Source organism: Blautia sp. DFI.1.216 (assembly GCF_020594215.1).
GTDB classification, from domain to species: domain Bacteria; phylum Bacillota; class Clostridia; order Lachnospirales; family Lachnospiraceae; genus Blautia_A; species Blautia_A wexlerae.
Map to the genome: position 1 here is coordinate 57,672 of NZ_JAJDML010000003.1, position 92,130 is coordinate 149,801.

Below are 92,130 nucleotides of genomic sequence, written 5' to 3' on the forward strand. Positions count from 1 at the left end.
CAGCCACAATCCTGTTCTCTCTTACAATAACAGCTCCGTCATGAAGTGGTGTGTTATGTTCAAATATATTGATCAGAAGCTGACTGGTAAGGATTGCATCCAGATTAATACCTGTTCTTATATAATCGGTCAGCAGCTCATTCTGCTCAATTACGATCAGTGCTCCGGTCTTAACTTCTCCCATATCAAAACATGCTTTGACCAGCTCACTGATGGTTTTATCCGTAAATCTTTCCTTCACCTCTTTACCTGCATCAAAAGGTATCAGTGAAGCCATGATCCGCTTTTGTCCAAGCTGTTCCAGAACTTTTCTGAGCTCCGGCTGAAAAATAACGATCACACCTACGATCAGTGTACTTGCCAGATTTGAAAAAATCCACAGAATCGTATTCATCCTGAAAATATACGCGATCAGAATGAAGAGGAGAACGACCAGTATTCCTTTCAGAAGTGTATATGCATGAGTATATTTGATCCATACCATGAACTGATATACAAAAAAAGCGATCAGTGCAATCTGTATGATATCTATAATCCCAATCTTAGGAAATGCCAGTCTTGATAATGTTTCTATCAAATTTCCTGAAAAATCCTGCATATGGCTCTCCTTTCCTTATCATTTTTATATATCTTATCGTTGAAAATGTTTTCAGTGGATTTTGTGTTACTGTTCACTCCGTTCACAGTAACGTAGCCAAAATTCATTCCAGATTGCCTGCGGCAATGGAATTTTGGCTCGTATGTCTCATCGTTACCGGAAACTGCTTTTTACAGATTTTTTAATGATTCTTCCAGTTTCTTCTCAAAATCCACGCTGTCAATATCTTTCTTTCTCTCTACAGGTGCTGCAGCCTCATCTGTCGTCACTGCTTTCTCATCACCATGAAAAATAGGATTCGCATAAGAAACAACGTTATCCTGTGCCGGTCTTTCATCCTTTGCAGAACTTCCGTTAATCTTCTTTATACTTCTTTCAGATGTTGTGACACAGGCTTTCGGCACTGCTTTTACATAATAATAATATTCATCATCCTCATATTCCAGTCTCTCGGTACGGGTATAGTCACCACCAAATACAAAGAATTCAAGAAGTAATCCTATCACCACAGAGATCACTGTATAAATGATCAGCGTAACAACATCAATATCCAGTCTAAAATAAAATCCACCTGCAATAATCATCAGAACATACACAACTCCACCTGCAATAATGGCAATTCTCCATGCATAGTCAAAAGAGCGGGTACGTATCAGATTCACCAGCAGAATCACTGCGATAAAGGCAATCACTGTGATCCACATTCCCCAGTTCTGCACGATTCCATCTGTCAGAAGTTTTAATTTGTCAGCTATGGCAACATCCGGGTTTTCCAGCAGTTTATGCTGTACACGTATAAAACGGATAAAATAGTAAATAATCACTCCGCAGCCTGCAGGAAGTGCAGAAAACGCATTGCACAAAAGTCCGCTTCCGATAGGAAGAAGCGTCGGAACACTGAACCCAAAGGAAAGCGGTGTAAATACAAGTACTAAATTATTGTCTGAACTGAATCTCAGGAAGAGAATTGCCATAAACAGGATCAGCACAAGCATAAAACCTGCAACTTCTATCCCCAGTGCATAACCATGTGCGACCATCAGGGCAAATCCTACAAAAATCATTACACCTGAAGGAAGAATGGAACAGATCAGTGCAAGGATCAGAACAATAAATATATTATCGATCTGCTTCATATATCCCATATTGGTATTGATCCATATGAAATAAACCATTGCCAGAACGAAACGTAAGACAGGCAGGATATAAATCTCATACTGGCTGTATAAATTCTTTATTCGCTGTTTTAATTCGAGTAATGCTGTCATTTTTTATATCCTCCTGTAACTCCTCTGGCTGAAGATTTTTTATCTTCGCGACCGTAGATTTTACTTAATTGTGTAAGTTCTTCATAATAATTTTTCACACTTTTCTTTGCTTTATGGTATTTCACCGTATATTGGATATATGTCAGGACAGAAAACAGTACCAGCACTGCCACATACCCCAGAATAACTTCCACGCCCAGTGAAACAAGGTTCATCTTATGAACATTATCTATCAGATATTCAGCAAAATATGCTGCGATACCGGCCAGAATCAGGCAATACCCAATCGTAACAAGGAAAAAATTCTTAATCATGGCAAGTCCGATATAATCACTACGGTAGTACCTGCTGACCGGAAGATATTTCTTTCCTTCACCCTGTTCATACATGGCAAGTTTATTCATGATTTTTATCTTCTCTTCATTTAACATAAATTACTCCTTACTGTATGCTTTTCCTTTTGCTATAATCCGCTATTACTGTTCACTCTGTTCTCAGCAACAACCTGATATCATTCATATAATCATACAGATTAATTGTAACATATATCATTATGTATGAAAAGTGTTTTTCTTATCTCCTGCCTATGCAAACCGTAAGAAAATAAACATTTCCGGCACCTTTTCTCTTCAGGCATCCGGCCATTGCATCGATCGTACTTCCTGTTGTATACACATCATCTATCACCAAGATATTCTTTCCCCTGACATCTCCGGTCACGCAGAACGCTTTTTCCAGGTTTTTTCTTCTCTGCAAAGCATTCAGTTTTTTCTGCGACTTTGTCTTTAAAACTTTCTGCACAATATTGACATCTGTGGAAATCCCGGTATAATGACCGAGTTTCTCCGCCAGATATGCAGCCTGATTAAAACCTCTCTGCCGCTCCTTCGACCTGTGTACCGGAACCGGCACGATCAGATCCGGCTTCCATTCCCGCAATTCTTTCTGTGCATATCGATACATTGCTCTGGCATAAAAATCACCGTATTCTCTGCATCCATAGTACTTATATCTGGTAACAGATCTTCTCATTATGCCATCATAGACAAAAATACCTCTTCCCTGTTCATACATATGCCTGTGTTTCTGACAGTCTCTGCAGTATTCCCCTGTTTCTATGGGTTTTCCACATTTATAACATCTGGGATGACCAATCGGACGAAGTTCTTTCTCGCATTCCGGACAGATCATCCTTCGCTGATCTGCCAGTATTTTCTGACAGACCGGACAGCATCTCGGGTAAAAAATATCAGCTACCATGTTCAGAAACCGTTTCATTTCCATTTCCTTCCACTATTTTACTCTTTGTTTTGCTATCCTCTGTATTTCTGTTTTTCTCATATTATCGGAATAAATTTTTTCTCTGTTATTATTCAGTCATCAGATCACAGTCTGCAATATCATTCTTCACCATCTGTATTATTATCCCCTGTAGTCTCACTCAGTTCTCTGATCCGTTCATCCAGTGCACTGTATCTCTTCTGCTGTTTTTCATTGCGTATCATCTCTACAAAGGTCTCCTCGTTTCCCACAACCGTCACACATTTTCTTGCTCTGGTAACTGCGGTATAAAGAAGGTTCCTGTTTAAAAGCATCTGTGGTCCGGAAAGCAATGGAAGTATGACTGCCGGATACTCAGATCCCTGAGACTTGTGGATTGTAATAGCATATGCAAGTTCCAGTTCCTCCAGCTGTTTGAACGAGTACATTGCAAAACGTCCATCCTCAAATTCCACTTCTGCTGTCTCAGCAAATTCATTGATTTCCCTGAGGATTCCGGTGTCTCCGTTAAATACTCCCACGCCTTTCTCAATGACAACCCCATATCGTCCCCGGATTTCCCATTCCATCTGATAATTATTTCTGATCTGCATGACCTTGTCCCCTGTGCGGAACAGCCGGTCTCCAACCGCCCTCTCGGATTTCCCGTCTTCCGGCGGATTCAGGTATCTCTGCAGGATCTGATTCAGCCGCTCTACTCCCAGAAGTCCCTTTCTCATAGGTGTCAGTACCTGTATCTCAAAGGGTTTGGCATCTACATAGCGCGGCAGTTTCTCCTGGATCAGCGCGATCACTACTCTTATAATGATATCTGCATCATATCTCTTCAGAAAAAAGAAATCCCTGCTCTTATTATTGATCTGAACCTGTTCTCCCTTATTTATCTTATGAGCATTTACAACAATATCACTCTCTGATGCCTGTCTGAATATCTTAGTCAGTTCCACTACAGGGAAACATCTGCTTCGGATAATATCTCTCAGCACATTGCCCGGGCCTACACTCGGAAGCTGATTCTCATCCCCCACAAGGATCAGTCTGGTTCCTGCTACTACTGCAAGAAGAAGAGAATGCATCAGATGAATATCCACCATAGACATTTCATCAATAATGATCACATCTGCCTCCAGCGGATTCTGTGCATTCCTCTCGAATTTAGCTGAATGCCCGTCCCTCTCTTCTTCCGGCATTCCATTCAGTTCCAGCAGACGGTGAATTGTCTGCGCCTCATATCCGGTAGTCTCTGTCATTCTCTTTGCAGCACGTCCGGTAGGTGCAGCCAGCCGAATCTCTGCACCTTCTCCCTCAAAAAAGCGGATGATCGCATTGATCGTTGTCGTTTTACCTGTACCGGGGCCTCCTGTAAGAATAAAGAGTCCATGATCCGCTGCTTCAGTGATTGCTTTCTTCTGCATTTCATCCAGAACAGTTCCTGTCTCTTTCTCGATCAGCTCAATTCTGTGCCTGACAAGCTCTTTATCCTCAGGACACACAATATTCAGTTCATTAAGCATCCTGGCAGTGTTCAGTTCCAGATAATAATACTGTGCCGGATAAACGATAGTTTCTCCGCTTTTTTCTTTCAGCACCAGCTTCCTGTCAATAACCATATCCATAAGATGTTTCTCCATATAGGATTCATCTACTCCCAGAAGTCTGGCACATCTTGTAAATAACTGTTCCCTCGGAAGATAAGTATGTCCTTCTCCCGAAGCCTGCAGAAGAGTATACAGCATTCCGCTGCGGATTCTGTAATCTGAGTCTGCGTGAATACCGACTCTGGCAGCAATCTCATCAGCAATCTTAAATCCCACACCGGAAATATCTTCCGCAAGTCTGTAAGGATTCTCCTGAAGGATCGTATAGACAGATTCCTTATATTTCTGATAAATCTTTGCGCCCAGGTTCAGGGAAATCCCATATTTCTGCAGAAAGATCATTACTTTTCGCATCTCTGCCTTCTCACTTACCTGCGCAGCGATCTCCCGGGCTTTTTTCTCACTGATCCCCTTTACCTCTGCAAGCCGCTCCGGCTCTTCTTCTACGATACGGAGTGTGTCATCTCCAAACTTCTGCACAATCCTGGCAGCCAGTGCAGCACCGATTCCCCTGATGGCGCCCGAACCCAGATAACGTTCTATTCCATATGTATCCTCCGGCATCTTCTCTGTAAAAGAACTGATCTGAAACTGTTTGCCATATACCGGATGATGGATATATACTCCGGTTGCTTCAATAGATGCCCCCTGTGTGATCGCAGGGAAACTTCCCACGCAGGTCAGCTCTTCCTCTTTTTTTGTACCTTTCAGTACCATAACTGTATATCCGTTATCTTCATTTCTGAAAATAACATGATCTATGTATCCTGTGACAGTTTCACTCATGTGCTTTTCTCCACACCTCCTGCTTCTTTGAGCCTCTGACAACGCAAAAAGGCACTGCACTGTGCAGTACCTCCTGCTTTATCCGTCAAAACGTGCCATTACCTCTGCATACTTACCGGTTCCCACTGCGACCACGCTCATTGCATCCTGCACAGTCAGTGTACTTACTCCGGTTCTCTGCTCGATCAGTGTATCCATCCCATGAAGAAGGGCACCGCCGCCTGTAAGTACGATTCCTCTGTCTACAATATCCGCAGCCAGTTCCGGCGGTGTCTTTTCCAGAATTCCATGAACAGTCTCCACAATCTGGCTTGTAGCATCCTTTAACGCCACACGTATTTCTTCTGAGGTAAGTGTCACTGTCTTCGGCAGACCGGTGATCACATTTCTCCCCTTTACTTCCATTGTTCTCGGATTTGATTCCTCTATAGCCGTACCAATCTGAATTTTGATCTTCTCTGCCATATCTTCTCCGATAAAAAGTCCATGATTCTTTCTCACATAGTTCAGTATAGCCTGATTAAAAGTGTCCCCTGCAACTTTCACAGAAGCGGAAACCACAACCCCCGCAAGAGAGATAACCGCAACATCCGAAGTTCCGGCTCCAATGTCTACGACCAGATTTCCAAAGGGCTTGGTCACATCCACCCCGGCTCCGATTGCCGCAGCTATAGGTTCCTCCACCATATAGACATCTCTGGCGCCAGCCTGATAGGTTGCTTCCTCCACTGCCTTTTTCTCAATCTCTGTAATTCCACTGGGAACACAGATACTGATCCTGGGCTTGCGGAAAGCTCTTCTTCCTATTGCTCTGGATATAAAGTATTTCAACATCTTCTCTGTAACTGTATAATCAACGATCACGCCCTGTCTGATGGGACGGATGATCTCCATATCTGAAGTAATGCGCCCTTCCATCAGACGGGCTTCTTCACCGATCGCACGTATCTTCTCTGTATTTTTATCATAAACTACGATCGAAGGCTCATTTAGCACAAGCCCCTTTCCTGTAGAATAAGCCAGACTGTTCCTGGTTCCCAGGTCAATTCCAATATCACTTGTCGGCATGGAAATCCCCTTTCTGTTCTTACGTTCTCCTCATCCCCTTCAACTGATCATTACTTTTTACAGTCTCTACCGGGGACTTATCCGGTTTAGTTATAACAACTCCATAAAATAATGCGATCAAAACAGTCCAACAGGGCTTCACATCCTGATAAGCCGGATCAAAATATATTATTTACAAGAATTGCTATAAATAATCTCTTCTATTATATACAACTTCCATTTAAAAAGAAAGTCCTGCAATATGATTTCAAGATTATTTCAGATATTTCTTTACATATTTTCCGGTATAGGAAACCGGTGACTGTGCCACCTCCTCAGGAGTTCCCTGAGCAACTACGGTACCTCCTTTGTCTCCACCCTCCGGTCCGATATCAATGATATAATCTGCGGTCTTAATCACATCCAGATTATGCTCGATCACAACTACTGTATTACCGCCCTCCGATAATCGTTTCAGAATCTCCACCAGCTTATGCACATCCGCAAAATGCAGACCTGTGGTAGGCTCATCCAGAATGTAGATAGTCTTACCTGTGCTGCGCTTGCTCAGCTCTGTGGCAAGCTTGATCCTCTGTGCCTCTCCTCCGGAAAGCTCTGTGGACGGCTGTCCCAGCCGGATATAGGAAAGTCCTACATCATAAAGCGTCTGTATCTTTCTTTTAATAGAAGGAACATTCTCAAAAAAAGTCAGTGCTTCCTCCACCGTCATATTCAGCACATCGTAAATATTCTTATCCTTATACTTTACTTCCAGGGTTTCTCTGTTATATCTCTTACCTTTGCAGACCTCGCATGGTACATATACGTCCGGAAGGAAATGCATCTCAATTTTGATAATACCGTCACCGCTGCATGCCTCACATCTTCCGCCCTTTACATTAAAACTGAATCGTCCTTTCTTATATCCTTTTGCCTTGGCATCTGCTGTTGCTGCAAAAAGATCTCTGATCTGGTCAAATACCCCGGTATAAGTCGCAGGATTGGAACGTGGAGTACGGCCAATAGGTGACTGGTCAATATTGATAACCTTATCCAGTTGGTCTGTTCCCAGAATGTCCTTATGTTTTCCCGGAATCACTCTTGCCCGGTTCAGATCTCTTGCCAGGCGTTTATAAAGAATCTCATTGATCAGAGAGCTCTTACCTGAGCCCGAAACTCCTGTGATACAGGTCATGATCCCAAGAGGTATCTTCACATCGATATTCTTGAGATTATTCTCTGCCGCCCCCTTGACAGTAAGAAAACCGGTTGGCTTCCGTCTCTCCAAAGGTACCGGAATTTTTAATTTTCCGCTCAGATAAGCTCCTGTGATGGAATCCTCGTTCTTCATCAAATCCTCTGCAGTTCCCATGGCAACCAGTTGTCCGCCATGCTCCCCTGCACCGGGACCTATATCTACAATACAGTCTGCGGCACGCATGGTATCTTCATCATGCTCCACAACGATCAGGCTGTTTCCAAGATCACGCAGTTTCATCAGAGAACCAAGAAGTCTGTCATTATCCCTCTGGTGAAGTCCGATACTCGGTTCATCCAGAATATAGGCAACTCCTACCAGCCCGGAACCAATCTGGGTAGCCAGACGGATTCTCTGCGCCTCGCCGCCGGAAAGAGTTCCTGTCGCACGTCCCAATGAAAGATAATCCAGTCCTACATCTGACAGGAAACTTACCCTTGCCCTGATTTCCTTCAGAATCTGTCTGCCGATAAGCTGCTGCTGCTCGGAGAGCTGCATATCCGCCAGAAAGGCTTTCAGCTTCTCTATGGAAAGATTGGTGACCTCATAAATATTCTTATCCGCCACAGTCACAGCCAGTGATTCCTTCTTCAGTCTCTGACCTTTACAGGTTTTACATGGAGTAATGCGCATGAAAGATTCATACTCCTGCTTCATGGCATCAGAGCCTGTCTCTCTGTAACGCTGCTCCACATTTCGGATCAGCCCCGGAAACGCCACATCGTAAACGCCCTCTCCGCGCTGCCCTTTATAGTAAACCTTTACAGAATGTCCATTAGTTCCGTTGATCAGAATGTCCTGTATCTTCTCCGGATACTCCTCAAAAGGTGTTGCCAGGCTGAAATCATATTCTCTGGCAAGAGCATCCAGGATTGCCCTGGAAAAGCTTCCCTCATTTGTGCAGGACTGCCATCCTGTAACCACAATGGCACCATCCAGGATACTCAGAGATCTATCCGGGATCATCAGGTCAATATCAAATTCCATTTTATACCCAAGTCCCAGACAATCCGGGCAGGCACCAAAAGGATTATTGAAAGAAAAGCTTCTCGGTTCGATCTCATCCACACTGATACCGCAGTCAGGGCAGGAAAAGCTCTGGCTGAAATTGTGGATATTTCCATCCATAGTATCTACCATCAGAAGGCCCTCTGCCAGATCCAGCACTGTCTCAATGGAATCTGAGAGTCTTTTCTCAATCCCGGGCTTCACGATCAGACGGTCTACCACAATCTCTATATTATGCTTGATATTCTTGTCCAGACTGATCTCCTCAGAAAGCTCATACAGGTTTCCGTCAATCTGCACACGTACATATCCGCTTCTCTTTGCCTGCTCCAGAAGCTTTGCATGAGTTCCCTTGCGCCCCCGCACAACAGGCGCCAGAAGCTGGATCTTCGTTCTCTCCGGAAAAGACATGATACTGTCTACCATCTGGTCAACTGTCTGCTTCTTAATCTCTCTTCCGCACTTCGGACAATGAGGGATTCCCACTCTGGCATACAGAAGTCGGAAATAATCATAGATTTCTGTCACTGTTCCTACTGTGGAACGGGGATTGCGGTTGGTAGATTTCTGATCAATGGAAATGGCCGGCGGCAGACCTTCGATGCTCTCCACATCCGGCTTCTCCATCTGTCCCAGGAACTGTCTTGCATAGGAAGAGAGAGATTCCATATAACGGCGCTGTCCCTCTGCATAGATGGTATCAAAAGCCAGTGAAGATTTACCGGAGCCACTCAGTCCTGTAAATACCACAAACTTGTCTCTGGGAATATCCACACTTAAATTCTTAAGATTATTAACATTGGCACCTCTGATCCTGATAAAGTGCTTCTTCGTTGTATCTGCTGCCATTGTGGGCCTCCTGTTTCTCATTTATAAATAATAACTGTTTCTTACCTTGACAGTTACACCTTTTTCGTATGTTATGATATTCATGGATTGTGCGCAGTTTCGCTGCCCCGCAATCCTCATGGCATCAGTATAATACAGGAACATTTGTTCGTCAAGGCGTTTACGGCAAAAAATCCGCCATAACGGAATTGCTTACATGAATTCCCTCTCTGCTCAGAAAAATCCTTCCGTTTTCTTCCAAAAGCAGTCCCATTGACTTATATTTTCTCAGAACATCCCCGTATATTGCATCTATTTCACTGCCAAACTGCCGCTCAAACTCAGCTTTTGAGATTCCTCTGGTCATACGAAGTCCCAGAAACATGAACTCCGCCATCTCATCCTCCCTGGTGAGGGGCGGCTCTTTTTCTCTTATTTTTTCCGGAGTTCTGCTGTTTTCCAGATATTTTTTCATATCCTGTGTATTGGCAAAACGTTCCTTTCCATAAAGAGAGGAAGCTCCCAGGCCAAACCCCAGATAATCCTGTCGGATCCAATAGCCCACGTTATGCCTGCATTCTCTGCCTTTCTTTGCGTAATTGGAAATCTCATACTGCTCAAAGCCATATTCTCTCAGAATCTGTGCTGTTGCCTCATACATATTGTACTCCGCATCTTCATCCGGCAAATTCAGCGTCCGCGATGCAAAAGGTGTGCCCTCCTCAATGATCAGGCTGTATGCGGAAATATGTTCCGGATCCAGTCCTGCAACAGTGCGAAGATTGTGGATCCATCCTTCATAAGTCTGATCCGGGATCGCACTCATCAGATCAATATTGATATTGTCGAACCCTGCCTCTCTTGCACTTCTGTAAGTCTCCAGAAACTGCTCATAATTGTGGATTCTTCCAAGGATCTTCAGTTCTCTGTCATCCGGCGACTGTAAACCTATGCTCAGGCGGTTGATTCCATATGTTCTGTATGCCTGCAGTTTGTTTCTGTCTGCAGTCCCCGGGTTTACTTCTATTGTGATCTCAGCATGATCCGCAATCTGAAATTTTCGTCTTATATGATTTAAAATTTCTCCTATGAATCTCTCATCCAAAACAGAAGGAGTGCCCCCTCCAATAAATACAGAGGATACACTCCTTCCTTTTCCTTCTTCTGCTGCATTGATTTCTTCAAGCAGAGCATCTACATAATCAGCCTGCTCCTTTGGACCTGACGGACCGGAAAGGAAATCACAGTAATCACATTTTTTTATGCAAAATGGAATGTGGACATAGATTTCCATGGGAGAATCTGTGATATTCCTTCTCTCCATTGTAATCTGCTCCTGTTATGACCTGTTTTCTATTCCTCAGTATCTGATGTACTGCTGTCTTGCTCATTGTTATCTGCTGAGTCGACACTGTTATCTGTACTGCCGGCATCACTTTGGCTGTCTGAACTTTCCGCAGATGAGATACCTGCTGCATTCTGCTCTGTCAGATACGTATTTACCATTGTCAGATTACCATTGGTGGTAACTGCTGCGGAATCTACCTGATCCGGTGCCGGAGTGGGACTTGTCTCTTCCGGTGCAACACTGATCTGGATCACTTTGGAGGACGTTTCATCTACCTCCTTGGTTTTCCCACATCCGGAGACAGAAATTCCAAGCAATAACATACATAGTATAACTGTTTTTCGCTTAATCATTTTCTTCAATATTTTAACCTTCTGTTGAGATGAGCACTATTCACAGATAACTGTTCAGTACCTTCACAGTTATGTGGACAGCAGGCTGCCGAATAGTTACCATTCATACTTTATTTATCATCCAGTTTCAATACACTCATAAATGCTTTCTGCGGAATCTCCACATTGCCTACCTGACGCATACGTTTCTTACCTTCCTTCTGTTTCTCCAGAAGTTTCTTCTTACGGGAAATATCACCGCCGTAACATTTGGCAAGTACATCCTTACGCATGGCTCTGACTGTCTCTCTGGCAATAATCTTGCTTCCGACAGCTGCCTGGATCGGAATCTCAAAAAGCTGGCGGGGAATCTCGTCTTTTAATTTCTCGCACATCTTACGGCCTCTCTCATATGCTGTATCTGCATGCACGATAAAGGAAAGAGCATCCACTTCTTCTTTGTTTACCAGAATATCCAGTTTCACAAGCTCGCTGCGCTCATATCCGCAGAGTTCGTAATCCAGAGAAGCATAGCCTCTGGAGCGGGATTTGAGGGCATCAAAGAAATCATAGATAATCTCATTTAACGGCAGCTTATATTTCAGAAGCGCACGTGTTTCTTCCATATAATCCATTCCCAGATACTGCCCTCTTCGTTCCTGGCAAAGATCCATAATTGCACCGATAAATTCAGTTGTTACCATGATCTCGGCATTTACCATTGGTTCTTCCATGTATTCAATCTCTGATGGATCCGGCAGATTGCTTGGGTTTGTCAGATTGATAACTTCGCCGTTAGTTTTGTATACTTTATAAATAACACCGGGAGCTGTGGTCACAAGATCAAGGTTGTATTCTCTTTCCAGACGTTCCTGAATAATCTCAAGATGGAGCAATCCCAGAAAACCACATCGGAAACCAAAGCCAAGGGCTACAGATGTCTCCGGTTCATAGAACAGAGAGGCGTCATTGAGCTGAAGCTTCTCAAGAGCATCTCTCAGATCACCGTATTTGGCACCATCTGCCGGGTATAATCCGCAGTATACCATAGGATTTACTTTCTTATAGCCCGGAAGTGCTTCTGCACATGGTCTTTCCTTATCTGTAACTGTATCACCTACACGAGTGTCACCAAGGTTTTTAATACTCGCAGTGATGTATCCTACCATGCCTGCTGTCAGTTCCTCGCATGGAATGAACTGTCCTGCACCAAAGTATCCGACTTCCACAACTTCTGTGGTGAAGCCTGTTGCCATCATATGGATCTGGGTGCCTCTTTTCACACGGCCATCCATGACACGGCAGAATACGATAACGCCTTTGTATGCATCATAAATGGAGTCAAAGATCAGGGCTTTTAATGGTGCATCTACATCGCCATGAGGTGCCGGGATCTTTGTTACGATCTGTTCCAGGACTTCTTCTACATTGAGTCCTGTTTTGGCAGAAATCCTTGGTGCGTCATGGGCTTCAAGGCCGATGACATCTTCGATTTCATTTACCACACGATCCGGTTCTGCACTTGGCAGGTCGATTTTGTTGATGACCGGAAGGACATCCAGGTCATGGTCAAGGGCAAGATATACATTTGCCAGTGTCTGGGCTTCGATTCCCTGAGCTGCATCTACTACCAGGATTGCACCGTCGCAGGCTGCAAGGCTTCGGGATACTTCGTAATTGAAGTCTACATGGCCGGGGGTGTCGATCAGGTTGAAGATGTATTCTTCGCCGTCTTTGGCTTTGTATACGATTCGCACTGCCTGAGATTTAATGGTGATTCCACGTTCTCTTTCGAGTTCCATGTTGTCCAGTACCTGTGACTGCATTTCACGTTCTGTCAGAGTGCCGGTCATTTCGATGATTCGGTCGGCAAGAGTGGATTTGCCGTGGTCTATGTGTGCAATAATACAGAAATTTCTGATTTTGCTCTGGTCTATCATTAAGGAATTCCCTCCTGAGTTCTTTCTTATATACTGTAATTGATGGGTTTGCTAATTCTGTATTATAGCATATGGAGCAAGGGTTTGTCATCTGTTTATCTACAGGGACGCACAGAAACATTCTGGTAATTATTATCTTTTCCGTGCGTCAGCACGCCTGCAGGTATCTTCCTTGTCCTTCGCACTCTGCTGAACTGTCTTGATTGCATTATTTTATGGAATTGCTATAGAATTTATCCTTGCAGTACCTTGTCTAAAATGTCGGCAAATGGTTCCATGGCATTTTTTACTTCCTGGACAGTGTTGGTCTGGGCTCCGGCTTCCAGAAGAAGGGAGCGGGGACGGAGGTGGAGATTGTAGCGGTAACCTGCAAGGTAAATTCCCCGGTAAAATTGAGGATAGTATTGGGCTGCCTGGTATTCCAGCTGAAAGGAGAATGCCAGATTTTGCTGTATGTATGGATTTGGCAGATAGTCCAGGGAACCTTTGGATGTCGTATAACTCAGTCCATTGTAAAAAAGGATCTGAGCTGTGGGTTTTCCATTGATCTCTGTTACAAGATGCCGGTCTTCAGGGACGCCGTCCCGGTGCAGGTCTATGATCACCTGGATATCCGGGTTTTCCTGAAGATAAGGTTCCAGATAATCGCGGGCATAATCATAAGCAGCGCTGCGGTCCAGTTCACCGCCTGCCATGTCAAACTGCTCTTTGAGATGGACTACCTGATAACCGTAGTTTTCTGTGAGAAGCTGTGTCAGATAATCTCCTACTCCTACAATCGTGTCGGATTCTTCCCCTTCTCTGGAATCTGCGAAGGTTTCCTGCGAATGGCTGTGATAGATCAGAATCTGAGGGGTATCGGTTTCTTTGGTGATTTTTAAGTCCTGTTTCAGAAAATCCCCGGCATTGATCTGTACGGCATCTGCTTCTGTGTTGGAATCTACGATATAGAATTGTCCCAGAAGATAATTATAATCTGCCAGTTTTTCGGGGGACAGGTCGATTATTGGATGAGGAACTGCAGCAGCAATGGTTTCTGTGCTGTTCTGAATATTTTGGTCATTCTGCGCTGCTGACTCTTGCGGCTTCTGTGATTTGTCCGTTTCATGATTTTCCGGTGACGCAGTTATCTTTTTCGGTTTAGGTGTCTTGTCTGATTTTTTTGAAGTTTGTTCTGATTCTGATATTTTCGCTGACTCTGATATTTTCGCTGATTTTACTGTTTTCGAAGGAATTGCTGTTTCTTTCGGTACCGGTGTAGATTCTGGTATCTGTAATTCTTCAGATTCACCTTTTTCTGCCAGCAATTGTTCGGACTGTGCACGCTCTCCCAGATATTTTCCGTTTTCTCCTGCTATTTTTTTATAAGTTTCAATATCTTCATAGGAACTCATATGAGCTCTTTTTTCCAGAAAGCGGTACAGGGGCAGATGCCTGTACACATTTTCTCCTGTAAAAAATGTCCCTGGCAATACTGCCAGAGTGGCAAAAAAGCACATGCTAAGCAGAATGCAGAACGCTTTCTGAACGTTTGTCACATGGATCACCTCTTGACTTATCCTATGTCCATGTTTTCCCATTTATACCCTGTTCACACTGACGGAACAATTTTCCGGTCAGCCGCCTATTTCCTCAAACGCCATGTTCAGTCCTTCTGAGATTGTGAAACTCAGGTATTTTACTGTCTCATCCACATCTTTGGGAGTTACAAACATGGTGTGAAGATGAGGAGATATCATTTCTTCCAGAAATTCTTTCTGTTCTGCCTCTTCCAGAGCTTCCAGAAGGTGTGCCATGGAATCATGGACGATAGTTGCCGCATCTACTACGGTGGGTACTCCGATCCCGATCACTTTTACCTGCAGATTTTCTTCTGTAAGCCCCACTCTGTGATTGCCTACACCGGAACCCGGGTTGATTCCTGTATCTGTGATCTGAATTGTACGGTTCAGGCGTCTGGTGCTTCTTGCTGCCAGCGCATCAATGGCAATCACTATGTCCGGCTTTGTCTCTGCCACGATTCCCTGTATGATTTCAGATGTCTCCATCCCTGTCTGCGCCATTACTCCCGGGATAATTCCGCTGATACGGTGCATTTTTTCTTTTCCAAGACTCTGCAGGCCATACTCTCTTATCATATGTCTCGTTATATGAAGATTTTCTACCACATGAGGCCCCAGGGAATCGGCTGTGATCGCTGAATTTCCCAAACCTACTACCAGAATGGACAGCTCACGCTCCAGATTGATCACATTCTGTAAATGACGGGCGATTTCCAGGGAAATTTCTCTGTGATAATCCTCATCATGTACAGAAAGCCCCGGAGCTTCTATCGTAATATAGCTTCCCTGGGGCCGTCCCATTGTCCGGGCACCGTTTTCTGTGGTGATCTTTACCACAGTGGTACGGATATCTTTCTCTTCATTATAATCTTCGTGGATCTCCACTCCCCGGACTTCTACGTTTTCCTCTGTAAACCGTTCGGTTGCCTCCAGCGCCAGGTCTGTTCTTATTCCGTAATTATCCAGCATCTCTTTTCCCTCCGTACTTCATTCAATATTTGTTACTGTTTACTCCGTTCTTATAACAATCTTTTATATCTATTTTTAGCTTTTTTTATGGAAATATGTATTGACAAGGAAGATTATTTGAGATAATATATATAAGCATGTTCATAGGAGCGCCCGTGTCTGTTTCTATGACAGGAGTATAATAATATTTTATCGAATTAAATTGGAGGTGTACGAATTGGCTAACATTAAATCTGCTAAGAAAAGAATTTTAGTAAACAGAACTAAAGCAGCAAGAAACAAAGCAATCAAATCTGCAGTTAAAACTTCTATGAAGAAAGTTGAAGCAGCAGTAGCAAATAAAGATAAGGCAGCTGCAGAAGTAGCATTAAAGGATGCTGTTTCCACAATCAGCAAAGCTACATCCAAAGGTGTTTATCATAAAAACAACTGCGCAAGAAAAGTTGCCCGTTTAGCTAAAGCTGTTAACAGCATTGACTAATTATAGATTGAATTTTTAATTATAAGCTTATGATTAAAAAGGACAGCCATCACCGTCATGTGGCTGTCTTTTTTGTTATTATCTTTTGTAACTGCCAGAATATCCGGCAGTTACCGTTTTTCTTATTTTACTTTACTGCTGTACTTAATGATCAGTAATTCTACACTCAGCTTATCTTCCAGGCGTCCTGTTTTCACCGATTCTTCTGCATCCACAAAATCTTTTACTGCCTGTTCCAGTTCTGATATAGTATAGGCTCTGGCACATGTTGTGATATTCTTCACAACAAACCCGGGTACTCCCAGTTTTGAGGCTATCTCCGTCTGCGCAAGTCCTGCTGCCGCAAACTGTTTTGCCAACAGCAACTGGCGATACTGCTTCGCAAGAAGAAACAGGATTCTCATCGGCGGTTCTTTCAATGTCAGCAGATCATAATAAAGTTCCAGTGCACGCTTCTGGTTTTTCTCCGTTACCGCACGCACCATATCAAAAATTCTATTGGTTGTCTGGGTAGTGCAGATTTCTTCAATATCCTCTGCAGTCACCACGTCCCTGCCTTCTGTATAACTGATAAGCTTCTCCAGTTCCATCCTGAGATTTCCCATGTCAGTTCCTGTTTTGGTCAGCAGAAGTTCCATGTCTCTCTGGGTGATCTTTTTTCCGGCTTTCCCCAGAAGCCCTGCTGCCCAGCGCATCAGAGTCTTCTCATCCTGTCTGATAAATTCCGCAATACTGCCGCAAGATTTTACTGCTTTGTACATGCGGTTTCTCTTATCTACTTCCGTTTCTGCAAAAACCAGATACAGATAGTCCGGCAGCTCTTTCATATAATCTGCCAGTTCTTCACACTTATTTTTGAAAAAACCTGTATCTTCCAGCAAAACCACTCTGCGCTCCGAAAAAAATGGCATGGTTTCACAGAGGTCGATCAACTGTTTTACATCAATCCCCTTGCCTTCATAATGATTGAAGTTCATAGTATCACCATCCGGATTCAGTGCCTTTACCAGATTCTGTTTATACTGTTGTTTCAGATATGCTTCCTCTCCATAGAGAAGATACACCTGTTTAAAATTTCCTGATTTAATGTCTGCCTGTATGTTTTTCAATTTTCTACTCCTGAGGCTGTTTTGTCTGTAACTGTTCAGCAATCTGTTGTTCTATTCACAGATACCAGGATATCAGACTGCAGAGCAGTTACTTTGTTACTGTTCTCAGTAACGTTACTTTTATTGTATCAATTCCATGACATAATAGCCAGCAGAAAATTTCAGATTATTATTCAGCCGCCCAGCTCCACCATTCTGTGAATGCATCTTCCGGCGCCTTCCATGATATTTTCCGGAAGGAGGATTTCTTCCCCGCCCTGTCCTTTCAGGCAGTTGTAGATGTCCATTAAGGTGGTAACCTTCATATTCATGCATGTAAGCTGTACTGCAACCGGGTAAAATTTCTTATCAGGACATTCAAACTGAAGATGCTCTACAATGCTGTTTTCTGTTCCGATGATAAATTCTTTATGTTCAGATTTCTTTGCAAATTCCATGATTCCTGTGGTGGAGCCTACATAATCAGCCTGCTCTACTACTTCCTGACGGCATTCCGGGTGTACCAGGAAAAGTGCATCCGGATGCGTTGCGCGGGCTTTTTCTACATCTTTTGCGCTGACCACGATATGTCTCGGACATCCGCCTTTATAAAATGCAAATGTTTTCTCCGGAAGCTTTTCCGCCACATAATGTCCCAGGTTCGGATCCGGAATAAATAAAATCTTATCCTGCTCCAGCCTTTTGCAGATTTCAACTGCTGATGAGGACGTAACGCATACGTCACATTCTGTTTTCAGTTCTGAAGTTGTATTAATATAGGCGACAACTGCATAATCCGGATACTGTGCTTTTAATTCACGCAGACCTTCCAGATCCAACTGCTCTGCCATGGGACATCCGGCTACAGGATTAGCAAGCCATACTCTCTTCTTCGGGCTTAAAATCTTGCAGGTTTCTGCCATAAAACGCACGCCGCACATAATCACACCGCTGCAGTCTCTTTTGGACGCCTGTACACTCAGGCCATAGGAATCTCCTGTATAGTCTGCTACTTCCAGAATCTCCTGACCCTGATATGCGTGTGCAAGAATACAGATATCCTGTTCTTTTTTCATTCGCAGGATTTCCTGCTGAATTTCTGCTATTGTCATCTTCTGAATCCCTTCTTACTTATATATTATGATGTTTTTCCTTTTCCCATGGCTGAAGTGGTGCAAGGAAACCTGCTTTCTTTAACTGTTCTCCAATCAGATCCAGCCTTGCCTGGCTGGATGCTTCTATCAAATGATAGTGATACCCGGAAGTAGCACTGCTTAATACACTGGAATGGCTGCTGTTGATCGCCTGGACAAATTCATTCACATCCTGTCTGGAACGAATATCCATCTCTGCAGTGACACGGCCATAAACCCTGTGGCTGATGCTGATATTTTTCACTCGCCCGCCACAGTCCACGATCAGATTCAGTTCCTCCGCTGCCTGCTCCTGCCCATGGCGTACTTTAAATTCCCTGGTGCATGCAATATCTTTATCCTGCTGCAACACATATCCTCTGGTCGTTGACAGGATTCCCGGTGTAGATGCACGTATCACAGCCATATCCTGCACGATCACCTGTCTGCTTACTCCGAACTGTGATGCCATCGCCCTGGCAGCCACAGGTTTTTCTTCCTGCTGAAGGAGCTTTAAAATTTCAGTTCTTCTCTGAGCAGTATTCATACTTTCCCATCCTTTCTCCACGATATAATCCTATAGCAAATTATCCGCTGCAAAACAGCTTCGCTGCCATGTTATTATATTGCATGAAGATTCTTCATGGAAATATCAAGGATTGGAGCAGAATGTGTCAGTGCACCGCTGGAAACAAAATCCACACCTGTTTCCAGGATTTTGGCGATATTTTCCTTTGTGATATTTCCGGAGCATTCTGTCTGTGCCCGGCCTGCGATAAGCTCTACTGCTTCTTTCATCATTTCCGGTGTCATATTGTCAAGCATAATGATATCTGCTCCTGCTTCTACTGCTTCTTTTACCTGTTCCATAGTCTCTACTTCAATCTCGATCTTACGGACAAATGGTGCATATTCTTTTGCCATGGCCACTGCTTTCGCTACGCTTCCGGCTGCTCCGATATGATTATCCTTAAGCAGTACTCCGTCAGAAAGATTATATCTGTGGTTGCATCCGCCGCCTATGCGTACAGCATATTTTTCAAAAACACGACAGTTCGGAGTTGTCTTTCTGGTGTCCAGAAGTGTTACCTTACTTCCTTCCAGAAGCTTTGAAACCTGTTTTGTATAAGTAGCGATACCACTCATTCTCTGGAGATAATTCAGGGCAACTCTCTCTCCGGAAAGAAGCACCCGGATATCTCCTGTTACTGTTCCAAGAAGATCGCCCTTCTTTACTGCCTCACCGTCTTTAAAGTTGAAACTGATCTCTGTTTTCTCATCCAGAATCTGGAATACTCTCGCATATACATCCAGTCCGGCAATGATTCCGTCTTCCTTTGCGATCAGATCTACGGTTCCTTTTACTGCGCTTCGCATCACTGCATTCGTGGAAACATCCTCACTGGTAATGTCCTCCTGAAGCGCCATACGGATCAGCTTGTCTGCCTGCATTTTCATTGTAATACTATTCATGACTTTTTTTCATCCTTTCAATCTCTTTTAATACGGTTTCGTGGCAGGCATTAAGCAGTTCTTCTCTGCTTTCATACATATTCATATCAATTTCATCTGCCCGCACATATTCCGGTATCTGTCCAAATATCATATCATCTGCAGCCTTTCTTGCAAAGACCAGAGATTCCAGAAGAGAATTACTTGCCAGACGGTTTCTTCCATGGACGCCATTACAGCTTGTCTCTCCACAGGCATAAAGTCCCTTCATGGAAGTTTTGCTTCCCAGATTTACCTTGATTCCACCCATAAAATAATGCTGTGCCGGAACAACCGGGATTGGCTCTTTTCTCGGATCAAAACCTTCTTCCACGCATTGTTCATAAATATGAGGAAAATGTTCCAGAATTGTTTTCTCTCCCAGAGGGCGCATATCTTCCCATACAAACTCTGTTCCATCCTTTTCCATCTGGGCAAAAATCTTCTGGCTCAGCAGATCTCTCGGCTGTAATTCGTTTGTAAAACGCTGTCCGTTCTTATCATACAGAAGAGCACCTTCTCCTCTGACTGATTCTGAAACCAGGAAACGCCGTCCGGGTTTCTTTGAATAGAGAGTTGTCGGATGAATCTGGATATAGTCCAGATTTTCCATTTCCACACGGTGCTTCATTGCAATTCCCACACCATCTCCCGCAATATGCGAAAAGTTGGTAGAGTTTTTAAAAAGCCCGCCGATTCCGCCGCAGGCAAGAACCACATACTGAGAATAAACAGGAAATGCCTGGTCATTCCGGTCCATTGCAATGATTCCGCAAACTGTATTGTCTTTGGAGATCAGGTCTACCATAGTCATATATTCACAAATTTCAATATTTTCTTTTATTTTTGCAGCAGTTAAGAGAGTCTGTGTGATTTCTTTTCCTGTAATATCCTCATGAAAAAGAATTCTTGGCTGGGAATGTGCTCCCTCTCTGGTAAACGCCAGATTTCCCAAACCATCCCTTGTAAAATCCACATGATAACGCAGAAGATCCCTGATAATATCATTGGAGCTGCGGATCATCAGATCTACTGCCCGTTTATTATTCTCATAATGTCCTGCCCGCATGGTATCTTCAAAATAATTTTCATAGTCATCTTCGCCGCGCAGCATACAGATTCCACCCTGTGCCAGGAATGAATCTGACTGGTCTGCCTCCTGCTTGGTGATAAGCAGGATTTTCATTTTCTCCGGAAGGTTCAGCGCACAGTACAGTCCGGCTGCCCCTGTTCCCACAATAATGACATCATAATGTTCTTTCATCTTTCTTTCCTCACATCATGCTTGATTTTCGTTTGTCTGTGCAATTATACTCCCCGGATATACAGGTGTCAAGACACCTGTATATAATTATGACAACATTGTTTGCTTTGAGTTACTGTGAACGTAACCACTTTGAAAATCCTACTGCTTATTGCTTTTCACATCTCCACAGGGGTCTTACTTGATTCGGTTAAAGGCAGAAACAGATTTTCCATTGACTATTGTAACCGCCCCACAGTCTCTGGTGATCAGCACTCTGCTTCCACTCTTCTTCAGCCGTTCCAGCGTATCCGGCGACGGATGCCCGTATGTGTTTGTTGCAGAACAGGAAACAACAGCCAGTTCCGGTCTGACGATTTCCAGAAACTCTGCTCCTGTAGAATATCTGGAACCGTGATGAGCAGTTTTCAGGAAGTCCACATCTTCAAGACACCCATTCTGTATCAGTTTTTCTTCTGTCACCATCCCGATATCTCCGGTAAAAAGCCCTTTGAAATCTTTGCTTATCATTTCCAGAACCATCGCATCTTCATTTACTTCCTTCCCTGATGCTGTGGACTCCGGCCACAGAACCTTCAGTCTGACAGTTCCATATCTGATCTCATCTCCTGCTTTCACAGTAAGCACCCGGACTCCCGCTGACTCTGCCAGCTCTATCAGCTCCTGATAATTTTTATTCTCCTGAATATCGCTCCATTTGGGCAGGATCAGATTCTCTATGCGCAGAGAAGTCAGATCTTTCTCAACAAATTCCAGAAGTTCCCGCACCCCGCTGATATGATCTTCATCTGTGTGAGAAACATAAATTCCGTCCAGTCTGGAAATTCCTCTGCTCTTCAGATATGGGAGCAGTTGATATTTTCCCAGTTCATTCTTATTCGTACTGCCCCCGTCGATCAGGATATTCCATCTGTTTTCTATTTCCACCACAATTCCGTCTCCCTGTCCCACATCCAGACAGGCGATACGGAAATCTTCATGCGGTCTGTAACTGATCAGCAGAATTGCAAAGCATACCATACCTGCATATACAGCCCGGATTTTCCACGCAAAGATCTTACCATTTTCACTTTTCTTCACACCCGCTCTGTATATCCACACCGCTGCTGCCAGAACCAGATAATATCCAACGATCTGCCACACTTCCGGCTTTCCGCCAATCCATGTGCAAAACGAAAGTCGCCCCAACAGCACTGTCAGAAACTCATATCCTCTCAGAATAATCCTGCCCGGAACAACAGCCAGAAATGCGCCTCTGACAGTGACTAATCCAAGTAATGCACCGGCAGTTCCGCTTCCCAGTACAATCCCCACAGTAGGAAGCACCAGCAGATTCAGAAAAATCCCCATCACCGACACTTCTCCGTAAAACCACAGCACTATGGGAAGTATGGTAAGCTGCACAACTCCGGATGCCAGAAATGACATCAGAAGTTTATCTCTGATTTTTCCCTTCTCATTAACCTCACTTCGTTTTTTCCGGTTTAATACATCCATCCCCTCCTGTACTAACGGCCAGACACAGCCAATCCCAATCACCGATCCAAAAGACAGCAGAAAACCTCCATCAAGCAGATACGCCGGATTTTCCATAAGGATCAGGATCGCCGCAGCCGCCATTCCTGTAGGCATATCATAAATCCGTCCTGCGATCTTTGCACCTACAGAAAGTAAAAACATACATACTGCCCGCATAGTTGAAACAGACCCTCCGGTCATCATCCCATACTGAAGCATGATCACCAGCGCCAGCAGGCCTGCCGGCCAGATACCCAGACCGATTTTTTTCAGCAGATTATACAGTCCCATTCCAAGAAGACTGATATGAAGCCCCGAAATCGCCAGGATATGTATAATCCCTGCCATCTGATAACGCATTTTCAACTCCGAATCCAGATTTGTTTTATCTCCCAGCACGATTGCTTCAAATGCTCCAGCTTCCATTCCACAGGTCTTCTCCAGAATACCTGCAAATTTCTGCTGCACATCGATCAAGAACTGCCCATATGCAGAATGACTCTGCGACTGTTTCTTTATCTTTCCTTTCTTCATCACATAGTAGATCCTCTGGCAGCCATAGTATGCTTTACTGTCAAACTCTCCCGGATTCGTGGGGCTTTGCACCTCTTCCAGTTTTCCGGACACCAGAACAAGACTTCCTGCCAGAAGTTTATCAACATCACTGTTACCGCTATGATTCTTTTTTTGTTTTTATTTAAACTTGATATAGAAAATCCGATTATCCGCATAAATACAGCATTTAAGGGCTGTTCATCACTTGAAAAAATAAGTGTTTTACCACGAATTTACCATAATTGAATATGAGTCTTGATATGACGAAATATAAAGGGAGATTGCACGTATAATAAAACCGCGTATCTCCCTTTAACAAACTATCTAAAGTTTTCTACATTTATAACTCTGGAAAAACAATCGCACAAATTCATGTTGTGAGTGACCATGATTATAGTAATGCCCTTTTCATTTAATTCTTTCAAAAGTTTCATCACTATCAATTCGTTCTCTTTATCAAGTCCAGAAGTTGGTTCATCAGCTAATATAATCTGACTTCCTTGCAAAATCAATTTAATAATTGCAATTCGCTGTTGCTCTCCACCGCTTAACTGATATACTTTTTTGTTAAGCATGTCACTTAGCTCAAATTGCTTTAAATACTTATTGATTAGTTTCAGTTTTTCTTCTTTTTTTACTTTTTTATATTCAAGAGCTAATTTTAAATTCCACAACACGCTTTCATCTTCTATTAGTCCATAATTTTGAAATAGATAGCCTATTGTATATCTTCTCAAAATCATAGCATTTTTACCGTTCATGGACAAATTTTTATGACTATCAATAGTGATTGTTCCCTCGGATATATCAGTAATCAATCCTATTATATTTAAAAGTGTCGTTTTACCTGCCCCGCTTTTCCCTACAAGCCCCACAAATTCGCCTTTTTCTATTTCTAAAGATAAATTTTCAAATAGAACCTGATTTTTCCCATATTCTTTTTTGACGTTCTTTAATGTAATCAATGACATACTTATGCCCCCTTTTCAATCTCATATAAAGCGTTTGAGATATAAATTCTATAAAGCAATTCGCAGAATATGTAGTCAATAAGTATAATCGCAAAAAGGCAAGCAAAATAATAATTTATAGCAGTTAATACGCCTGATATAATTATTTCGATTCCCCAAAAAATATACCGATTTTTCAGTGTCCTAAAATGAGAGAATCCTAAAATCTCTTTTGCCGCATATCTCTTTCGATTTACAAAAATGTCCACATAATTTGAAATATACAAAATAAACAGTAAAGACACTATAAAGACAATCGTAAACATAGTGAGTGTTTTAAGAACGAATGTCACATTTTCAAGTTGCATTAAATAAGGTGTAAGTAATGTTCCAGCTGTAACTAATTGCTCTAAATCATATTCTGATAACAAAGAAGAAAAATCTTCTCTTGACTCCATTTGAAAAAATAAACACCTTGTATTTAAAGAATCCAAATAGTAAAGTCCTGCAAAATTGCCCGTATCAACAATGATAACAGGATTAGCCATATCCGAAAAACCATTTTCTGTATTGACTTTTATCGTAGAATCATCGTCTATATAAACAACATTAAATTTATCAATAGTTTTTTCTTCTCCCGGTATTCCATAAAATTGATTGTAATTCATCAATCGGAAATATTCTTGCTTAATATATTCGCTAATAGAATTTTCATCATTCTTATATTTATGTGGAACTAATACTGTTGGTTCACTAAATATATCTTCTCCCAATGGTTTTCCACTGAGCTGGATATTTGAAAATTCATTCAGATAATTTCTATTTGCAATAACAAGCTGTTGTTCATAATAGGGGCGTGATGTCTGCAAACCACCGTCTGTCCTAAAATCACATAGTAGTGAATGGTTATGATTATACATCTCTAATGTTTGTTCAGAATATTTTTCTAATATGTCTGTGTTTGCTAACGCATAATCATACTCCGATGAATTAAAACCATTAGCGGTATAATATCCGTCCAGATACTTATAATCTAAAACAGCTTGTTGGCTTTGTCTAAATGAGTTCCCCTGATTCAGCAATGAAATAATAGTGATAGCGATTATTACCGAAAAAATTATTTTTATAGCCTGAACTACAATATTTGTGCCGCTATTTAAAGTCTTATTTTTTATCATTGCCTCTAAAGAAACAAACTTAATTAAAATACTTGTAATTAAAACACAAAGTATATTTATAGCTAAAACACCAATAAAGAACAGTACACTTGTTGCTAAATAAGAAAAATCATATCTGTTTGTTAATGCGTAATATAAATTTAGCAAGAACAGTAATACTAAACATATTACAGCAAAATATTTTATTACACTGGTAATTTGCTCCTTTAAAATATGTATAGTAGAAAAGCCCATGCTTTTTTTAATACCTATTTTTTTCAAACTATAAGACGTATAAATACAGTATATGATTTGAAGTACAATAAATAAGATTACAAAATTCAGAAGATTCAATTCTAATACCATACTATACGGAATAGCGTCATTTTCAAAGTTATTTATTGCGACGGACAGTTGAGAAGCTATCTCTTTAATTGCGTTAGCTGGTAAATCTGTATAGAATACACCAACACTATCTAAAAAATCTTCCTTTTGCAATTCATGATATTGAAACAAAATAGAGGAAGATATAGGCTGTTTTTGTGTAAACTCATTTAATGGATAGCAATATAAATCATAAACAGATTTATCTGTGGAAGTGAGCGTATTGTTAATGAGTTCTAATTTATTTTGAGAATATTCTTCTGTAAATATTGTATAAAATTTGTCGAGAATTTCTGGCGATGTTTCTTCTAAAACATACCCTTTTAAATTCTCAGTAGCAATGTTATTCTTTTCATAAATGTTGTAAATAGAAGTATTAAAAATATATGCAAAGAGTATGACTTCAAGGAAAATAAAAATCTTTAAAAATTTTTTCATAACATACGCCCCTTTCTTTGAAGAAATGTATAAAATAGGGCGGGATAAATAGCCCCGCCCTAGGTGTTTGAACTATTTTACTTAATATGGATAATAATCATAATAAGATGTTTCGTTCGCCCACCAAACTCTCTTTGCATCTTTGTAAGCGTAGTTTGACTTGAATCCACTGGTATATGTATCTCCGCCGACCTTTACAGTTGCCTTTACCATGTAGTTGCGACTAATACCTGCTTTACGCCCAATTTCGGAATATACAATGGTGTCTGTTTGCCCTCCATTGTAGTACAAATCTCCACCCGCTACATCAATAGCCCACGCTGTAAGTGGAGCGCCGACAACCATAACTGCTGCTACAAGACCAACTACTTTCGTTCTCAACTTCTTTGCTCTCATTCGATAAACCTCCTTTCTCTTTTTTACTTTTTGATAGTTTTATGTCACGTACTGTTTTTACTAACCTCAACATGACATATATTTCATTAAATGTCAAGTTATTTTTGTTTCTATTTTATATATGACCTCTTTGTTGCTATCATATTTTGTGCATAATGCACAAAATCAAAGTGCCAATATTAGTGCTTTCCACGATTGTACTTTTACAATGAAAAGACGAAGTACCTGTGATAAATTCATTGCTCTAAAATTATTAGAGAAACTATACAATATAGCTATCCTTTTTTCTCTTGTCTGCCATAAACAGAAAAGAAAAAGCCCTGTCAAGAGCCTGCCACTTCTTTAGAAGTGGTGCTTGCACTCTTGATCTGGGCTTTTTGTTTGCTGTATCTTTTTGCAAGAGGAAAAAGGCTACTCGTCCCCGTTGTCAAAATGGCTGTCCTTTAAGACTTCCCGCAACAGCTCCATATCTTCTTTTGAGTTGGGATTTATCCTCTTTACAACCTGATAAGGTGTACCGTACTTGTGTCCGTCTGTGCTTTCCCCGAACATATCCATGCTGTATAAATCATCATAACGGTCTAATACTTTCTGAAATTTCAAGTGCTGGATAAATGTTTTGATAGGGTAAAGGTCGGACGCTTGTATGTCCTCTCCCTTGATATAGTCTGTGATGTATTTCCGCAACTGCTCCAACTCATACTCTAGCCATTCTTCTTCACTGTCAAAGAAGTTATCATAGTGTCCGTGTTTCAGTTCTGCATTTAGGCGTTCTTCCGTCCGTAAAAACTTGCATACCTCTTTTTCCGCCTGTTGGACAAACTTCCATTCTCCCGACAACAATTCATTCGGTGTTACTTCCAGTACGTCCATTATCTTTTCCAGCGTGTCAAAGGTGGGATAGTTTACCCCTCGTTCAATCTTAGAAAGGCTCTGCATATTGATACCGATGGCGTCCGCAAGCTCCTGCTGTTTCATTTTCCTGTGTTTTCTTATGGTCTGTATGTTCTCCCCTAAAAAATTTATTTTCTTTGTGTCATGCTCCATAACTTCTTATATCTTTTCCTTTCCCGGCTTTTTCGTTCCTTTATAAGCCTATCATACTTATTATAGCCGAAAAAGTCAAGAAAAAGTTCTTGACAAGTAATTCTAACGGCGTTATTATCATGGAGGATATAGTGATTAAGCACAATGAGGTCAATCACACGCTTGAGTAGGCATAGAAAAGAGTTATTTTCGCTTTGATAGCATGAATAGGCATGGACTATCCGACCGAAAACGGTGTTTCTTCCTGTGCCTGCCCCGTTTAGCCACGAGCCTCCCAAAGGCTCGTGAGCGTTAAGAACGGGGCTGGTGCAGGAAGAAAAGGAACGCCGTAGGCGTTCCGTACAGGGCGTATATGTAACACCGCCCTGCGCATACATGTCATAGTACCTAGAAACTGTGATAAATAAAGGACAAAACACGATTTTTACCCCGCAAAAAAACGGGGAGTACGAAAGGAGTAATGCACTATCGCAACACATGAAAATTTATCCGTCAAGATTGATTACATCAGCATTGTCTTTGATACGGCAACGGCAGAAGATGTGATACGGCACATTTTATGCTTGCCGACCGATATTTTTAATGTCTATCCTGCAACGGTCAAATTTAAGACGTATCAGGCGCGTTGGGAAATCGGAGATATTTATGTATCGGGCGACGCAAAAAAGACAGAGGACAACCCACAAGGGCTGGGCTGTTATCTCGTGATGACAGGCAGGGGGTGTGATGATATTTTCCGTATCCTCGATAACAACGGCTTGACCTTTGGGGATATGTTCGGACGCTGTGAAAGGAGATATGGGGCTGGAAACTACCATTTCACAAGGCTGGACGTTGCCATTGACGACAGGAACGAAACGCCGTTCTTTACCATAGAGCAGATAAAGAAGAAATGTGAAAAAGAGGAATTTATCGCCAACAGTGAGGGCTACCATTTTGACGAGAGCAAGTTTGATGATTTTGACACCGCAAAGACCGTCTATATCGGGGCTGGAAAATCGGGGCTTTCCTACCGCTTTTATGACAAGGACAAGGAAGTGTGCGGCAAATACAACAGGACGCTTGATGAAGTCGGGAGTTGGAAACGGACGGAAATGCAACTGCGTGATGAAAAGGCTCATGCCTTTGCTATGGCATTTCAGGCAAGACCGCTGGAGATTGGGGAACTGGCTTTCGGACTGCTGGCGGACAACCTGCGTTTTGTCGTAGCAAACAGGAATGAGAGCAACAAGAGCAGGTGGAAAACGTGCCGTTTCTGGCAACGCTTTTTAGGGGCTGTGGAACTTTTAAAACTCCATGTACCCACACCGCATAATTCCCTTGAAGAAACGCAACAGTGGCTTACAGAGGGTGGTGTCATATCCGCTGTCAAAGGCTTTTACTTCCTCGAATCCCATGACGCTTTAGGTGGGCTGGAACGTGTCGGGGATATGGTAGATAAGGCAAGGTACAGCACTTCCCTTTCCAGCAAGCTGACCGCCCATTTACAGCGGATAGACAGGACAGAATTGATACCCTACGTCCAGTATGACACAAAGAACAGGTAGGGGGGTGGCATGATGAACGAAAAGATTGATATTCCTGTATGGGAAAAATACACCCTTACCATTGAGGAAGCGTCAAGATACTTCACAATCGGACAGAACAAGCTACGCCGATTGGTAGAAGAAAACCGACACGGCGACTGGTATGTGATGAACGGCAACCGTATCTTGATTAAGAAAAAACAGTTTGAGAAATTTATGGATAAAACAGACGCAATCTAATGCAAAAGAGCCTTGTATGTGATATTATTTCAGTAAGTCATATCAAGGCTCTTTCTTACGAAAGGAGCAGATAAGAAATGTCGGAAAAAAGACGGGACAGTAAAGGTCGCCTCTTAAAGACAGGAGAGAGCCAGCGAGCAGACGGAAGATACTTATACAAATATGTGGACAAGGCAGGAAAGACAAGGTATGCCTATTCATGGAAACTTGTGCCGACAGACCTCGTACCTAAAGGCAAGAGGGACGGGAAATCCCTAAGGGAATTAGAAACGGAGATACAAAGGGATTTACAGGACGGTATCGACACAACAGGCGGAAAAATGACGCTGTGCCAGCTATACGCCAAACAGAACGCCCAGAGAGCCAACGTAAAGGAAAGCACAAGACAGGGCAGGAAAAAGCTCATGCGGACATTAGAGGGCGATATACTGGGGGCTAGGAGCATTGACAGCATACGCCTTTCAGACGCTAAGGAATGGGCGTTACGCATGAAAGACAAGGGCTATGCTTATCAGACCATAAGCAATTATAAACGCTCGTTAAATGCGTCATTCCGCATTGCCATAGCGGACGACCTCGTGAGGAAGAACCCCTTTGATTTCAAGCTGAATGAGGTCATAGAGGACGACAGGACACCACGGCAGGCATTGACCGAGGAACAGGAAGAAAGGCTCTTGTCCTTTGCCAGCAGGGACAGGGTATATAAAAAGTATTATGACGCAATCGTAATACTGTTAAAGACAGGGCTTCGTATCTCGGAACTGTGCGGACTGACAAGGCAGGATATAGACTTTGAAAACGGCGTTATCCATGTAGACCACCAGCTATTATCCAGCAAGGAAACGGGCTATTATATCGAAACACCAAAGACAAAAAGCGGTGTGCGTGATGTTCCCATGAGTGAGGAAGTGAAACAGGCATTTGAGCGTGTCATGGCAAACAAGGCAAAGGCAGAGCCGACAGAGATAGACGGGTACAGTGGTTTCCTCTTTCTGAACGGGAAAGGCTTTCCTATGACGAATGCCTATTATACTTCTACTTTCGCTAATCTGAGAAAGAAATATAACAAGAGCCATGAGGACAGCTTACCAAAGATAACGCCCCATATCCTGCGTCATACGTTCTGTACCAGACTTGCGAACAGGAACATGAACCCTAAGAGTTTACAGTATATCATGGGACACGCAAACATCAGTATCACGCTGAACCTGTACGCCCATGCGTCCATAGAGAACGTCAAGGCAGAATTAAGAAGCATGATAGCTTAAAGTTTTACCACGATATTTACCACGATTGACCGTGAGAAAACGTGATGAAACGTAGCTGTTTGGAAGTATCAGCCGAAAAGAGAAATGCCCGTAAAGCTGATAAAATAAGGCTTTGCGGACATTTAAGAAGATATGAAAAGATAATCAAAAATTTATATTAAGTTTAAATAAACCTTTATATTATCAATGGAAACTTTTTCAGAATTGTAAATAAGATAAGTATTTCTAAGATATACAGATTGAAAATCTTCATTCTCCCGGCACCTGACCACCTCCCCGCAGATGGTGGATTCCGGATGCTTTCTGATCCATGTCTGCACAGACTGTGGCAGTGGATTCCCCCTTATCAGGGAAAATCCCAGCCAGTCTGTCACACACAGAAAAACAACCAGAAGCATGCACAGGATACACACAGGGCGTCTCCTCACTTTTGTGCCTCCTCTTCGTTTATGAATATCACTCTTTTTCCTTGACTACCAGCTTATCATTTCTTTCATAAAAATGATACAGCTCCATCTTCTTACCAAAGGTATCCAGCCTGTCCTTCCCGCCGACCGTAATCTGCACTTTGTCTGCATCCAGCGCATCCAGCAGCGAATTTACCACAGAATATACCGGTATTTTCTCCGATACATCCAGCGCATAGGAAGAAAATACTCCGTCAAATGCCACATAGCAGATCCTGTCTGCTATGGTCACATTCAGAACCTCCGTATTCTCCGGAATTGTGGGGTAATGCCCTTTTTCCAGCGGTCCCTTCATTAACTGTTCCAGAACGATCCTCTCTTTGGGGATACTGCGTTTATACCGCACAGTACGCTGTTCTTTTACCAGCTTCTGACCACTCTTATCAGTAAAATAAAGCGTAAAGGTATTGCTGCAATAGGCATCCGGTTCAGTTCCTGTGAACTCGGCAAAGGTATCTGCAGTCATATTTCCCACAGCCTGTCCCCTGGAATCTGTCAGATCTTCATTTTCTATTGTAAAACGCACAGAATTAATCCCCGGAACCTGAAGAAAAGTCTTCACAACACCTGCCCGCACAAGTAATTCCCTGGCGCGGCTCATGCTGCTGTACTGACTGTTAAAGTTGACCACCAGCACGTCCTCTTCTACACTGTAATTCATCTGTACTCCTTCAGGAAGCAGACTGACCCGGTTCTGCGAATCTGTCTGCTGGCTGTTCATCCGCTGCATCATATCCTTAAGCATATAGTCTGCAGTTGTCTCCTCCGGAGAGTAGCTTTCCTTCTGAAGCTGAGTTTCATCAGAGCTGATATCGTACAGATAATATTTGGCATCCTGCTTACCCGAATCTTCATGTATCTCCACAGAACACCCGGCCGCAAGGATGCTTAGTATTAACGCTGTTATAATGATTGAAAGTTTCTTTTTCACAATGGCACCTCCTATGACGGTATATAAGACAGAGGAATACGCACAGAGAATGTAGTTCCCTCTCCTTCTTTACTGAATACTTTGATCGTTCCATGGTGCATTGCAATAGAACTCTTGGTGATCGCCAGTCCCAGACCGGTTCCCCCGATTTCCTTGGAATGGGACTTGTCCACACGATAGAAACGCTCAAAGATTCTCTCTATACTGTCCTCAGGGATTCCCATACCGGAATCCGCCACTGTTATATAGAAATATTTATGGTCTGCATCCAGTGACACGCGCACCCATCCATCATCCACATTATATTTAATGCCATTCTCCACCAGATTGCTGATGGCAAGAGTAAACTTTACCTCATCCACATCTGCATCCACAGGGCGGAAGCAATCCAGGATCAAATCGATATTGCGCTTGTCCGCAATTGGACGCAGACGTTTGAGAATATCTTCAAGAAGCTGATTGATATCCATATGTGTAATGTTCACATCTGCAGCTTTCTTATCCATCTTTACCAGTGAGAGCAGATCTGTAATGATCTTATTCTCTCTGTCGATCTCAGCAGTAATATCACTCATAAACTCCTGATACAGTTCCTCCGGGACTCCCTGCTGTCCAACCAGAGAATCTGCCAGAACCTTCATAGAAGTCAGAGGCGTCTTCAGTTCATGGGACACATTGGATACAAACTCCTGTCTGGATTCATCAAGGATTTTCATACGGTTGACCATCTTGTTGAATGCATCTGTGATCAGCTCTGTCTCCGTATAGTCAGGAACACTGATTTCTTCATCCAGCATGCCATCTGTCAGATCTTCAATGGCCTTCGTCACTCTTGCAAGTGGTTTTACAAGTATTGTAGAGAGCAGCCATGCCAGAAATACCGAAAGAACAACAATACTTCCGATCAGCATCACGCCTCTCTGTTCCATCTCTGCCAGTGTTTCCGCAATATCAACAGCCGAAACGCTTACCAGCATCACGCCTTGAAGCTGCTGCACATCCGGACTCTGTACAGGAACCGCAAGCTCCAGTACTTTACTTCTGGCGTCATAATTGCTTGTCTCTTCTCCTTTCAGACAGGCTACAGCCAGTGAACTGAGAAGCGTCTTTCCCTCCTCTGTGTGGAAGGTATCACTCACTATCTTAAAATCTCTGTCAGCCAGCAGGATACGTCCGTTATACACATTGGAAAACAGTTCCAGCTTGCTGTTTACAACCTCTGAATCTGTATCATTGAGATAATTCTCCCTGATGATCAGATTACATAAAATATCGCACTGATCACCCACTGTCTCTGTAAGCATTGCAACCGCCCGGTTCTGATAGTTATGAAGCATCGTATATGTTACAATAACCCCCGGCACGATTCCCAGAATGATCAGGATGATCAGAATACGAAAACGCAGACTTCTGAAAAAATTTTTTCTTTTTTTCACCTTTTCAACTCCGTTCTCTTCTGTCATGCAGTTTGATGCATGCTTTCTGTCTGTTCGTAAAACAGTCATTGTTTATCGAATCCTTATCATCTTATCACAGAAAAATGGGCTTTTCTACATCTTAGCGAAAAGTAATTTATTTTTTGCAGCAATCAATACGCAAGACATATCTCAGGAAATATTACCTCAATCGCTCTTTTATTATATACGCTCACTTTTGCTTCTCCGAACAGATATGACATATTCAAGCTATACAGCAACTGTCCTTACAAAATTTACATTTCATGGTTTTTCACCTCTTTTTTCTTAAAAATGGGTACAAAAAGAACGGTCGGTGGGGTGAAATGCCAACCGCTCTCTTTTGTTTTAAAGTTATTCCTTCCAAAAATCATTATAATATTTTGTCATTAATTTTTGATATTCTTCGGGTAAAAGTTTATAAACCTCAGGATTTTCAATTAGTCCAGACAAATAGTCCAGCCAATTTATATCTTGATATTTCAGTGCTATTTTTATTGCATATATGTAATTTTCCATTATACAATCTACATTCATTCGCTTAATTCTTGCATATATATCAAATGCACCCGGCCAATTCATATCTTTTATCCATTCAAACATATTATTCATATATTTTTTTAATTCATTATCTGATTTTGAGCTAATTACCTTTGCACAGTTTTCCCATACAGATTTATCTTCTATTGGTTGAAATAAAACGGAAAGATATTCTATTTTTTTCGCTTCGTCTATTCCTCTCAATTGTTCTTTTTCTGAACTATTCCAACTTAACATTTTAAAAATAGTATCAATATCTGTTCCCATTTAGTTTCCTCCATCCCATTTTACTACAACACTCTTTACCGCTTGAGTCCGAATTGAACCACTCCCTGCATTTATCCATGTTTGAATACTTACTCCTACTGGCACCACACTAACATGTGTTAATTTGTCCTGATATGCATAAACTATCCCTGTCTTATTTAATGTATTAATTGTTGTAACAGCTGCTTTTCCTCCCATCCTAGGTGGAATTGTTGAGAACGATAAGCCTGTATCTGAATCTTTCTGAGAAGGCGTTAAATTTCCAGGATTCGTTCCTCCATACCTATAAATAACAACATCTTTTTTATTTCTAGGCAAACTTAAAATCTTTGTTTGTGTATTATCGTGAATTTTATCCTTATAATATTCATAAATACTAAAACCTAATACAATTCCGGCTGCTACAAAATCCATTACTGGAGATGGTCCATCTGATGTCGCAATAGCAACCGCAGAGCCTCCAGATATCGAAATGCCTTTACTTACCGCACCGACAATATCCTTTACAAATGATATTGATTTTTTTTACAAACGATATAAATGAATATCCGTTAACATCAACATTCATAATCGGATTATTATTACAATACAAAAACATATTACAATCATGTTTTCCTACTCCAGTAGAAAAATATCCATCTGCGCAAATAAATCTTTTAATTTCCGCATCATAATATCTACTTTTCAGATAATACATACCTGTTTCATTATCATAATAATATCCCTTATAGCGGAATGGATTCTGAACACCTACTGTATCTGCCAGCTCACCTGTAACAGCAATCACTTTTCCCCAACTGTCAGAAGTATATTTTACTACCACTTTTCCATCTGCGTCAACAAGGGCAATGATGTCACCCTGTACATTTCGTACATAAAAATAGGTGATTCCCCTGATAGTCACAAAGATCAGATTGGCCTGGGAGTCATAACAGTACCAGATGATTCTTCCGTCAGTTTTCTCAGAAAGGAGAAGATCTCCTGCCCACTGATATTCAGTCACTGTATTGTCTACTGTTTTTTTTCACTCTGGCACCAATATTGTCGTAAAGATATTTAATACTCTTTCCATTTTCTACACCGGAAAGCCTGCGTCCCTGTGTCCAGGTATAAGTTGTTCCTCCTCCGGTAAGCATATTTCCAATGGCATCATAAGTCATTGCTGTGCCATCCCAGCTCAGGAGTTTATCCTTCCATGCACTGTCATAAGTTCCTGTCATTGTCTTCACAGGTGTATCAGGAAGAGTTTCCGCAGTCGTAAATGCGTACTCTTTTTCTACTGTCAGATTACCACCCAGATCATAGGCATAAGTGATGGTTTTGTTTAACTGATGATTATTTTCCCGGATCAGCTGATTTAATTCGTCATATCGAAATGTACTCTCACCTGCAGAATCTTTGATACTTATGATATTTCCGTTTGCGTCATACGTATAGTTTAAGGTTTCAGAACCATTCTTAACTGTTTTAGGAAGACTGTAAAGATTCTCTTTAATACCGGAAATGCATCAACAATTTGCTCCGTTAGACTTTTCTGAAATAAGTAAGCATTCAATTACTCGCTTATTTTTGCCGCAACATAATACCAGCCTTTTTCTGACAGATTAATTTCATATTCTTTCACTATCTGAATCACATCCGTCCGGTTATCATTCTTGCTATAAGCAAATAAAGAAAATCCACTGTACAACCACCATTATTCTGCCAGACTACAGTTCCTTCAACCAGATAAGTCACATTTAAGTTGTACAGCAACTGTCCTTATCTCTCAGATATTCTGTTCCCATCAATGCCTCCAGACGGGCAGCAATGAGAACATACAACAATGTCATGCCTTTTCTGCACAACCCTTTCTAGCCTGCTCTGCTTTCCAGTGCACCATTTTCAGATTTCGGACTTTTTCCAAATACTGCCGGAAGAAGGATTCCCCCTGTAAACCAGTCGATTGCCATAAACAAAAGCAATGTCTGCAGGAATTTATCCCAACCTCCAAAACACACTGCCAGAGTACTTTCGGCAAGACCAATTAATGTAATTATTCTGTATTTCATAGTTTTTCACCTCTTTTTTCTTAAAAATGGGTACAAAAAAAACGGTCGGTGGAGGAATGCCAACCGTTCTCTTCATAATCAACTTTATTCATCTTTAACTTTGTTCCTGTCAAACAATCATAATATCACTTTCGTTCCAGTCTATAGATATCTCTTCGCCATCTAAGTGAATCACATAATTTTTTGGTTTTTCTTTTCCAAGATAGCCATTATAACTTATCTGTTCTCCATTTTTATTTACAAATTCTTTTTTTGTAAAAATTGTATTTTGTGTATCTGATATCTGGAAATCTTTATTATCTTTCTTTCCACAAATAACACTGATATACAGTTCTCCGGTTATCGTACATTCTCGCACAACAATTGTATTATCTTTCTTAAAATCAGCCCTATTATAAAGACATTTTATCTCAGAATGTGATGTACATTTCCACCCTCCTTCTTCTTTATAAATTATTTTACTATTCATTTGTCTATCTTCAAGATATAATACCTCTATGGAATCTTCACCATATATTTCATCTATTTTATTTTTTTCAATTCCATAATACTTTTCTGCCTAATCTGCTGTTGAAAAACTCACATATGCATTTTCTATTTCGCAAAACGACATTACAATTAGAAATACCGTACATAATATCGCCCATGTTATAATCCACTTTGACGCAAGCTTTTTCATTTTCTTCATGATTGCCAGGCCTAAACAAAAGACAATACTATAAATAAATATACGTACATTATTATATGTAATCCCTGCCTGAAATTTACTCTCTCCCGGGTGAGTTCGATGATAATTAGTTCCAGTTACCATAGCATAGAATATAAGGTTTATCAAAAACATAATTAACGTTTTTAACGATATTTTTCCTTTTTGTTTCTTTTGTCTGTATATCCTTATACAAGTACAAATCATGAAAACAAATAGTAACAGTTCAGCAATATTTAGTATTTGTATATCCATATTTCTGTTCTCCTTAATTCTAATTTGAACCGCCAGACATATTTCGCTTTCATTTTCTCAATTACTCACCGACTTTTGCCGTAACATAATACCAGCCCTTTTCTTTCTCAGACAGATTAATTTCATATTCTATTCCTCCATATTCTTTTACCATCTGAATCACATCTGTCCGACTGTCATCATTACTATAGGCAAATAAAGAAAATCCACTGTCCAAAAAGCCTTGTGTATACCAGAATCCCACTGTATAACTGCCATTATTTTTCCGGACTACAGCTTCTCCACCTGAAGAACATTTTTTATAATCTTCTGGTAGTTCGATTAATTCCATATCTTTCCTTATTTTTATCTGGTTATTCTGTACCATCTGAACAATTTCAGTCCTTTTTTCCTTATATACCTGAAAGTTTAATTTTTTTATTCCATCATTAAACAAAAATGCCAGATATATTCCAAATAGAAAAACTGGTATTGCCGCAAACCAAAATACACGAATCTTTCTCAAACAGCAAAAACTCCGTATGATATATATAAAAGTTAAAATAAATGATGCAAAAATAACATACCAAAATCCCCTGAAAAAAAGTTCTTCGAAATACCAGATTGTAATAAAATTTACAGTTATCACAGCTATGCATTGTAATATAATTAATTTTAATTTTTTTCTCTCATCCTTCATTCCCGATCCTCCAGCCAAATACCAATTCTTATACTCAGCCATAATCACCACCCTTATTCTCTAATGTTGAAAATACATCAACAGTTCATTTTGTCAGCTATTCCTGTAATAAGCAATCAAACGTTTCTGTCGACTCTCATCACAGTTTTCCAATTGAATCTAAAATGATTTCTCGCTATTTCTTTATATGTTTCCGAATCATTGATATTGGAAAAATACCAGGCCGCAGCCTGGCTTTCGTAGCATTCGTATCCATTTTTCCGCAGAAAAGCAAAGACTGCGCCTTTCCGCTCTGTGATTTCTTCAAGCATGGCATCTGCCAGGTCTGTACAGTATACTCCCATAAGAGGTTCCTCATGCCCGCCGTGGCTCAGTATCACTGCTTTTGCATCTGAATGCAGAGATTGGCGAATCAGTGCAGCCAGTTCCTCTGCCGGAACCAGAGGAACATCTACACCAAGTACCAAGCAATATGGATTCTTTGCTTTACGAAAACAGGCTTCCAGCCCTCCCAACGGACCTTTTCCCGGGAAGCGGTCTGGTATAATGGGATATTTATATTTATTTTCACCATGATAGCCAGACAGAAGAATATCACTGATTCCAAGCTTTTCCCCCTTTTCTATCTGCATCTCAAGAAATGTCTTCCCATCTATCGTCAGATCTGATTTGTCCCGTCCCATGCGGCTGCTGGCACCGCCAGCAAGAATAATCATAGAAATTTCTTTCTTTCTCATTATCAGTTTTCCTTTTTGTTTATATAAATCATCAATAAAAGTATTGATTTTTTTCTTCATATTACATATAATAAAATCACAGACAGAAATGTCTGTATAGCGGTTAGAGTGTCCAGCCAAAACACTCGTTTAAAAGCGGTTAGGTTGTCCAATTAAAACAATCGATTAACAGTAATGGGTGGAGTAATCCACCCACTTTTTACTTTCAGGAGGTTTTATGAATTGGTATATTGTTGATAAAAAATATATAAATTACCTAACACAATTTGATTCCCACGTTGGATATGTGGAATATGGGGAACGTTTAAAACTTCATGTAGGAACTCTTCTTACAATTGGAAATTTTCATTACTATGTTCCTATCTCTTCCGCCAAACCCAAACATCAAAAAATGTCAAACAGTCTGGATTTCCACAAACTTCAGGATGAATCTACCAGATATCTTTATGCAGTATTAAATATCAATAACATGATTCCCGTTCCAGACAATTGTCTTACGCAATTAAAATATAATCAGATTGATTGTTTCCGTTCTTTTAAAAGTGACAAAGAAAAAACCGATTATATTTATCTGCTCCAAAAAGAAAAATTTCTGATTGACAATATTCAGAATACTTTGCAAAACAAAGCCATGAAATTATACCAGAAGTGTATTGCCAAACCAGATTCTTCCCTTGCCGCAAGATGCTGCAATTTCAAAATGTTAGAAGAAAAGTGTCTTTCTTATTTACATATCTCACCCGCCAATCTGTGACATTCCTCTGATTTCATCCTGCTCTGTCTTCGTTTGATAAAAATTATGGCTCACCGGTTTATTCCAGATCACCTGATAAATTGCTTTTTTCAGTTCCGAATCTGTGCAGCCGCCGCGCATAAGCCCCCGCAGGTCTGTACCTTTCTGATACTGGAGGCATCCTTTCATGAATCCTTCGGATGTAAGACGTACTCGGTTGCACTGACTGCAGAATTTGTGGGTCATTGCACTGATAAATCCGATTTTTCCCTTAAATCCTGCGATTTCATAGTAATGGCATGGGCCGTTTCCGTAGCGTTCATTGACTGCATGCATCGGACCGTAGGCTTCTTCCAGTACTGCTTTGATAGATTCTTCATCCTGGAATGGGAACTGTTTTCCGAATCCGATTGGCATCATCTCGATAAAACGCACATGGATTGGATATTTCTGCGCCAGTCCTGCAATCCCGATGAAGTTTTCTTTTTCCTTGATCACCGGAACGCTGTTGATCTTCAGGGAAAGTCCCGGATGTGCAAGTGCTGCTTCGATTCCCTCAAATACCTTTTCCAGTCCGTCACGTCTCGCTACTTTTTTGAACAGTTCCGGATCCAAAGTATCCAGACTGATATTAATGGCGTCAATTCCTGCATCCAGTAATGCATCCAGCTGCTCGGCGAGCAGGATTCCATTTGTTGTTAATGTCACTTTCTCAATTCCCGGGATCGCCTTGATCTGTTTTGCAAGACTTGCACAGCCTTTACGAACAAGTGGCTCACCGCCTGTCAGTTTAATCTTACGGATTCCCAGATCTGCTGCGCACCTGCAGATGCGGAGAATCTCATCGTATGTGAGGATTTCTGCATGAGAAAGGGATTTTACGCCTTCTTCCGGCATACAGTAAATGCATCTCAGATTACATCTGTCTGTCAGGGAAATCCTTAAATAATCTATTTCTCTTCCATATTTGTCTATCATCGGCTCTACCTGCCTTTTACTTTCTAATAATTGATTTTCCTGTTACCGGATACGGGTGAACCGCAACCTTTGTAACCTTTTCTTCTGTTATTCGCCGTCAAAATCACAGGCAATATTTTCTCTCATAATCGTTTGACACTCCATACTCCGCAGTCTATACTTAATGTATCAAGATTATTAAAATCCTTACCGGACGAAAGGAACTGTCCTATGAAAATCAACGAACAATACCACAACCTGAATCTGCTCGAGAATGTTACCTATGAGTTTCTGGGTCGTGACGGGGAAACTCATGAAGAAACAGAACCAATCCTTGTGGAACACATGATGGATGTATATGTAAATGAACGCCTGACCATGAAACTGGTCTGTATCCCACAACATCTGACAGAACTGGTTCTCGGCCGCCTCTTTACGGAAGGTATCATCTCATCTGCCGAGGATGTGGAGCAGATCTACATCTGTGAATTCGGCAAACGTGCCCGCGTGATCCTGAGTAAAAATAAATCCGGGCAGTCTCATGAGGAAAATGAAGATTATGTTGCTCTTACTCCGACCTGCTGCACCGGAAATCGTGTTCTTAATGATTATTTTATCACAGATCAGCCAATGACGCCAGTTACACCTGTCCCATGGAAAAAACAGTGGATCTTTGATCTTGCAGACTGTTTCGCCAATGGTACCCCGCTTCACAGCCAGACCTGGGCAACTCACAGCTGTTTTCTTGCCTGTGACGGAGAACTGCTCTTTCAGTGCGAAGATATCGGACGTCATAATGCTCTGGATAAGGCCATCGGTTATGCCCTGCGCCATAATATTGACCTGAAGAAATGCGTGGTTTATTCCAGTGGACGTATCCCTACAGATATGGCGATCAAGGCAATCCGCGCCGGAATACCGGTTCTGGCAAGCAAGGCATCCCCTTCCGCCGAGGCAGTCGCCATGGCCAAAGAATACCACCTTACCCTTATCTGTGCCGCGCGACGTGACCGTATGAAACTCTTTACCGGAAATAATCCGACAGAATAAATTCTGCAATACACTCTGCATTGTCCAGTTCAAAGAATGGAACATTTTCCAGTACAGACAGTGCATCTCTTTCCTCTGCATCCAGGTTTGTGGCGATCGCCATCAGTTTTTCCGGATTGCAGACACTTTCTGCCGAATTTCCCTTACGGATAATTTCAATTTTCGGATAAGTACTGTATTTAAATCCTTCCAGTAAGATCAGATCTGCCTCCGGAAAAAATTCTGCCAGCTCTTTTTCGGAAATCTGCGGCTGCTGTTTTACCAGCATATATTTGCCTGCTGAAAAAACTGCTGTGCCGTAGGCTCCGGACTGAAGCTGACAGTATGTATCCGTTCCCGGTACGTCCGGCACGAAATCATGTCCGTCATGCTTCAGCACCGCCACTTTAAGGCCCTTGTCTTTAAAAATCTCCAAAAGCCTGCAGATCAGAGTTGTTTTCCCTGAATTCTTTACACCGCTGATTGCAAATATTCTTTTTCTTTCCACCTGTTTGCTGCTCCTCTCAAAGCAAAATCGCGCCCACTTTATCCCCTGCGTTCAGGCTTCTGCTTTCCTGATTTTCCATGGTTTTTGTATCAATCAGGCAATTGCAGCCGGCCATGGAACTGAGGACTCCGTTAGAGTGAAGACCATTGGGAAGATGAAATTTTCCATTTTCCAGATATGCCCGGATAAAGCGGCGGCCCTTGATTCCTTTTTCAAAGTTATCAGCCATAATGCCATTTACTTCTTTCAGACCGATTGATGGATCCTGCATCATTTTTTCCAATGCAGGACGAATCAAAAGTTCTATGCTGACTGCAACACCAAAAGGATTTCCGGAGAGACTGATGATCGGAATCTCTCTTTCTGAAGCGCAATGATCTGTTGCAGTTATATCGGAAGTTTTTTTATATGCAGAAAACAGTGTAGGCATTCCTGGTTTCATCTTTACCCTCCAGAAAATCCGCTCTGCCCCCATCAGTCTCAGGGACTCATGCATAATGTCCTTCTTGCCTACAGATACACCTCCCGTAGTGATGATCATATCTGCCGCTTTTGCTGCTTCTTTTAATTTCTCAGACATAACCGTCGGATCATCTTTGACTGCTTCCATATGGAAAGATTCGATTCCCAGTTCACGCAGTCTGGCAGACAGCATTGTCATATTGCTGTTGTAAATTTTTCCTTCCGGCAATGGAATTCCCGGTTCTACCACCTCATCTCCTGTAGTCAGAAGCACGATTCTCGGCTGACGGTAAACCGGCACTTTCGCCACTCCCATTCCGGCCAGAATTGCTGCCTCCACATATCCGATATGTGACCCTTTCTTCAGAAGTGTAGTTCCCTTTTTAAAATCCTCTCCTGCGAAGCAATAATTACTCCATCGCTTCTGCTCGCTGTAAACTTCTACCGTATCTTCGCCATAATCGGTATCCTCCTGATAAATACAGCAATTGCAGCCATTGGGTATTGCAGCACCTGTCATAATGCGCACTGCCTGTCCCTGCTGGATTTCTCTTTCCGAATACTGTCCTGCATCAATCTCTTCCATGACTTTCAGCCTCACCGGATGCTCTTTAGCGGCACCTGCAAGGTCCTCTGCCTTACACGCATAGCCATCTACCGGAGAGCGGTCAAAAGGAGGATTGTCAAACTCTGCCACCATATCCTGCGCCAGGACTCTTCCCCCTGCTTTATTCAGTTCTGTTTCTTCTGTCTCGTTTATTACAGGCGTATGCTGCAGAATCTGTTCCACTGCCTGTTCTACACTGATTCCCTCCACGCACTAATTCCTCCTCTTGTATATTACATTTTTTATAGTCTTTTCAATACCTTTATAACCACCGGGTCAATTGACGGATATATTATAGCAATCCTCTGAAATAATGCATCTTAATCCAGCCCATCAGAGTGTGAAATCCTGCGTCAGATATCTTTGCCGTGCGTCAGCACGCCTGCAGATATCTTCCTTGTCTTTCGCACTCTGCTGAACTGTCTTAAATGCATTATTTACGAGGATTGCTATAGTTTTACCCTTTGAACTCTATAGCAATTTCAGAGAATAATATCACTAAGGCACTCCATTAATATAAATCAGATTGTCTTCAGTATTTTGGAAATTGCTATAACATCATAATATTCAGCCCACTGCTGAAGAATTACATATTTTTCATCTCTGTTGGAGAATGATTTCTCCTTCTCTCAGCCTCCCTGCCTCCAGAATCTGACAGAATACAAACCAGGGTTCCATGGGCGTGCATACCTTTTCTCCCTTATAAGCATCTGATGCAGGACCGCCCGCACCGATCCTGACTGCTTCCAGAAGTACATCTCCACAACGAAATCTGTTCCCCTCCGCAATACTGTTCCAGTCAATCCCTTCCACAAGGAGATTTTCTCCAAACCGGCCATATCTGAAATCTTCTCCTGAATGTTCAAAATATTCTTTTACTTTCTCATAAGGAAGAAGACTGACCTGCTTTCTTCCGCCCATTCCATAATGCACATCTCCCACAAGTCCCTGCAGATCAGCTTCGCATTCATGAATGTTCTGCGAGCAGGTCTTGCGTTCCTTACTGATGCATACACATAATATCTTCGCCATTTTCTGCCTCATCCTTCCTGATGTGTTACTGTTCACTCCGTTCACAGCAACACGCTTCGCGATGCACAGAATTTATGCTAATCGCATAAATTCGCGCGGTATGTCTCGGGTTTTCTGTGACCTTCGCTCACAAAAAACACCTCGCGGGATATTACCAGTGAACAGTAACCCTGATGTCTCTTTATAAAACCACGTACTGCTGTTTTTCCTGCTTTCTCAGATTGCCCAGAATGCAATATTCACATTCTTTCCTGCATTCTGCAGATGCTCCACAAGTTCTTCTGCTGCCTGCTCTTTCCTTTTCTCTGTGATTCCCAGTTCCACGTTACTCTTATTGATAGCACCGCCGAAGTAGAAATTAATATCCGTTGCCTGCTCAAACAGCATCACACCAAGCAATGCTGCCGCATCTTTTTTTCGTTTCACCCTGTTAAAGGACAGCCTGTCCTCCATCCATTCTTCACAATATTCAAGCAAATGCTCAATCGTAAGAAATCCCTCTGTCACCAGCTCTGTACCTTCCAGCTTATAATAGGCAGGAACGTCTCCGCAGGCAGTTTCACTAAGAGAGATCAGCTCTTTATCCAGATACCTGGCAGCACACTGTGCAGTAGTTCCGCCGCAGATTACATGATATCCCTCTGAATCGAAAAAGGACTTCAGATATCGCTCATCATGCTCCTCCTTACTTGGCGGGCCAATCATAAGGTTTACCACCTGTTTATGCCGCATCCGCAGGACAATGGCTGTAATATCATCATCCGTTTCATTCAGATTCAGATCCAGGCTGGCCTCTGCCAGATAGCCTGCCATCTCCTGTGCGCTCATCCCTTTATGGTACTTTGCCCTGCAGAAAGCCATTACATCATCTCTTCCCCAGCCGCCGTTGGTAGTTTTTCCCATTCCTGCATTGGTGACACCGTCGGACATAACGATCAGCATATCCTCATCTTTCAGTTCAAAACAGCTTTTATGGATTTCCTTCTCTTCGATCATACTTGTCTCCACCGGATAATCAAAGAGTCTGCCATCCCGGATCAGAATTGCATCCGGATTATCAAACTGATAAAGACTTACCTGTTTCCCCTGAAAATTCAACACTGTAAAAGTGGCATATGCCAGATTTCTCACACTGCACACAGGAAGCGTTTTCGCCACTGCACGCACTGCCTCATCCAGTTCCACCTGATTAATGATCATGGTACTGAGCATGGTTGCAGTCAGCGTGGAAAGGATATTCGCCTTTACTCCGCTCCCAAGTCCGTCAGAAAGCACCAGAACATGGTCTTCATCATTTTCTTCAATCTTATAGCAGTCCCCACAGAGAAATTCTTTCTTTTTATTCAGGCTCACATGACCAAAATCCATGCATAAGCCGTCAAATTCCACATTCAGTCCATGATGCTTATTTCTTTTCATTCTCTTCTTCACTCTCCAGAAGTATGGTATTTTTCAGTTTTTCTACTGCCACTTTGGTGTCTGCAGCAGTTTCTCCAAGAAGTCCGGCGATCTGCTGCACGATCTTCAGCTGTTCTTCTACCAGCTTATCTGCCATACGCGCAGCTTCAATCTGGGCATTATGAATCTGATCTTTATGCTTCCGCTCCTTTGTAATATCCTTCATAATGCAGAGAATCATTTTATTTTCTTTATCATTCGTCATTACGCGATCCAGATAACATTTCTGATCCTCCAGATAAATCTCATCCTGCATCAGATTCCGTTCAAAAGCCAGTATACTCGCCAGACTGTAATCATCCATGATCTCCGATACCGGTTTCCCGATCAGGCGCCGCTTTTTCGGCATATTGAACAATTTGGACGCCGCCTCATTCATCTGAATGATCTTCAGATTATAATCCACAGTTACCAGAAGTCCGGGCATGGCATTAAAGACTTTATTGGAGTAACTTTCCTGTTTTGCCCGCATATATGGAATGCACATGGCAACCTCAGCTTTATTCTGGATAATGGCAATTGCCTTTTCCCTGCATGTGTTGTACCCGCAGGCACCGCAGTTTAATTCATCCTTTGGAGAAAATTTTCCCATTTCCGCCAGAGCATCCCTGATTTCTTCCTCTGAGACCTCTTCCTGTTCCTGTGCAGAACAGTAACCGAAATTCTTTCTCAGCTCAAATCCCGGAAGTTCATAGTCTCCCTGCTCTCTGTGAAAATCTTTTCCAAAGGCTGCATTCTTCACTGCCAGAACATCTGCCAGATAATGTCCCTTCTTCATCTGGAAAGAAGGACCTGCCACACAGCCGCCGCTGCATGCATACATCTCAAGAAAGCAATTTTCAAAATCCTCCGGATGAAGTTCTTCCAGAACCTCCCTGCACTGCTCCATCCCACTTACAGAAAGCCTGCGGATTCCCTTTACAGCCCCAAGCAGGTCTGTTAAACCGTCCGCAATGGCGATTTCTCTGGAACGGTAGGCAATCTGCTCAGGTTCTTTCTCAGTTATGGAAATCCCTTCTTTTTTCATCCATTGCACCAGCTCTTCCAATGTAATCACATAATCCACTTCATTTCCTGAGTCTCTCAACTCTGACATAGCTGAAATACAGGGACTTACATAGACAATCTCTGCCTTCGGATATTTTTTTTTCAGATAACTGGCATGAAACTGCATCATAGAGGCAGACTGTACCAGATTTCCCAGAAGATGCGGATAGTGTTTCTTGACAAGCTGTACGATTACAGGGCAAGCAGAAGAGATCATTATTCCCGGCTCTTTCTGTTCCGCAAAAAGTGCTCTGTACTGCGAAATCATCAGGCTTGCACCTTCTGCTGCATCCGCTGCATCTGCAAATCCCAGCTTCTTCATCGCTTCCCTTATTCCATTGATACCGGTTACCCCAAAACGTGCCAGATATGCCGGATGAAGAGAGGCTATAACCTGCGTCTTATTCTCCATTGCATTACAGATTGCAGGAATCATATTCTGCTCTTCCTTGGCATCCTGCGGGCAGACAAGGATACACTTCTCACAGTAAATACACTGACTTTCTATGATCCTTGCCTGATGATCATGAACACGTATCGCCTTGACCGGGCAGTTCCGGACACATTTGTAACAATTTTTACAACTGACTTTTTTAAACTGAAGGATTGACTGAAATCTCTGCATGCCTCGTACTCCTTATTATGTAACACTATATTTTTCACAAAAAATTATCTGTAACCGTTCCGTACTTTCACAGAATGATGTACTGCCGAATGATTATTTTTGCCTTTCCATAAAGGAATATGGAGCTGCCGCAAGGACAGCAGATCCATGTGCGACAGCCCCATATAATATTTACGATATCAGATCCGGAACTTTGTCTCCGATATTGTTTTATGCTTTCTCAATCTTAATTGCGCATACCTTATATTCAGGAATTCTTGCGTATTTGTCAAGTGCGGCGTTGGTCAGCCAGTTTGCATTTCCATCCGGGAAGTGGAATGGCATCCAGCTCTCACCCGGTGAGGTCTTTGTACCTACACGAGCGGTAGATTCAATGGATCCTCGTCTGGAAGAAACTCTGACTTTATCACCGTTTTTGATACCCAGCTTATCGGCATCTACGATGTTCATTTCGATAAATGACTTACCTTCGATCTCCATAAGCTCAGGTGTCTTTCCTGTCATGGCTCTTGTTGTGTAATGATACAGAATACGTCCTGTCATGAGGATGATTGGATATTCCTCATCCGGAAGCTCTGCTGACGGTACATATTTTGCAGGATAGAACCAGCCAAGACCGCGGGAGAATTTACCAACATGCATGATCGGTGTTCCCGGATGATCCTTGGAGGTACATGGCCACTGAAGTCCCTGTCCATGAACTTCTTCACTGTCAAGACGTTCATGGCTGATACCTGCGAAGCTCGGTGTCAGGGATGCGATCTCATCCATGATCTGAGCAGAAGTCAGATGTGGCTGCGGATATCCCATGCGGTTCATCAGATCAATAATAATATCTGTATCCAGTCTCATCTCTCCAGGTACTGTGACAGCCTTGCGGACTCTCTGTACGCGGCGCTCTGTATTGGTAAATGTACCCTCTTTCTCTGCATAGCTTACACCAGGAAGGATAACATCTGCATACTGAGCTGTCTCTGTCATGAAAAGTTCCTGAAGTACAAAGAAATCAAGACTCTTTAATGCTTTGATAATGTGTGTGGTATCCGGATCAGTAACTACCGGGTCCTCACCATAGATATACAGACCTTTGATCTCGCCTGTGATTGCTTTCGGGAATACATCAGTTGCATGAGTTCCTATATTCGGATCAAGTTTTACACCCCATGCTTTCTCAAATTTCTCACGAACTGCAGGATCAGTAACCTTCTGATATCCTGGATATACATTCGGCTGAGCGCCCATATCGCAGGCACCCTGTACGTTATTCTGTCCACGAAGCGGGTTAACACCACAGCCTTCACGTCCAAGCTTACCAACCATCATTGCCATATTGGACATGGACATAACGCCCTCTGTACCTGTGGAATGTTCGGTTACACCAAGACAGTAGATGATTGGAGCGCGGTCAGCTTTTGCATACATGATCGCTGCTTTTCTCAGATCGTCTGCGTCAATGTGGCAGATTTCAGCTACCTTCTCAGGTGTGTAATCTTTTACGATTTCCTTTAATTCTTCAAAACCTTCGGTACGCTCTGCAATGAACTTGTCATCCTGAAGACCTTCAGAAAGGATCACATTCATGATGCCGTTTGCAAAAGCAACATTTGTACCAGGTTTCAGTTTCAGATGGATATCTGCTTTCTTAGCCAGACCGATATCACGAGGATCAACTACGATCAGCTTGCAGCCTCTCTTGATGGCCTGACGGATCTGCATGCCGACTACAGGATGTGCTTCCTCAGGGTTGGAACCAACCAGCATGATCAGATCTGCATTCTTTGTGATATCCTCAATTGGGTTTGTCATGGCACCTGAGCCAAGAGTCATCGCAAGACCTGCTACAGATGCGGAATGACATACACGTGCACAGTTATCTGTATTGTTGGTGCCGAAGCAGCAGCGAACCATCTTCTGTACCATGTAAATATCTTCATTGGGTGATCTGGAACATGCAAAGCCTGCAAGAGAATCAGAGCCGTACTGTTTCTTGATCTCCATAAATTTGGAAGCAACAAGATCCAGCGCCTCATCCCATGTTGCACGTTCGAATTCACCTGTCTCTTTATTCTTGATCAGCGGATATTTAATACGCTCCGGTGACTGTACGAAATCGAAACATCCGCTGCGTCCCTTAACACAGAGCAGCCCTTTGTTGGACGGTCCGTTTACAGCTTCTGTATCTACGATCTTTCCGTCTTTTACAAGGAGATAATACTGGCAGCCTGTTGCACAGTGAGGACAGGTAGTCAGAACCTTCTTGTCAATCTGGTACGGACGGTATTTCTTTCTGCGCTTCATGGTCAGTGCACCTGTCGGACAGGCCTGTACACAGTTACCGCAGGATTCACAGATACCTTCGTTCCATTTATGTTTGTAATGTGCACCGATCACTGACTGGAAACCACGATTCATAGTGTCGATGGCACCTCTTCCCACAATCTCCTTACATGTATTCACGCAGCGATGGCAGAGAATACACAGGCTTGGATCATAGGTAAAGAATTTATTGGTATCATCTATCGGCATATCCTTCATTTCACCGGGATAGCTTGTCTCAGTCACACCATATTCAAAACAGTAGTCCTGTAATTTACAGTCACCGTTTGCCTCACAGGAGAAGCAGTGTACACGATGATCGGAAAGAAGGAGGTCAAGGGTATCTTTACGATATGCAACTACCTTCTCTGACATTGTCTGTACTTCATCACCCTCTGAGCAGCGAAGTGTACATGCCGTATCAAATTTGGTTCTTCCATTGTTTGTTACTTCTACCACGCACAAACGACAGGAACCATCCGGCAATACATCTTCCAGATAGCAGAGTGTAGGAATCTCCACTCCGATCTGTCTGGCAGCCTGCAGAATGGTCGTACCTTTTTCCACTTCTGCAGGAATTCCATCTATTGTCAAATGAATCATCTTTTCACCCTCCTTAATTCACAGAAATTGCGCCGAATACACAATTTTCCAGACATGTTCCGCACTTAATACACTTGGAGGTATCAATGCTGTGAGGCTCTTTCTTATTGCCTGTGATCGCACCAACCGGACAGTTTCTCGCACACTTGGTACATCCTTTACATTTCTCAGGATCGATCACATAAGAACGCATTGCCTTACATACATGAGCCGCGCACTTTTTATCAACAATATGCTCTACATATTCATCTCTGAAGTTTCTTAATGTGGAAAGTACAGGAAGCGGTGCACTCTTTCCAAGTCCGCAGAGTGAACGGTCCTTGATGAAGTTTCCAAGATGCTCCAGTTTATCCAGATCCTCTACTTCACCCTTTCCGTCTACGATCCTCTCAAGGATTTCAAGCATACGCTTGGTGCCGATACGGCAGGGACCACATTTACCGCAGGATTCTCTCTGGGTGAAGCCCATAAAGAAACGTGCAACCTCTACCATACAGGTATGTTCATCCATAACTACCAGACCACCGGAACCAACGATCGCACCATATTTCTTAACAGAGTCGAAATCAAGAGGTACATCCAGATGTTCTTCTGTCAGACATCCACCGGATGGTCCACCAATCTGAACAGCCTTAAACGCAGCACCGGATTTCAGTCCTCCGCCGATATCAAAAATGATTTCTCTTAAGGTTGTTCCCATCGGGACCTCGATCAGACCTGTATTCTCAATAGAACCTGTCAGTGAGAAGGTTTTTGTTCCAGGTGATCCCTCTGTACCGATACTTCTGTACCAGTCAGCTCCTTTGAGAATGATCTCCGGAATATTTGCATAAGTTTCTACGTTATTCAGAACAGTAGGTTTCGCCCATAATCCCTGTTCAACTGTACGGGGCGGTTTTACACGAGGCATGCCTCTGCTTCCTTCGATAGATGCAGTCAGGGCAGAACCCTCGCCACATACGAAAGCTCCTGCACCACGATTGATATGCATATGGAAGGAAAATCCTGTTCCAAGGATGTCATCGCCTAACAGTCCCACTTCTTCCAGAACTGCGATAGCGTGTTTCAGTCGCGCTACAGACTGAGGATACTCCGCACGTACATAAATATAACCATGCTGTGCTCTTACTGCGTAAGCTGCAAGCATCATACCCTCGATCAGACGGTAAGGATCACCTTCCATTACGGAACCATCCATAAATGCTCCCGGGTCACCCTCATCACCGTTACAAACCACATAATGAACAGGATCAGCCTGGCGTGCTACCTGAATCCATTTCTTACCTGCCGGGAAGCCGCCGCCACCACGTCCACGGATACCGGATTTATCAACCTGATCAATAACCAGATCCGGATCCATCTCAAACATTGCTTTCTCCAGAGCCTGGAAACCGCCGCTTGCTATGTACTCATTCAGAGATTCTGCATCAAACTTACCACAGTTCTTCAAAACAATACGGGTCTGTTTCGCGATAAACGGAATATCTTCCGGTCCGCGGCTTACTTTACCGCCTTTCTGATAAAGCAGTCTCTCGATAGTCTCATTACCCTGAACACTCTTCTCAAAAATCTCCTGGCAGTCTTCGATCTGAACCTTCGTATACTGGATCACATCGTCGCCTTTCTGGATACGAACAAGTGGTCCAAGCTCACAGACACCCTGACATCCTGTTTTCTTTACACCTACATGTGCATCTTTGTCATGAGGTCCAAACTCAATGGTAACTCCCGGAGCATCTTTGGCAATCTCCATGAATTTCTCATAGATTTTCTGAGAACCGGTTGCCACACATCCGGTACCTGAACAGACAAGAATACGACAGTCATAAGAATTAAGTTCTTTCACAGCTTCTTCTCTGATCTGCTCCAATACTTCCTTATTCTGGATCATCCCTGTTCGCCCCCTCTCAGTTTATCAATCAGCTCATCTGCCTTCTCCGGAGTCATTCTCGGATATACCTCTTCATTGACCATCATAGTCGGTGCAAGTCCGCAGGCACCAAGACAGGAAACTGTTTCCACAGTAAACATCATATCGTCTGTCGTCTTCTTTGTCTTTGACAGCCCCAGTTTCTTATAAAGTTCCTCCAGAACCGGTATTGATTTTCTTACATGACAGGCTGTTCCGTCACAGACCTTGATCACATATTTACCTTTCGCATCAAATGAGAAATTCTCATAGAATGTGGCAACACTGAACGCTTTCGCTTCTGTCACACCGATCTGCTCCGCAACATATGTAAGCAATTCTTCCGGGAGATATCTGTACACCCCCTGGATATCCTGCATGATCGGAATCAGTGATGCCGGCTTTTTACCATAGAAAGCAATGATCTCATCCGCTTTCTGATAAAATGACTGATCTAGCATTTCGCACCCTCCTTATACCTGTTTTTCTCTTTTTATTGCACTCTTTACATATTGTAACGTTAATTATATGCCTTTTTCGTCATTTTCACAAGCGCATTTATAGAAATTTTCTAATTTTTTATCATTTTCCTCTATAGATGTTTGTTTTGTTTGTCTGATTTTTATCAACTTTGTTCAATACTAAACCATCTCAGATGTAAACCAAACTAAACTGAATCAAACTGAACTTCCACTCTTTCTCTAGAGCGTGTCTGAAAAAGGCTTTCTGCAAGATGTGCATCACAATCAGTCCTAACAAAAAACAGACCGCATTTTATGATCTTTGTTTCATAAAATGCGGTCTGTCTGTTTCACACGTTCTTTTTATTGAGCCTGGAAATAATATCCGACACCCCATTTGGTGTGTACATATTTCGGTTCACTTGGATTGGTTTCAATCTTCTCACGGAGACGGCGGATATGTACATCCACAGTACGTACATCACCCGGATACTCATATCCCCATACAATGTTCAGCAGGTTCTCACGACTGTAAACCTTATTCGGATTAAATACCAGAAGCTCCAGTACATCAAATTCCTTTGCTGTCAGATTAATCTCTCTACCTGCAATAAATACACGTCTGCCTTCACAGTCCATACGAAGATCGCCCACCTGAATGCTCTTTGCCTTTTCTTTCTCCTCGTGGTCGCTTCCCGCACGGCGCATGATCGCTTTGATACGTGCCTTAACTTCCAGGATATTGAACGGTTTGGTGATATAATCATCCGCACCATATTCAAGACCAAGGATCTTATCCATATCCTCGCCCTTAGCTGTCAGCATCACGATCGGCACATTGGAAAATTCGCGGATCTGCTGGCATACTTCCAGCCCGTCCATCTTCGGCAGCATCAGATCCAGAAGGATAATATCATATTTTTTATCTTTTGCTTTCTCTACTGCCTCTTCTCCATCATAAGCGCAGTCTACCTCCATACCATCCTGTTCCAGACTAAAACGGATTCCTTTTACGATCAGTTTCTCATCATCTACTACCAAAACTTTCCTGCTCATTCGGTTCTCCTTATCCTACTACTATCTCATCTTTTATCTTTGCGAAAGTACCTTCTTTGATACCCTGTACATTCATAATATCCTCTATCGCAGCAAATGGCCCGTTCTCTTCTCTGTAGGCAATGATCGCCTGCGCACGTGTTGCACCGATCCCCGTCAGCGTAGTAAGCTGAGCTTCATCTGCTGTATTTATGTTGATCCTGTTATCCTGAGCGGTCATCCCCGTGTTCTGTCCTGTCCCGGCACTTCCATTCATCTGTCCATCTGATGCCCCGGACATCTCTGCAGGATCCCGCCCCTGCCGCTCCATCTCTTCCTGTGTGAGAATATAAAGCTGCTGTCCGTCTGTCAGAACTCCTGCACGGTTTACACAGGTTAGAGCTGCCTCGGGAAGATATCCTCCCGCCGCCTCAATCGCCTGAAACACCCGGCTCCCGGCTGCCAGCTGAAAAACTCCCGGATTCGCAACTGCTCCGCAGACATCAACATAGATCATCGCCTGCTGCATTTCCTTATCAGAAACTGCTTCTGACCCATTATCTATATCAGCATCTGAAATATGTTTCCCGGAATCACTTCCTGTCCCATTACCTGCATCTGAACCATCTGATTCTGCCTGTTTTTTCCGGAACTCTGCAGAATTGCCACCATCATTCTGTCGGTCCTCTGTATCAGCTTTCTTCTCATCTGTATCTTTCTTCGACTTCTGTCCTGATGTTTTCTCTTCCGATGACTCCGCATCCACCTCTGCCTTTGCTTCCTGCAATCCATCTATCAGAAACTGTGCCTCTCTGCTCTTACATCCTGTCAGTCCTGTAAGAAACAAAGTTCCACATAATATCAGTGTCACAGTATAACAACATCTGTTTTTTATTTTTATCATAAGGGTCCTCCTCTTATTTCTCAGAGTAAGAGTCCCCCTGTCCATAATGCCACCCTTATTGTAACGAAATCTTAATGATTTTACAATAGTAAACTCTTATTTTTGCCACTTAAATATAACAATTCCGGAAATCGCGATCAGCAATCCAAGGATTTTACGCCATTCAAATGGTTCTTTATCTACCCCAAACAATCCAAATAATTCAATTACATAAGCAACTGCCAGCTGCGAAATAACGATCAGCATTGCTGCCCTGGCAGGTCCAAGGGCTCCCATACTCTGGATTACTGTAATGGTAATAAACGCTCCGATCACTCCGCCAAGAAGTGTATATTTATTGTCCACCTGCCAGAGTGCAGCCACACTTTCCCGTCCTGTAAAAAGCCAGGCAAGAACGCAGACTGCAAAAGCCGACAGCTGTACCCATCCGGTTGATACCCAGAGGCTGGTCTGCTTTGTCACCTCCGTATTAAAAACACCCTGAATGCTCATCAGTGCCCCTGAAATCAATGCCACTATAAATCCCCACATAAATCTGCCCTCCTGGATAATATGATCATTCTGCTTACTCCGGTAATCATTTCTGTACCGAAAAGAGGTACTGCCGTTTAGCAGCACCTCTTGTTTTCTTTAGTATTAGTCTATTCTGTTTTGCAGATATCATTCATAAACCGGGCAAATAAATGTTTCGTTTCCTCACATATATACTTCCTGCAACAAATCCTATTTCACAATTTACAGTCAGGCACCCAGAACAGCAGATATCTTAATCTCTTTTTCCGTTTCACTGAGATCAAAATCACCGCCATCTTCCACAATCATATGTACCTCATACAGTACGTCTTCGGATAATGTATCCGGTGTTTCACCATCTTCTGTCTGAATATGCCATTTCTCTGCCGGAACTTCTTTCAAGGTACCATCTGTACCATATGCATACAGCTTCAGAGAACCTGTTTCCCCGGAGATTCCTTTCATACGTATTGCAACGGTCGTATTCGGATGTACGTTCTCAATTGTGATCGTATTCAGCCATCCTTCCACATCTCCCTGGCCGCCGTCTGCCGCAAATTTCTCCTGGCTTAACACATTGCGTATTGCCTGATCCAGATCAACCTTACGATAAGGCATTTCCGGCAGATAAACGAATCTGTCCTGCAGCCTCAGCAGTTCCAGATAGCCGGTCGGACAATAGAGTGAATTTCCGCTGTTTCCCGCATACATACCGATAGCCATGTTGTTGTATCCCGGTTTGTCAGAAATATCCATGGTAAATGCAGTCTCGCCTGTCTCAAAATCAAGCATGATATACTGCCACATACCAGTTTCCATATTCTGAACATATCCGTAAATATATCCTGTTGCAGTGGACAGCTTCATCATGGAAGTGTCAGACAGATCACTTCTGCACCAGATACTCTTCATCTCATATCCGTCCTCCGTCTTAACTGTATCCACACGTTCTATACCCGGTGCGATCATTTTATTACCCTGTCTCAGCCAGCCCACATCATAAATATTCTCATAGCTTTGTATTGAGGAATCATTATCTGCTTCTCCCAGCTTCGCACTTCCTGCACCAAACCAGTTACATACGATCGTGCTTACTGTTCCCTCTCCATCATCATATACAATTGCAGAATTTTCCACAGACACCTGTGTACCTTCCGGAAGCTCATCTATAACAGGCATGCTCGCAACCTGTTCTCCTGTTTTCATATCCACCGCAATAAGATTTACCGGATCCTGATTATCTGTAAACATAACCAGATCGTTGGTCAAAGACGGGGAACATCCACCTCCCCATGCAAGACCGCCACCTGTCGTCTCATCACCTTCTTTGCTTTCCTTGGCACCCACACTTTTATAGGAAGTTTCCCAGACTTTTTTCACACCATTATCCGCCTGGAGCAGATAACACTTCAGATTTGTCAGAATGACCGCACCCTCCTTAGATGCCGCAATACCATTCTCTGCACCCTCTCCCGGTTCCAGTTCATATACAAACACTGCATCTGACAGATCTACATCTTCTCCATTCAAGATCTTATCGATAGCTGTACGGGAAACATATCCAAAGGTTCCCTGCTGTTTTCTGTCAGGATAAATGCGGAAGCCTCCTGTTGCAAACCAGAGATTTCCCTCATAATCAAAAACTACAGATAACAGATTCTGATCCAGTGTTTTTCCAAGTGCAGCCTCTGCTGCCGCTTTAATATCAATATCCAGCACTTTCTCAAATTCCGGAAGTACATTTCCCTCCTCATCTGTAGCCTTAAGCATAAGTACCCGATTATCGTTCGTCGGACACACAATGCGATTGCTCTCATCTACAAAAGAATATGAACTCTGTATCAGATAGCTTCCATTGTCATGCTGTTTTGGTGAAAAATAGCCCAAGGTCTGTGCCTCATCTGCATTAATATCACGGATTGCCAGTCCACCAAGCAACGGAACTACTGCATGTCCGTAAGAATCAAAAAAGACTGCCGGGGAAGCATTAGGATTAACTTTTTCATAAGAAACATTGATCTCAGAATAAATATCAACAGGCAATACCTCATCTGTTGAATCTGTATTATAGCAGTCATGATGAATATTGGAATCACTTGCTGCCATATAAGGATTCACATCCATAACCTTCGGTGTAAGTGTCTTTATAGGCAATTCTGATGTCTGACCTGCATTTTCCTCTGTCTGTGTTTCTTCTACCTGTGTTTCTTCTACCTGTGTTTCCTCTGCACGTACCATATTTATTGACGGTTCAGATGTTGTAGCTGCTATAAAAGCGATCATTGCAAGAATTAAAGCTCTTTTCTTCATAATTGTTTTCCTCCTGAGTGTTTTTGTCATATTACATTTCTGCGTTCAAACCAGATGGAGAGTCCTTCTTTTATTTTCTGCTCTTCCACAGGTTTCATAAAAAAATATTCTATCCGCATCCTGAACGCATGAAGCGAAAAATCAAGATCACTGCACCAGATGATCCCACATTTCGGATACAGGGAACGGAGATGTTCTGCCGCATTCAGCCCAGACACACCTGGCAATGCAAGAAACACCACTGCCGGTACTGTTTTTCGTATCCGCCCAAAAAACTGTTCCTGATTCTGATAGATTTCAATCAATGGAAAAACTTTCTTTTCTGTACAGTAATTCCTGATATATTCCGCACAGTTCTGTCCTTCCTGTTCCTGATCAGTTAATATGGCAATACAATACACGACATCCCTCCTCTTCCATTTGATGTACTCCCATTTGTTATCCTCATTATAAAAAAGTCAAAAATTTTTTCAATAATTCTGTCACGAAACGACAGAAAATGACACGAATTGCAAATCCATGGTATTGTTTTGTGATATACTTATAGCAGAATTTTATGATATCAGGGTCAAAAGTTCAAAAAGTCGTTCGTGCTTGCACGATAAGACTTTTGAACTTGGGACCCGCCAAACATGAGAAAGCAGCGATTTACGTAGTAAATCAGCGGATTTCGAATGTTTGAGAATTGCGGGAGCTGCTTTGCAGCGAAGCAATTCGTAGATATCAAGTTAGGGGCAAAATGCCTTTTGACCCTAACATCATTTTATAAATAAAGGAAGATTTACTATGAGAATTGCAATTGTTGATGATATTTCAGAAGAACGGACACTGCTTCGCAACAGACTGGAATCTCAATTTTCCAGGCGCAATGTCCACGTAGATATATTTGAATATGAAAATGGAGAAACTTTCCTCACTGCAGCGAAGGAATGTCCTTTCACGGTAGTGTTTCTGGATATTTATATGAATGGTTCTAACGGGATTGATACAGCAAAAGAACTTCGCAGATCAGATACTGACTGTCTGCTAATCTTTACAACAACTTCTACCGACCATGCATTAGAGGGATTCCAGGTCCGGGCTCTGCACTATCTTGTAAAGCCCTACAGTGAAAATGATATTTCCGCACTGGCCGATGAAATCCTTTCCCGCATCCCGGATTCCGGGAAATACATAGATGTAAAGGTAAACGGCAGTAATATTCAGATTCCCTTCCGGAAAATAATCTACGCAGAGCATTTTTCCCATATGATCCACATCCACACTGCCGGTGAAAGGGAACTGGCCACCCGCCAGTCCTTTGATTCCTTCATAACCTCCCTGAAAATGGACTCACGTTTCTATCGATGCAACCGGGGCGTTGTGATCAATCTGGAGCATGCCGTTGATTTTGACGGATCAGGCTTTCGCCTTGATAACGGAAGCAATGTTCCTGTCAGCCGGAAGCTGCTGAAAAACGCCAGACAGACATTTATGGAATTTCTGTTCCAAAGGAGGTCCTGAAATGACTGACATACTTCGCCCTGTACTTGAACTTTCCGTAATCATTCCCGGTATACTGCTGGCATATCTGCCTGTAAAGAACTATCTGAGGCAGACACCGCTTAAGCTGACAGCATGGCTTCTTCCCCTTCTTCTGGGAATCTGTATTTTGGGAGGGGCAGTTTGCTGTGCCCTGCAAATTCCGACCAGATGGTTCCTGTTTCCTCTGCTGCCTGTCATTATGCTCATTTACCATAAAACATTAAAAATCTCTGTCTGGAAATCCGTCAGTATTTTTCTGGCAGTCTTCGCAGTTTTTACATGTGTCAAAAGTCTGTCCCGGGCAGTCAATGCCCTTATGACTGCTGACCTACATATTACAGAAAACGAACTGTGGTTGCACACTGGTGCAGGAATTTTCTATAATGTCATCTGCCTGCTGTTTGTTCTGGCAGCCTGGTATCCTGCCTGCCACTGTGTACAGACAATGGTCACAGACGAGAACTTTGCCCAGACCTGGTATGTATTCTGGATTCTTCCGGTAATCTTCATCGGAGTGAATCTTTTTATGATTCCTAAATACCGCGGTACTTTATATACCGGGCGAGTCCTGCAGTGTTATATTGTTTTCAGTCTTGTACTGCTCATAATCCTGCTTCTGTTTTATGTTATGTTTCTTATGATGGCAGTCAGCCTGAACAGAAATGCCAGACTTCAGCAGGAGAACCATTTTCTTTCCCTTCAACAGGAAAGATACGAGAATCTCTGCATGGCCATTGAAGAAGCAAGGCAGGCACGTCACGATATCCGCCATCATTTTGTCCGTCTGTCCACTCTGGCAGAACAGGGTGACATAGAAAAAATTAAAGAATATCTCTCTGCTGCAACCGGCAAAATCTCTGACTATAACCTGCATTTCTGTGAAAATCAGGCTGTTGACAGTGTTTTCGGATATTATTCCACCATTGCAGAAAGAGAAAACATTCCTTTTCATGCACTGGTTTCCCTGCCTGCTGATCTTTCCATAGATGAGATTAATCTGTGCCTTGTGTTTTCCAATCTGCTGGAAAATGCCATCCAGGCAAGTGTAAAAACAGCGCCCGCCCGCAGAAAGATTAACGTGGAAGTTTATCCCCACCATAATCATCTCCTTCTGATCCATGTGGAAAATACCTTCGATGGCAAAATACAGCAAAAAAACAATATTTTCCAATCCTCCAAACACTCCGGAAATGGAATAGGAATCGAATCTGTCCGCCACATTACCGACAAAAACGGCGGTGCCTGTGACTTTACCTATAAAGATGGTATTTTCTCTGCAAAAATAATGCTCCGGATATAATCAGTTATTGATTATACCCGGAGCATTTTGCAAAAATATTCAAATATCTCTTGAAGTATCTAAAATTATTCCATACACTCATCCAGAATTGCAGCCATCTTGTCAATGTGTTCTTTTGTGATCACAAGCGGAGGTACGATTCTCAGTACATCACTGCCTGCAGAAATCACCAGCAGTCCTTTTGCAAGAGCAGCTTTTACAACTTCTCCAACCGGGCGGCCCTGGATCACGATTCCCTGCATGAAGCCCATGCCTCGTCTTGTTGCAGCGCATTCATGTTTTGCAACAATTTCATCCAGTTTCTGTTCCAGATATGGAGTCATTTCCTGTACATGTTCAATGATCTTATCATTCTCATAAATGTCAAATACTTTGCTGACTGCAGCACATACAAACGGGTTTCCACCGTAAGTTGTACCATGATCACCTGGCTCCAGAGAAGCTTTGGCAGCTTTTTCGCTCAGTACAAACGCACCTACCGGCACACCACATCCAAGAGCCTTGGCACTTGTCATAATATCCGGCTGTACACCGTATGCCTGCCATGCAAAATAATGTCCGGTTCTTCCCATACCGCACTGGATCTCATCGAAGATCAGCATAATATCTTTCTCATCACAGATCTGACGCAGACCTTCCAGAAATTCCTTCTTCGCCGGATAGATACCACCCTCACCCTGAACAACCTCAGTGATAATTGCGCAGGTCTTATCTGTGATCTGAGCCTTTACGCTCTCAAGGTCATTAAAATCCGCAAACTTCACACCACCCATCAGAGGCTCAAAGGGCTCTCTGTAATGAGCAGTTCCTGTCACGGAAAGTGCTCCGATACTTCTTCCATGAAAGGAATGGTTCATGGCAATGATCTCATGATCTGCATGTCCGTCACGTACATATGCATATTTCTTAGCTGCTTTTAAAGCACCTTCGATTGCTTCTGTACCACTGTTGGTAAAGAATGCCTTGCTCATTTTACTTGCCTTTACCAGCTTCGCACCTGCTTCGATGATCGGCTCATTGTAATATAAGTTGGAAATATGCATCAGCTTATCAATCTGATCTTTTAATGCTTCATCATATCCCGGATAATGATATCCCAGAGAATTTACAGCAATACCTGCTGCAAAATCCAGATATTCCTTTCCCTCGGAATCATATAAATAACATCCCTGTCCCTTTTCAAAAACAACAGGAAAACGATTATAGGTGTGAAGGATACTCTCTTCGGATTCCTTCATCTGTTCATTCATGTTCATTGTAATATTTCTCCCCGTCTTCTCTCAGAATCGCAGTACCAATACCTTTGTTTGTAAAGATCTCCAGCAGTAAGCTGTGAGGAATTCTTCCGTCAAGGATATGGACTCTGTTAACGCCTTCTTCAATGGCATCAATACAGTTTTTCAGCTTCGGAATCATACCTCCGCCTACATAACCGTCATCGATCAGTTTCTGTGCTTCATCTACATGAAGTTCAGAGATCAGGCTGGACGGATCATCCTTGTCTTTATAAACGCCTTCAATATCAGAAAGGAATGCAAGCTTCTCAGCATGAACAGCCTCTGCAATGGCACATGCCGCATCATCCGCATTAATATTATAAGTAGCGAACTCATCGTCATAACCTACCGGGAAAATGATCGGCAGGAAATCTTTCTCCAGAAGATCTTCCAGAATCTTCGGCTCAACCTTTGTAACTTCGCCAACAAATCCGATGTCTCCGCCCTCTGTCTGTTTCTTGCGGCATTTCAGCAGACCACCGTCTTTACCGCTGATACCAACAGCATTTACACCAAGAGATTCCACCATGGCAACCAGTTCCTTGTTCACCTTCGCAAGAACCATCTCTGCGATCTCCATAGTATCTTTATCTGTTACACGAAGACCATTAATAAATTTCGGCTCCATACCTACCTTGCCAACCCAGCGGCTGATTTCCTTACCACCGCCATGAACGATGATCGGTTTGAAACCAACCAGTTTCAGAAGAACAACGTCCTTGATCACATTCTTCTTCAGTTCATCATCCAGCATGGCACTTCCGCCGTACTTTACAACTACAATCTTACGATTAAATCTCTGAATATAAGGAAGCGCCTCGATCAGCACCTCCGCTTTATCTAAATATTTCTGATTAACCATTATTCTCTCCTTTTTCCAGTCAATGTCTGTTCTCCATTCCTGCTTATTGCTTTTCGCAATTAAATCAGGAGACTTACCTGATTCGGTTAAAATCACCCTTATTCACAGAATTTTGTTATGAACGGTAATCTGCATTGATTTTTATATAATCATAAGTCAGGTCACAGCCCCATGCAGTTGCTGTGGCATCACCCATCTTCACATCAGCGATTGCTGTGACAGCTTCCTCAGAAAGAATCTTCGTCGCCTCTTCTTCACTGTAATCCACAGCCACACCATTCTCAATAATCTGGATCTTACCAGCCTTACTCTCAAAGAACAGATCCACCTTCTCAGGATCAAACTTCGCACCGGAATATCCCATAGCACACAGGATTCTTCCCCAGTTCGCATCATGACCGTAGATAGCCGCCTTTGTCAGAGAAGAAGTAACAACAGACTTACTCAGTGTAACCGCCTGCTCCTTAGATTCTGCACCAATGATCTTCACTTCAAACAGCGCAGTCGCGCCCTCACCATCACCAGCAATCTTTTTCGCCAGAGTAGTATTGATATAATTCAGCGCAGCCTTGAAGGTTTCGTAATCCTCACCCTTCTCTGTGATCTCCGGATTCTCAGCCAGACCATTAGCCAGAAGAAGAACTGTATCATTAGTAGAAGTATCTCCATCAACAGAAACCATATTGTAAGTATCCTTAACATCCTCACTTAGCGCTTCCTGCAGCATCTTCTTGGAAATCTTCGCATCAGTAGTAACAAACCCAAGCATTGTACACATATTCGGATGGATCATACCGGAACCCTTACACATACCACCAACAGTAACCGTCTTACCGCCAATCTCAATCTGAACAGCAACCTCTTTCTTCTTGGTATCAGTAGTCATGATTGCCTTCGCCGCCTCAGTACCAGCCTCCAGAGAACCATCCAGCTTCGGCGCCATCATCTTCACACCATTCTTAATACGGTCAATGGGAACCTGCATACCAATCACACCTGTAGAAGCAACCAGCACACTGTCAGCAGCCACCCCAAGAATCTCAGCAGCCACATCTGCAGTCTCCTTACAATAACCATAACCTTCTGCACCAGTACATGCATTGGCAATACCACTGTTACAGATCACCACCTGTGCAGACGGATGATTATAAACAATATCCTGATCCCATTTAACAGGCGCAGCCTTCACCACATTGGTAGTAAAAGTCCCCGCAGCCACACATGGCACCTCACTGTAAACCATAGCCATATCCGTTCTGCCCTTATACTTAATTTCAGCCGCAACAGCCGCTGCCTTAAATCCCTTAGCCGCCGTAACGCCGCCATCTATAATCTTCATAAAACCTCAATCCTTTCTATATAATAAGACAAACTATCTTGTTTCCCGTCCACATCCTCTACGCTCAGCGACTGCCGCAACTTCCCTGCGCAGTCACGTCCGTCAGACATCCACATCTCTTCCGTCCTGAAAAGTCAGCTCCGGAAATTATTTGGTTTTGAACGCATTTGCAGGGGCTGTAGTAACTCTTAGTGCTCGGGAATTTGCGTTATGAGGCGGCTGCATCACTGTCTGAGCGAAGTTTGCAACGGAGCGAGTTTGACAAGCCGCCTCATGCCTTTAGCAAATTCACGAGCACTTAGAGTTAGTAAGCCCCGAAACCGCGTTCAAAACCAAATAATTTCCGGAGCGTCCCTTTCCATTAATCTATCACGGACACATCGGCACCTGCAGCAGTCCCTCAGCCTCCTTAAATCCAAACATCAGGTTCATATTCTGCACAGCCTGTCCTGCAGCACCTTTAACCAGATTATCCATAGCCCCCATCATAATAACTCTGTGAGTTCTCGGATCAATCTTAAAGTTCACATCCACATAATTACTTCCTTCCACGCACTTCGTCTGCGGACACACATCCTTGTCAAGTACGCGGACAAAAGTTTCATTCTCATAATACCTATCATAAACTGCCTTCACCTCTTCATAAGAAACATCCTTAGTCAGAGAAGCATAAGCAGTCACAAGAATACCACGATTCATAGGAATCAGATGAGGTGTAAAATTAATCAGCACCTCTTTGCCGCACGCATAACCAAGCTGATCCTCAATCTCAGGTGTATGTCTGTGAGTAGCAACACCATAAGCCTTGATATTCTCATTCACTTCGCAGAAAAGATTAGCAACCTTCGCTCCACGTCCAGCTCCTGAAGTACCGGACTTCGCATCAATAATAATGGTAGACGGATCGATCAGTCCCTCTTTAATCAGCGGATAAATAGAAAGTGTAGAACATGTCGGATAACATCCCGGATTCGCGATCAATCTGGCTTTCTTTATATCCTCACGGTTAATCTCACACAAACCATAAACCGCCTCATCAATAAACTGCGGAGCTTTATGCTCGATACCATACCATTTCTCATATTTCTTCACATCTTTAATACGGAAATCCGCACTCAGGTCAATAACTTTCGCCTTGGAAAGAATTCCTTCATTAATTAAAGAAGCACAGAGTCCCTGAGGAGTAGCTGTAAAGATCACATCCACTTCATCAGCTAATGCTTCCATATTATCATCCATACATTTCGCATCTACCAATTTAAAAAAGTTCTGATAAACATCTGCATATTTCTGGTCAATGTAACTTCTTGAACCATACCACGCAACTTCCACATCTTTATGTCCCAGAAGCAGTCTCACGATCTCGTTACCTGCATATCCTGTGGCACCGATAATTCCTGCTTTAATCATAATAATTTCCTCCATCTTCGCCTCATCCGGCGATCTTCATTTCATAGTAAAACTTTACTCTATCAGAGTGCTGGACTAATTATACATCTTACCTGCATAATATGCAATAGTCATTTTTCAATGTTTTTACATGGATTTTATTTCAGTTCACGGATTTCCCCCTGTCTTTTCCTATATTATGTTGCATATTTATGCAAAAACAGATAAAACTTTTTTGCATTTTTCTATTGCATATTTATAAAAAAAGGTGTATATTATCACTTGTTAAGCGGAATCACACGAAATCATCTTGTTCCGCATTGAATATTTATTCAAAAATTTCAATCAGAAATTACCGCATTTATTCAAAAATAATGCGCTGAACTCCCGACCTATTCATTTACTTTCGGCAAACGGATATCTCAGGAAATTTTTACAAATCAGGAAAATAATAAAATCCAATTTCAGGAGGAATACAATCATGAAAGAAAAAGTCGTTTTAGCATACTCAGGCGGTCTTGATACCACAGCCTTAATCCCATGGTTAAAAGAAACATTTGATTACGATGTTGTCTGCTGCTGCGTAAACTGCGGTCAGGGAAACGAACTGGACGGACTGGATGAAAGAGCAAAGCTTTCCGGTGCTTCCAAATTATATATCGAAGATATCGTAGATGAATTCTGTGATGACTTCATCGTTCCATGTGTACAGGCAGGTGCTGTATACGAACACAAATATCTCCTTGGTACATCCATGGCCCGTCCGGCAATCGCTAAGAAATTAGTTGAGATCGCACGTAAAGAAGGCGCAGTTGCTATCTGCCACGGTGCTACAGGTAAAGGTAATGACCAGATCCGTTTCGAACTTGGCATCAAAGCTCTTGCTCCTGACATCAAAATCATCGCTCCATGGCGTATGACAGACAAATGGACCATGCAGTCACGTGAAGATGAGATCGCATTCTGTAAAGCTCACGGAATCGACCTTCCATTCGATGCAAGCCACAGCTACAGCCGTGACAGAAACTTATGGCATATCAGCCATGAAGGTCTGGAACTGGAAGATCCTTCACAGGCTCCAAATTATGACAATATGCTTGTTTTAGGTGTTACACCTGAGAAAGCCCCTGATAAAGAAACAGAAGTTACCATGACATTCGAGCAGGGTGTTCCGAAAACATTAAACGGCAAAGAAATGAAAGTTTCCGAGATCATCACAGAGCTCAACAAATTAGGCGGCGAGAACGGTATCGGTATCGTTGATATCGTTGAAAACCGTGTTGTTGGTATGAAATCCCGTGGCGTATATGAGACTCCTGGCGGAACTATCCTGATGGCAGCTCACGAACAGCTCGAAGAACTTACACTTGACCGTGAGACAATGGAAACCAAGAAGAAACTTGGCAGCCAGTTCGCTCAGGTTGTTTACGAAGGAAAATGGTATACACCACTTCGCGAGGCAATCCAGGCATTCGTTGAATCCACACAGAAATATGTAACAGGTGAAGTGAAATTCAAGCTGTACAAAGGCAATATCATCAAAGCCGGTACAACTTCTCCATACAGCCTGTATAATGAATCTCTTGCATCTTTCACAACAGGTGACCTCTATGACCACCACGATGCAGATGGATTCATCACACTGTTCGGACTTCCACTGAAAGTTCGCGCTATGATGTTAAAAGAAGTTGAGCAGAACAAGAAATAATTAATTGATAACAGATTCAGCCAGATGGACACTTTATTCATCTGGCTGTTTTTATTACCTGATACAGTATTGCAATTCTGTAAAAAAATGGCACAAAAAAGACACAGCCAGATGGCCATGTCCGTTTTTATCTGCTATGTTTATGATTATCTGCTTTCCAGTTCCGCACGTTTCTTATCGATAAGCTCCTGAAGTTTTTCCAACTCTTCCACTGTAATCCCATCAGATTCCAGAAGCGCATTCATCATTTCCACCGGATTAATCTTTCTGCTTTTGGCATTTCCCTTTAAATAATCCTCTCTTGAAAGAAGAGGGGTATAATTTCTTGCATACACCTTGCCGTTCATTGAAGTTCCCGCAACCTGGATCAGGTTCTCTTTCAAAAGAAGCTCCAGGCATCTTCTTACTGTCGGCATTTTCAGTTCCGGTGCAATGTCATTGATCTCAAAAGCAGACAATGGTCTTCCCTCTTCCCAAAGCACATTCATAATATCATAACGTTTACCTTTTAAGATGTCCATCTTAAGATCTCCTTCCATTTTTAACCAGATATCACTATAATACAGAAATATCGAATTAATTACAATTACAGAGACCTTACACTGATTTACAGTCCTTTTACAAATTTGTTACCAAGTTTGTCCGGACAATAATACATCTTTCTACACATCACGAATCATTTCGTCATAAAACAAGCTGTTTTTTCTCAAGACGGGCATATACCCACTCTCTGAAAAGTGTATAGATGACAGATACTGTCGGAATGAAGATCAGCATTCCCGCAATTCCCATCAGACTGCCGCCAAGTGTTACAGCTACCAGTACCCAGATGGATGGAAGCCCGACAGAACCACCTACCACATGAGGATAGATCAGGTTTCCTTCTATCTGCTGCAGGATAAGGAAAAGTCCCAGAAACAGAACTGCTTTTACAGGACTTATCATAAGGATCAGAAAAAATGCTACCCAACATCCGATAATTCCGCCAAACAGCGGGATCAATGCTGTAAATGAAATCAGGACACCCACCAGCATTGCATATGGAAAATGCAGGATTGTCATGGATACAAAGAACATACTTCCAAGAATCACAGCTTCGATACACTGTCCGGTAATAAAGCTGGAAAAAATCCTGTTTGCCAGATTCCATACATGTGCCAGATATCTGACCGGTTTTTCCGGGAACATTGCGTACATTGCTTTTTTTATCTGCTGCAGGAGCTTTTCTTTCTGCAAAAGGACGTAGCAGGCGAATACAAAGCCAATGGATACATTCATTGCAGTAGTCAGAAGTCCCATGGTGATGGACACTGTGGAGGAAACAATGTTATTGACTCCGTTCTTCAGTACGCCGAGTACAGAATCGATTATTTTTCCCGGCTCAATGTCAAGAGACTGCGCCCATTTCACAACTTCCGGATTGTTTCCGAATACATTGTCGATCCATTTCTGAAAAACCGGAATATTTTCTTCTATCTTTTTCGCTATGTTTACGAATGTTGCCCCCAGTTCCGGTACTACTACCAGCATAACGATCACGATTATACAGATCACAAAGCAGATAGAAAGCACCAGGCTGACCGGTCTTGCCAGTTTTTGGGCTGTTTTTTTCTCTTGTTTCAGGACTTTTCCGAACAGATGATGTTCTATGAATTTCATTGGAATATTGAGGATAAAAGCAATTCCAAAGCCAATGATGAACGGAAAGAGAAAGCCAAGCAGAACTCTGACAGTGCTGATGACTATGTGCAGGTTCTGGACACCCAGGTATAAGAGAATTGCGAATGCGATGAGCCATCGAATTTTTTTTATGTTTTCTTTGTCTAGCTGCATGTTTGTTTTTCCTTTCTTTTTGATATTGGAGAGTATTATATCATATTTTAATAATAAAATGAGGGACGCTTAGAAAAATATTTTATCTGCTATGCGGTTTCGGCATCTAAGAGATTCTAAGTCATCTGAAATCTGCTAAAAGCATGAGAAGATTTAAGAGGACTAAGAATCTCTAAGATGCCTGCAAATGCATAGCAGATAAAATATTTTTCTAAGCTGGTAATTGGAAGGTGGAAAATATCGTATCAATTCGCATGTTAAAAGCCTACATGAATAAGAAAGACTTTAAATATGAAAGAGATTGTATAAGTTCACATGGGATATCATATACTTTATATAAATTCTGCCTGTAAAATGCTTTATAGACTATGAATTATCAAATAGCAATGCAAAAAGAATATTAAATTAAATTGCAGAAAGGAATTGACAGTTAACTACAAATATTTTATAATCATTTTATAAACAATATAAGTAAACTTATATATGTCCATAATCGGTTGGACGTTTCTACCAACTACCGTAATAGTTGTCTATAAGTTCTCTCCCCAGGGAGAAAGAATGAGGTAAAGGCAGCATCGGTAGATTTTTTTTGCCTTTCCTTAACCACAAAAAGGAGGTATGGTTATGAACGAACGGACTTTTGTTTTAAAGGGAACAATTTGCTACAGTAATTCTCTGACAGAACTTTCCATCACTGAAAATGGATATTTAGTATGTGAAGATGGGCGATGTGCAGGGGTGTTTGATGAGCTTCCTGAGAAATTTGCAGGAATCTCATGTACAGATTTTGGCGATGAGCTGATCATTCCGGGACTGACTGATCTGCATCTTCATGCTCCGCAGTATACGTTTCGTGCCTCGGGTATGGATCTTGAGCTGCTGGACTGGCTGAATACTTATACTTTTCCGCAGGAAGCACGTTATGAAGATACAGAGTTTGCAAAAGAGGCTTATTCTGTTTTCGCTGAGGATATGAAGAAGAGCCCGAATACAAGAGCATGTATTTTCGGAACTCTGCATGTCCCTGCTACCGAGATCCTGATGGAACAACTGGATAAAACCGGAATAAAGGCTATGGTCGGCAAGGTAAATATGGACCGTAATGGTTCTCCGCAGTTGCAGGAAGAGAGTGCTCAGGCTTCTGCTGATGCTACGGTTCAGTGGATTAAGGATACGCTTGATAAATTTGAAAATGTAAAGCCGATCCTTACTCCGAGATTTACTCCATCCTGTTCTGATGAGCTGATGGAGAAGCTTTCGGAGATTCAGAAGAGGTATCACCTGCCGATGCAGTCTCACCTTTCTGAGAATTTCGGTGAAATTGCCTGGGTGAAGGAGCTTTGCCCGAATACACATTTTTATGGAGAAGCATATAGCCAGTTTGATCTTTTCGGCGGTGACTGTCCAACGATCATGGCTCATTGTGTTCATTCTTCGAATGAAGAAATTGCCCTTATGAAAAAGCAGGGCGTTTATATTGCTCATTGTCCGCAGTCCAACACAAATCTCTCCTCAGGTATCTCTCCTGCGAGACGTTATCTGGACGAAGGCTTACACATCGGACTGGGCTCTGACATTGCAGGTGGAACTTCCGTTTCTATTCTGCGTGCCATGGCTGATGCTATTCAGGTTTCCAAGCTGTACTGGCGGCTGGTTGATTCTTCCATGAAGCCGCTCACTGTTGAAGAAGCCTTTTATATGGGAACAGAAGGAGGCGGTTCCTTCTTTGGAAAGGTTGGAAGCTTTAAGGAGGGGTATGAATTTGATGCGGTTGTGCTTAATGACAGCACTATTCCAACTCCACTGAAGCTCTCTCCGAAGGACAGACTCGAAAGACTGATCTACCTTTCCGATGACCGCAATATTACCGCTAAATATGTAGCCGGAAGAAAGATTCTGTAACTGCAGGAAATACAGATTCTGATGGTGTTTTTCCGGCATATCGTTAACAAAACGATATGCCGAGACGATTGATTCCAGGAGTTTCACCCTGTTTTTTCGGGATGATTATCTGAGACACCACAAAACAGCCGGCAATTTTTAAAATCAAAAGGGGGAAAGATTATGAATCTTGACAAATTATTCCATCTCAAAGAGAACCACACAGATGTAAAGACCGAAGTTATGGCAGGTATTACCACATTCATGACAATGGCATACATTCTGGCTGTAAACCCAAACATTCTGGAAGCATCCGGCATGGACAGAGGAGCTGTTTTTACAGCGACCGCACTGTCATCCTTTATTGCCACCTGTCTGATGGCTGCGCTTTCTAATTATCCATTCGTTCTTGCACCTGGCATGGGCCTGAATGCCTACTTTGCCTACACTGTTGTTCTTGGCATGGGTTACAGCTGGCAGCAGGCACTGGCAGCTGTATTTGTAGAGGGTATTATTTTTATCCTGTTATCTCTGACCAATGTGCGTGAGGCAATTTTCAATGCGATCCCAATGAACCTGAAACATGCAGTATCTGTTGGTATCGGACTGTTTATTGCTTTCATCGGACTGCAGAATGCTAAGATCGTAGTTAACAACGACTCCACTCTGGTAAGTGTATTTTCCTTTAAATCCTCCGTTTCCGGCGGAACCTTCAATACAGAAGGAATTACAGTTCTTCTGGCGCTGATCGGACTTCTCATCACCGCCATCCTTCTTGTTAAGAGTGTAAAAGGAAACATTCTCTGGGGTATCCTGATCACATGGGGACTTGGCATTATCTGTCAATTGACAGGACTTTACAAACCTGATCCTGCAGCCGGCTGGTTCAGCCTCCTGCCTGATTTTTCAAACGGAATCTCCATCCCAAGCATGGCTCCCACATTTATGAAAATGGACTTCTCCATTGTCTTCACACTTGATTTCGTAGTCATTATGTTTGCATTCCTGTTTGTAGATATGTTCGATACACTTGGAACACTGATCGGCGTTGCTTCCAAAGCTGATATGCTTGACAAAGAAGGCAAACTTCCAAACATCAAAGGTGCTCTTCTTTCTGACGCAGTAGGAACTACAGTAGGTGCTATGTGTGGTACTTCCACAGTTACTACTTTCGTAGAGAGTGCTTCCGGTGTTGCTGAAGGCGGACGTACAGGACTTACTTCCCTGATAGCAGCCATCCTCTTCGGATTATCACTGCTGTTATCCCCGATTTTCCTGGCAATCCCGTCCTTTGCCACAGCACCGGCTCTGATCATCGTTGGATTCCTGATGCTCACATCAGTAACCAAGATTGACTTCAACGACATGACTGAAGCAATCCCGGCATTTATCGCGATTATCGCAATGCCGTTCCTGTACAGCATTTCTGAAGGTATCTCCATGGGTGTTATCTCCTATGTGATCATCAACGTTGTTACAGGTAAAGCAAAAGAAAAGAAGATCAGTGTACTGATGTATGTGCTCGCTGTATTGTTTATTTTGAAATATATCTTTATCTGATATAAATATCAGATACACATTTACAAAAAGAAGTCTCCTGCAGAGGCTTCTTTTTATTTCTATAATCTTCTTTCTCTTTTTATATCTATGATGTATAATTATGAAAGTGTTTATTCATTTTCAGATCAATAAGGCACCGGCACTCTTAAAATATATTTGAAATATTTTATAATATGAGGGCACTGAACAGTTACAAAATTCCAGTGCCTCTGTCCACACTGAATGAATAAATATTTTGTTTTATCCACATTTTATACATTCTATTTACACTTTATTATTTTACACATTAATATAAGGAAGGATTACACACATCATGCAAAAACAACAGATCCCTTTAAAAAATTCCCTGCTCCTGCTTCTCGCAGCGATTATCTGGGGTATCGCTTTTGTGGCTCAAAGCGTAGGAATGAAATACGTAGGAGGCTTTACTTTTAATGCCGTCCGTTCCCTTATCGGAGCAGTCGTTCTGATTCCACTGATTTTTATTCTGAAAAAGAGAAACTCTCCTTCAGATTCTGCTTCCAAAGCATCTGGCAGATCTGACACCTCAAGTAATACTGTATCCAATATGCAGGAGAAAAAAACTCTGATTATCGGCGGTATCGCCTGCGGTATCTGCCTCTGTCTGGCAAGCAATTTCCAACAGTTCGGCATCAAGTATACAACCGTCGGAAAAGCCGGCTTTATCACTGCCTGTTATATTGTGATCGTCCCTGTCATCGGACTATTCCTTGGCAAAAAATGCACAAAATTTATCTGGGCTGCCGTTGCAATGGCTCTGATCGGACTTTATCTCCTGTGCATCACAGATGGATTTTCTATCGGAAAAGGAGATCTGCTCGTACTGGTATGCGCATTTCTATTTTCACTGCACATACTGGTCATCGACTACTTTTCTCCAAAAGTAGACGGAGTAAAGCTCTCCTGCATTCAGTTCCTGACATGTGGTATCCTTTCCGGCATTCCCGCTCTGCTCCTTGAGCATCCGGAACTCTCATCCATCTTGGCAGCATGGCAGCCAATCCTCTACGCAGGTGTCATGTCATGCGGAGTAGCTTACACCTTGCAGATTATCGGTCAGAAAAACATGAACCCAACTGTAGCATCCCTGATACTCAGCCTGGAATCCTGCATCTCTGTCCTAGCCGGATGGATCATCCTCAGACAGCAACTAAGTACTAAAGAAATCCTTGGATGTGTCATCATGTTTGCTGCTATCATCCTTGCACAGCTTCCACAGAAGCAGACAGAATAATATGCAGAGTAGGTCAGAGGGTCTATTCCCTCTTTCCTCTCATCAAACTGCATGTGAGTTTCTCCTTCATACGACTATACGGCTTTCCAGCATTCTTCTTTCTACAGCATTGTACCACACCACCATTCGTTGTAAGCCTTTTTTCGTAATCCTTATTCTGCTCCATGGATATTTCAAACAGAAGGTGGAAAAGAAAAAGTTATTGCTATAGACGGGCATGGAAGCTATGTAACAGAAATAGTAGATGACTAACTTTAAAAAATAAACTCCCCACTTCGTCAGAAATTCATCCGACGGGGGGAGTTTATTTTATCCGCTATTCAACTTCCCCAATCACCTTGTGGAAGTGCTCCTTTATCCTAGTAAAACTCTCATCGCTCAGGTCATGCTCTAACTTACACGCATCTTCTTTTGCAACTTCCGGGCTTACGCCGAGACGTTCCAACATCTTACTCAACACTGTATGGCGTTCATAAATATGCATTGCAATCTGAGCCCCTTTATCCAGAAGCGTCACCGTACCATAACGATCCATCGCGATATAGCCATCCTCACGTAACAGCTTCATCGCATGACTCACACTCGGTTTCGATACCCCAAGCATCGTCGCAATATCAATAGAACGAACACCGCCCCCCTGTTTAGACAACACCAAAATTGCCTCCAAATAATCCTCCGCCGATTTTCTAATTTGCATTCAAAATACCTCCCATATTGTTTTGATATTAACACAATATGAGAAATTTTTCAATCGCTCTTCTTGAGAACAGTCGTCATTAACCCTTAAATTCCTAAAGCAATCTCCATCATCCTGTTAAACGAAGTCTGCCTGGCCTCCGCAGAAATTGCCTCATCCCTGAAAACATGATCCGAAATCGTAAGAATCCCCAGTGCCTCCTTACCGGCTCTCGCAGCATTCATAAACAGCGCCGCACACTCCATCTCCACACAGAGAACCCCCATCTTTCTCCATGCCTTCGAACTCTCCGGATTATCTCCATAGAACGCATCTGAAGATACAACAGAACCCACACGAACCGGTGTACCCTGCTCTTTCGCAACCTCTACAGCCCTTGCAACCAGTTCATAACTTGCTGTAGGAGCAAAAGTCCCCGGCAGCTGATACTGGCTTGCATAATTTGAATCCGTACATGCACTCATGGCGATCACAACGTCCATTACGCTTACATCATCCTGCAGCGCACCTGCAGAGCCAATACGAATGATCTTCTCTACATCATAAAAATTATAAAGCTCATAACTGTAAATACCCATAGATGGCATCCCCATACCGCTGCCCATGACAGATATCTGCTCACCCTTATAAGTTCCGGTATAACCAAACATATTTCTCACTGTGTTAAAACATACCGGATTCTCCAGATATGTCTCCGCAATATATTTCGCACGCAGCGGATCTCCCGGCATCAGAACCTTCTTTGCAATATCACCTTTCTTTGCACTGTTGTGTGGTGTTGGAATACTCATAATCACCCTCTCCTTTCCCGTAATGCTACATCACTGCATTATTTATCATCACCTGTAAGCCGCAGCACATCCCTGATTTCTTCTTCATCCATATCAAGAATAATCGCCAGCTCCTCTACACTGAACTTTGAACTTTCATCCTCTTCATCCTCTGTAAGTTCCCGAACTGCCGCTTCCAGCTTCTCCACCTTTGCTACCAGATAGTCATCCTCAAATTTCCTCTGTGTCTGCTCCTCGATAGCATGGCGGATTCCACACCGGATACGTCCAAGCAGCCATTTCTCATCTTTCTCTTCCGGTTCTTCCTCTCCCAGAGCCATTAGAAGGCTTATATTTGCCTCCTGAATCAGATCAGCGATAAAAATCTCCTCACAGTTCATTTCAACCGCCATTTCGGCTGCTGCATGCAGATACTTCTGTGACAGCTCTGCCTGTGCCAGAGCATCTCCCTTTGAAAGCAATTCAAAAAGTTCTTCCGCACTTCTCTCTCCCTGCTCCTGTTCTTCAAGACCTTCCAGATATTCTTTCAGATATGCCTCTTCCTCCGCTGTCAGAGGAACTTTTTCTTCTTTTTCTTCGGATACTTCTTCCGGTCCGGTCTGAGATGCTGCTGAAATCTCCTCGGCACCCTCAATGGAAATACCTTTTAATTTTAAATACTGTAATATCTTAATCAACTGTGACTTATCCAGGTCAAGTTCGCCAAAGCATTCCTTTATCTGTTCCGGTTTCAATACTTTGCCATTCTTCTCTCCAAGTTCACATACTTCTGTAAGTTTCTGCTGAAATTTCTGTATATCCATAGTCAAAATCTCCCTGTCCTGTTTATAACTTAACTATACAACAAAAAACTATGCCTGTAAAACAAAAAAGCACCGTTTTAACCGGTACTTTTTCTAAATGCGGATAACAGGACTTGAACCTGCACGGGAAGCCCACTGGTACCTAAAACCAGCGCGTCTGCCAATTCCGCCATATCCGCATTTTCTCATATTCTCAGAGTGTACCTGAAAAATCATTCTCGCACTCTGCAAAAGCAATAAAATAGCGGAAACCTCACAGAAGATTTCCGCTATTAATGAAGCATCGGGGATTCGAACCCCGGACAACTTGATTAAAAGTCAAGTGCTCTACCGACTGAGCTAATGCTCCATATAAAAGACTGGGCTAGCTGGATTCGAACCAGCGAATGCAGCAGTCAAAGTGCTGTGCCTTACCGCTTGGCGATAGCCCAAAGGCGAAGGGTGGATACAGGGATTCGAACCCTGGGCCTCCAGAGCCACAATCTGGCGCGCTAACCAACTGCGCTATACCCACCACAGCGTGCCTGAAGGGATTCGAACCCCCGACCCACGGCTTAGAAGGCCGTTGCTCTATCCAGCTGAGCTACAGACACATCTCTCTGTACATACAGAGAAGCGGGTGATGGGAATCGAACCCACGTATCTAGCTTGGAAGGCTAGTGTTCTACCATTGAACTACACCCGCATTTCGCTGAAACGGTAATGTTGTTGTTACAGCAGTCGGGGTGACAGGATTCGAACCTGCGGCCTCCTGGTCCCAAACCAGGCGCTCTAGCCAAGCTGAGCCACACCCCGCTGTTTTTCTTTATTTATTTGTGCTTCGTTGTCCGACGCAAGACATATTATATGTTAAGCAACCCCAAATGTCAACACCTTTTTTCATTTTTTTTTGATTTTTTTTGAAAAAGTGATTTTTTATCCCTCAAAAAGTTCCTGAAACCCGCTAAACACAAGGCTTTGCGGGCTTTTCACTTTTTTCGAAAAAATCGTTTTTTTTGTTCGCAAAAAGGGGTTTTTTACTGATTTTTGAGATTTTTTGTAAAAAGATATTTTTTTTATACAATAAAAAAATCTTAACTTTTTTTATTTTTTCTTCTATTTTTTTACTGTCACGTATCTGCAAAAAGAGGTATTGCCGTTATCCGATCAACAATACCTCAAAAATATACAGTCAGATGAGTCAGGCGGATATTCGCAACCTCCGCAAGTAACTTACCTGATTCAGTTAAATAATTTTTCAGAGGTATCTGATCTCGACCTGAGGATCTTTTCCCTCTTCTATCTGCATAACTGCATAGCTTGGCCTGCGGCCTCTCTGACGCGGGTAGGTAAGACTGCCGGGATTAATTACCAGAATCCCATCCTCATTCTCGATCAAAGGCATGTGAGTATGACCATACATTGCAATCTTACATCCCTTAGCCTGCGCATTCTCAACAAGTTTATCATAATCCTGGGACACAAAATAGTGATGTCCATGTGTAACCAGTATCTTATGTCCCTCCAGGGTAACTTCTTCATCATAGGGAAGATCTGTAAAAAAGTCATTATTTCCTGCGACAATCGTACATGGGCACTCTGCCAGTGCCTCAATGAAAATCTCTCTGCCTTCCACATCACCACAGTGGATCAGATAATCAAAGGGAGCTTCTCTGAGCACTGTCTCTTCCAGATTCTCATCCTGTCCATGAGTATCGCTGACGATCAGTACCTTCATTTCAGTTCATCCTTTATGGCACGTAATGCTTTTCCCCTGTGGCTGATCTTATTTTTCTCTTTGCCGGAAAGCTCTGCAGAAGTACATCCATATTCCGGCAGGTAGAAGATCGGATCATAGCCGAAGCCGTTCTCTCCCTTCTCCTCATAGCCTATACGGCCTTCCATTGTTCCACGCACTGTTTTTACACTTCCATCCGGAAAAGCCGCTGCAACGGCGCATACGAACCTTGCAGTACGCTTCTCGTCCGGAACTCCGTTCAGTCTCTCTATCAGACTTGCATTTTTGATATGATATGAGGTATCTTCTCCCATATAACGGGCAGAATAAATGCCCGGCTCTTTATTCAGATAGTCAATCTCCAGACCGGAATCATCTGCCAGAGTGATCTCCCCTGTCAGTTCGCAGATAGTCTTCGCCTTGATCACAGCATTTTCCTCAAAAGTAGAACCATCCTCTACAATATCTGCATGGATTCCCGCTTCTTTCATAGAAACAACCTCTACATCCATATCTGCAAGGATCTCGCGGATTTCTCTCATTTTATCCTGATTTCCGGTAGCAAAAATTATTTTTTTCATAATCCTTTGTATCCTCTTTTTATTTTGATTTTTCGCAATTACATAAGCACTCAGCTACGGTTTTTCTTCGGTGGGCGCGGCCCAAGGAACTGATAGTAATAGGTCTTAAGCATACCATTATAGATCTTACGGTTTTTATCTGCTTTTCGCCCGATATCGTTCTCCGCTTTCTCATAAGATGTGATCAGATACATGGACCACTTGTCAAGCCTTTCATAGCTTTCCCCGATTTCACGATAAAGCTGAGTTAAATTCTCTTTTTCTTCCAGTCGTTCCCCATAAGGAGGGTTTGTGATGATGAATCCATATGGTTTGGGATGGCGGAGATCTTTTACCGCTCTCTGCTGGAAATGGATCAGCTTGTCCACACCTGCCATTTTTGCATTAGCTCTGGCAGCCTTCAACGCCTCAGGATCAATGTCAAAGCCCTGGATATCTGTTTCAATATTAAGATTTATCCTGTCCTGTGCCTCTTCATTTGCATCATACCAGCATTTTCTCGGAACCAGATGCTTCCATTCCTCAGCAAGGAAGGAACGGTTCATGCCGGGTGCAATATCTGCTGCCATCATTGCTGCTTCAATAGGAAAGGTACCGCTTCCGCAGAAAGGATCTACCAGAATCCTGTCTTTATTCCATGGTGTAAGCATGATCAGAGCAGATGCCAGTGTTTCTGTGATCGGAGCTTTCACTGTCATTTTACGATATCCTCTTTTATGCAGAGATACCCCTGAGGTATCAATACCGATCGTGGCCACATCTTTCATAAATGCCACGCGGATAGGAAAGCTTGCCCCATCCTCTTCAAACCAGGACACCCCGTATACGCCCTTCAAACGCTCTACAATGGCTTTTTTCATAATGGACTGGATATCAGACGGGCTAAAGAGCTTACTCTTCACAGAATTGGCCTTGGCAACCCAGAATTTCCCATCCTTGGGAATATAATTTTCCCATGGCAGGGCTTTTGTCTTTTCAAAAAGCTCGTCAAAGGTTTCTTCCTTTACTTCTGCTACTTTCAGCAGGATTCTTTCTGTGGAACGCAGAAAGATATTGGCATCTGCGATTCCCTGTGCATCTGCCTCAAATGTTACTTTTCCATCCTCTACTTTGGTAATCTCATAGCCCAGATCAAGGATCTCACGTTTCAGCACAGCTTCCATACCGAAATGACATGGAGCGATCAGTTCAAATTTTTCCATTCTTTATCCTTTCTATATGTAGATGGGACTTCCCTATAATTCTATGCTCTTAACAATATTTCCCTCAAAATCCTTAATTGTAAACACACCGTCCTCAAAGATCGCATATGTAGGCGGGTTTCCTTCTTTTGGAATGGAAACAGAACCCGGGTTGAGAAGTACATAGCCTTCTTTCTGCTCTGCTTTCAGTACATGGGTATGTCCATGGATCAGAATATCTCCTTCCTGGATCGGAGGCAGATTATTTTCATTGTAAATATGCCCATGTGTGGCATAAAAGGTTCTTCCATCCAGGTTCAGAATACAGTAGTCTGCCATAACCGGAAACTGCAGGACCATCTGATCGACCTCAGCTTCACAATTCCCACGTACAGCATAAATTTCTTTCTTCATGTCATTAAGCATGGAAATGACCTGTTTGGGAGCATATTCTCTGGGAAGATCATTTCTCGGGCCATGATAGAGCAGATCGCCCAGCAGTACCAGGCGTTCTGCCTTTTCTTCTTTATAGGCATCCAGCATTTTTCTGCAGTAGTATGCAGAACCATGGACATCTGATGCAAACATATATTTCATAGTTTTGTGTCTCCTCTTTTATAGTGTGCCGACGAGTTGATTCTTGAAACAATCTTGCAGGATAAATTTTTTTATTTCAAGGCGGAGGAAGGAGGCGTAGCGGTGGCTACGGCGACCGACGACAACGCGGAAATAAGAAATTTAGACGCAAGATTGTTCGAGAAATCAACTTGTTGGCACAATAGGTATGCCGACAGATTGATTTCTGAAATAACCTGAAGATATACCGGTTCGTATTTTTTCTCTTACACCTTATCATGCTTATGGCGAAATTACAAGATTTCTTCCCCGATATGCTCCAAAACCGCCTATAACAGACCTGGTACAGTACCCAAGCTTTGCAAGCTGCCTTGCAAGCAGAAGGCTTGCCCCGCCCCTGTCGCAGTACAGAACCAGTATTTTCCCTTTTGGAAAGGCTGTATATCCGTCTATTTCTCCATATGGCATGTTTACGGCTCCTTTTACATGACTGTGCATATAAGACTCTTTTTCTCTCAGATCTATGATCAACGTGTCCCTTCGGCCCACATAATAATCCAGCATTTTTGCAGAAATCGTTTCCACCGGAAACATGGCAGACTCCTTTTTGTTATATCATATGATATCAGGGACAGATGTGCCACTGCCTGACAAAAAACAGCCGACACATAAATTGGCTCACAGCAGATCAGGAGGGGCATTTCCCCCTCCTGATCCAATCAATATCTGTCTTCTTCTGAGCTGTAAGACTGGGAAGTTTTATTTTTTGCTTTACTTCTACAATCTGTCTCGTTTTTGCTTTTCACACTGTTTTTTGCATTACCAGCATGGTTCATTTCATTGCCATAGCTGTTCTTATCTGAAGTTCCTGTGTAATTTCTGCTGTTTTTACTCTCAGATTCATAGTTTTTTGCCATTATTATTTTCCTCCTGATGAGATTTATCTGCCCGGATCTCCTGATACTCTGCAAAATCCGGTTTTTTTCTTCCACACTTCATCGCTGAAAGTGCTTCACATTGACTATTATCCCAAAAACCGGGGGGAATATTCATCAAAATATGTTGCTTTTTTCACCAAGCTATATTATAATCATAGCTGTAAAAAGAATTTACCCTTCAAAAATTTTTTTTACATAAACCCCTTATTTAATTATTTATACTCCCCTTGAAAGTCCCGGCAGCTCCCCTGCCGGGGCTTTCTCTTTGTATTTATTCGGCTGCGAATCACTTGATAACAATTTCAGAAAAACTGCAAAAAACAGCATCGCCGGTCTCATGATCTGCGATGCTGCTCTGTTTTTTATATTCTTCTTTTCCTATTCATTTTCATATGCGCCGGCAAACAGTTTGTTTCTCAACATTTACCAGATTTCAGACTCTACTGCTGCTCTTTCAATAGAAAGACCTTTCATATAGCTGTCCATAAATGCATTGAATCCAGCCACACCTTCCGGTTTTGGATCCAGTGTGCTGCTTTCCTGATCTGCAAACACTTTATTATCAAGGAAGCTTTCCAGAGTCTCACCTTCTTCTTTATTTACCAGATAAGAAGCAAGAAGTGCGATTCCCCACGCTCCGCCCTCACCTGCAGTAGCCATTACAGATACCGGTGCATTGACAGCATCTGCCAGAATCTGCTGTCCTACGCCTTTTGTCTTGAATAATCCTCCATGACCAAGAAGACGGTCTACTTTTACATTTTCTTTCTCAAACAGAAGGTTCAGACCTACCCTCATGGCTCCAAGGCATGTATACAGATTGGTTCTCATAAAGTTTGCAAGATTGAATTTGCTCTCAGGAGAACGTACAAATAACGGGCGTCCTTCTTCAAAGCCTGTCATATGCTCGCCTGAGAAATAGCAGTAAGACAGAAGTCCGCCACAGTCCGGATCTCCTTCAAGTGCTTTATTATAAAGGGTTCCGAACAGTTTGTTCATATCCCCTTCCATACCCATAGCTTCTGCAAACTCTTTAAATATATTTACCCATGCATTCAGGTCAGAAGTACAGTTGTTGGAATGAGCCATAGCTACCAGATGTCCGGACGGAGTGGTAACCATATCAATTTCTTTATAAGGTCTGGAAAGCTCTTTTTCCAGAACGATCATGGCAAATACAGAAGTTCCTGCGGAAACATTACCCGTACGTACTGCTACACTGTTTGTGGCAACCATGCCTGTTCCTGCATCACCTTCCGGAGGGCACATCGGGATTCCGGCTTTCAGTTTTCCTGTTACGTCGAGAAGTTTCGCACCTTCTTCTGTAAGAACACCGGCATCTTCACCTGCAACAAGGGCTTTCGGCATAATATCGCGAAGTTTCCATGAGAATCCATAAGGAGCAACCAGTTCATCGAATTTATCAACCATCTCCTGGTTGTAATCTGCCTTTGTGGTATCAATCGGGAACATACCTGCTGCGTCACCGATACCGAGAACTCTCTTTCCTGTCAGTTTCCAGTGGACATAAGCCTCCAGAGTTGTAATATAATCGATATCTTTTACATGTTCCTCGCCATTAAGAATTGCCTGGTACAGATGTGCGATACTCCATCTCTGAGGAATATTGTAATTAAACAGCTCCATCAGCTTTTCACTGGCTTCCCCTGTAATATTATTTCTCCATGTACGGAATGGTACAAGAAGTTCTCCCTCTTTGTTAAATGGCATATATCCATGCATCATGGCGCTGACGCCAAATGCACCTACAGATTCCAGTTCTATGTCATATTTTGCCTTCACATCCCTTGCCATATCCTGATAACAGTCCTGAATGCCTGTCCAGATATCATCAAGGCTATATGTCCAGACACCGTTTTCATAACGATTTTCCCATTCATGACCGCCAGATGCGATTGGCTGATTTTTATCATCTACAAGTACTGCTTTGATCCTGGTAGAACCAAATTCAATACCAAGCGCTGTTTTGTTAGCGAGAATCGCTGCTTTTGCTTCTGCTGCTCCCATTTTTATGTACCTCCCTGTTTCTCTGTTATTTATGATTACAGATCATTCGACAATCTATAATCATATATTGTTTGTACACCAATATTATTGCATTTCTTTTATTGTTTTACCATGGAAATTTTACGGTTTTAACATACTTTTTATTACTTTAAACTTCTCAGGGCGGCCATTCCAGGCAGTTAATTTCAGCCTGATATGACAGCCTCTGTATTAATTACAAAAATTATTATTTTCTGAATGCAAGTTCATTCCATCTCAGTTCATTCTTGAAATCACGAATATTTGTATCTTTATCAATGTAAACAGCTTCAATACCCATAGCTGCTGCCCAGTCACCCATCTGCTCTGCTGTCAGGTCATAGGAAAATGCTGTATGGTGGGCTCCGCCTGCAAGGATCCATGCTTCTGCACCTGTCTTAAGATTTGGCTGTGGTGTCCAGAATGCACTTCCTACAGGAAGCTTCGGCATCGGTTTCTCAACCTTCTTGCATTCCACATCGTTGATGATCAGACGGAAACGGTCTCCAAGATCGATCAGGGATGTTGCAATACCCGGGCCTGTCTTGCTTGTGAATACAAGTCTTGCAGGATCTTCTCTGTCACCCATGGAAAGCGGGCATACTTTAATGCCGATCTTACCATCTGCGACAGACGGGCATACCTCAAGCATATGAGACTGAAGGATTCCTTCTTTTCCAGGTACAAAGTTATATGTATAGTCTTCCATCATGGAAGTTCCTTTTGCATCTTTTACACCAGCTGTCATGATCTTCATCAGACGAACCATTGCAGCTGTCTTCCAGTCGCCTTCTGCACCGAATCCATAGCCTTTTTCCATAAGTCTCTGGATTGCAAGTCCGGGAAGCTGTTTAAGAGCACCCAGATCTCCAAAGTGTGTAACGATTGCCTGATAATTTTTCTCTTCCAGGAATTTCTCAAATCCGATCTCAATCTGAGCCTGAACTGCTACATGACGTTTAAATTCTTCCGGATCTCTTCCCTCAAGAAGAATATCATATTTGCTGTAGTATTCATCTACCAGCGCATCTACATCACCTTTAGCTACATCTTTTACATAATCAGCAATCTCATTTACAGGATAAGCATCAACTTCCCATCCGAATTTGATCTGTGCTTCTACTTTATCACCTTCTGTAACAGCTACGTTTCTCATGTTATCTGCTACACGACATACGCGGATATGGCTGCTCTCCATGATACCAACTGCTGTACGCATCCAGGAAGCAAGTCTTTCCTGAACATCTTTATCTGCCCAGTGTCCGACAATAACTTTTCTTTCGATTCCCATTCTTGTAACAATATGACCATATTCACGACCGCCATGAGCAGACTGGTTTTCATTCATAAAATCCATATCAATGGTATCATAAGGAATCTCCTCATTAAACTGTGTATGAAGATGGCAAAGCGGTTTTCTGTATTCTTTCAGACCAAGAATCCATGATTTTGCCGGTGAGAAAGTATGCATCCATGTGATAACACCTGCACAGTCCTCATCTGCATTTGCCTCATTAAATGTTTTACGGATCAGTTCGTTTGTGATCAGTGTTGGTTTCCATACTAATTCAAATGGAAGAACACCACTCTTGTTTAATTCCTCAACAATGATTCTGGAATGCTCAGCAACTTTTCTTAAGCACTCATCTCCGTAAAGATCCTGTGAACCTGTACAAAACCAGAACTTATAGTTTCTTCCTGTTTTCATGATAAAATTCCTCCCGGATTTATTTTTATTTTTTATTTATTTCATTTGTTTACAATATTTTTCTGCATGATCCCCGTATGATCAGTTCCGGATAAATCAGTCTTTCAACCTTACTTTCTTCTTCAGGAACTCCGTTGATCTTCTCAAGTATAAGCTCTGCTGCCATTTCTCCCAGCTTTTCCTGCGGATGAGCTATCGTTGTGATTCCGCTTCCTCGCTGAGCATACAGTGAATTGTCATAACCGGTAATGGAAATATCATCCGGTATCCTGACTCCCATTTTCTCCAGTTCTTCCATAACCTGAACAGCAATCTGATCATTGTAACAGACGATTCCATCCGGAAGCTGTCCGCTCTGTACCATTTCTTTTGCCATCAGTGCAGGTTTTACTTTCCTGTCCTCTGTATGAAACCAGACAACATCATCAGGATCATAGGCAATCCCTGACTCCTGTAAGGCCTTCACATATCCCTTGTGGCGCTCCAGTCCCTGCATATCGTCTGCCTTAAAGAAACCCTTGATCTTTTTATGTCCCAGTTCCAGCAGATATTTTGTTACAAGATAGCCTCCCTGTGCATCATCCATAAGAATATGAGGTTTATCCCTCATTTCTGAATAGATTCCCTGAATAAACACATACGGAATTTCAAATTTATCCAGATTCTGATAAAGATTTCTGTGTTTACAGATCATCTCACTTTTGCTTGGTTCAATGATCAGTCCATCAATATCTTTCTTCAGAAGTTCCTCCAGACATCTGGCCTCTTTCTGTCTGCTGTTTGCTGTGTTTTTCAGGATAATACTGTAACCGCTTTCTGAAAGGACATTATCCATTCCCTGTATCAGTCTCGGAAAAATATAATCAGAAATATATGTGGTCACTACCGCAATATTCTTTGAATTCTTTATATGGCGCATATTCTCAGAGCAATAAGTACCTCTTCCGTGAAATGCCTCTACATATCCGTCCTGCTCCAGGATTCCCAGTGCTTTACGAACTGTATGTCTACTCAAGGAATATTTCTGTGAAAGCTCGTTTTCTGAAGGAAGCTTCTCTCCCGGTCGGATAGCTCCTGACATAATATCACTTCTGAGCTGTTCCATCAGTGAGAAATATTTCGGCTTTCCATTATCTGTCATGTCTTCTTCCCTCCTGTATTTAGGATACAACTTGTACGCACGTACGAACAAGTTGTTTTTTATGCATAAATTATACAAAATATCGAGAGATTTTTCATTAGTTTTTTCCAAAACACCTCGAGGGATAGTGATGTGTGAACAGTAACAGTTCATCCTTTACGAAAGTTACCAATATCCGATTGATTTCAACATCACTTCGGCTCAGCTTTTTCTATACCATAACATTCATGGCAAATCCCATGTACCGCCATACGTATTTCTTTATCCAGACGTGAATTACAGGTGATCAGAGTCACCATTCTCTCCCTTTCATCAGGCTCTACTCCTGTGTCATACATGGAATTATTTTTCAATATAGATAATTGTCTCCTGTATGCAGGACTGGATAACTTGTATCCATATTCAAATGCCGGGCTTTGGGAAGATGCCTGTTCCACAGAAAAAATTTTGTACAGAAACTTTCTTTTTGGTGTTGTGATCTCAATTTCAGGACATTTTTTTAGAAATTCAGGCTGTTCATAACGGTTCAGATTTGCAAACATCATATTACCTTCTATATTATGCCCGTAAAGAATACTGTGGGAATCTGTGAAATTCTTTTTTATGTCATGTTCCAGAAAAATACATCCAAACAGATCTTCCTCTCCTCTGAAATTATGTTTCAGGTAATATTCATCATCTGCCGCCTGAACTACAGGATAAGAAATATCGGCTCCCGGGACAGTAATCCAGGCAACTGTCTGAGAGTTGATCTTTCTTAAATTTTCCCAGGAAATCCCGAAGGATTCCCTGATTTCATCTGTACAGTTTTTGTTTTTTGATTCAGAAGATCTTCTCTGTTTTTTCCTGCGTTTTTTTTCACTGTTTTTTGTACTGCTGTCTTCATCAGTTTTTTTGCCATCTGCCAATAATCCGGCACCTGCTCTGTTCTTCACCCCTGCCATTTTGGAAAGCTCTGCATATTCCTGCCTTGCTGCAAGATTCTGTTCATAACTTTTTATATAGAAGCCGGCACAATATATAAGAAGCCCAATTGCTGCTATGATCATACTTACTGCAAATGTTCTGAGTTTTTTCATTTCCGCGGCATACCCTTTATATTTCTTTTCCCGGAAACAGTTCTTCTGTAGATCACCACACCTCCTGTCAGCAGTCCCATTCCGATAAGTCCAAGAACAGCCATCATTTTAAACGGTCTGACATCTCCTGTTTTAGAACTTCCTGCCATGGAACCACCCTGATAGCTTCCGTATCCACCCGAATTTCCGTAACTGCTGCCTCCGTTTCCGGAAGTTGTGCCTCCATTATTTCCACCATTGTAAGATGCCAACGGTGCTTTCGTCGGTACAGGAGTCATTTTCGGGCAGGTTCCCGGTACAGATGGTGTTGGTGTGGCTTTTGGCTGCTCCGTCGGTTTCGGTACTTCTGTAGGTTTTGGTGTCTCTGTCGGCTTTGGTGTTTCTGTTGGTTTCGGTGTTGCAGACGGTGTTGGTGTGGCAGTGGGTTCTGCTTTTGTTTTCACATATACCTCCTGCTGCGCCGCAATTTCCGGTGAAATATCTCCTCTTGCTTTCGCTGTGTTTACAATTTTTTCAGGCTCTGTGCTTTCTGTTTTAAATACCACTTCATAGCAGACTTCAATTTTATCCATATCTGACAACGATGCTCCTGTCTGAATTACAAATCCTGTATCATCTGCCTCTATTTTGGCATCTTTCAGCTCTATGCCGTTTTTCTTCACAAAAATGCTGTCTTTTACAATAGAAGCCCCTTGGGTTTCCAGTTTATCTTCGATAACAATATTCTGATCTGTGACATCCTCACGCAGTTGTCTTACTGTCAGCTTATAGTATCCTTTCTCACCGGACGCATACTCTTTCTTATCTGATTCCTTCACAATTTCCAGAATCGGACTGTGTACCTCTGTCTCTGTTTCCCCGGTTGCAGGTATCTTTTCACTGCTGTCTGCAACTGCAGTATTGTGCACTTTCTGTCCTGCCAGGGCTGCATCAATCACTGCTGCCTGATATTCCACGATCATACTTTTCTGTTCCTGACAGTCCAGAGGATTATACATTACCTGCTCAAAAAGACCGCCTTTATCATTATCGCAGATACTATATCTGCTGTCCCTGACCAGTGTCCTGCCTGTTGACATCAGGAAAGTATTATCATCATTGATCTGTACATCAGCATCTGCCACATTTCCTTTCTCATCCATCAGAATCACCGAATCCTTCAGAAGACGTACTCCCTGAGTATCGATCACATCCTGCAGAGTAACATTACGCGCCACACATCCGGTCTGCTCCTGTGTCAGGACAATGCGGTATGTAATAATATCACCATATTTGTAAAATGGTTTGTCCGTCGTCTTCTCTACGTTAAGAACAGGCGAGTTCACCCAGATTTTTGAGGAGTCCTTTACTTTCTGTGCATTATCTGCATACGCCTGTGCTGTATTTACAATCTCCATCCCATTTACGCTTTCCTGCGCAGTACAGCGGAAATTAACAGTCACAGGTGTCTGATACGGAAGATCTGAAATCGTCACGATCCATCCGGTTCCCTGACGTGTAACCTGACAGCTGACCGGTTTTTCCACTGTTTCTTTATAATTTTCCGGATTCAGCTGATTTCCTGCATCATCAGTTCCTGCCACCGGATTCTGAATAACAGCCGGAACACCGCTTACAGTAACAGCATCTTCAGCTCCGTCCAGAGCCAGCCCTTCAGGAAGGGAAAGATCACTGATCACAAGATTTCTTGCGATAGATCCCTTCTGAAGATTATTAACCGTAACCTGATAATTCACCTGTTCTCCTACCCGAAATTCATTTTCCGCACGTCCGTCCCCGGCTGCCAGATATGGATTCTGAAAACTTTTCTCAATAGAAAGAACTGCTGTATTTACATACACTTCTGCGTCATCCTGTGAAACAGGGGCATTCTGCGCCTGCACATTGGCAACATTAATGCTTTCCATTCCATTTGCCGCTTCCGCAACTGTGCAAAGGAAAGAAATCATAACCGGAGTATTTGCCGGAAGATCTGAAATGTTCAGTCTCCATCCGCTTCCCTCCTGAAGAAATTCATAATTCACCGGTTTCTCTGATGTCTCATTATAAAATTCCGGATTGAGCTGGTTCAAAACATCTTTGGTCCCTGCTGTCAGCTGCGTAATATTCTGTGGGATTCCGCTTACCGATACATCCTCTGCCGATGAAAGCGCAAGTCCTGCCGGCATACCGGTATCCCAGACAGTTACGTTCCGGGCCACTGTACCTGCTTTTTTATTCTCCACCACCACATTGTACTGTACCTGTTCTCCGACCTGCCATTCATAATGATCTGCAGATTTCTCAATCCAGAATTCTCCTGAATTTACATATACTTCTGCATCATCAGATCTCTCATCTGTATTAGCAGCTTTTACAGTTGCTGCATTTACGCTTTCGTGTCCATTTGCCTCTTCCTGTGCGATACAATGGAAAATAATCGTTACAGGCTGACTGTATGGCACATAAGAACAATAAAAGGAAAATCCGTTCTCATCTGCATTCAACTGAGAATCCACAGATCTCGCTTCATATGCCTGTCCTGTTTTCTTATCCGGTACGGGATAGTTTACCTGTTGCTGAACTCCCAGTACTTCCATGCTCTGTGCACCACCTGCCAGAACCAGTCCCTGCGGCAGACCAATATCAGTAATAGTTACATCTTTTGCAATTGTTCCTGCCGTTACATTATTCACCACGATCCGGTAAGCTACCTGCTCTCCTGCCTGCCATTCATATTTGTCTGCTGTTTTATCAATTTCAAGCTGTGGACTGTTCGGCCATACTTCTGCCATATCCTTTCTGGATTCCTGTTCTCCTGTCTCAGGATTGATCAGATTATCCGCTGTTGCAGTCACAATATTTTCCCATTCCTGTCCATTGGAATCCGCAGATGCCTGACATTTAAAACGGATTGTGATCGTCTCCCCATACTTCAGGGACGGACACTCTGCTTTCCATCCATTTTCTCCCTGTCCGGTAAGCGTACAGTTCTCGCCTCCCTGACTTGTCTCTACAGCATACTGCCCTTCCAGAAACTGCAGACATGATGGAAGCTCGTCTGTAATAACAACATTTACTGCTTTTACATCCTGTTTTGTCTGAGAAACCAGAACCTCATAATCTATGATATCTCCCGTTTTCCATTCATACTGAGAAGTATTTTTCTTTACTTCCAGTTCCGGTGGAATCACACCCTTTACCCACACTGTTTCCGTATCCATTGTATCTCCGCTTCCGTTTGTACGTTCATAACTCATGGATGCATGGTTTGGTACAAGAATACTGTATCCATCCTCTGCAAGGTATTTTGAAATGTTAATTTCTGATTCCGGTCTCTGGCGTACTTTTAAAGTAAATGTGTAAGTCTGATTATCTGTAAATGCTTCATCCTGAAGGCTCTCTGCTTTGGCCCTGCAGGTCACTTTCTGTCCTTCAACAGCAACATCAAACCAGTCTGTCACTGTCTGCCCTGCATCATTCACAATACTGACTTTTGATGCATCCTCTATAGTAAGACAATCCTCAAGTATATCCTGTACCACAAAGGATTTCAGTCTATTGGGTGTCACCTCCGCCCGGATCATATACTGGAATTCCTGTCCCTGACGAATGCCAAAAGGTTTTTCTTTTGATGTGGCAGCTGCCTGTTCCCATGTACAGTTTGCCTCTCCCACACGTTTCTCAGGCGCTTTTTTCATCTCAACATCACCGAAACAATAGGATGTAAAATCAAAATATGCATATGCTTTGCAGTATTTCTGTCCTTTAAAGTTCGGACAATAACTGTTGCCTGATGGATCCAGATATTTATTTCTTGTAATCTCTGCCCATCTTTCCTGAGAACCGGCTTTTGCAATGGCATCTTCACGACTTTTATCCCATTTATCCAGTCTGAACTGATGACAGAATTCTACCGTAAAATTATCTGTATTATAAAAAAGATTCAGCCATCCTCTCGGATCATCCGGCTCAACGGAACCAAGGGGTGAGCTTACAGAATTCCCATCTACCGTCAGATAATCATTGTTTTTCAGAACATATGCATTATCCAGACTGCTGTCTGACGGAATACGGACTCCCTGTCCCGCATCAATATCACGTATGGTTCCATGGCCACTGATCGGCAGTGTTTCTTCTGTTCCATGCTTCAGAAACTGAAACTTAACCTTTGCGTATCCTACAGAATAAATAAATACACCGATACTGTTTTTGGAAAAGCCAACCATTGGATAAGCTTCATTATCTTTCCATGCAAACGTAGCTCCGCCTTTATTCTGAACAATCGATTCTGCAGTGCGCAGATCATAACGGGGTTCTGCATTCTCTACTCCCACAAGAATGAGTCTGACATCAACAATATTTCCATTTCCATCTTTTCCTACATTGTTATAACGCATCCCTGCGCTTCCGGCTTTATAGTCCGCTCCTACACGAACGCACTCTGTGTCACGTTCACTTTTTCCATTGTCTGAAAAAGCTTCCCTGTCCAGATTATCACACCCAAAAGATTCATATGTGGTAATTCCGGGCTGAAACTTCATGTTAAAGCGATAACCATAATCTACCACCTTGTCACTGTCCCATGTTTCTACAGTTAACGGTGCCGCCTGAGTTACGCAGACAGGCACAAGCCCCAGAATTGCCTGCAGAATAAAAAGCATTGCAAGCAGCAAAGCTCCAAGGCGTTCTTTCAGTTTGAAATTGTGTTTCATTTTCCGTCTCCTTTCCGAACAAAAAATATAAAAATGAATGTGGGATTTTTCCCTGCACCTGGCAGGATTAAAGAATAGAAATAAGTTGAGATTGTATGATTATAAATATTCAAGGGGAATTAATATCGTGAAACAAGAACGTTTACACTTAAGATTTTAAGATTCTGCGCAGGGTTTCTTTTCTGAAACCCTGCACAGATTTTCATTGATCATTTCTTTTCTTCAGCCATGAAAGAAAATAAAGAATAATTGCAAGAATAATAAAAAACGGAATCGCAACTCCGATTATCAGTATCAGTAAAACAATTATAACAGCCGCCGCTGCAATAACAACAGCCTTGCCATGCCAGGTAGAAAGATCGATTACTTTTTTCCATCTTTTCTCCTGCTGATGAGGAAGCTCTGTCTCATTGCCATAACTACTTCCGTAAGAAGAATACTCTCCGTAATCTTCCTGTGTACTTCCATCATCTGTATCGATCAGAGTTTTTGCTATCAGATGCGGGTCTCCCAGTTCCTGCAGTACTTCCTGCTCTGAACGTCCGCCACGTACCTGAGACTGTATATAATCTTCATAATACCTGATATGTGCTGCTGCTTTGCCCTCCTGCATCTGCCCGGCAAGCTGGCTTCTCAGGATTTCCAAAAATTCTTTTCTGTTCATCTTCTACACTCCATTTTGCCAGAAATACATATCAAAACTCTACTGCTCTCTCCGTTATCAGTAACGTTCGTACTCTTATTTTACCATATATACCGCAGGTAGCAACTAATATAATCATAAACTTTTTATGAAATTCTTATAAACTCAGTTACTGTTCACTCCGTTCTCAGTAACTGAGCCAAAATTCATTCCAGATTGCCTGCGGCAATGGAATTTTGGCTTGTATGTCTC

General features: G+C 42.5%; 81 protein-coding genes, 7 tRNA genes and 1 riboswitch (1 of these 89 cut by a window edge). Of the genes, 12 read left to right on the forward strand and 76 right to left on the reverse strand.

The features are described 5' to 3' along the window. The 12 genes from cdaA to gpr form a co-directional block, all read right to left on the reverse strand. Nucleotides 1-598 carry the 5' portion of a diadenylate cyclase CdaA gene (gene cdaA, locus LJE11_RS01935; RefSeq protein WP_022380116.1) on the reverse strand. Its footprint begins 293 nt before the window's first position, so 598 of the gene's 891 nt are visible here — the first part of the coding sequence; its start codon is at nt 596-598; its stop codon lies beyond the left edge, outside the window. A gap of 170 nt (nt 599-768) precedes the next feature. Next, nucleotides 769-1,866, reverse strand: a complete 1,098-nt coding sequence (locus LJE11_RS01940; RefSeq protein WP_008706140.1) for a hypothetical protein — start codon at nt 1,864-1,866, stop codon at nt 769-771. Next, nucleotides 1,863-2,297: a hypothetical protein gene (locus LJE11_RS01945; RefSeq protein ID WP_008706141.1), complete on the reverse strand. Its 435-nt coding sequence runs from the start codon at nt 2,295-2,297 to the stop codon at nt 1,863-1,865. Before LJE11_RS01945 ends, LJE11_RS01940 begins: the two co-directional genes overlap by 4 nt. A gap of 142 nt (nt 2,298-2,439) precedes the next feature. Further along, nucleotides 2,440-3,144, reverse strand: coding sequence for a ComF family protein (locus LJE11_RS01950; RefSeq protein WP_008706142.1), 705 nt, complete (start codon nt 3,142-3,144; stop codon nt 2,440-2,442). 122 nt (nt 3,145-3,266) lie between these two features. Next, a complete protein-coding gene (gene recD2 / locus LJE11_RS01955; RefSeq protein WP_022380115.1) occupies nt 3,267-5,531 on the reverse strand; it encodes an SF1B family DNA helicase RecD2 in 2,265 nt (754 codons plus the stop codon). 78 nt (nt 5,532-5,609) lie between these two features. After that, entirely contained in the window at nt 5,610-6,599 is a 990-nt protein-coding gene (locus LJE11_RS01960; RefSeq protein WP_008706145.1) for a rod shape-determining protein, read from the reverse strand. A 253-nt stretch (nt 6,600-6,852) separates the two neighbouring features. Then, nucleotides 6,853-9,693, reverse strand: a complete 2,841-nt coding sequence (gene uvrA / locus LJE11_RS01965) for an excinuclease ABC subunit UvrA (protein ID WP_022380114.1) — start codon at nt 9,691-9,693, stop codon at nt 6,853-6,855. Nucleotides 9,694-9,853: 160 nt separating this feature from the next. Then, nucleotides 9,854-10,996 (reverse strand): radical SAM family heme chaperone HemW, encoded by a 1,143-nt coding sequence (gene hemW, locus LJE11_RS01970; protein WP_055059795.1) that lies wholly within the window; start codon nt 10,994-10,996, stop codon nt 9,854-9,856. 29 nt (nt 10,997-11,025) lie between these two features. Next, nucleotides 11,026-11,382, reverse strand: coding sequence for a hypothetical protein (locus LJE11_RS01975; protein WP_195565394.1), 357 nt, complete (start codon nt 11,380-11,382; stop codon nt 11,026-11,028). Nucleotides 11,383-11,483: 101 nt separating this feature from the next. After that, the gene (gene lepA, locus LJE11_RS01980) at nt 11,484-13,292 is read right to left on the reverse strand and encodes a translation elongation factor 4 (protein WP_022380111.1); all 1,809 of its coding nucleotides are present in this window, start codon (nt 13,290-13,292) and stop codon (nt 11,484-11,486) included. Nucleotides 13,293-13,525: 233 nt separating this feature from the next. Then, nucleotides 13,526-14,830, reverse strand: a complete 1,305-nt coding sequence (locus LJE11_RS01985) for a stage II sporulation protein P (protein ID WP_022380110.1) — start codon at nt 14,828-14,830, stop codon at nt 13,526-13,528. A 78-nt stretch (nt 14,831-14,908) separates the two neighbouring features. After that, nucleotides 14,909-15,823 (reverse strand): GPR endopeptidase, encoded by a 915-nt coding sequence (gene gpr, locus LJE11_RS01990; protein ID WP_022380109.1) that lies wholly within the window; start codon nt 15,821-15,823, stop codon nt 14,909-14,911. A 217-nt stretch (nt 15,824-16,040) separates the two neighbouring features. Here gpr and rpsT point away from each other — a divergent pair, with 217 nt between their 5' ends. Beyond that, entirely contained in the window at nt 16,041-16,304 is a 264-nt protein-coding gene (gene rpsT / locus LJE11_RS01995; protein WP_020993497.1) for a 30S ribosomal protein S20, read from the forward strand. Nucleotides 16,305-16,426: 122 nt separating this feature from the next. Here the strand turns inward: rpsT and holA are convergent, their stop codons facing one another. From holA to LJE11_RS02045, 10 genes are all read right to left on the reverse strand, one after another. Then, entirely contained in the window at nt 16,427-17,413 is a 987-nt protein-coding gene (gene holA, locus LJE11_RS02000) for a DNA polymerase III subunit delta (RefSeq protein WP_227295418.1), read from the reverse strand. A 173-nt stretch (nt 17,414-17,586) separates the two neighbouring features. Further along, nucleotides 17,587-18,504 carry a quinolinate synthase NadA gene (gene nadA / locus LJE11_RS02005; protein ID WP_055059793.1) on the reverse strand — a complete coding sequence of 306 codons (918 nt, stop codon included), beginning with the start codon at nt 18,502-18,504 and terminating at the stop codon, nt 17,587-17,589. 19 nt (nt 18,505-18,523) lie between these two features. After that, complete coding sequence (locus LJE11_RS02010; protein ID WP_227295420.1) at nt 18,524-19,072, reverse strand: transcription repressor NadR; 549 nt, start codon at nt 19,070-19,072, stop codon at nt 18,524-18,526. Nucleotides 19,073-19,146: 74 nt separating this feature from the next. Beyond that, nucleotides 19,147-19,998 carry a carboxylating nicotinate-nucleotide diphosphorylase gene (gene nadC / locus LJE11_RS02015; protein ID WP_022380105.1) on the reverse strand — a complete coding sequence of 284 codons (852 nt, stop codon included), beginning with the start codon at nt 19,996-19,998 and terminating at the stop codon, nt 19,147-19,149. Beyond that, a complete protein-coding gene (locus LJE11_RS02020) occupies nt 19,991-21,280 on the reverse strand; it encodes an L-aspartate oxidase (protein ID WP_227295422.1) in 1,290 nt (429 codons plus the stop codon). The genes nadC and LJE11_RS02020 overlap by 8 nt, the downstream gene beginning before the upstream one ends. 177 nt (nt 21,281-21,457) lie before the next feature. After that, on the reverse strand, nt 21,458-23,425 hold the full coding sequence (locus tag LJE11_RS02025; protein ID WP_227295424.1) for a DNA internalization-related competence protein ComEC/Rec2: 1,968 nt from the start codon (nt 23,423-23,425) through the stop codon (nt 21,458-21,460). Between the two features lie 248 nt (nt 23,426-23,673). Next, complete coding sequence (locus LJE11_RS02030) at nt 23,674-24,324, reverse strand: ATP-binding cassette domain-containing protein (protein WP_009243732.1); 651 nt, start codon at nt 24,322-24,324, stop codon at nt 23,674-23,676. Between the two features lie 2 nt (nt 24,325-24,326). Next, nucleotides 24,327-26,282: a hypothetical protein gene (locus LJE11_RS02035; protein ID WP_101629281.1), complete on the reverse strand. Its 1,956-nt coding sequence runs from the start codon at nt 26,280-26,282 to the stop codon at nt 24,327-24,329. Between the two features lie 81 nt (nt 26,283-26,363). Continuing rightward, nucleotides 26,364-26,678 carry a hypothetical protein gene (locus LJE11_RS02040; RefSeq protein ID WP_009243730.1) on the reverse strand — a complete coding sequence of 105 codons (315 nt, stop codon included), beginning with the start codon at nt 26,676-26,678 and terminating at the stop codon, nt 26,364-26,366. Nucleotides 26,679-27,089: 411 nt separating this feature from the next. Then, nucleotides 27,090-27,656 (reverse strand): helix-turn-helix domain-containing protein, encoded by a 567-nt coding sequence (locus tag LJE11_RS02045; RefSeq protein ID WP_412659886.1) that lies wholly within the window; start codon nt 27,654-27,656, stop codon nt 27,090-27,092. Nucleotides 27,657-28,222: 566 nt separating this feature from the next. Here LJE11_RS02045 and LJE11_RS02050 point away from each other — a divergent pair. From LJE11_RS02050 to LJE11_RS02060, 3 genes are all read left to right on the forward strand, one after another. Beyond that, a complete protein-coding gene (locus LJE11_RS02050) occupies nt 28,223-29,272 on the forward strand; it encodes a replication initiation factor domain-containing protein (protein ID WP_257963366.1) in 1,050 nt (349 codons plus the stop codon). A 12-nt stretch (nt 29,273-29,284) separates the two neighbouring features. After that, entirely contained in the window at nt 29,285-29,491 is a 207-nt protein-coding gene (locus LJE11_RS02055) for an excisionase (protein WP_101629282.1), read from the forward strand. A 77-nt stretch (nt 29,492-29,568) separates the two neighbouring features. Further along, the gene (locus tag LJE11_RS02060) at nt 29,569-30,759 is read left to right on the forward strand and encodes a site-specific integrase (protein WP_101629279.1); all 1,191 of its coding nucleotides are present in this window, start codon (nt 29,569-29,571) and stop codon (nt 30,757-30,759) included. 249 nt (nt 30,760-31,008) lie between these two features. Here LJE11_RS02060 and LJE11_RS02065 read toward each other — a convergent pair whose 3' ends face one another. The 11 genes from LJE11_RS02065 to mobA form a co-directional block, all read right to left on the reverse strand. Next, nucleotides 31,009-31,170 (reverse strand): hypothetical protein, encoded by a 162-nt coding sequence (locus LJE11_RS02065; protein ID WP_227295426.1) that lies wholly within the window; start codon nt 31,168-31,170, stop codon nt 31,009-31,011. Between the two features lie 45 nt (nt 31,171-31,215). Next, complete coding sequence (locus tag LJE11_RS02070) at nt 31,216-32,157, reverse strand: GerMN domain-containing protein (protein ID WP_008706166.1); 942 nt, start codon at nt 32,155-32,157, stop codon at nt 31,216-31,218. An 11-nt stretch (nt 32,158-32,168) separates the two neighbouring features. Next, nucleotides 32,169-33,620 (reverse strand): sensor histidine kinase, encoded by a 1,452-nt coding sequence (locus tag LJE11_RS02075; RefSeq protein WP_026649827.1) that lies wholly within the window; start codon nt 33,618-33,620, stop codon nt 32,169-32,171. Nucleotides 33,621-33,965: 345 nt separating this feature from the next. Then, nucleotides 33,966-34,418 carry a DUF5071 domain-containing protein gene (locus LJE11_RS02080; RefSeq protein ID WP_025578529.1) on the reverse strand — a complete coding sequence of 151 codons (453 nt, stop codon included), beginning with the start codon at nt 34,416-34,418 and terminating at the stop codon, nt 33,966-33,968. Then, entirely contained in the window at nt 34,419-34,832 is a 414-nt protein-coding gene (locus tag LJE11_RS02085) for a hypothetical protein (protein WP_055059790.1), read from the reverse strand. It lies immediately after the preceding gene. Nucleotides 34,833-34,896: 64 nt separating this feature from the next. After that, nucleotides 34,897-35,421, reverse strand: a complete 525-nt coding sequence (locus LJE11_RS02090) for an RHS repeat domain-containing protein (RefSeq protein WP_055059789.1) — start codon at nt 35,419-35,421, stop codon at nt 34,897-34,899. Then, complete coding sequence (locus LJE11_RS02095; RefSeq protein ID WP_227226643.1) at nt 35,414-35,647, reverse strand: hypothetical protein; 234 nt, start codon at nt 35,645-35,647, stop codon at nt 35,414-35,416. Before LJE11_RS02095 ends, LJE11_RS02090 begins: the two co-directional genes overlap by 8 nt. A gap of 624 nt (nt 35,648-36,271) precedes the next feature. After that, nucleotides 36,272-36,469, reverse strand: a complete 198-nt coding sequence (locus LJE11_RS02105) for a phage holin family protein (RefSeq protein WP_055059787.1) — start codon at nt 36,467-36,469, stop codon at nt 36,272-36,274. Nucleotides 36,470-36,578: 109 nt separating this feature from the next. Beyond that, nucleotides 36,579-36,938 carry a hypothetical protein gene (locus tag LJE11_RS02110; protein WP_008706170.1) on the reverse strand — a complete coding sequence of 120 codons (360 nt, stop codon included), beginning with the start codon at nt 36,936-36,938 and terminating at the stop codon, nt 36,579-36,581. A 553-nt stretch (nt 36,939-37,491) separates the two neighbouring features. Further along, entirely contained in the window at nt 37,492-38,151 is a 660-nt protein-coding gene (locus LJE11_RS02115; protein ID WP_147612019.1) for a CPBP family intramembrane glutamic endopeptidase, read from the reverse strand. 74 nt (nt 38,152-38,225) lie between these two features. Continuing rightward, on the reverse strand, nt 38,226-38,846 hold the full coding sequence (gene mobA, locus LJE11_RS02120; protein ID WP_020993502.1) for a molybdenum cofactor guanylyltransferase: 621 nt from the start codon (nt 38,844-38,846) through the stop codon (nt 38,226-38,228). 217 nt (nt 38,847-39,063) lie between these two features. Here mobA and LJE11_RS02125 point away from each other — a divergent pair, with 217 nt between their 5' ends. Further along, complete coding sequence (locus LJE11_RS02125; protein ID WP_008706177.1) at nt 39,064-39,600, forward strand: type III toxin-antitoxin system ToxN/AbiQ family toxin; 537 nt, start codon at nt 39,064-39,066, stop codon at nt 39,598-39,600. On the opposite strand, the gene moaA is transcribed toward LJE11_RS02125, so the two are convergent. Further along, nucleotides 39,583-40,557 carry a GTP 3',8-cyclase MoaA gene (gene moaA / locus LJE11_RS02130; protein ID WP_022380643.1) on the reverse strand — a complete coding sequence of 325 codons (975 nt, stop codon included), beginning with the start codon at nt 40,555-40,557 and terminating at the stop codon, nt 39,583-39,585. The genes LJE11_RS02125 and moaA overlap by 18 nt on opposite strands. Nucleotides 40,558-40,767: 210 nt before the next feature. Between moaA and fdhD the strand changes: the two genes are divergently transcribed. Beyond that, entirely contained in the window at nt 40,768-41,586 is an 819-nt protein-coding gene (gene fdhD, locus LJE11_RS02135; protein ID WP_070102660.1) for a formate dehydrogenase accessory sulfurtransferase FdhD, read from the forward strand. Here fdhD and mobB read toward each other — a convergent pair. The 14 genes from mobB to LJE11_RS02200 all read right to left on the reverse strand — a co-directional run bounded on the left by mobB (nt 41,561) and on the right by LJE11_RS02200 (nt 57,756). Next, nucleotides 41,561-42,073, reverse strand: coding sequence for a molybdopterin-guanine dinucleotide biosynthesis protein B (gene mobB, locus LJE11_RS02140; RefSeq protein ID WP_008706182.1), 513 nt, complete (start codon nt 42,071-42,073; stop codon nt 41,561-41,563). The two genes, fdhD and mobB, sit on opposite strands and share 26 nt — an antisense overlap. A 16-nt stretch (nt 42,074-42,089) precedes the next feature. Continuing rightward, a complete protein-coding gene (locus tag LJE11_RS20030; protein ID WP_227295428.1) occupies nt 42,090-43,352 on the reverse strand; it encodes a molybdopterin molybdotransferase MoeA in 1,263 nt (420 codons plus the stop codon). Between the two features lie 387 nt (nt 43,353-43,739). Next, on the reverse strand, nt 43,740-44,174 hold the full coding sequence (locus tag LJE11_RS02150; protein WP_128866312.1) for an MOSC domain-containing protein: 435 nt from the start codon (nt 44,172-44,174) through the stop codon (nt 43,740-43,742). 216 nt (nt 44,175-44,390) lie between these two features. Then, nucleotides 44,391-45,593 (reverse strand): PP2C family protein-serine/threonine phosphatase, encoded by a 1,203-nt coding sequence (locus LJE11_RS02155; RefSeq protein ID WP_179985614.1) that lies wholly within the window; start codon nt 45,591-45,593, stop codon nt 44,391-44,393. After that, nucleotides 45,580-47,304 carry a [Fe-Fe] hydrogenase large subunit C-terminal domain-containing protein gene (locus LJE11_RS02160; protein WP_008706189.1) on the reverse strand — a complete coding sequence of 575 codons (1,725 nt, stop codon included), beginning with the start codon at nt 47,302-47,304 and terminating at the stop codon, nt 45,580-45,582. The genes LJE11_RS02155 and LJE11_RS02160 overlap by 14 nt, the downstream gene beginning before the upstream one ends. A 210-nt stretch (nt 47,305-47,514) precedes the next feature. Further along, nucleotides 47,515-50,223, reverse strand: a complete 2,709-nt coding sequence (gene fdhF, locus LJE11_RS02165) for a formate dehydrogenase subunit alpha (protein ID WP_195982116.1) — start codon at nt 50,221-50,223, stop codon at nt 47,515-47,517. Nucleotides 50,224-50,236: 13 nt separating this feature from the next. Next, nucleotides 50,237-52,114, reverse strand: a complete 1,878-nt coding sequence (locus LJE11_RS02170) for an NADH-quinone oxidoreductase subunit NuoF (protein ID WP_022380635.1) — start codon at nt 52,112-52,114, stop codon at nt 50,237-50,239. Then, nucleotides 52,111-52,593, reverse strand: a complete 483-nt coding sequence (locus LJE11_RS02175; protein ID WP_008706192.1) for a complex I 24 kDa subunit family protein — start codon at nt 52,591-52,593, stop codon at nt 52,111-52,113. Before LJE11_RS02175 ends, LJE11_RS02170 begins: the two co-directional genes overlap by 4 nt. A gap of 206 nt (nt 52,594-52,799) precedes the next feature. Beyond that, entirely contained in the window at nt 52,800-52,913 is a 114-nt protein-coding gene (locus LJE11_RS20730; RefSeq protein ID WP_442860879.1) for a DUF6783 domain-containing protein, read from the reverse strand. 43 nt (nt 52,914-52,956) lie between these two features. Beyond that, nucleotides 52,957-53,649, reverse strand: coding sequence for a response regulator transcription factor (locus LJE11_RS02180; protein WP_025578647.1), 693 nt, complete (start codon nt 53,647-53,649; stop codon nt 52,957-52,959). 10 nt (nt 53,650-53,659) lie between these two features. Beyond that, the gene (locus tag LJE11_RS02185; protein WP_227295439.1) at nt 53,660-54,532 is read right to left on the reverse strand and encodes a helix-hairpin-helix domain-containing protein; all 873 of its coding nucleotides are present in this window, start codon (nt 54,530-54,532) and stop codon (nt 53,660-53,662) included. Between the two features lie 96 nt (nt 54,533-54,628). Continuing rightward, nucleotides 54,629-55,063, reverse strand: a complete 435-nt coding sequence (locus tag LJE11_RS02190) for a DMT family transporter (protein WP_055152683.1) — start codon at nt 55,061-55,063, stop codon at nt 54,629-54,631. A gap of 210 nt (nt 55,064-55,273) precedes the next feature. After that, on the reverse strand, nt 55,274-57,355 hold the full coding sequence (locus LJE11_RS02195; RefSeq protein ID WP_227295441.1) for a hypothetical protein: 2,082 nt from the start codon (nt 57,353-57,355) through the stop codon (nt 55,274-55,276). Nucleotides 57,356-57,381: 26 nt separating this feature from the next. Further along, nucleotides 57,382-57,756: a response regulator gene (locus LJE11_RS02200; RefSeq protein ID WP_008706201.1), complete on the reverse strand. Its 375-nt coding sequence runs from the start codon at nt 57,754-57,756 to the stop codon at nt 57,382-57,384. 385 nt (nt 57,757-58,141) lie between these two features. Here LJE11_RS02200 and LJE11_RS02205 point away from each other — a divergent pair, with 385 nt between their 5' ends. Both LJE11_RS02205 and LJE11_RS02210 read left to right on the forward strand, forming a co-directional pair. Beyond that, entirely contained in the window at nt 58,142-58,858 is a 717-nt protein-coding gene (locus tag LJE11_RS02205) for a LytR/AlgR family response regulator transcription factor (RefSeq protein WP_195480756.1), read from the forward strand. A 1-nt stretch (nt 58,859) separates the two neighbouring features. Further along, nucleotides 58,860-60,179, forward strand: coding sequence for an ATP-binding protein (locus LJE11_RS02210; protein ID WP_195480757.1), 1,320 nt, complete (start codon nt 58,860-58,862; stop codon nt 60,177-60,179). 65 nt (nt 60,180-60,244) lie between these two features. On the opposite strand, the gene LJE11_RS02215 is transcribed toward LJE11_RS02210, so the two are convergent. From LJE11_RS02215 to argC, 4 genes are all read right to left on the reverse strand, one after another. Then, complete coding sequence (locus tag LJE11_RS02215) at nt 60,245-61,435, reverse strand: aspartate aminotransferase family protein (RefSeq protein ID WP_118566446.1); 1,191 nt, start codon at nt 61,433-61,435, stop codon at nt 60,245-60,247. Then, nucleotides 61,422-62,318: an acetylglutamate kinase gene (argB, locus tag LJE11_RS02220; RefSeq protein ID WP_020993510.1), complete on the reverse strand. Its 897-nt coding sequence runs from the start codon at nt 62,316-62,318 to the stop codon at nt 61,422-61,424. The genes LJE11_RS02215 and argB overlap by 14 nt, the downstream gene beginning before the upstream one ends. 115 nt (nt 62,319-62,433) lie before the next feature. Further along, a complete protein-coding gene (gene argJ / locus LJE11_RS02225) occupies nt 62,434-63,657 on the reverse strand; it encodes a bifunctional glutamate N-acetyltransferase/amino-acid acetyltransferase ArgJ (RefSeq protein WP_227295443.1) in 1,224 nt (407 codons plus the stop codon). A gap of 369 nt (nt 63,658-64,026) precedes the next feature. Next, nucleotides 64,027-65,067 (reverse strand): N-acetyl-gamma-glutamyl-phosphate reductase, encoded by a 1,041-nt coding sequence (gene argC / locus LJE11_RS02230; protein WP_227295445.1) that lies wholly within the window; start codon nt 65,065-65,067, stop codon nt 64,027-64,029. Nucleotides 65,068-65,527: 460 nt separating this feature from the next. On the opposite strand from argC, the gene LJE11_RS02235 reads away from it, so the two are divergent. Further along, nucleotides 65,528-66,754 (forward strand): argininosuccinate synthase, encoded by a 1,227-nt coding sequence (locus tag LJE11_RS02235; RefSeq protein WP_008706208.1) that lies wholly within the window; start codon nt 65,528-65,530, stop codon nt 66,752-66,754. Between the two features lie 146 nt (nt 66,755-66,900). On the opposite strand, the gene LJE11_RS02240 is transcribed toward LJE11_RS02235, so the two are convergent. Both LJE11_RS02240 and LJE11_RS02245 read right to left on the reverse strand, forming a co-directional pair. Further along, the gene (locus LJE11_RS02240; protein WP_020993513.1) at nt 66,901-67,275 is read right to left on the reverse strand and encodes a BlaI/MecI/CopY family transcriptional regulator; all 375 of its coding nucleotides are present in this window, start codon (nt 67,273-67,275) and stop codon (nt 66,901-66,903) included. 163 nt (nt 67,276-67,438) lie between these two features. Next, nucleotides 67,439-68,587, reverse strand: a complete 1,149-nt coding sequence (locus tag LJE11_RS02245) for an AI-2E family transporter (protein ID WP_173702378.1) — start codon at nt 68,585-68,587, stop codon at nt 67,439-67,441. Nucleotides 68,588-69,044: 457 nt separating this feature from the next. Then, nucleotides 69,045-69,140: riboswitch (purine riboswitch) on the forward strand. Nucleotides 69,141-69,211: 71 nt separating this feature from the next. On the opposite strand from LJE11_RS02245, the gene LJE11_RS02250 reads away from it, so the two are divergent. The 3 genes from LJE11_RS02250 to LJE11_RS02260 all read left to right on the forward strand — a co-directional run bounded on the left by LJE11_RS02250 (nt 69,212) and on the right by LJE11_RS02260 (nt 73,283). Continuing rightward, nucleotides 69,212-70,489 (forward strand): amidohydrolase family protein, encoded by a 1,278-nt coding sequence (locus tag LJE11_RS02250; protein WP_330584124.1) that lies wholly within the window; start codon nt 69,212-69,214, stop codon nt 70,487-70,489. 162 nt (nt 70,490-70,651) lie between these two features. Further along, nucleotides 70,652-72,028 carry an NCS2 family permease gene (locus tag LJE11_RS02255; RefSeq protein WP_173679297.1) on the forward strand — a complete coding sequence of 459 codons (1,377 nt, stop codon included), beginning with the start codon at nt 70,652-70,654 and terminating at the stop codon, nt 72,026-72,028. 328 nt (nt 72,029-72,356) lie between these two features. Then, the gene (locus LJE11_RS02260) at nt 72,357-73,283 is read left to right on the forward strand and encodes a DMT family transporter (protein ID WP_055053085.1); all 927 of its coding nucleotides are present in this window, start codon (nt 72,357-72,359) and stop codon (nt 73,281-73,283) included. 316 nt (nt 73,284-73,599) lie between these two features. On the opposite strand, the gene LJE11_RS02265 is transcribed toward LJE11_RS02260, so the two are convergent. The 22 genes from LJE11_RS02265 to LJE11_RS02370 form a co-directional block, all read right to left on the reverse strand. Continuing rightward, nucleotides 73,600-73,980: a metal-dependent transcriptional regulator gene (locus LJE11_RS02265; RefSeq protein WP_055053059.1), complete on the reverse strand. Its 381-nt coding sequence runs from the start codon at nt 73,978-73,980 to the stop codon at nt 73,600-73,602. Between the two features lie 86 nt (nt 73,981-74,066). Next, the gene (deoD, locus tag LJE11_RS02270; protein ID WP_022380050.1) at nt 74,067-74,771 is read right to left on the reverse strand and encodes a purine-nucleoside phosphorylase; all 705 of its coding nucleotides are present in this window, start codon (nt 74,769-74,771) and stop codon (nt 74,067-74,069) included. Nucleotides 74,772-74,809: 38 nt separating this feature from the next. Continuing rightward, nucleotides 74,810-75,574, reverse strand: coding sequence for a hypothetical protein (locus LJE11_RS02275; protein WP_008706220.1), 765 nt, complete (start codon nt 75,572-75,574; stop codon nt 74,810-74,812). Between the two features lie 98 nt (nt 75,575-75,672). Further along, nucleotides 75,673-75,753: transfer RNA gene (locus LJE11_RS02280), tRNA-Leu, on the reverse strand. A gap of 97 nt (nt 75,754-75,850) precedes the next feature. Beyond that, nucleotides 75,851-75,923, reverse strand: a tRNA-Lys gene (locus LJE11_RS02285). Between the two features lie 10 nt (nt 75,924-75,933). Beyond that, nucleotides 75,934-76,005: transfer RNA gene (locus LJE11_RS02290), tRNA-Gln, on the reverse strand. 9 nt (nt 76,006-76,014) lie between these two features. Continuing rightward, nucleotides 76,015-76,088 (reverse strand) — tRNA-His (locus LJE11_RS02295). A 5-nt stretch (nt 76,089-76,093) separates the two neighbouring features. Further along, nucleotides 76,094-76,167 (reverse strand) — tRNA-Arg (locus LJE11_RS02300). A gap of 21 nt (nt 76,168-76,188) precedes the next feature. Beyond that, a tRNA-Gly gene (locus LJE11_RS02305) sits at nt 76,189-76,259 on the reverse strand. 35 nt (nt 76,260-76,294) lie between these two features. After that, nucleotides 76,295-76,369 (reverse strand) — tRNA-Pro (locus LJE11_RS02310). 442 nt (nt 76,370-76,811) lie between these two features. Then, nucleotides 76,812-77,291, reverse strand: a complete 480-nt coding sequence (locus LJE11_RS02315; protein WP_173704477.1) for a metallophosphoesterase family protein — start codon at nt 77,289-77,291, stop codon at nt 76,812-76,814. Next, a complete protein-coding gene (locus LJE11_RS02320; protein WP_020437077.1) occupies nt 77,288-77,872 on the reverse strand; it encodes an XTP/dITP diphosphatase in 585 nt (194 codons plus the stop codon). The genes LJE11_RS02315 and LJE11_RS02320 overlap by 4 nt, the downstream gene beginning before the upstream one ends. A gap of 50 nt (nt 77,873-77,922) precedes the next feature. Continuing rightward, complete coding sequence (locus LJE11_RS02325) at nt 77,923-79,074, reverse strand: THUMP domain-containing class I SAM-dependent RNA methyltransferase (RefSeq protein ID WP_227295447.1); 1,152 nt, start codon at nt 79,072-79,074, stop codon at nt 77,923-77,925. Between the two features lie 33 nt (nt 79,075-79,107). Then, the gene (gene yfcE, locus LJE11_RS02330; RefSeq protein WP_055053062.1) at nt 79,108-79,650 is read right to left on the reverse strand and encodes a phosphodiesterase; all 543 of its coding nucleotides are present in this window, start codon (nt 79,648-79,650) and stop codon (nt 79,108-79,110) included. A gap of 261 nt (nt 79,651-79,911) precedes the next feature. Next, nucleotides 79,912-80,223, reverse strand: coding sequence for a rhodanese-like domain-containing protein (locus LJE11_RS02335; protein WP_025581338.1), 312 nt, complete (start codon nt 80,221-80,223; stop codon nt 79,912-79,914). A gap of 125 nt (nt 80,224-80,348) precedes the next feature. After that, nucleotides 80,349-80,546 carry a hypothetical protein gene (locus LJE11_RS02340; protein WP_022379894.1) on the reverse strand — a complete coding sequence of 66 codons (198 nt, stop codon included), beginning with the start codon at nt 80,544-80,546 and terminating at the stop codon, nt 80,349-80,351. A 444-nt stretch (nt 80,547-80,990) separates the two neighbouring features. Then, nucleotides 80,991-82,595 (reverse strand): xylulokinase, encoded by a 1,605-nt coding sequence (locus LJE11_RS02345; protein WP_173704478.1) that lies wholly within the window; start codon nt 82,593-82,595, stop codon nt 80,991-80,993. A gap of 226 nt (nt 82,596-82,821) precedes the next feature. Beyond that, a complete protein-coding gene (gene araA / locus LJE11_RS02350) occupies nt 82,822-84,321 on the reverse strand; it encodes an L-arabinose isomerase (protein ID WP_008708151.1) in 1,500 nt (499 codons plus the stop codon). A 49-nt stretch (nt 84,322-84,370) separates the two neighbouring features. Continuing rightward, nucleotides 84,371-85,462 carry a GntR family transcriptional regulator gene (locus LJE11_RS02355; RefSeq protein WP_008708150.1) on the reverse strand — a complete coding sequence of 364 codons (1,092 nt, stop codon included), beginning with the start codon at nt 85,460-85,462 and terminating at the stop codon, nt 84,371-84,373. A gap of 191 nt (nt 85,463-85,653) precedes the next feature. Beyond that, the gene (srtB, locus tag LJE11_RS02360; RefSeq protein ID WP_055053064.1) at nt 85,654-86,541 is read right to left on the reverse strand and encodes a class B sortase; all 888 of its coding nucleotides are present in this window, start codon (nt 86,539-86,541) and stop codon (nt 85,654-85,656) included. Beyond that, a complete protein-coding gene (locus LJE11_RS02365; RefSeq protein WP_118566449.1) occupies nt 86,538-91,235 on the reverse strand; it encodes an isopeptide-forming domain-containing fimbrial protein in 4,698 nt (1,565 codons plus the stop codon). The genes srtB and LJE11_RS02365 overlap by 4 nt, the downstream gene beginning before the upstream one ends. Nucleotides 91,236-91,437: 202 nt before the next feature. Beyond that, nucleotides 91,438-91,899 (reverse strand): DUF1700 domain-containing protein, encoded by a 462-nt coding sequence (locus LJE11_RS02370; protein ID WP_008708147.1) that lies wholly within the window; start codon nt 91,897-91,899, stop codon nt 91,438-91,440. Between the last annotated feature and the right edge of the window lie 231 nt (nt 91,900-92,130).

Bases quoted from the DNA above. Each gene is read 5' to 3' on its own strand.
- LJE11_RS01940 (WP_008706140.1), bottom strand. From the start codon at position 1,866: ATGACAGCATTACTCGAATTAAAACAGCGAATAAAGAATTTATACAGC.
- LJE11_RS01960 (WP_008706145.1), bottom strand. From the start codon at position 6,599: ATGCCGACAAGTGATATTGGAATTGACCTGGGAACCAGGAACAGTCTG.
- LJE11_RS02150 (WP_128866312.1), bottom strand. From the start codon at position 44,174: ATGGCGAAGATATTATGTGTATGCATCAGTAAGGAACGCAAGACCTGC.
- LJE11_RS02125 (WP_008706177.1), top strand. From the start codon at position 39,064: ATGAATTGGTATATTGTTGATAAAAAATATATAAATTACCTAACACAA.
- LJE11_RS02370 (WP_008708147.1), bottom strand. From the start codon at position 91,899: ATGAACAGAAAAGAATTTTTGGAAATCCTGAGAAGCCAGCTTGCCGGG.
- fdhD (WP_070102660.1), top strand. From the start codon at position 40,768: ATGAAAATCAACGAACAATACCACAACCTGAATCTGCTCGAGAATGTT.
- LJE11_RS02240 (WP_020993513.1), bottom strand. From the start codon at position 67,275: ATGGACATCTTAAAAGGTAAACGTTATGATATTATGAATGTGCTTTGG.
- LJE11_RS02010 (WP_227295420.1), bottom strand. From the start codon at position 19,072: ATGAATACTGCTCAGAGAAGAACTGAAATTTTAAAGCTCCTTCAGCAG.
- LJE11_RS02030 (WP_009243732.1), bottom strand. From the start codon at position 24,324: ATGTCATTGATTACATTAAAGAACGTCAAAAAAGAATATGGGAAAAAT.
- LJE11_RS02160 (WP_008706189.1), bottom strand. From the start codon at position 47,304: ATGCAGAGATTTCAGTCAATCCTTCAGTTTAAAAAAGTCAGTTGTAAA.
- LJE11_RS02170 (WP_022380635.1), bottom strand. From the start codon at position 52,114: ATGATCCAGAATAAGGAAGTATTGGAGCAGATCAGAGAAGAAGCTGTG.
- LJE11_RS02210 (WP_195480757.1), top strand. From the start codon at position 58,860: ATGACTGACATACTTCGCCCTGTACTTGAACTTTCCGTAATCATTCCC.
- LJE11_RS02235 (WP_008706208.1), top strand. From the start codon at position 65,528: ATGAAAGAAAAAGTCGTTTTAGCATACTCAGGCGGTCTTGATACCACA.
- LJE11_RS02035 (WP_101629281.1), bottom strand. From the start codon at position 26,282: ATGAAAAAATTTTTAAAGATTTTTATTTTCCTTGAAGTCATACTCTTT.
- LJE11_RS02085 (WP_055059790.1), bottom strand. From the start codon at position 34,832: ATGGATTTTGTAGCAGCCGGAATTGTATTAGGTTTTAGTATTTATGAA.
- LJE11_RS02315 (WP_173704477.1), bottom strand. From the start codon at position 77,291: ATGAAGGTACTGATCGTCAGCGATACTCATGGACAGGATGAGAATCTG.
- LJE11_RS02045 (WP_412659886.1), bottom strand. From the start codon at position 27,656: ATGAAACAGCAGGAGCTTGCGGACGCCATCGGTATCAATATGCAGAGC.
- LJE11_RS02255 (WP_173679297.1), top strand. From the start codon at position 70,652: ATGAATCTTGACAAATTATTCCATCTCAAAGAGAACCACACAGATGTA.
- uvrA (WP_022380114.1), bottom strand. From the start codon at position 9,693: ATGGCAGCAGATACAACGAAGAAGCACTTTATCAGGATCAGAGGTGCC.
- araA (WP_008708151.1), bottom strand. From the start codon at position 84,321: ATGAAAACAGGAAGAAACTATAAGTTCTGGTTTTGTACAGGTTCACAG.
- LJE11_RS02345 (WP_173704478.1), bottom strand. From the start codon at position 82,595: ATGGGAGCAGCAGAAGCAAAAGCAGCGATTCTCGCTAACAAAACAGCG.
- LJE11_RS02155 (WP_179985614.1), bottom strand. From the start codon at position 45,593: ATGAAAAGAAATAAGCATCATGGACTGAATGTGGAATTTGACGGCTTA.
- LJE11_RS02060 (WP_101629279.1), top strand. From the start codon at position 29,569: ATGTCGGAAAAAAGACGGGACAGTAAAGGTCGCCTCTTAAAGACAGGA.
- LJE11_RS02115 (WP_147612019.1), bottom strand. From the start codon at position 38,151: ATGGCTGAGTATAAGAATTGGTATTTGGCTGGAGGATCGGGAATGAAG.
- LJE11_RS02245 (WP_173702378.1), bottom strand. From the start codon at position 68,587: ATGCAGCTAGACAAAGAAAACATAAAAAAAATTCGATGGCTCATCGCA.
- gpr (WP_022380109.1), bottom strand. From the start codon at position 15,823: ATGCTGGATAATTACGGAATAAGAACAGACCTGGCGCTGGAGGCAACC.
- LJE11_RS02040 (WP_009243730.1), bottom strand. From the start codon at position 26,678: ATGAGAGCAAAGAAGTTGAGAACGAAAGTAGTTGGTCTTGTAGCAGCA.
- nadC (WP_022380105.1), bottom strand. From the start codon at position 19,998: ATGAATAGTATTACAATGAAAATGCAGGCAGACAAGCTGATCCGTATG.
- LJE11_RS01945 (WP_008706141.1), bottom strand. From the start codon at position 2,297: ATGTTAAATGAAGAGAAGATAAAAATCATGAATAAACTTGCCATGTAT.
- LJE11_RS02320 (WP_020437077.1), bottom strand. From the start codon at position 77,872: ATGAAAAAAATAATTTTTGCTACCGGAAATCAGGATAAAATGAGAGAA.
- LJE11_RS02185 (WP_227295439.1), bottom strand. From the start codon at position 54,532: ATGATAAAAATAAAAAACAGATGTTGTTATACTGTGACACTGATATTA.
- LJE11_RS02190 (WP_055152683.1), bottom strand. From the start codon at position 55,063: ATGTGGGGATTTATAGTGGCATTGATTTCAGGGGCACTGATGAGCATT.
- LJE11_RS02080 (WP_025578529.1), bottom strand. From the start codon at position 34,418: ATGGGAACAGATATTGATACTATTTTTAAAATGTTAAGTTGGAATAGT.
- moaA (WP_022380643.1), bottom strand. From the start codon at position 40,557: ATGATAGACAAATATGGAAGAGAAATAGATTATTTAAGGATTTCCCTG.
- LJE11_RS02180 (WP_025578647.1), bottom strand. From the start codon at position 53,649: ATGAGCAGGAAAGTTTTGGTAGTAGATGATGAGAAACTGATCGTAAAA.
- LJE11_RS02205 (WP_195480756.1), top strand. From the start codon at position 58,142: ATGAGAATTGCAATTGTTGATGATATTTCAGAAGAACGGACACTGCTT.
- LJE11_RS02175 (WP_008706192.1), bottom strand. From the start codon at position 52,593: ATGCTAGATCAGTCATTTTATCAGAAAGCGGATGAGATCATTGCTTTC.
- LJE11_RS02335 (WP_025581338.1), bottom strand. From the start codon at position 80,223: ATGTTTCCGGTGGAAACGATTTCTGCAAAAATGCTGGATTATTATGTG.
- LJE11_RS02110 (WP_008706170.1), bottom strand. From the start codon at position 36,938: ATGAATAGTAAAATAATTTATAAAGAAGAAGGAGGGTGGAAATGTACA.
- LJE11_RS02055 (WP_101629282.1), top strand. From the start codon at position 29,285: ATGAACGAAAAGATTGATATTCCTGTATGGGAAAAATACACCCTTACC.
- hemW (WP_055059795.1), bottom strand. From the start codon at position 10,996: ATGGAGAGAAGGAATATCACAGATTCTCCCATGGAAATCTATGTCCAC.
- LJE11_RS02195 (WP_227295441.1), bottom strand. From the start codon at position 57,355: ATGAAGAAAAGAGCTTTAATTCTTGCAATGATCGCTTTTATAGCAGCT.
- LJE11_RS02340 (WP_022379894.1), bottom strand. From the start codon at position 80,546: ATGGCAAAAAACTATGAATCTGAGAGTAAAAACAGCAGAAATTACACA.
- argB (WP_020993510.1), bottom strand. From the start codon at position 62,318: ATGGTTAATCAGAAATATTTAGATAAAGCGGAGGTGCTGATCGAGGCG.
- deoD (WP_022380050.1), bottom strand. From the start codon at position 74,771: ATGAGTATTCCAACACCACACAACAGTGCAAAGAAAGGTGATATTGCA.
- srtB (WP_055053064.1), bottom strand. From the start codon at position 86,541: ATGAAAAAACTCAGAACATTTGCAGTAAGTATGATCATAGCAGCAATT.
- LJE11_RS02215 (WP_118566446.1), bottom strand. From the start codon at position 61,435: ATGAACATGAATGAACAGATGAAGGAATCCGAAGAGAGTATCCTTCAC.
- lepA (WP_022380111.1), bottom strand. From the start codon at position 13,292: ATGATAGACCAGAGCAAAATCAGAAATTTCTGTATTATTGCACACATA.
- nadA (WP_055059793.1), bottom strand. From the start codon at position 18,504: ATGACAATAGCAGAAATTCAGCAGGAAATCCTGCGAATGAAAAAAGAA.
- fdhF (WP_195982116.1), bottom strand. From the start codon at position 50,223: ATGATTCATTTGACAATAGATGGAATTCCTGCAGAAGTGGAAAAAGGT.
- LJE11_RS02325 (WP_227295447.1), bottom strand. From the start codon at position 79,074: ATGGAAAAATTTGAACTGATCGCTCCATGTCATTTCGGTATGGAAGCT.
- argJ (WP_227295443.1), bottom strand. From the start codon at position 63,657: ATGAAGATTATAGATGGCGGCGTTACGGCGGCTAAGGGATTTAAGGCA.
- LJE11_RS02020 (WP_227295422.1), bottom strand. From the start codon at position 21,280: ATGAAAGAACATTATGATGTCATTATTGTGGGAACAGGGGCAGCCGGA.
- mobA (WP_020993502.1), bottom strand. From the start codon at position 38,846: ATGAGAAAGAAAGAAATTTCTATGATTATTCTTGCTGGCGGTGCCAGC.
- recD2 (WP_022380115.1), bottom strand. From the start codon at position 5,531: ATGAGTGAAACTGTCACAGGATACATAGATCATGTTATTTTCAGAAAT.
- LJE11_RS02365 (WP_118566449.1), bottom strand. From the start codon at position 91,235: ATGAAACACAATTTCAAACTGAAAGAACGCCTTGGAGCTTTGCTGCTT.
- LJE11_RS01950 (WP_008706142.1), bottom strand. From the start codon at position 3,144: ATGAAACGGTTTCTGAACATGGTAGCTGATATTTTTTACCCGAGATGC.
- LJE11_RS02265 (WP_055053059.1), bottom strand. From the start codon at position 73,980: ATGCAAATTAGAAAATCGGCGGAGGATTATTTGGAGGCAATTTTGGTG.
- argC (WP_227295445.1), bottom strand. From the start codon at position 65,067: ATGATTAAAGCAGGAATTATCGGTGCCACAGGATATGCAGGTAACGAG.
- LJE11_RS02355 (WP_008708150.1), bottom strand. From the start codon at position 85,462: ATGACAGATAATGGAAAGCCGAAATATTTCTCACTGATGGAACAGCTC.
- LJE11_RS02075 (WP_026649827.1), bottom strand. From the start codon at position 33,620: ATGACAGAAGAGAACGGAGTTGAAAAGGTGAAAAAAAGAAAAAATTTT.
- yfcE (WP_055053062.1), bottom strand. From the start codon at position 79,650: ATGAAATATATGTTTGCATCAGATGTCCATGGTTCTGCATACTACTGC.
- LJE11_RS02250 (WP_330584124.1), top strand. From the start codon at position 69,212: ATGAACGAACGGACTTTTGTTTTAAAGGGAACAATTTGCTACAGTAAT.
- LJE11_RS02105 (WP_055059787.1), bottom strand. From the start codon at position 36,469: ATGAAATACAGAATAATTACATTAATTGGTCTTGCCGAAAGTACTCTG.
- LJE11_RS02275 (WP_008706220.1), bottom strand. From the start codon at position 75,574: ATGGATATACAGAAATTTCAGCAGAAACTTACAGAAGTATGTGAACTT.